Here is a 112,623-nt window from a genome sequence, read left to right as displayed (position 1 = left end):
CCGCTGAGCGGCCGGCTGATCGTCGAGCAGGTCTACGACCACCAGGGCAACGTCGGCCAGGGCTCCACCCCGATCCTGGTCTTCGACGCCTGGGAGCACGCCTTCTACCTGCAGTACAAGAACCAGAAGGTGGACTTCATCGAAGCCATGTGGGCGGTCGTCAACTGGCAGGACGTGGCCAAGCGTTACGAGGCCGCCAAGGCCCGCACCGACGTGCTGCTGCTGAACCCCTGACCGCGGGGGCCGCACGACGTCCTGCTCGTGATCGTCTTCTCACCCTTCACCTGCAGGCGGCACGAGGGGGCCTCCGGCCGGTTCATGCCGGCCGGAGGCCCTCCGGCGTGTGCGGGTCCACCCCCGCACGCCCGTCCTGAACGCGCTCGGACGGGTCCCCACTCCTGTCCGGCGCCGCGGGACGGCACGGCCGGAGGCGTGCGCGCCGAGGCGGCGGAGGAACGGCGGCCTCCTCGGCCGCGGCGCTGCACCGCGGCATGCCGTGACGGACGGCGGCCGAGACGGTGCCGGGCGGGTGGGCGAACCGCTGCACGGGAACGATGGGTCGTCGGCGCCGAGAAGTCCCGGACGAGGGAGGACATGACGAGGCGTCAGCGGTGACGGCCGCCGGATCGCTCAGCCCGGGTGCGCTCCGGCGGACCGGGCGACCAGCGCCCCGGCGTTGCCCGCGAGCCAGGCGGTGACCACGTCGTCCGGCAGCCCGAGCGCGGTCAGCTCGTCCGCCAGCGACCCGGTCGGCCCGGGATTGACCCAGGTCGAGGTGCCGAACAGGACCCGGTCCCGGGCCGGCCCCCGGGCGTGGTGGAGCAGCGGCTCCCAGCCCGATCCGGGCTTGGGCATGTGCCGGGGCCGGTGCGAGGAGAACTCCAGGTAAACCCCCGGATGCCGGGCAGCGGTGAGCAGCGTCTCGCGCACATCGGGCCAGCCCGCGTGCCCGGCGACGAGCAGCAGCTCGCGATGGCGGCCCGCCAGCGCTTCGACCGTGCGCCAGCTTCCGAGGCCACTGGGGTGGCTCCGGGCGAAGTGGTGACCGGTGTGCAGCCAGACCGGCAGCCGCGCCGACGCCGCCGCGTCCCAGACCGGCGCGAACCGCGGATCGGCCGGATCGGTGCCGTCCAGGAAGGGGATCACGCACAGTCCGGTCGCCCCCGCCGCCAGCGACCGCTCCAGTTCCCGCAGTGCGGCGGCCGGGTCACGCAGGGAGATCCCCGCCCAGACATGGATCCGGTCGCGTACGTCGCGGACGGTCTCCAGCAGCCACTCGTTGACGGTCCGGCCGTCCGGCAGCCGCTCCGCCGAGCCCATGGCGAACTCTGCTGTCACGCCCTGCTGTCGCCGGTCCGCGAGATGCGCGGCCAGGTCGAAGGGGGGCCGGCCCGGGGGCAGGAGCACATCCACCGCGTCCTGCCAGCACACGGCCAGCGCGTCGCGGTACGCGCTGTGCGGGGCGTCGAAGTACCGGCAGAAGGAGGCGGAGAAGACGTCCAGGTACTCGGGGGCGTTCTCGCCCAGCCGGTTCAGGTACACCCGCCAGGCAGCGTCGTCGTACACCAGCGAGCAGGCGTCGACGACCGGCGGGCGACTCGGGGCGGCGGGGCCCGCCGCGGCGCCGGCCGCCGCTGTTCCGTTGCTCGGCACGAGGCCGGACGACACGTTCACGATCACTCCGTCGAGAGGCGAAAGGCGAGAGGCGAGAGTCGGGAGGAAGGGGCGGGAGTCGGGAATCCGGGAGTCAGGGTTGGATGCCACAGGCCGCACTTCGATCGAGCGGAGTCCGGAAGAGGAAGCGGTCAGGTCGGCGGCGCGCCACCGGCCCGTGGGCGGCCGTGCCGGACTCAGGGGGCGGCGCGGCGGGCCTCCCAGTCGGCCACCAGCGCCTCGGTCTGCTCCACGTACCCGCTGAACAACTCGGCCAGCGACGCCAGCCGTTCCCGCGCCTCGCCGCGCGCCACCGGGACGCCCGAGCTCAGCGTCTCGGCGAACTTGCGCATGTGGGCGTTGTTCACCAGCAGCAGGTGGTGGAGGTCGCCCACTGCCTCGTAGTCGATCCGCCTGCTGCCGGGACGGGTGGAGCGCCGCACCAGGGCCCATGCCTCCAACTGGCGGGCGGCCACGCTCAGTCCGCTCTTGGCCTGGCCCAGTTCGCGGGTCATGGTGTCGAGGTCCACCGGCTTGTTGCGCAGCAGGAGGTAGCCGAAGAGGCGGCCGGTGGCCTGCGGGAGGCCCCAGCGCTCCATCAGCGAGCCCATCTCGCTGATGAGGGACGCCTCGGCGTCGCGGATCCCCTCGGAGCCGGGGGCGCCGAGGGGATCCGCGTCGGGAGTGATGTCGTCGTGGTCAGTCATGGTCTCGTTGGGTTCTCAGGCCTTCAGGAAGGCGACGGTCAGCCGGTTGACCTCGTCGGGACGGTCCAGATTGGCGACGTGTCCCGCCCCCGGGATCACATGGAACTCGCTGTGGGGATCGCGTTCGCTCCACCGTTCCATCGCCGAGCGGATGTTACCGGTGCCGTCGTGCTCACCGCAGAGCAGCAGCTCGGGCTTCTCCACGCGGTAGCCGGGGGAAGGGTCGATCGCGCGGGTCATGCCGTACCAGGTGGTGAGGAAGGAACGCCGCCCGTTCGCCGTGAACGCCTCGCGCAGATACTCCCGGGCCTCCGGAGTCGTCGCCGACGCCCGCGCCATCGACCGGGTCAGCCGGCCGAAGGGGACCAGCCGCATGAGGAGGCGCGAGAGGACCAGCCTGCGCCGTTCGCGCCGGGTGATGGGCAGGGTGCTGGACGTGGAGCCGATCACCACCAGCGCGGAGACCTCCTCGGGCCGCCGGCGCAGATACTCCTGGGCGATGTTGCCGCCCATGGACTGGCCCAGCAGCACTACGGGCCGCGGCATCCCGGCCGCGTCCAGCAGCGCCGCCAGGTCGTCCGCCGCGTGGACCGTACGGAACCTGCCGGTGCCGGAGGCGGACGCCCCGTGGTAGCGCACGTCCCAGCGCAGGGTGCGGTAGCCCGCGTCCACCAAGGCCGGGATCTGCGGATCGAACATGCGGTGGTCGGCCCCGGCGCCGTGGGTGAGGGCGATTCCCGGACGGTCCGCCGCGCCGGCCGTCCAGTAGTGCAGCCGCGCACCGGAGGTTTCGAGGCTGTGCGCCGTCTCCTCGACCCGGGACCCGGCGACCGTCCGGCTCGCGGGGCCGGTCATCGTCCGGACTCCTCGTCGCGGCCGGCGGCCGACGCGGACAGGGCGGGGTGAGGGGGCGGTGGGGCCGCCCGGCGGGGGTGCCGCAGCGCATCGTTCATCAGAATCAGAATACTCTATCCGTCGCGGCCGCAAAGGCGGACGGCCGCACCGGTCGGCCGGCGGTCCCGGCGGAGACACCGGAGCCCTCAGTCGCCGGTGAAGCGGGGCTGCCGCTTCTCCGCGAAAGCGGCCATCCCCTCGCGGGCGTCGGCCACCGTGGCGTGCGTCTTGAGGTGGTACGCGTCCTGGAGCCGCAGCCCGTACTCCGCCGGCTGGCCCCAGCTGCGCTCCCGCAGTTCCTTGAACAGCCCCACCGACGCGGTCGGAAGCGCGGCGAACCGGCCGGCCAGCTTCGCCAGTTCGCGGTCGAAATCCTCCGGTGCGCAGAGCCGGTCGAACAGGCCCATGCGCACCGCCTCGTCCCCCGACACCATCCGCCCGGTGAGGTAGATCTCCGTCGCCCGCGCCGGACCGGTCAGCCGGGACATCAGCACCACGTTCCCCACATGGCCGACCCCGGCCAGGCAACTGCCGATCGAGGCACGGGTGTCCGCCAGCCGGAAGTCGGCGGCGCAGGCGATCTCCGCCCCGGCGCCCGCCGCCGCGCCGGTCAGCCCCACGATCACCGGCTTCGGCAGGTGCAGGATCGCCTCGCAGACCCGCAGGTAGTGCGCGTCCGAGGTGATCGGGTCGAAGGGGGTGTCCACCCGGTCGCCCAGCCGCCACCGCCGTACGCTCTCCACGTCGTCGCCCGCGCAGAACGCCCCGCCGCTCCCGGTGAGCACGACCGTACGCACCCGGCGGTCGTCCCCCGCGCACATCAGGCCGAGCAGGAGATGGCGGGAGAGCGCCAGATCGAGACTGTTGCGGCGGCGCGGCCGGTCCAGAGTCAGCGTGGCGACCCCGTCCACCAGCGAGGCTCGCAGCGGCACGTCCTCCTTGCCGTCCACCCGGTCGGCGAAGTCCGCGAACGACTCGGTCGCCGCCCCCGCCCACTCGGCCGCGGACCCCAGGCCCGCGTCGGTCCCTCGCTGGCTCATACGATCCTCTCCCTGCGTATGCGGATGCCGGCGGCCTCGCGGTCCCACGTCCCCGCCACCACGCCCTCGGCGCGCAGCGTGTGCTTGGTGGGCTTGCCGGTGGGGGTCTTGGGGAGCTCCGGCAGCACCCGGATGTAGCGCGGCAGCATGAAGTGGGCCAGCCGCTCCCGGAGGAACTCCAGCAGCGCCGCCGGGTCGACCGGCGCCGCCGGGTCGCGGTCCGCCACCACCAGCAGCACCTCGTCCTCGCCCTCGTCGCCGGGGACCGCCACCGCCGCCGCCTCCAGCACCCCCGGGTGGGCCACCGCCTGGGCCTCCACCTCGAAGGAAGAGACGTTCTCGCCGCGCCGGCGGATGGCGTCCTTCTTGCGGTCCACGAAGACCAGCCCGCCGTCCGGTGCGCGCCGGAAGGTGTCCCCGGTGTGGAACCAGCCGTTGCGCCAGACCGCGGCCGTCTCGGCCGGCCGCCCCAGATAGCCGCTCAGGAACGACCACGGCCGGTCCGCCCGCAGCACCAGCTCGCCCGCCTCGCCGTCCGGCACCTCCCGGTCGTGGTCGTCGACGACCCGGGCGGTGATGCCCGGCCGAGGCCGCCCGCAGTGCATCGGGACCCCCGGGCGATGGTCCGGCGCGGACAGCACCGGACACGACACCTCGGTCATGTTGAACAGCGCGCGGACCGACACTCCGAACCGCCGGGAGAACTCCGCCGCCCCCTCGGTGAACGGGATGACGTAGGCGGCCCGCAGCGGATGCGCGGTGTCCTGCGGCAGCGGCGGCTGCTTGAGCAGATAGGTCGCCATCACGCCGAGCAGCGTGCAGAGGGTCGTCCCCGTACGCCGGATCAGCGGCCAGAACTCACCGGTGCTGAAGGCGGGCACGACCGTCACCGAACCGCCGTGCACCAGCATCCCGTACGCCCCGATCGTGCCGCCCGCGTGGAACAGCGGCAGCTGGAGCAGATAGCGGTCCTGCGGTCCGGCCATGCCGTGGAAGGCGGCGGTGCAACTGCTGTACAGGTGCGCGTAGGAGGAGACGACCCCTTTGGAGGGGCCGGTCGTCCCGGAGGTGTAGACGACGGTCTGCGGGTCCCACGGCTGCGGCGTGGGCACCGGCTCGGTGAACTGCGCCCGGTCCGCCCGCAGTCCCGTCTCCACCCGGTAGCGCCCGGAGAGCCGCCCGGCGAGCGCCGCCACCTCCTGTGGCGCGTCGTCGGGACCCGGCAGCAGCACCACCGTGCGCACCGACCCGGTCCGCTCGTCCGTCTGCGCCAGCCGGGCCGCCAGCGACGGCCGGCAGACCAGCACCGCGGCCCCGCTGTCGGCGATCACCTGGCGCAGGATCGCGCCCCGGTAGGCGATGTTCAGCGGCACCAGGACCGCGCCCGCCAGGTTGACCCCGTACCAGACGCGCAGCGCGTCCGGCCCGTTGGGCAGCCAGCTCAGCACCAGCTCCCCGGGGGCGACACCCAGCGCCTGGAGCGCGGCGGCCGTCTCCTCGGTCTCCCGGAGCGTGCGCGCGTACGACCACCTGTCGCCGTCCGGCATCAGCGCGTACGGCGCCGTCGGTGTGGCGGCGGCGCGACGGCGGAGCAGGGGGCCGAGGACGCACTGCTCGGCCGTCGGCACGTCGGCGGACGCCGGATCGAGTATGTCCTCGCTCACGCGGTCCCCCCGGCCCCCGAGGCGGGCAGCACCTGCAACCGCAGCACACTGTGGTACGGGCCCCCGTGCCAGACCGTCTGCCGTGCGGGCCGGCAGTGGTCCGCCTCGCCGACCGGACCGGGAAGGTTGGGATGCCGGTCCAGGTGAGGGAAGTTGCTGCTCGTGACGTGGACGCGCAGCCGGTGCCCGGGGGCGAAGCGCCACGCGGTGTCACCGAGCAGCAGATCGGCGTCGTACGGCTCGTCCGGCGGGGCGCCTCCCACGCCCTCCAGCCGGAGACTGGCCTCGGCCACGAGCAGCGAACGCCCGTCCGGGCACACGTCGGTGAGTTTGGCGACCACGGCGGTGGCGGGCGCGTCCGAGCCGAAGCGGAGCCGCAGCCGCTGCCGGCCCACGACGTCCAGCGGCTCGGTGAGCGGCTCGGAGGTGTACAGGAGCACGTCCGGCCTGCTCTCCAGGTGCGCCTGGTTGAGCGGACCCGCCGCCAGCCGGCCCAGCTGGAGCACCCGCCCGCCGTGCGAGGGCACCGGGTTCTCCGGGTCGTAGGTGAACGCGTCCCGCCCCACGCCCCCCGGAGGCGGTGCGGGCAGAAGCCGGCCGCCCTTCCCGTCGCACTCCGGACCCGCCAGGTACCAGGAGGCGTCCACGGCCTCGGGTGGCGGCCAGCTCTCGGCCCGGTGCCAGGTGTCGTCACCGAAGAGGAAGTACCGGACGTCACCGCCCGCGGCCTTTCCGGCGTCGTCACCGCCCGCGGCCCGCCCCGCGTCGTGTCCGGCCGGCCGCAGATGGCGGTCGAAGAAGTCCAGATGCAGATCGGCCAGCCGCGCGCCCTGCGCCGAACCGTACAGGCCCGTGTTCACCTCGCCCTGCACCTGCGGCAGCTGACCGGAGTGCACCCAGGGCCCGACGACCAGCTCGTGCCGCCCGGCCACCGGGTCCTGGGCGCGCATCGCACGGTGCAGCTCGATCGTGCCGTGGGAGAACACGTCGTACCAGCCGCCCACCGAGAAGGTGGGCACGCCGACGTCACCGATGCGGTAGTCGGCCACCGTCGCCGCCTTCCCCGCGAAGACGTCCCGGAGCCGGCCGGGGAACCCCTCGAAGTCGAGGACGGCCGACAACGGCAGGCGGCGCAGGGGCACGTCGGGCGTGGTGAGGAGCTGCACGACCTCGGCGACGACCGCCGCATCCACCGGATCGCCCGCCGCGGCCCGGCGCTGCACCCACTCCAGCGCCGTCAGACCGAGCCAGCTCGTGAGGTGGTCCAGCCGCAGGCAACCGCCCAGCTGCTCGGCGTCGAAGGCCGCGGAGGTCGACATCGCGGGCGCGATGGCCCGCAGGTGCGGCGGCTTCTCCATGGCGGCCAGCCACTGGACGATCGCCTGGTACGAGGTGCCCGCCATGGCCACGTTCCCGTCGCACCACGGCTGCCGCGCGGTCCACTCGACCGTGTCGTAACCGTCCGGGCCCTCCTGCGCCCAGTCCAGCGGGGCCCACTCGCCCTCCGAGGCGAACCGGCCCCGGGTGTCCTGCACGACCGCCGCGTACCCCCGGTCCACGCACTGGGACGGGGTCAGGGTGGCCAGTCCCAGTGCGGACTTGCCGTACGGCGTGCGGAAGAGGACGGCGGGCGAGGGCGCTGCTTCGGCGGGCCGCCAGACATCGGCCCGCAGCACCGTTCCGTCGCGCATCTCCACCGGCACGTCGTGCTCGATGAGGGTGGTCCTGCCCATCAGCGGTTCTCCTCGGCGGCCGGTCCGGCGCCCCGGGCGCGGGAGCGGTTCAGATGGCGGGTCATGGCGTCACCGGCGGCGGCCCGGCTCGCCGAGGGCTCGACGCGGACCAGCGGGCCCACGCTCATCCGGGCCGGCCGGTCCAGCAGCCACGCGACGGTGTCCGCGATGTCCTCCGCGTCCAGGACCTCCTCCTCGGGGACGCCGAGGTCGCTGGGCCGGGCCGCGAGCCGGGTGGAGACCCAGCCCGGGGCGACGGTGACCGCGCGGACGCCGAAGTCGCGGTTCTCCTCGTGGATCAGCTCGGTGAGCCGGTGCACGGCGTGCTTGCTGACGCCGTAGCCACCGCTGCCCGGCACCACCTCCGAGCCAACGCCCGAGCCGATGTTCACGACCCAGCCGTGGCCGCGTTCCCGCATCCCCGGCAGCACCGCGCGGGCCAGCAGGAACGGCACGGTGAGGTTCACCCGCACCTGCCGCTCCCAGTGCCGCTCCTCGGTCTCGTGGACGGCGGCCAGCCGGATGGCGCCCGCGCTGCACACCAGCAGCCCCACCGGCCCCAGCGCGGCGGCGGTCGCGGCGACCGCGTCGGCGGGGGCGCCGGGCTTGGCGAGGTCCAGGGCGAACGGCAGCGCGGTCCCCCCGGCCTCGCGGATCGACTCCGCGACCTCCTTCAGCTCGGCCTCCCGCCGGCCGACCAGCGCCACGGCGCTGCCGCGGGCGGCCAGGCGGCGGGCGACTGCGGCCCCGATGCCGGAGGAGGCGCCGGCGACGAGGGCGACCGGAGGGCCGCCCGCCACTCCCGCGGCGCTCACCGCTGCTCTCCCTGCGCCGCATCCGACGGCGCGGCCTGTGCGAGCGCCGGTTCCGGGTAGCCCGGCCGCAGCGGCGCCACGTCGCCGAGACCGAAGCCGCCGTCCACGCGCAGCACCGCACCGGTCGTCCGGGCAGCCGAACCGCTGAGCAGATGGCCGAGGACGGCCGCGACCTCACGCGGGTCGCCGACCCGTCCGGCCGGTATCCGGCTGATCCAGCCGCGCCGGTGCTCGGGGCCCGCCGCGTCACCCATCGGCGTCTCGATGATGCCGGGGGCCACGCAGTTGGCGCGGATGCCGTGGCGGGCCAGCGAGACCGCGAGGCACCGGATGTATTGCGCCATCGCCGCCTTGCTCGCCCCGTAGTACTCCAGCCCCGCGACCGGGCTGAGCGTGGAGCTGACCGAGGAGACCCCGACCACCGCGCCGGGCGTCCCCTCGTCCCGCCAGCGGGCCGTCAGGTACTCGGTGACCGCGACGAAGCTGTGCAGGTTCACGGCGAAGGTCCGGGCGGCGGAGGCGGGGTCGCCGCCGACCGCGCTGAAGCCCAGGTGCCCGGCCGCGTACAGCAGTGAGGTGACGCCGCCGGCCGTCCGCCAGGCGCGCTCGCCGAGCGATGCGGCGTCCTCGGCGTCGGAGAGGTCGCAGCGCAGCGCCCACGCCCGGCGGCCGCGGTCCTCGATGCCGGCGGCGACCTCCTCCAGCGCCGGTGTCCGGCGCGCCGCCAGCACCACGTCCGCGCCGCGCCCCGCCAGATGCAGGGCGGCGGCCCGGCCGATGCCGCTGCTGGCCCCCGCCACCAGTACCGTACGTCCCAGGAGGTCCTGGCCGGTGACCGGCTCCGGCGCCGGATGCGAGGCCGCGGCGCCGCGACGCGGCGCGGGGACGGCGGGCGGCCTGGCGGGCAGCGACGGGATGTGGCCCAGCCCCGCGCCTCCGTCGGCCGGCAGTGTCTCCCCGACCAGGTACGAGCATCCCTCGGAGACCAGGAAGGCCACGCCGGCGGCCACATCGGCGGCCGTGGTGGTCCGGCGCTGCACGAGATAGCGCAGCAGGCCGGCCTCGGCGGCGGGGGAGAGGCGGTGGCCCAGGCCGGGGGAGTAGCCGGTGACCACGGTGTTGCCGACGACGCCGCGCCCGGCGACCTCGGTGACCAGGTGCTGCCACCAGGCCCGGTCGGCGGCGAGCCGGGCGTGCCGGCCGGGGTCGGTCCCGGCGTGCGGCTCGCCCGTCGCGTCGGTCACCAGGACCAGGCGGCCCCGGCCCGCCGACGCCATCGCCAGGGCGGCCGCCCGGATGCGTGCCCGGTCCAGTCCCGGCGAGTGCTCCGCGCCGTACGCCTCCTCGCCGAGCAGCAGCGCGCAGTAGGCGGCCGGGGCGGGTTCCGCGGCGCCGGCCCGGCCGGTGCCGGGGGCACCGGGGGCACCGGGGGCTTCGGGGGAGAGCCCCAGCGCGCCGAGTGCGTCGGTGAGCGCGTCGACCGGAGTGCCCGGGGCCCCGGTGGCGTCGACGACCAGGCGGGCGTCGACCGGCGCCCGCAGCGGGTCCCCCGCCACGGCCGTCCCGGGCCGTCCCGCCGTGCTGTGTACTTGGGTCATGGCAAGTCGCCGCCTTCGTATTCGATGAGCATGCTGGTGGCGTCGCCGCCCGCCCCGGAGGCGAGCACCAGCGCGCTGTCGCCCCCGGTCGCCAGGCCGCCCGCGAGCACCGGATCGCCCGGCAGCGCCGCGTACGGCGTCAGGGTGTTGGCGCTGGGCGCGATCCGGCCGTGACGCAGCATCAGGAGGCTGCCGAGGAGTTTGACCAGGCCGCCGGTCCCGGCGACGTGTCCGAAGACCGCCTCCTGGTTGGTCAGCCGCAGCTCGCCGTCGTACCCCGTCGCCTTCCGTATGCCGGCCAGCGCCTGGCACAGGTGGTCCTCGACGAACCGGTTGCCGTCCGCGTAGTCGTTGACGAACGCCAGATCGCCCGGCCCGCGCCCGGCCGACGCTAGCGTGGCCAGCACGTCCCCCACCACGTTGTCGGGCGGGCCGGTGGCGACGGTGGAGGGGCCGTTGGAGCGCGAGGTGCGCAGGTGCGCGCGGTACCGCAGCCCCGGGCGGTCCCCGGTCGCCGCCGGGTCCTCCAGGACGACGGCGAGGGCGCCCTCCCCGGTGGCGTTGCCGGTCTGGATCTCGTCGTGCGGCCGGACGTCGGAGGGGTCGTCGGACAGCGAGGAGGCGCGGTAGCCGCTGCGCCCGGTGTGGCTGGTGCCGGCCACGAACACCGGGTCCACGGTGGTGTCCACACCGACGACGACGGCCCGGTCGATGTCCCCGCAGCGGAACATCTGCTGGACCAGGTGGAGCGTGCGCAGCGCCACGTTGCAGGAGCCCGCCACGCTGAGCGTCTGGCAGGGGAGCCGCAGTCCGGAGGCGACGGTGCCGATCACGCTGGGCGGGGTCCCGTTGAGCCAGTACTCCATGCCGAGGGCGGCTACGCCCTTGTCCCGGGCCAGCTCGTAGTAGCGCTCGGTCTCGGGGAAGGCGAACTGGAGCGAGCAGGCGACCAGCGCGGTGCGCTCCGCGTCGAGGTCCGCGGCGGTCAGCCCGGCCTGCTCCAGGGCCCGGGCGACCGCGCCCGTGGCCATCAGCCCGGCACGCGACGAGCGGCGTATCTGCCGCTGGGACAGCGGTAGTTCCCTCTCCGGGTCCCACTGGCCGACCGTCCCGGCGATCCGGAGGGGGAGGCCGGGACGGGCGTACGGGGAGAGGCAGCTCGTCCCGTCGCGCACCACCCGCCAGAAGGTGTCCAGGTCGGTGCAGGCACGGCCGTCCGGCCCCGGCAGCACGAACCCGGCGCCGGAGAGCCGCAGCAGGGGTGTGTCAGCAGGCATCGCCACCCCCCAGCAGCAGCGCGCTGTTGACCCCGCCCACCTGGTAGTTGAAGCTCAGCGCCCGGTCGAACTCCAAGGCACGCGTCTTGGTTCCCGGCACCGGGTCGAACGAGCAGACCGGTGACGGGGCCGTGCAGTTGGCGGTGGGGCACACCGCGCCCTCCCGCATCATCATCAGCGTCAGCGCCGTGCCCAGAGCGCCGAGCGGCGCACCGCTGTGCCCGAAGCACGCCTCCTGCGAACTCACCAGCACCTGTGAGGACCTGTCACCCCACAGGGACCGGACGGCGTTGGACTCGATCCGGGTGAACAGCGCGTCGCCCTCGCCGCCCCCGTTGACGTACGGGACCTGCGCCAGCGAGGTGTGGTCGCCCAGGGCGCGGCGGGCCGCCTCGGCCAGAGCGGTGCCGCCGGTGTCGATGGCCACCGCGCTGTTGAGCCCGGAGCGTGTGGTGGCCTGGCCGAGGACCGCCCCGTGCGTGCGGGCGCCGCGTGCGGCGGCATGTTCCCGGCTCTCCAGGATCAGGGTGACCGAGCCGTCGCCGTAGTTCATGCAGTCGCCCGCCGCGTCGTACGGGCGCATCGGCCGGTCGTGGCGCGGCGCGGCCGGCGGATCGTCGTTGTGCCGCACGGTGACGGCCTCGCGCTCGACGACCTCCCGCAACCGGTGGCCGTGCAGCACCCGTTCGGTGTCGAAGCGGTCCACCCCGGTGACGGCGACGAGGTCGCTCTGCCCCGCGGCGATCATCGTGCGGGCGATGCCGAGCAGCACCGAGGAGGAGGCGCAGCCGCAGCTCACCGTGTAGTTGGCGCCGGTGGAGCCGAGGAACGCGGCCTGGACCGGACCGACATCGCTGGAGGTGCCCGCCACCAGGAGCCGTACGAAGAGGGACTTGGCCTCCCTCGGGCCGACCGTCGCCGGATCGGCGTCGTGCCAGGCGCGGTAGCTGTCGTAGTTGCTGTCCACCCCCGCCCGCGCGGTCAGCACGTCCGCGCCACGCAGCTCGCCCGCCGTGTGGTCGAGGCCGGCGTCCCGGCAGGCTTCGACCAACGAGACCATCCCGTAGAGGTGCACGTCGGCGTAGCTGCGCAGATAGCGGGAGGGGACGTCCGGCAGCAGTTCCTCGAACGCCTCCCGAGCCCCGCGCACGGTGCCGTGGTGGAAGCCGTCGCGTTCGACGTGACTGGTCCCGGTGGCGGCCGTCGCCCAGACCTGCCCGGCCGTGCGCACCGGCTCGTCCGCCGCGCCGGGCAGACAGAAGCCCATGCCGGTGACCAGCGCGTCCCGGGGGCCGGGGGCCCAGGGGCGCGGCGCCGGGGCGAACAGGTCCCTGGGCGGTGCCGGCTCGCCCCGCGCCCGGCCGTGCTCCTCGCTCACAGAGCCCCCGCGTCCACGTTGACGGCCTGCCCTGTCATCCCGCCGGACAGGTCGGAGAGCAGGAACAGCACTTGCGCCGCGATCTCCTCCGGGCGCACCAGACGGCGCAGGATGGTGCTGTTGACCGCCCGCTTCAGATACCGCTCCCAGGTCAGGTCCGCGGGACCGTGGTGCTTGGCGATGGCTGCCATGAACGGGTCGCCGTACCGTTCGCCGTCCGTGGCAGCCGGGCTGTCGGTGAGCCCGGGGCAGACCGCGTTGACCCGCACGCCGAAGGCGCCCAGCTCGGCGGCGAGCGCCTGCGTCAGGCCGTTCAGCCCGAACTTCGACGCGCAGTACGAGGTGTTGGCGGGCAGCCCGCGCTTTCCTGCGATGGAGGAGACCATCACGATGTTGCCCTCGCGCCGCTCCATCATCCCCGGCACGATCGCACGGGCGACCCGGAAGGCCCCCAGCAGATTGATGTCGAGGGTGGCCATCCACTGGTCCTCGTCCTGGTCGCACAGGAACGCCTGGTTGCGGGCCTCGCCCGCGCAGTGCACGAGCCGGTCGACCGGGCCGAGCCGCTCCTCGGCCTCGCGGACGCAGGCGCGCACGCTGTCGGGGTCGGTGAGGTCGCCGGGGACCGCCACCGCCCGTCCGCCGTCCGCCTCGATCCGCTCGGCCAGCAGCCGCAGCTCCTTCTCGCTGCGTGCCATGAGCGCCACCCGGGAGCCGTGGGCGGCGAGCATCGTCGCCAGGACGGCGCCGATGCCGCTGCTGGCGCCGGTCAGGAAGGTGGTCCTGCCCTGGAGCAGGGTGGGTGCGAACCCGCTGGTCATGCTGTGTTCTCCGCTTCCTCGGGGAGGTCCGCCGTCGCGGCTGCCGTGCTGGTTGCGGGGATCCGGTCGGCCGGGGGCAGGACGCGGGCCGGCAGTCCGCCCGCGTCGACCTCCAGCACCGTGCCGGTCACCGAGGGGTTGTCGGCGGCGAAGGCGACCGCCTCCGCCACGTCCTTCTCGTCGCACCAGCGGCGCAGCGGCACATGGCGCCGCAGGTCGGCCATGTAGGCCGCGTGCCGCTCGTTCGCCGCCGACCGGCGGCGCAGTGCCTCGCCGTCGACGACTCCGGGTGCCACCGCGCTGACCCGGATGCCGAACTCGCCCAGCTCGGTCGCCCAGGTGCGGGTCAGCGCCTCCACCCCGGACTTGGCTGCGCAGTACGCCGACTGCCCGTACGCGCCTTTGCGCACGGTGGAGGAGATGTTGACGATGGCTCCGGGCGTGCCGGCGGCCAGCATCGTCTGCGCCGCGTGCCGGCCGACCAGGAAGGTGCCGGTGAGCAGGGAGGTCACCACCCGCTCGAAGTCCTCCAGCGGGTGCGGGGAGAGCAGGGGAGGCCCGTCGGGCCGTTCCCTGACGCTCACCAGGCGGCGGGAGAAGTTGCTGCCCGCGTTGTTGACGCAGAGCCCGAGCGGCGGGGCGTCCTCGGCCAGCCGCTCGAACAGGTCGGCCACGGAGCGCTCGTCGGTGACGTCCGCCCGCACGGCGTGCAGGGCGAGCCCGTCGTCGGCCGCCGCCTTCACGGCCGCGTCCAGGTTCTCGGGGTCGCGCCCGCAGATCACGGTGTGCCAGCCCGCCGCGGCCAGATGCCGGGCGATGGCCGCGCCCAGGCCTCGGCTGCCGCCGGTGACCAGGGCTGTCCCGCGGACGGCGTCGTGCTGTCCGGAAAGTGATGGCTGATCAGACACGGAAGAGCAGCCCTCCGTAGTACCAGCCGGAGCCCACCGTGGGCGTGTAGCAGAGGTCACCGGGTTTCAGTCGGCCGTCGCGCGCCATCTCGGACAGCACGATCGGCACCGAGGCGCTGCCGGTGTTCGCCCGGGTCTCGTAGTTGGTGACGAAGCGCTCCTGCGGGATGGAGAGGCGCTCGCGCACGGCGGTGTGCAGCTGACCCGTGCCGGGATGCGGTACGACCCAGTCGATCTCGTCCATCTTGACGCCCGAGCGGGCCAGCATCCGGGCGGCCAGGTCGGCGTGCGAGTCGGCGGCGATGGAGACCAGCTCGCGGCTGCTCTTGATCCACCCGTTGGGCGGGTGGACGGTGACCGTCTCCCTGCCGGAGCCGTCGCTGATCAGCAGCGAGTCCCACAGCCCCGCGTCCGGCTCCGCGCCGCGCGAGAGCACGGCTGCGCCGGCCGCGTCGCCCACGATCAGCTCGCCCTTGCTGCCGGGGCGCACCCGGCGCGAGAACCGCTCGCTGGAGACGACCAGCGCGTGCCGCCAGGCGGTGTGCGTGCCGAAGTACGCCGCCGCCGTCTGCACGCCGTGCACGAACCCCGTACAGGCGCCGCACACGTCGAAGGCCAGCGCCCGGTCGGCGCCCAGCAGATGGGCGGTGTGCGGGGCCCACTCGGGGACGAACTGGCGGTCCGTCCAGTTGCTGACGATCACCAGGTCCAGCTCGTCGGGCGTGACGCCGGCCTGTTCCAGCGCCGAGTGGGCGGCGCGCACCGCCATGTACGCGGGGGTCTCCTCCTCGTCCGCCACATGGCGGCTGCGGACGTCGAGCCGGCCGATGACGGCCTCGTCCACCGCGTTGCCCGCGGGGTCCTCGGCGCTGCCGTTCTCGAGAAGGAGGCGTGGGTAGTAGTGCCCGAACCCGGACAGGCGCAGTCCGCTCTCGCGCCACAGGGAGGTCTCGTCGTCCATCTCTCGTCTTCCCGTACTGTGCGGTGGTGCCGGCCACGGCCCGGCTGAGGGGGATGAGGCCGGGCTCACGGAATGCGCAGGAGCATCGCGCCCCAGCTGAAGCCGCGGCCGATGCCGATGGTCGCGACGAGATCGCCGGAGCGGATCTTCCCGGCGCTCAGGTTCTCCGAGAGGCAGCTCGGGATGGAGACGCTGGAGGTGTTGCCCCGTTCCTGGATGTTCGTGAGGAGCTTGTCTCCCGGGATCTCCAGGGCCCGGCACACCTGGTTGATCATGTTGAGGTTGCCCTGGTGCGGCACGAACCAGTCGATGTCGTCCACCGTCAGGTCGTTGCGCTCCAGGATCTCCCGGCCCACGTGGGTGAGCAGCTTCGGCCCGACCGCGCCGACCTCACGGCCGCGCATCAGCATCTTGTCGTTCTCGTCGATGTCGAAGGCGTCGAAGTACGAGCCGTCCGCGTGCAGCGCCACGTCCAGCAGTCCGCGTTCCGCGGTGTCCGCCGACCAGACCGCCGCGGCGGCGCCCGCCCCGAACAGCGCCGAATAGCGGTAGTCGAAGTTCAGGATCGGGCGGGGGTTCTCCGCGCAGACGACCAGCGCGTTGCGCATGCCGAGCGCCGGGAGCATCGCGGCGGCCGTCGCGGTGCCGTACATGAAGCCGGCGCAGGCCACCGAGGTGACGTCGAAGCAGGTGGCGTGCCGCAGCCCGGCCTGCTTCTGCAGCGGCAGCGAGATGTCCATGTAGTTGTTGGTGGCGCTGGAGGGGTTGGTGCGCGGGCGGGTCGTCGAGGTCGTGCCGATGACGAGGTCGATGTCGTCGGGTCCGAGACCGGCGGCGCTCAACGCGTCGTCCACCGCCCTGGCCGCCATCTCCACCGCGCGCTCCTTGTCGTCGGCCGGCCAGTGGCGGCTGACGATCCCGGTGTTCTCGCGGATCCAGGCGTCGTCGATGCCCAGCGCGTCGAGCTGCTCGAAGTGGGCGTTGGTGATCGGCTCACCGGGGAAGTAGTGGCCGATCCCGGCGAGCCGCACGGGGGCGATCGCGGTGGGCGGCAGGGGGCGCAGATGGGCTGTCGCCGGGTCGGGGACGGTCTCGGCGGTGGTGGTCATCGGTAGTGGCCTTCCGGGTCCATGGTGCGCAGGAGCTCGAGTTCTTCGGTGGTGACGGGCTTTTCGTCGTTCAGGAACGCGCTGACTCCCGTGGATCCGTCAGGGAAGTCCCACCCCGTGAGGTCGCGGACCGCCGCCTCGGGCCCGTCGGGCAGGTCCGCCTCGGTGCGGCCCCGGCCGGGCACCGGCGGCAGCCAGCTCGTCAGCTCGAACGCGTCGCCGGCTCCGGTGCGGGTGAAGCGCCCGAACTGGCTGACCACGTCGCGGACCCGCCGGCCCGGACTGGTGAGGTGGGCCAGCCGCGGTACGTAGCGGCGGGCCGAGGCGACCGCGATCACCACGCAGTCCACGGTCGAGGCGATGTCGTTGGCCCCGCCCGAGCCGGTGATCCAGCGGCCGTCCGGCAGCAGCGTCGTGTTGATGTTGGCGTCCGGGTCGATCTCCGCCGCCGACAGTACGCCCAGGCAGCGGGGGTTGGCGGCGACCGCGCCGCCCAGCGTCTCCGCGACGCCCGCGAGCATCTGCGAGCGCTCGGCGTGACGCTGGCTGAAGAGGAAGACGTCGCCGGGCTCGGGGTCCATCGACTGGAGGCCCAGTTCGGCGGCGACCCGCACCTGGACGCCGTCGTCCGCCAGCAGCCGGGCTGCCAGCCACGCCGACATGTGCGAGGTGCCGATCCCGGCGAGCAGCGTGTCGTAGCCGCGCTCCCGGACCAGGTCGGCGACGGCACGGGCACCGAGCACGATGAGCTGCTCCTGCTCGGTGGGCGCGGCGGGCGCGTCCGCCGGCGGGGCGGTCTTCTCCGCGACGGCGCTGTCGCCCGGCGGAGCCGGGAAGAGCAGTCCGGAGCGGCGCCGCCCGCCCAGCTTCTCCAGGTACTCGGCGTGGCCCGACACCCCGCCGACCCACTCCTCGTACCAGGCGGCGGCGGTCTCCGGGGTCTTGCAGGCGCCGACGATGCCGGTGAGGAAGTCGTAGTCGTCCAGGTAGCCGTCGACTCCGGCGAGACGGCCCGTACGCAGCGACTGCGGGTGGGCGCCGAGCGGAGCCTCGCACAGGCCGAGGACACGGGCGGCGGGGATCACCACCCGGTCCGGCATCGCCGCGACCACCTCGTCGTCGACGATCGCCTCCACGGAAGCGAGGACGCCGTCGGTGGCGGCGTACGCGGCCCAGGGGCCCTCGCCCAGCGGGGGGCAGGCCACGATGTTGCCCCGGCTGTCCGCGACGACGCCGTGGAAGAGGGCGAAGCGGGGACGCAGCGGGCTGAGCAGGGCGACGGTGCGCTCCGGGTCCTCCGGGTGCGGCACCAGGTGGAGGCTGCCCTCTTTGCCGTGCCTGAGGTCGGTTTCGGCAAGCCTCGAGCCGGTGGTGGCGAACGGCTGGCCGAGTGCTGCGGCCATCAGCCGCTGGGTGTAGCTCAGCAGCGACCACATCTCGATCTCGAACGGGCGGCCCTCGGCCAGTTCGCGGTAGAGGCGGTTGGGGCGCGGCGAGGGGTAGGTGTCCCCGACGAAGCCGGTGATCACCTTGCGCACGGCGCCGGAGAGGGCGAGCGCGTGGGCGCTGGAGTGCACGGCGGTGGTGCTCACGGTCAGGCTGCGGCTGCCGGCGAAGGTCCGGCAGACCGCGTTGAGCAGGGCGTTGGGCCGCGACATCGTTGCCGCCGCGTGCAGGTGGTCGCCCTCACGGACGAAGCGGCGTATCAGGTCGTCGGGGCCGGCGGCCAGGTAGGGGCCGCTGCGGTGGCCCGTGGCGGCAGGGTGTTCGGGCGCTGTGGTCATGCGTGCTCCAGGGCCATGACGGAGGTCTGCGAGCCGAAGGCGAAGGACAGCGAGACCGCCAGGTCGAACTCGGCGTCGCGGGGCCCCTCGGCGACGTGGTCGTGGTCGCACTCGGGGTCCGGCGTGCGGTGGTTGGCGGTCGGGGCCAGCCGCTGGTGGTGGAGCATCAGCGAGGTGGCGGCGACGTTGATGATTCCGGCCATGCCGAAGGTGTGGCCGTAGATGGGCTTGTTGGAGCCGTGCGGCGGCAGGTCGGCGTCGTCGCGGTGCGGCAGCAGCCGGCGCAGGGCCCGGCTCTCGGCGAGGTCGTTGTACCGGGTGGCGGTGCCGTGGCCGCAGACGTACCCCAACTCCTCGGGCTTGCGCCCGGCGTCGTCGAGCACTGCCGCGACGACCGAGGCGGTGACGTCTCCGGTCAGATCCATGCTGGTGGCGTGGTTGGCCTCGTTGAGCGCGCGGTGGCCCAGGATCCGCGCGTAGATCCGGGCGCCGCGCTCGCGGGCGGAGGACTCGCGCTCCAGGCAGAGCGTCATCGCGCCTTCTCCCAGGGCGAATCCGCGCCGGTCGCGGTCGTAGGGGCGGACGGCGGAGGCGGGGTCCTCCTCCTCCGGGGAGAGCACCCCGTCCCCGAGGCCCAGGTAGCAGCGGGCGACCTCCGGGGTGATCGGGAACTCGTGGCCCCCGGCCAGGACCACGTCGGCGCTGCCCGAACGCAGCTCGCGCAGCGCGAGGCCGATCGCGTGGTGGCCGCCGACGCAGGCGCTGCTGACCGTGGTGACCAGGCCCTTGGCCCCGACGGCGATGGCGGCCAGCGTGGCCGGGCAGCCGGCGAGACCGCGGAACATGGCCGTCGCCTTGCCGGCGTACGGGTCCTGGTCGGGGCCCGCCGTCATGGTCTCGGCCCACCAGGACAGCGGGCCGCGGGAGGAGGACTGGACGATGCTCAGCCGCTCCGGGGCGACCTGGCCCCGGGCGATCCCGGCGTCCGCGAGCGCGTCGCCGACGGCCGCCATGGTGGCCAGGATGTCGCGGTTGTACTTGGCGGCGTGCGCCGGATCGAGGTCCGGCAGCCGGACCGCGGTGTCGAACGCACCGAGCTGCGCGGCCGCGTGGACCGGCAGCCCGGCAGCGGCGAACGCCGGCTTCTCCAGCCGGCTCACCTGTGGGGTTCCGGTGGAGAGATGCCTCCAGAAGGCATGGACATCAGGGGTGCCGGGCAGCACGCACCCGATGCCGGTCAGCACGACGGAATCGGAGGGGTCCGGGGAGGGGGCTCGGCTGCTGTCCATGGAGCGAAGCTAACCGCTCCTACACGAGCCTCGATATGGCCGTCAAGTACTCATGCTCGGGTGGCTCGATGACTCCCGGTACTCGATTTTCCGTCGGTTCCGTCAACACCGTGCGGTAGACGCGCCTACGCACGAAAGCGGCCCGGGCGCCTCCGCGAGGGGAGGGGCCGGGCCGCTTCGGGCGCGCGAGGGCGTGCGGCTCAGGCGTTCTTGACGTCCCGTCGGCCGACCGCGTGCGTACCGGCGGCGACGACCAGACCCGAGAGGACCAGCAGCAGCGCGACCCCGCCCCACGGAACGCCGTCGACCAGCGGGTCGCTGCCCAGCGCCCACTCCCACGGGGAGATGTTCGACAGCGGCTCCAGGGCGTCGGACATCGGCGCGATGGCGTGCAGCAGATAGCCGACGACCAGCACACCGGCCGCCACACCCAGCGCGGGACCGCGTCCGAAACCGAATCCGACGACGGCGTAGGCGACCCCGGCGTGCAGCACGGCCAGCAGGCCGACCGTCAGCGTCACGGCGGCGACCCCGCCCCCGGAGACGTCCATGTCGAAGGCGACGACCGAGCCGTAGACCGACAGCCAGACCAGGAGACTGGTGACGGCCAGGCCGAAGGCCACGCAGAGGAAGCGCATCAGGAAGACCGTGCGGCGGGCCACCGGCAGCGCCAGCAGCAGTTCGAGCCGCCCGGCCTCCTCGTCGCCGCCGGTCAGGGCGGCGGTCGCGGTCACGGCCATCAGGCCGAGGAGCAGCGGCAGCAGGACCGCGTACAGGTTGCCCTTGAGGTAGCCGCTGGCGCTGCTGATCTGGTCGATCCCGAAGGCCGTGGCCACCTCCGGCGAGACGCCGGAGGCGAAGTCCTCCAGCGCGCCGGACTTCTCCATCGAGGGCCAGGCCCCGGCGACGGAGAGCGCGAGCAGGACCAGCGCGGCCGACCAGGCGATCAGGGTGCGTTTCTGGATCTGTACTCCGCGCCGGAAGATCTCCGAGCTGGGCGACGACATGTGTTTCCCTTCCGGCCGGCCCGGGGGAGCGGCCTTGATGACTGAGACCCGTGGCGGTGGGTGCGGCGGCTACCGCACGGGGGCGGAGCCCGGGGACGGCTCGTCGGCGGCGGTGCCCCGGCTGCCCGGCACGTCGCTCTGGTAATACTCGAGGAACGCCTCCTCCAGGTCCGGTTCGGGCGCCGTGAGCGTGGTGATCCGGTGCCCCGCCAGGAGCTTCAGGAGCGGGTCGGGCGATCCGGTCCAGGCCAGGCTGACCTCCTGGCCCTCGGGCCTGCGCCGTTCCACGTCCGACGCCCCGTCCAGGGAGGCCAGCGCGGTGAGCGGGATGTCCTCGTCCTCCGCGAAGGTGATGTGGAAGCGCTGCGCGGCCCGGCGGCGCAGCTCGTGCGTCGGGCCGGAGGCGGCGAGTCTGCCGCCCTGGAGCACCGCGACCTGGTCCGCGACCCGCTCGACCTCGGAGAGGATGTGCGAGGAGAGCAGCACGCTCTGCCCGTTGTCCCGGGCCTCCTCGACCGTGCCGAGGAACACCTGCTGCATCAACGGGTCGAGCCCGTTGGTCGGTTCGTCCAGGACCAGCAGTTCCGGCTTGGCCATGAAGGCGCCCACCAGGCCGACCTTGCGGCGATTGCCCGTGGAGAGTCCCCGTACCTTCCGTGACGGGTCGATGCCGAACCGCTGGACCAGCTCGTCCCGGTAGGCGGTGTCGGTCAGCCCCCGAAGCCGCCCCCAGGACGCCAGGGTCTGCCCGATGGTCAGCCGCTCGTCCAGCCGCAGTTCGCCGGGCAGGTAGCCGATACGCCCCCGGACCTCGGGCCGGACCGGGTCCTGGCCGAGGACCCGGACCGCGCCGGACGTGGGCCGGGACAGGCCCATGAGCATGCGGATCGTGGTGCTCTTGCCGGCTCCGTTGGGGCCCAGATATCCGTACACCACGCCCTGGGGGACGGTCAGGTTCAGCCGGCTCAGCGCGGTGAAATCACCGAACTTCTTGGTGACGTCGGTACATTCGATGAGAGGGGTCACGTCTCTTTGCTCTCCTCTTGCGCCCACGGCTCGTGCGTCCACGGCCGGCCGGTGTGGCGGGCGTCGGGGGTGGAGGGTGGGGGGTCGGCATCTGCCGTACGGCAGGACACGTACGGCACATTCAGTATTTACTGAATTTGATCAACAGGCTATCGGGGCGGCTCACGTGCTGCAACGAAGCACCTGGCCCCGTGGCTCGAAACGTTCAGGCCGCGGCGGCGTCAGGAGCGGTGGTCCGAGGGCGGGGAGGGCTCCCGGTTCGCGGCGGCAGCCGCCTGCCACCAGTAGCCGTTCTCCACTCCGAGCGCCGCCGTGCGGTCCAGGTGCCCGGAGTCCCGCAACAGCCGGACTCCTGCCCCCAGGAGTGCCGGATCACCGGCGGCCACCGACGCCGCCAGCGCCTGTGCCTCGGCGAGCGCGTCGCCGTCGGGAACGGTGCGCTCCACCGCGCCCAGCCGGGCGAGTTCGTCCGCCCGCAGGCGCTCGCCGGGGATCAGCAGCATCCGGGCGGCCACTCCGCGTCCGGCCCGGCGCAGCAGCGAGTGGACCGCGCCGCCGCCGGGGACCGCGCCCACCCCCAGCTCCGGAAGGCCGAACAGCGCACCCTCGCCGGCCACCACCAGGTCGCAGGCCAGGGCGAGTTCGAGGCCGCCCCCGAGGGCGTACCCCTCGACGGCGGCGATCACGGGGAAGGGAGCCTCGTGCAACGCCGCGAACACCGTGCGGAAGTGGGCCCGTCGCACCGCGCGGCGCGACAGGTCGTGCCAGTCGGGTTCACCGGTGTCGGCACCGCTGGAAAAGGTCCCACCGGCCCCCGTGAGCACCAGCGCACCGGGCGCCGTACCTTGTCGGCCCGTCAAGTCGCTCAACTTCGACGCCAGTTGCTCCAGCATCGCGGTGGACATCGCATTGCGGCGATGCGGCCGGCGGAGCGTCAGGGTGACCACCCGCCCGCTCTGCTCGACGAGCAGGGGGTCCTGCTCCGCTGCGGCCGCCGTCTCGGACAGGGTCATCCGCAGGGCCTCAGCATCCTGAACAGCTCCTTGCGCCCGGACACGCCCACCTTGTGGAAGACCCGGCTCGCATAGTTCTTGACGGTCTGCTGGGTGAGGCACAGCTCCTGGGCGATCTCCTCGTTGGAGCGGCGGCGCAGTAAGAGGCCGAGGATCTCCTCCTCGCGTCCGCTCAGCTTCCATGTGCCCCACACGCCGGTGTCCGGGGCCGGCTGCGGGGGTTCGTCGGCGCCCAGATGCCAGAAGCTGCGCCCGCTCAGCACATCGTGCAGTCCCTTGACGATGGACTCGGGCGGGCACGACTCGTGCACGAACCCCGCGGCCCCGCCCCTGATGCACTCCACCACGCTGCGGGGTGCGTTGTCCCTGCTGTAGAGGATGACCCGGGTTCCGCTCCAGTAGGACCGGTTGCCACGGACCTCCGGCCACTGCTCGTACTCCACGAGCGCCACATCGGGCCGGCCGCCGGGGAGGGTGTCGACAGCGGTCGGGTGGGGACAGCCGCCCAGCACGGTGACGTTCGGATCGCCCCGGAACAGGTCGAGGATCGCCTTGCGTATCAAAGGTGACGAGTGCAGGACGATCAGCCCGCGTCCGCCCGTCTCGGCCATACCAGAACCCCTCGTACTCCAACGGCGCCGGTCGGGCGCCCTGTCGTTCGGCATATTGTGAATGTGATGAACCGCACTGGCGGGATGATGCCCACCCCGCCGATGGCAAGGCCGCGCCGGTGCGGTGCCGGAGCGGCGTGGAAGCGGAGCCGGTGAGGCTCACGGGCGCGCGATGTATTGTCGCGGGGATACTGCCGGGTAATCAGGTGGGAAGAAATTCCGGGCCGGCAGTTATTACTGGCGCGTAGACAGTCTGCGTGTGAATGGGAATCCCTGTGCAGGACGCTTCCGCACCGTGCTCGGTTCCACCCTCATGGACCTTTGATTCCAGTTTTCGGTGCGGGTGTTAAGGCTCTGTGACATCCTCGGGAACAGTGGACCGGCGTGTGTACGCGGGCGGTGCGGCAGGCGCAACCTGCCCGGATGGCGGTGGTCCGGCATGACGACCCGCCTTGTCACGCGGGTAAAGCCTAACCCCGGAGGGTTATTTGGCTGAGGCACGACTTCCCCCTGATGGCGCATTGCAACGCGGTGGTCGCTGAAGGCCGCACGGGGCGAACCGCTGCGAGAGTTCGGGCCCCGAATCCGGGCCAATAGTAACCTCCGCAGCCTCCACTGTCACGCAGCGGATTATTGCCCGGCAGTCAAGAATGCCCGCCGCGATTTGACGCATCCTTTGTTCGACGTCGCACTTTCCGCGTGTTGTCGGTTATGAAGAGACATTACTGGCATGTCCGCTTTTGCTGGCGAGGTGCGGACGGGCGCTCTAGCTTCGGCGGTCGAGGCTTGTCTGTGGCCCTCATGGCCCCGTGGCCCTGCGGTTCGGCCAGACCAAGCAGGTGCCTGCGGGACGAACCGGTGCAGGGCCGGCCGTTGTTCGTGGTCATGTGATGGGCCTCTCTGTGCGGTGCGCCGGTCTGCGAGCAGAAACGCTAGTCCCCGCGCGGGCCAGGCGACGTTGCGCGGACGCCGCCGTCGCCGTTCTGTGAAGCGACCGAGACATGGGTCGGGGGGATCGGTGCCCGCGACCAGCGGGACCCACCCGCCCCGCGACACCACCGCCTTCGGCACCGCGGGGGGACAGGAACGCGACTACCGCCGGTTGCCCTGCGACGCGCTGCTCGCCCGGCACACCGGCCTTGGGCTCGACGCCGACCTCGCCCGCGGGAGTCGGGGGCCCTTTTGGCGATCCGCGGGGACGGGCCGCGGCACTTCTCCCTGTTCCTGATCAACCACACGGAGGACACTGTGACCGTGCCTGTCGCCGGCGAGGCCCTCGCCCGGGCCGAACTCACGGGCGGCCGGGACGTGGCACCGCCCGGGCCGGTGGTCGTCGTCCGCGAGGACCACGCGCCCGTCCCCGCCTGATCCGCGTGCGAGACTCCGGATGAGGTGCGGCCACGTGACCGCCGCCCCCGCTGGCCCGGTGCCCCGTCCTCCGCCGGCACGTCAGGCCGGGTGAGGCTGTACGAGGCCGGCGGCACTGTGCTGCTGCGCACGGCTCGCGGCGCCTACGTCTTCCGGGTGGACTGCGCCGCCGGCACCGTACGGCACGTCCACTGGGGTGCCGCGCTGCCCCTCGCCGACGCGGCCGCGCTGCCACTGTGGGAGCGACCGCGACAACAGCTTCGCCGGCCGCTGGGACGGCACCGAGGAGTACCCGGCCGACGGTGGCCCCCGCTTCGGCACGCCCGCCTTCGAGGTGCGCTTCGCCGACGGCAGCAGTGACTATTCCCGGCGCGGGGACGGATCCGGCGGGAAGGCCAGGCCGGTGACGTTGCCGGCCTGGACGATCGGGCCGTGCTGGGTGCCGCCGGAGACGGTGTTGTGCACGGTTGCTGGGCGGCCCGCTGCGGCCGCCAGTCGGCCCAGCGACGCCCGGAGAGCACTCAGTTCCTCGCCGGTGAGCGCCCCGGCTTCCACCAGCTCGCAGAGACGAGTCTGCCACTCGGCCGCGATGCCGGTCGCGGCCCGCCCGTCCGCCGCGGTGCCCGTGAGGAGCAGCCGCGCACGCGCGTCATCCAGGCCGGTGATCGCGGCGGTGTCGGCGCCCGCACGTGCCAGGAACCGGCCCATCAGTGCGCGGGCGTGAGTCCAGGAATCGGTGACCATGAGGGAGACCAGGGTGGTGGCCCCCGATGCCGCCATCGCGGCCAGTTCTGCGTCCATCGCGTCCTCCTGGATGCGCAGGGATGAATTCTTCCGGTCGACGGTCAGACCGTGTCGGTCGGCGACCCGGGGTCGGACGCAAGTTCCGCTCCGGTCTCGGGAGCGGGAGGTCTCGGCGGATCGAATCGGCGTAGGAGGTCCTCCGCTGTCTCGTGGCGGTTGTGCTGCTCGACGAGCTGCGAGAACTGTCGGGCCAGCATTGCCCGCCGGTCGTCGTCCTCCGCGAAGCCCATGGCTTCGAAGAACCCCGACAGGTGGTCTGCAGCCGAGGGCTCACGGGCCGGGAGATCGGCGGACACCGTGCCGATGTCCGGGGTCCAGGGTCCTCCTGGCCGGTTCGGCAGCATCTCGAGCAGGCGCTCCGGGATGTCGGCGTCGTTGGCAGCGGAGGTCAACTGCGCCAGCAAGGGGAGGTCGGCCACGGTCTTGGCCACGTGCTCGTCGTTCCTGGTGAGCCACCACACGACGGCGCTGCCGGTGTCCTTGAGGACGTCCTCGCCCAGATACCGGCGCTTGCTCTGCTCGTACTTGCGCTGGTGCTCCCAGACCGCCTCGTCCTTGCGCACGCCGGCGAGCCGATTCAGACGCTCCTGGTCCTCGTCGGGCAACGTGAGGTTGATGTCCTCCGCCATCGCCCGGAGGTGGTCCGTGGAATCCGGGCACATGCGGCTGAGGGCGCCACCGAGTTCGTGCTGAAGGAGCGAGGCGTGGCCGGGTTCCCGCTTCTCGGCAATCGCGCGGGCCCGGCTGAGGACCGCGTCGACGGCGAGGCCGGCCGGGTTGACGACCGTGCCACGCCCCGAACCGTCGGCGAAGCACCACCGTACAGTCGCTGAGAAGACGAAGTGGTAGTCGTCCCAGAGGCTCGGCAGCGCGACTCGGTTGACGCGGTACTCGGTTCGCTCCACTGGCGCAGCCGTGAGCTGCTCCTCGAAGCTGACCGGCACCGGGCCGCGGCCCTGCGAGGCCACCCGGAAGGTCACCGCGGGCAGCACGAGAAGAAGTGCGGCCAGCGCCGGCCAGGTCCAGCCGGGCCACCGCTGCACCAGGCCGACGATGGTGAGCAACAGGCCGCACATGACAGTGAGGAACACGGTCGTCGTCTTGCGTGCGGTCGTCATGATCGCCCCTTTCTGGCCGATGCTGACGGGGCGGCAGGATCGAGGTTCTGTGCCACACCGATTTTGTGGAGCAACAGATCGGTCGTCTCGGTGGAGTGGGCGCCGACGCCCGGAGAGGTGAACTCCGCCTGGCGTGCGGACGCGTACAACGCGGCGAACGCAGCGCCCCGGCCCTCCCCGCATCGGTCGGCGGCAGTGACCAGCAGGTCGAGGAGGACCTCCCCCCGGTCACCGGCGCCCTCGGCCGCCCAGTGCAGCCAGCTCTGTATCTCTGCCCGTGGTGTCACGCGTCGGCCTTCCGGCCGTGACACCGCGTGGGTCAGCACGGCACGCCAGCACGTGATCAGCGAGCGTCGTACCCCGTCCTCGTCGACCAGGGCGCGAGTGGTGACGGAGGGGTCCGTGAGCGGCTCCGGATCGCTGACGCGCAGAAAGATGGCCAGGTCGGTCGGTGCGAGGTCGCCGCGTGCCAGCCGGTCGAGCAGCTTTCCGCGTAGCCGTGGGCTGTCGGCCACCAGGTGGCGCAGGGCCTGCAGCGCGTACGCCGTGCCGCGCTCACGCAGGGCGAGATGGTGCAGCCGGACCAGGGCGTGATCCGGATGGTCCAGTGCGAGGATGTCGGCGCAGACCTGGACCAGTACCCGGGCGAACTCATCGGTCAGCCGGCGGTACGCGCACCACTGGTAGATCCGCTCGCGGAAGTCCCTGCCGTGCGCGGGGTGCGCGAGACCGCAGGTGAGCGCCTGAACCGCGGCCTCCGACCGGGCTCTGCCCGCTCCCTGTGCACTCCACCGTTCGGCGAGCGCGGCGAGCGCGTCGGGCCGCCCGGTTCGCAGATACTCACCAGCCAGCCGAGCCACCAGTCCGTCACGGACGTCCGGCACGAGATGCGGGTCGCCCGACTCGACGACCAGCGCGGCCCACGCGCCGAGATGCGGCCGCAGGTCAGGCATGTGGTCCCAGAAGTGGGCCCGGACGGCGGAGTCGTAGTCCAGCTCGGTGAATCGCACGCGACCGTCCGGTCCGGGCCGGGCCGAGATCTCCGACAGCCGTTGGGCGAGATCCTTGCGCTGGAGGAGCGGAGTCTCCTCCTCGGGGGCCCCGACCGTGCTCAGCAGAAGTGCGGCCGCCCGGTGGACGACGTCGGCGTGCGCGCCGTGGAGCATGGACACGGCTACCATCAGGGCGCGTTGGGAGGCATCGTGCGAACCGGCGACGCGGTCGGCGACTTCGGCGCGGCGCCCGGCGCGCGCACGTTTCGCGGCCGCGCACCACTCGGGAAACCCCTGGCCGGGCCCGGCCGCTTCGCGGGCACGGCGTATGCGGTCGGCGAAGTCGGCGATGTCCCGCATGGGTTTGTGTTCGCTCAGGAACTCGTCGACAGTGACGTCATTCCGGAGGAACTGCTCGCACGGCACGCCGTGGGCGCGCAGGTGTCGTCTGAGAACCTCGATGGGGAAGGCCGGCGGTCCGATCTCGACACGGAAGTGCTGCAGGTCGGGATCGAGAACCCCTTCGTGCGGCATGACGACGACGAGATGGGCCCGCCGCTCGCGGACCATCTGGCGCAGGGAGGGAAGGCCGCCCCGGGCCGCGTGCCACAGCCCGGCCTCCGCGGTGGACAGATCGAGCAGCAGCCGGTCGCCCGGGTCGACGAAAGCCGGTTCGTCCAGCGGCAGCTCGTCCAGCTCGGCAGGCAGGATCTCTCGGAAGGCCCCGCCGGGACGGTGGTGTTCGCGCAACAGTACGCGAGCCGTGGCGGAGCGGCCGCTGCCAGGAACACCGTCAAGGATGACGGTGCCCGTCTCCTCGAGCGTGTCGCGTGCCCTTCCCATGTTGACCGGAGCGACCAACACCCGTCGGTTCCAGCGCAGTTGGTCATCGGGAAGCTGCCGGAAGACCGGCTTTCGGGGTTCGTGGGCAGCGGAGCCGAGGCTGACGTAGATATGGCCGTCGCCCGTGTGCGTGACGCCCTGCGTGCTCTCGACCTGGGTGGTGTGTTCTGTGGTCACCGTCGGTCGTCCCGGGGCTGCTCCGGTTCCCCGAACCGCTGGTGGACGTCCCCGTGGTGATTGCCCTCGGTGTACGTCGTCCCGGTGCCCGAGATGTAGCGGTCGCCCGACACATGGCGTGAGTTGTTGTAGATGCTACCGCTGCCCGTGTGGACCGTGCCTCGGGAGTTCTTCACGATCGTGCCGCCGACGTCACCGCTGAAGTCGCCCGCTTGGACGGACGTTCCACTCACGTCCCCGATCGAGTTGTGCACGCTGGTCGACGTCGGCGACGGCTCGCCGGGCTCGATCAGGTCCCTCAGCTCGGGCACCAGCTCGGCGACCAGATCGCCGATACGCCGGACCCCGGCCTCGGTGTCGTGAGTGCTGTCGAACGGCACGGACTGCAGATCGGCGAGGCGCGCCAGCTCGGGAGGCATGGCCGCTTTGTTCAGCCGGTCGGTCTTGCGGCCGTCCAACACGGGAACGACGACGAGCCCACACTCGAACGCGGCCTCGATCTCCTTGCGCACCCAGTCGTCGGGATCTTGCAACCGGTTGCGGAAGTTCGCCCAGTCCGGTCCTATGACGGCCAGCAGCACGCAGCTGTGGCGTAACGCGGTCAGGAGAACCTCGGGGTAGGCCTCCCCCGGGGTGATGGACCTGGACGCGCGGAAGACGCGGTCCTGGCCGAAGCGACGTGACAGCTCCTGGTCGAGGAGGGCAGCGGTCCGCTCGCCGTCGCCGGTGCGGTAGTTGATGAACACGTGGGGCATGCCAGTGACTCCTTCAGATGGTGGAGGGGCGCGACAACGTGCCGAGTCGCGGTCCCAGCCGGCGTACGGAGGAATGGTTCGCGTGGCGCGCCAGGGCGCGGGCGAGCCGTCTCAGGTCGGTCGTGACCGTGGCGGAACCCACGGCCTCCACTCCGTCGAGCAGGGGCGCCGCCAGGTCGCAGGCGTGGTCGATCTCGCCGGCCGACGCGTAGGCGAGTGCGCGGCGGACGCCGTACCTGACCTGGGTGCGAACCGCGTCCTCGCCGACCAGGGCGAGCTGTCGGTCCAGTTCCTCGCTCGCCTCCCGCGGCTGTCCGAGATCGACCAGGCACCAGCCGGTGACCATGCCGACCGGATCGGGAAGGTGCATGGTGCCGATCACCGGCTCGTCGGTCCCTTCGTCCTGGAGAGACAGAAGCGCACGCGCGCGGTCTAGCGCGTCCAGACAAGCCCGGCGGTCACCCGCCAGGGCGTGGCCCTGGGCTTCGCGCTGTGCAGCGAGCCCGCGTATCCGCGGGGGCAGGGTCCTGCTCTGTGCGCGACGGGCCAGAGCGACTGTCTGCTCGGCGTCGTCCCGGTACAGCGTGATCAGGGCCCGGCGGACCAGCGCGTAACCCGCCAGTGCCCGGTCGCCGCCGACGGCCGCCAGATCGACCGCGCGCTGCGTCCACCACAGAGCCGCCCGCTCGTCCCCGGTCTCCTGCACCAGCCAGCCGACGTATTCGGCGTACCGGGACCCAAGGGCCAGCAGGTGGCGACGGGTGCCGCTGTCACAGTGGGCGGACAGTTCCCGCAGGGTGTGGGTCTGTGCGATCAGAACGGGCAGGAGTAGACCGGGCGCCACCGTCTGGCCGAGTCTGCGGTAGTGGGTAAACAGCGAGCGGGAGGCTTCCACCATGTCCGCGCCCGCAGCTGGCGAGGCCAGGCCCGCGCTGTCGGACCGCCACCCCATCAGCGAAGCTGCACCGGCGCCTATGGCATCCCGTCGACTCAAGGGCTGGAAGGTGTTCGGGCCGTCCGGCGACAACTGCATGATCCAGTCCTCCTCATGGACAAAGCCCGGTGCCGGATCGACGGGCGGGTCGGTGGTCTCTGGTGCGAGCAAGGACAGCAGGGCCCCGCCGGCCCCGAGGGCGGCGTCACACAGGCGGGCGAGATCACGGCTGGGGGTCTTCAAGCCCCGCTCCACCTTGCTCAACTGCGCCTTGCTGTAGTGCACGGAGCCGGACAGGGCGGTGAGGCTGAGCCCTGCTTCCAGACGCCGCTTCCTCAACTCCTCGCCGAACCCGGTGGACGGCTGTGGCACGGAAACCTCCAACCCCTCCCGCCATCGGCCGAGTCGGCGCTGCACACAGCGTGCGGCAGTCTGGCCAGGGCGGACAATACGATCGATGCTGTTTCCCGTTTCCTTCTCCGCCATGGGAACGCGACATGCGCGGCAGGTAGGACCGGAGAGACGGACTATCTGGAAGTCGTGCCGAAAAGGGAGGCGATCGTGCAGGGCATCAGGCCGTCGGCGCGGGCGGCCGACCGGTCCCGCTACCTGCGGGATGCCCTGACCGTCGCTCGCCGGGTGCCCTCTCGTCCACTGCGCCGGCGCCATGAGCCTCCTCGGGACCGTCGTCGTTCCCGACGCCGAGACGGAAGCCGCAGCCGACTCCATCGCGGCGGTCCTCCGCGTGACCTGCTGTGCGCCACGATCACCCGCGCCCGCGAGCGGGGCTGGTCCTAGATCGGCAGGGCAGCTGGTTGCTACGCCACCTCGGGTTGTACGGGTAGGCCCATGATGAGCGTCCGAGGAAGGGGCGGGGCGGTGCCCGACCCGTACATACGGCAGGGGAGCTCCGTTTCCGCCATGCCGCCGCTTCCCAGCAGCGATACTGGATGCATGGACTCGACGATCACCGCCCACCGCGCCCAGGTACTGCGGGACCGCTACCGCAGCCGACTGCCCGAGCGCTTGCAGGAGCTGGCCGGCCCTGTCGAGGGCAACGTGGACCTGCCGCTCCACATCGTCTGGTCCGGGCGGACCAGCTACAACCTGGACCGTCCGAAGTCCCGCATGACGCTCTACCGGACCGTCCTCGCCGAAGGACTCCGTGAGGACCTGGTGGCACTCCTGCACCATCGGCTGCTCACCGAGCAGTGGCCCGTGCTGCGGCGCTTGATCAGCCCCTACATCCGCGAGGTCTGGGAGGACGCTTTCCCCGAGCTGCTCAGCACCGCTCCGGCCGACACGGCCGCCGCGTGAAGCTCACTCCGCTCCACGAGCGTCTCCTCGCCGACATCCTCGACATCGGCTCCCCCTACCCTCTGGTCCTCACCGGCGGATACGCCGTGCAGGCCCACGGCCTGGTCGAACGCTTCAGCCGCGACCTCGACGTCGCCACCGAGAACCCCGCTTCGATGCAGGAGATCGTCGCCTCACTCACAGCGGGTCTCAGCGAGCGCGGATGGCGGACCACGCACGTCCAGACCGATCCGCTCAGCGGCCGATTCCTCGTCACCGAGCCGGACACCGGCGAGGAGTGCGAGGTCGACGTCATCAAGGAGGCGTTCTGGGCCCCTCCCGCTCAGACCCCCTACGGTCCTGTTCTTTCCCTCGATGACGTGATCGGCACCAAGGTCCGTGCCCTCGCCGACCGCGGCACCGTCCGTGACCTCATCGACGTCCAAGCTGCCTCCCGCGACCGCTCCACCGCCGACCTCGAATCCCTGGGCCGCCGTCGTGCCCACGACGAGTTCAGCCTTGAAGAGCTCCGGGACAGGCTCATTGGCGCGGAGTGGTACGAGGATGAGGACTACACCGCGTATGGGCTCACCTCCCGCCAGATCGACGAACTCAAGGCGTGGGCACTGGAGTGGGCGGAGGATCTGGGCGCGCGGATCCATGACGAGAACGCCTGAGAAGGGGCATCGCGCGGGGCAGCTGAGCGATGCCCCGCAGTGGACGCACGGCGAAGCTGGGCGGCGATAACGGTCAAACACTGCATCCCGCTCCCGCTCCCAACACTGTCCGCGAAGCCGGATCCGCGGGCCGATAGGCCGGCCGCAGATCTCGGACCCGGTCCTTGTGCCCGGTCAGGCTGCGGTCTCAGCCGATCCGCTCAACGATCACCGTTGCCGGCATATCGGGCCCACTGCTCGAGCGGTTCACAGCATCCGGTCAGCATGAGTCGCCGGCCGTCCCTGGAGGATTGCTCGAACAGACGCCGGTGCGGCGCGAAAGCCTAGGCGTGAAGCCGTCTCGCCCGAGCGGAGCGATGTTCCTCACCATTCTCGACCGGCGTGTTCCGGTGTACAGTCGACACCGCCCTTGACCTGCACAAAGCAGGCAGGGAGCCGACTTCCAGGAGTCCAACGTGCTGCGCACCATGTTCAAGTCCAAGATCCACCGCGCCACCGTCACTCAGGCCGACCTGCACTACGTGGGATCCGTGACGATCGACGCGGAGCTGCTCGAGGCCGCCGACCTGCTGCCCGGTGAGCTCGTGCACATCGTCGACATCACCAACGGCGCCCGGCTCGAGACGTACGTCATCGAGGGGGAGCGCGGGTCCGGTGTGATCGGGATCAACGGGGCCGCCGCCCACCTGGTGCACCCGGGCGACCTCGTGATCATCATCAGCTACGCCCAGGTGACCGACGCCGAGGCGCGGGCACTCGAACCGCGCGTCGTCCATGTGGACGCCGGCAACCGTATCGTCGCCCTGGGCGCCGATCCCTCCGAGCCGGTTCCCGGGTCGGACCAGGAGCGCAGTCCGCAGGCCGTGGCCACGGCCTGAGGGGCGTCGGGGCGACGACCGAGCAACCGAAGACGAGGAGCGTGACGGGCGTGGGCGGAGTCGAGATTCGTGACGACCGGGGTGCCGGGCGGCTCGAGGCGGTCGAGGGCGGTGAGGTCGTCGGGCGGATCGAGTATTTCGTCCTCGACGAGCCGGCTCCTGCTCTGGTGCCGGTGCACACCGTCGTCGAGCCCGCTCACGAGGGCAAGGGCATCGCCGGGTCGCTCGCCCGTGAGCTGTACGCCCTCGCCATGCGTGAGGGTGTCGTGGTCGCGCCGCTGTGCCCGTACGTCGTCCGGTGGGCCTCGCGGCATCCGGAGGAGGCTCCTGCTGCTGATCCGGAGTTGTTGCGTGCGGCCAAGCAGTGGCTGGCGGCGCATCCCGGGCGGTTCTGAGAGGGGCGTGCTCGGGCGGGGCCGGGTGGGACGTCGTTCCTTCCGTGCGCCGCCCGGCCGTCATGCCTTCACGCGCCCGGGTGACTGCGGGAGAGGGCGCCGGGTAGGCGGGGGAGTGTCCGGACCAGAACTCATGTCGACCGAACGGTCGGAGGACACGCGTCATGACCAACCCGTACCCGGATCCCGTTCCGCCGGGGCCCACGCCCGGTCCCGCTCCGGGGCCGGATCCCGCACAGCCGCCCGCGCCTGATCCGGGGCCCGCGCCTCATCCGGGGCCCGCGCCTGAGCCGCCGCAGCCGCCGCCCGGGCCCGGACCTGAGCCCCAGCCGCCCGGGCCCCATCCGCCGCAGCCGGGGCCGCCGCCTGAGCCGTCGCCGTCTCCGGTTCCTCCGGGGCCGGAGCCGGTGCCGAGTCCGGAGCCTGGGCCTCCGCTCACCTGAGTTCTGCCCGGCGGGTGCGTGGGGGTTGCTCGCGCAGCTTCCCGCGCCCCGCGGGGTGTGGCGGTCGCGCCGTGCCAGAAGCGGCCGCGCGCCCCATGAGGGGTTGCCGTCCCCGCGCCCGAGGGGGCGCCGGGAACTGCGTGACCGGCCCCACCTGCCCGCACGGCCAGGAGAGGGGCCGGCCCCTTGCCTTACGCCGAGACCTCCGACCTGTCCCCGCCCCACAGCGTGTGGAACGAGCCGTCGCGGTCCACGCGGCGGTACGTGTGCGCGCCGAAGAAGTCCCGCTGGCCCTGGGTCAGCGCCGCCGGGAGGCGTTCCGCCCGCAGTGCGTCGTAGTAGGCGAGGGCCGCGGCGAAGCCGGGGGTCGGGACGCCCTGGCGGGTGGCCGCGATCAGGACCTCGCGCCAGTCGTCCTGGGCCTGGGCGATCTCGCGGGCGAACGTCTCGTCCGACAGCAGGCTCGGCAGGTCCGCCCGCGTGTCGTACGCGGCCCGGATACGGTCGAGGAACGCCGCGCGGATGATGCACCCGCCGCGCCAGATCGCCGACACCGCGCCGAGGTCGATGTCCCAGCCGTACTCCTGGCTGCCCGCGGCGATCTCGTGGAAGCCCTGCGTGTACGACACGATCTTCGACGCGTACAGCGCCTGCTCCACCCGGTCGGCGAACGCCGAAGCCTCCGCCTCGCCCATCGGCGTCGGCGTCGGGCCCGCCAGGCCCCGCGAGGCCTCCCGCAGCGCCACGTGACCCGACAGCGAGCGGGCGAACACCGCCTCCGCGATCCCCGACACCGGCACGCCCAGGTCCAGGGCGATCTGCACGGTCCAGCGGCCCGTGCCCTTCTGCTCCGCCTGGTCCACCACCACGTCCACGAACGGCTTGCCCGTCGCCGCGTCGACGTGCGACAGCACCTCGGCGGTGATCTCGATCAGGTACGAGTCCAGGCGACCCGTGTTCCAGGTGCGGAAGATCTCCGCGATCTGCGCGGGGGAGTACCCGGCGACGTCGCGCAGCAGCTGGTACGCCTCACCGATCAGCTGCATGTCCGCGTACTCGATGCCGTTGTGCACCATCTTCACGAAGTGGCCGGCGCCGTCCGGACCCACGTGCGTCACGCACGGCGAGCCGTCCTTCGCCTTCGCGGAGATCTTCTCCAGCATCGGGCCCAGCGAGTCGTACGACTCCTTCGGGCCGCCCGGCATGATGCTCGGCCCGTGCAGCGCGCCCTCCTCGCCGCCGGAGACGCCCATGCCGACGAAGTGGATGCCCTGCTCCCGCAGCGCCCGCTCACGACGGCGGGTGTCCGCGAAGTGCGCGTTGCCGCCGTCGATGATCATGTCACCGGGCTCCAGCAGCGGGGCGAACTCCTCGATCACCGCGTCCGTCGGCTCCCCGGCCTTCACCATCACGACCAGGCGCCGCGGCCGCTCCAGCGCCGCCACGAACTCCTTGGCCGTCTCGGCCGCCACGAAGCTGCCCTCGTGCCCGAACTCCTCCACCAGCGCGTGCGTGCGGGCGGCGGTCCGGTTGTGCACCGCGACCGTGTAGCCGTTGCGGGCGAAATTGCGGGCCAGGTTACGGCCCATGACCGCGAGCCCGGTGACGCCGATCTGCGCTGAACTGCTCATAAGGGTGACTCCTGGTGACCTCGGTATCGGTGCCGCCGGGTGCCGGTGCTGCCGGGTGGACGCCCGCCGGTCCTGACATCGACCATCCTTGCGTGCCGCACTCGCGTGCGCATGCGCGGGTCTTCGGGACCCGCCCAGGCACATACGCGCGAAGGCGCCCACCGTACTCAGCGTTCCGGCCGGTCACCCGCGGCCCGCCCCGTCCCGGTGCGGCCGGCCACCCCCTCCGCGCGCCGGTCCGGCGCACGCCGCGACACGCTCCCGCGTCCGGCGGCAGGCGCCCGCGCACGCTCCCCACCGGCGGCAAACAGGGGCGCAACGGGCGTATCTTCCACGCCACTTGGCGCATCCGTGCGGCCGATAGCCGCCTTGTCACGGCCTGTTCGCAGCGCTTACTTTTGCCCCTCCTGACGCATTGTCGAGGGGGATTCCATGGCCGTGCGCGGCCGGCACCGCCGGTATCAGCCGAACAGGATCAACCGGGCCTCGCTCACGGTCACCGCCGGTGGCGCGGGCATGGCCCTCCCGCTCATGGGCACCGGTGCGGCGCAGGCCGCCGACGTGGACACCTGGGAGAAGGTCGCCGCCTGCGAGTCGACCGACACCTGGGACATCAACACCGGCAACGGCTACTACGGCGGACTGCAGTTCAGCCAGTCCACCTGGGAGGCGTTCGGCGGCACCCGGTACGCGCCCCGAGCGGATCTGGCCACCAAGGACCAGCAGATCGCGATCGCCGAGAAGGTCCTCGACGGACAGGGCCCCGGTGCCTGGCCGACCTGCTCGGTACGCGCCGGACTCACCCGCGACGGCGCAGATCCGGACATCCGCCCGGCCACCGACCGCACCCGGCGCGACGACCGCCGCACCTCCGTCGAGGACGTCCGGCCGACCACCACCCCCCAGGCCCGGGCCGGCCGCGCCGAGATGTACACCGTGGTGCGCGGCGACACCCTGTCCGGCATCGCCGAGCAGGAACACGTCCGCGGCGGCTGGCAGGGGCTCTACGAGGCCAACAGATCCACCATCGGCGCCGACCCCGACCTCATCCTCCCGGGCCAGCGCCTCGATCTCACCGGCGGAACCGGCGCATCCAGCGGTAAGCCCAAGGCGCCCGCCAAGCCGTCCTCCGCGTCGCCGAAGCCGTCGGGCAAGAAGGCGGCCGCACCCAGGACCGAGCAGAAGAAGACAGAGAAGACAGAGAAGAAGGACGCCCCCAGGACCGGGAAGCGGACCGAGGATCGCGCCGATCGCTCCGGCTCCGCCTCCACCGCCGCCAAGCGCGTCGCCCCCGTCAGCGCCGCCCTCGGCACGCCGTACCACAAGGCCGGGTCCGCCTGGTCGAAGGGCTACCACACCGGCGTGGACTTCCCCGTCCCCACCGGCACGCCCGTGAAGTCGGTCGGCGCCGGCACCGTCGTCGCCGCGGGCTGGGAGGGGTCGTTCGGCTACCAGGTCGTGGTGCGGCACGCCGACGGCCGGTACAGCCAGTACGCCCATCTGTCGGCGATCTCCGTGAGGAACGGCCAGTCCGTCGGCGCGGGCCAGCGCATCGGACGGTCCGGTTCCACGGGCAACAGTTCGGGCCCGCATCTGCACTTCGAAGTGCGGACGGGGCCCGGATTCGGGTCGGACGTCGACCCGCTCGCCTATCTGCGCGCCGGCGGTGTCAAGATCTGACGGGCGCGGTCACGATCTGACGCGACCGGTCAGGATCTCACACGGACGAGGTGCCGGTCGTCCATCGGCACCGGCACGTACGGGCCGCCGTAGAAGGGCGCGTACGGCATGACCGGCACCGCCGTCGGGTCCACCGCGTCCGGCCCGGCGGCCGCCGCAGGCACGGTGACCGACGACGTGGCGACCTCCGGCAGCGTCACGTCCTGAGGCACCTTCAGCTGCGCCAGCAACAGCTCGGCGGCGGCATCCTCCGCCTCCCGCCCGGCAGGCACGGGACCGGACCCGGCGGCGACGGGAACGGACCCGGCGGCCACCGGAACAGGCGCCGTCCTCGCGGCACCCTCCCGCGCCAGCCGCTCCGTCGTCAGCAGGATCAGACCACCCGCCGCCACCACCCCACAGCTCAGCGCCAGCGCGGTGCCGGTCGTGCCGTGGCGGAAGGTCTCTCCGAACATCGTGATGCCGACCGCGGCCGCCACCACAGGATTCACCACCGTGAGCGTCGCGAGCGGGGCCGTGAGGCCCGCGCCCCGGTAGGAGGCCTGGGACAGCAGCATGCCCGCCGTCGCCAGCACGCCGATCACGCCGAGGGACGGCAGGTCGCCCGCCGACACCCCGCCCGTCCAGTCCACCGCGACCGTCTTGGTGAAGACGGAGGACATGCCGAACGCCACACCGGCCGCCGTCGCCAGCAGGATGCTGCGCACCGCCGGGTGCCGGTGCACCGCACGCGCCGCGACCATCAGCGTCACGACCGCCGCCGCCGTGCCCACGGCCGCCGCGACCCGCTGCGGACCGTCCAGCGACTGCGCGCCCGACGCGCCGACCAGCGCCAGCAGACCCGCGAGACCCACCGTCGCCATCAGGGCGCCCCGCCAGGCGGTCGCCCCGGCCTTCCGGCCGACGAACAGCGCGGCCATCGGCAGCGCGAACACGATCGTGAGGGCGCCGAGCGGCTGGACCAGGCTCAGCGGACCGTAGGCCAGCGCCACCACGTGCAGAAGCGCGCCCAGACCGTTCAGCGCGACCGCCGCCCACCATGCGGGCCGGCGCAGCGGCGCGTACTGCCGCGCGCCGGACGAGGACAGCGCCACCTGCTCCTGCACGATCGCACCCCCGGCGTACGCCACGGCGGACACGAACGACAGGAGCACGGACAACGCGAGGGCGCTCATCGGCAGCTCCTCTGCGTGAGGCGGGGGCGGTCTGCCCGGCGCGGCGAACGGTCGGCTTCCATGACCAACACCTTGCCGCGTCAGGGTGTTCCCCGTCGTCGTCCCTGAGCACCCAATGCGTCCTACTGCCGATGGAGTACGGGGACGCCCCTGTCATCCCCTGGGTGGGCACCGTAGGACCGAGGCCCCTGACAACCACCCCTGAGAGACTTGGTACCACTGCACCTCGTGGACCTCGACCCCCGCCTCACCGCCCTCCGTGCCCTCGGTGGCTTCTTCGCCCTGCGCGTGGGGGAGGACGCCGACCGTCGCCTTCCCACGCTCGCCCAGGCATACGGCCCGCGCCGTCCGGACGTTCAACACGCCTCCGCGTCCGACCCCCTGGCCGTCCGCGTGCGCCGCGTCGCCGCCGCCCTGCGCACCCAGGAGCCCCGCGTCGCCGCCTCCGTGGCGCACCAGGGTCTGGCCGCGCGCCTGTGGTCCGTGGCCCTGGGCTGCGCCGCGCTGTACGGGGCCGTCCCCGACCTCGCCCCCGGCACGCTCCGCTGGGACCCGGAGGGCAGCGCCCCCGACGACCTGCACCTCCCCGAGGTCCGCCCGCTCCCCGGTGACGCGGCGACCGTCACGGCCGTCGTCCTCCGCGGTCACCTCGAACCTCTCTGCGCCGCCCTCCGCGCCCGTCACCGCGTCGCGCCCGCCCTCCTGCGCGGCAACGCCGCCTCCGCCCTCGCCGCGGCCGCCCGTGAGATCACCCGCCACGCCCGCCCCGACGCCGCCGCCCGGGCCGCCCGGCTCTCCCGCGACCTCCTCGCCCACCCCCTCCTCTCCGGCGCGGGCGGCCTCACCGCCACGGGCTTCCGCCGCCGCAGCTGCTGCCTGTACTACCGCGTCCCCGGCGGTGGCGTCTGTGGCGACTGCTGCTTCGAACGGCCGCCCCGGTCTTCCCCGCGCGCCCCCTCTGCGTGACCATGGGAGGGACGTCCGCGCAGACAGGGGGTTCAGGGTGCGAGTGGGACTGCTGAGCCGGGAGTACCCCCCGGACGTGTACGGCGGCGCGGGGGTCCATGTGGAGTTCCTGGCCCGGGAGCTGCGGTCCCTGGTGGACCTGGAGGTGCACTGCTGGGGCGAGGGCCGCGCCGACGGCGTGCTGCGCCATCGCTCCTGGTCCGCGCTCGACGGCGCCAACGACGCCCTGCGCACCTTCTCCGTGGACCTCGCCATGGCCGCCGCCCTCGAAGGCCGCGAGCTGGTGCACTCCCACACCTGGTACGCCAACCTCGGCGGCCATCTCGCCAAGCTGCTGTACGGGATCCCGCACGTGGTGACCGCCCACTCCCTGGAGCCGCTGCGCCCCTGGAAGGCGGAGCAGCTCGGCGGCGGCTACGCCCTGTCGAGCTGGGCGGAGCGCACCGCCTACGAGGCCGCCGACGCGGTGATCGCCGTGTCCGGCGCCATGCGCGACGACATCCTCGACTGCTATCCGGCCCTCGACCCGGCGAGGGTGCATGTCGTCCACAACGGCATCGACACCGCCCTCTACCGCCCCGACCCCGGCACCGACACCCTGGACCGGATCGGGCTCGACCGCTCCCGGCCCTACGTGCTCTTCGTCGGCCGGATCACCCGGCAGAAGGGGGTGCCCCATCTGCTGCGGGCGGTGCGCGGCATCGACCCGGCCGCGCAGGTGGTGCTGTGCGCGGGCGCCCCGGACACCCCGGAGATCGACCGGGAGTTCCGCGAGCTGTACGAGGAGCTGAGCCGGGTCCGTGAGGGCGTGCACTGGATCCCGCAGATGCTGCCGCGGCCCGAGGTGATCCAGCTGCTGACGCACGCGACCGTGTTCGCCTGCCCCTCGGTGTACGAGCCGCTCGGCATCGTCAACCTGGAGGCGATGGCGTGCGGCACCGCCGTGGTCGCCTCCCGCGTCGGGGGCATCCCGGAGGTCGTGGACCACGGCAGGACCGGGCTGCTGGTGGACGTGGACGACGACTTCGAGGCGGAGCTCACCCGGGCACTGGACGCGGTGCTCGGCGACCCGGACACCGCACGGGCCATGGGTGAGGCGGGCAGGGAGCGCGCGGTCACCGAGTTCGGCTGGGAGGCGGTGGCCCGCCGCACGGCCGGGCTGTACGAGGAGATCCTCCGGCAGGCTTAGCCCGGCCCGTCCGGGGCAGTCATGGGAAAACTCGGCGTGAGGGGAGCGGCCATGCGTCGTGGTGGTCCTTCGGTCCTGGGAATCGTGCTGGCGGGCGGCGAGGGCAAGCGCCTGATGCCCCTGACGGCGGACCGCGCCAAACCGGCGGTCACCTTCGGCGGCACGTACCGCCTGGTCGACTTCGTGCTGTCCAACCTGGTGAACGGCGACATCCTGCGGATCTGCGTGCTCACCCAGTACAAGTCGCACTCGCTGGACCGGCACGTCACCACCACCTGGCGGATGTCCAGCCTGCTCGGCAACTACGTCACCCCGGTCCCCGCGCAGCAGCGTCTCGGCCCGCGCTGGTACCTGGGCAGCGCCGACGCCATCCTCCAGTCGCTGAACCTGATCTACGACGAGCGCCCGGAGTACGTGGCGGTGTTCGGCGCCGACCACGTGTACCGCATGGACCCGCGCCAGATGCTCAGCCAGCACATCGAGAGCGGCGCCGGCGTCACCGTGGCCGGGATCCGGGTGCCGCGCGCGGAGTCGTCCTCGTTCGGCGTGATCACCCCGGGCTCCGACGGCCGCACCGTGGAGCGCTTCCTCGAGAAGCCGGCCGACCCGCCCGGCCTGGCCGACGCCCCCGACTGCGTGTTCGCCTCCATGGGCAACTACATCTTCACCACCAAGGCGCTCGTCGAGGCGCTCCAGCGGGACGCCGAGGACGAGGACTCGGTGCACGACATGGGCGGTTCGATCCTGCCCCAGCTCACCGAGCGGGGCGAGGCCCACCTGTACGACTTCAGCACCAACCACGTGCCGGGGGAGACCAGCCGTGACCAGGGCTACTGGCGGGACGTCGGCACGCTCGACGCGTACTACGACGCCCACATGGATCTGATCGCGGAGCGCCCCGCGTTCAACCTCTACAACCGCCAGTGGCCCATCTACACCCACTCGGGGCAGCTCTCGCCGGCCCGGTTCAACGCGGGCGGCATCGCCAGCGAGTCGATCATCAGCGCGGGCTGCCTGATCCGGGGGCAGGTGACGCGGTCGGTGCTCTCGCCGGGCGTGGTGGTCGACCCGGGCGCGGTGGTCCAGGGGTCGGTGCTGCACGACAACGTGCACATCGGGCGGGGCGCGGTGGTGCGCGGGGCGGTGCTGGACAAGAACGTCGAGGTGCCGCCGGGCGCGACGATCGGCGTCAACCCCGGACGGGACGCGGAGCTGTACACCGTCTCGAAGGGCGGCGTGATCGCCCTGGGCAAGGGTCAGTTGGTGCCCTGACAGCCTGCCGAGGAGGCCCCGGTCGCGCGTGACGACCGGGGCCTTTGTCATGTCCCTGGACTCATGGAGGAATCCGTGCTGTTATGCCAAGTGATGTTCTTTGACAACGTTGTACGGGACTGACAACGCACAGAACAGAACATGCACAGCGAGAGCCGTCACTTCCTCACCGACGGAGGATCCGTGCGCATCAGACGACTCAGGAACCGTTTCGCCCTCCTCCTGGCCACCGCGCTGGGCGTCACCGGCCTCACCGCGACCGGGCCCGCCTCGGCCGCCGCGGAGGACGACCCCGTGGCGATCCACGGGCTGAAGGGCGAGTACTGGACCCACTCCGCCCCCGGCGCCTTCGACTTCCACGAACTCAAGGCCGTCGCCTTCGACCCCCGGCTCGACTTCGACAACCTGGAACCGCGCCTGAGCCTCACCACCGGCCAGGCCGACGACGTCAGCGTCCGCTGGACCGGCAGGATCGTGCCGGAGGCCACCGGCGCCCATACCTTCTCGGTCAGCTCCGACAACGGCTTCCGCCTGTGGGTCGACGGCGCCCTCGTCATCGACCACTGGATCGACGACTGGGACAACGAGCAGACATCCGAGCCGGTCCAGCTCGTCGCCGGCCGTGCCCACGACATCAAGGTCGAGTACTTCGAGCACTACGGCGGCTCCAACTTCCACCTGCGCTGGACCCCGCCCGGCGGAGCCAAGGAAGCGGTGCCCCGGTCGGCGTTCCGCCTCCCGGACGGCTTCGACTACGACGGCGCCCTCGCCGCCACCGTCCTCGCCTCCGGACGCACGCTCAAGCTGGACTTCCCCAAGCCGCTCGCCACACCGCCCGCCGGCTTCACCGACCACCTCGACGCGGTGATCGGCGGCGCCAGGTGGCCGCTCACCTCGGCGACACCCGACCCGGACGACCCGAGGGCGCTGCTCGTCACCCTCGCCGAGCCCGTCGTCGGCAACAAGTCCGGCACGGCCCGCGGCAGCGCCGACGTCCGGTACGACGGCCGGGGCGGACTCAAGGCCGCCGACGGCGACCCCGTGGACGCCTTCCTCAGCAGCGGACCCAACCGCTCCACCCACGAGCTGCGCACCCGCTGGGCCGACGAGGTGGGCCCCGGCAACGCCCACCCCGAGTATCCGCGCCCGCAGCTCACCCGCTCCGCATGGCGCAGCCTCAACGGCCGCTGGCAGTTCGCCGCCGCCGAGGAGGGCGAGCGCCCGCCCGTGGGCCGCACGCTGAAGGAACGCATCCTGGTGCCGTACCCGGTGGAGTCCCAGCTCTCCGGCATCCAGCGGCACGAGGACCGCATGTGGTACCGCCGCACCTTCACCGTCCCGCGCGACTGGCACATCGGCTCCGGCAAGCGGCTGCGCCTCAACTTCCAGGCGGTCGACTGGCGCGCCGAGGTCTACGTCAACGGCATCGAGGTCACCGCGCACGAGGGCGGCTACGACAAGTTCTCCGTCGACGTCACCGACGCGCTGAGACGCGGCGGCCCCCAGGAGCTGATCGTCGGCGTCTACGACCCGACCGACGCCGCCGACGGCGAGAATCCGCCGATGGGCAAGCAGCGCCTCGACCCGAGCGGCATCTGGTACACACCCAGCTCCGGCATCTGGCAGACGGTCTGGATGGAGCCCGTCGCCCGTGACCACGTGGACTCCCTCCGGCTGATCCCCGACGTGCAGGGCGAGCGGCTCACCGTCGAGGCGAAGGGCGTCCGCGACGGCCTTCCGGTCACGGCCACCGCGTACGACGGACGGCGCAGGGTCGCCACCGCCACCGGCCGCACCGGGCAGCCGCTCTCCCTGAAGATCAGGAAGCCGCGCCTGTGGTCGCCCGACGACCCCTTCCTGTACGACCTGAAGGTCAGCGTCGGCGCCGACCGCGTGAACAGCTACTTCGGCATGCGCTCCATCGCCGTCGAGAAGATCGACGGGGTGCCGCGCACGGTCCTCAACGGCAAGCCCGTGTTCCTGATGGCGACCCTCGACCAGGGCTTCTGGCCCGACGGCCTGCACACCGCGCCCACCGACGAGGCTCTCGCCCACGACCTCAAGGTCCACAAGCAGCTCGGCTTCAACTCGGTGCGCAAGCACATCAAGGTCGAACCCGACCGCTGGTTCTACTGGGCCGACCGCCTCGGACTGCTGGTGTGGCAGGACATGCCCTCCATGAGGGACGCCCGCACCCCGGACGCCGAGGCCCGCGCCCGCTACGAGCGCGAGATGAAGGAGATGATCGACGAGCACATCAGCAGCCCGTCGATCGTCATGTGGGTCACCTTCAACGAGGGCTGGGGACAGTACGACGTCGGCCGGATCGCCGCCCAGGCCAAGTCCTGGGACCCCAGCCGGCTGGTCAACAACCAGTCCGGACTCAACCTGGGCGCCGACGGCGGCACCGGCGACATCATGGACGAGCACGGCTACCCGAGCCCCGCCCTGCCGCCCCGCCCGGACGGCGAACGCGCCCTCGTCAGCGGCGAGTACGGCGGTCTCGGCCTCGCGGTGCCCGGCCACGCCTGGCCCGTGCAGCAGTCGTACGTCGACGTCGACCCGGCGACCTACACCGACGACTACCTCACCAAGCTCGACGAGGTGCGGGCGCTGGTGTGCCGGGGCGGCAACGGCGCCGTCTACACGCAGATCTCCGACGTGGAGGGCGAGCTGAACGGTCTGCTCACCTACGACCGGCGGGTGATGAAGCCCGACGTGGAGCGGGTGCGGGCCGCGCAGCAGGACCTGATCCGGGACGCCTCCCGAGCCCGGCCCGCGGGCTGCCCGGCCACGGACTGACGGGCCTGGGGCACGGGGCTCCCGCCCGTCCGGGTGGCGTACGTCCGGGTGGCGTCCGTCACCCCGCCGGACGGCCGGAACGCCCATCGGGCCCCGCACATCACGACGTCTCCGCCCCTTTCGCCGTAACAGCGGAAGGGGCGGAGACGTCACATGCTGTTAACTATGGGTAGCCAGATCGTACTTGACCGTAATCGGCCGGGAGCGATTGACTGCTGATCCGTTCCCGTCGTCGATGCGAGGCCCCCGCCCATGACCGCAGACCCGCTCGCTCCCCTCGACCTGGCGTTCTGGAACCTCGAATCCGCCGGTCACCCCATGCACCTCGCGGCGCTCGGCGTCTTCACGGCCGGCTCGCCCTCCGCGGCCGCCCACGCCGCGGACCTGCTCGCCGCGCGGTCCGCCGCCGTACCGGGGCTGCGCATGCGCATCCGCGACACCTGGCAGCCCCTCGGGCTGAGGCGCTCACTCGCGGTGCTGCGCCGCTCCTGGCCCGCCCCCGGCGAACCCCTCACGGCCGCGCTGGGCCGCCCGCTCACCTCCGTCGTCCGCGGCTCGCTCGCCTTCGGCGGCGCCGCCCGCGAACCGGACCCCGGCTTCGACCCCCTGGACCACGTCCGGCTGCACGCGCCCGTCGCCGACTTCCACGCGGCCGCGGGCGACCTGATGGGACGCCCCCTGGAGCGCACCCGTCCGCCGTGGGAGGCGCACGTGCTGCCGGAGGAGGGCGGCGCCCGCTTCGCCGTCCTGTTCAAGTTCCACCACGCCCTCGCCGACGGACTGCGCGCCCTCACCCTCGCCGCCGCGCTGATGGACCCGACGGACCTGCCCACGCCCCGGCCACGGCCCGCCGAGCCGCCCCGCGGGGTCGTCCCGGACGTCCGCGAGGTGCCCGGCATGGTGCGCGACGCCCTCGCCGAGGCCGGCCGGGCCCTGGACATCGGCGCCGCCGTCGCCCGGTCCACCCTCGACATGCGCTCCTCGCCCGCCCTGGCCTGCGCGCCCAGCGGCACCCGCCGCACCGCCGGCGTGGTCGTCGACCTCGACGACGTGCACCGCATCCGCAAGAGCGCCGGCGGCACCGTCAACGACGTCCTCATCGCGGTCGTCGCCGGCGCGCTGCGCCGCTGGCTCGACGAGCGGGGCGACGGCAGCGACGGCGTCGCCCCGCGCGCCCTCGTCCCCGTCTCCCGGCGCCGCCCGCGTACCGCCCATCCACAGGGCAACCGGCTGTCGGGGTACTTGATGCGGCTCCCGGTCGACGAGCGGGACCCGGTCACCCGGCTGGCCCGGGTGCGCACCGCCATGGACCGCAACAAGGAGGCGGGCCCGCACCGGGGCGCGGGCGCGGTCGCGCTGCTCGCCGAGCACGTGCCACCGCTCGGCCACCGGCTCGGCGGGCCGCTGCTCGGGCAGGCGGCCCGGCTCTGGTTCGACGTCCTGGTCACCAGCGTGCCGCTGCCCGGCTTCGGCCTGCGCCTCGGCGGCGACCCGCTCGGCGCCGTCTTCCCGCTCGCGCCGCTCGCCCCCGGCCACTCCCTCGCGGTCGCCGTCTCCACCTACCGGGGACGCGTCCACTACGGGCTGGTGGCCGACGGCGCGGCCGTGGAGGACCTCGACCTGCTCGCCCGCGCGGTGAGCGAGGAGGTGACGGCACTCACCGTGGCCTGCGCTCACTGAGCGCAGCGGTTTGGTGCTGCGGCCCGGCGCTCCGTAAAATCCCCCGTTCGACAGCGGACGCGAACGGAGCGCCGCGACAACCGAAGCGGGAACGGCAGCGGCGATGACGGTGACACAGGACGGCCCCGGGACCACGGACGAGGTGGCGTACGGGCCGGGCATCGACCCGGAGCGGCTGGCCGTCTGCCTGAGCGTGCTCGAGGAGCTCGACAAGCTCGACGTGGACCACCCGGACGCGATCAAGGTGCGCCGGGCCACCTCGCACATCTACCGCACGGTCAAGCAGCGCCGCCGCCAGGAGCGCCGGGCCGCCAAGACGGCGCACGACAAGGCGGTCACCGAGGCCACCGCCACCGGCTCCGCCCAGCGCATCGACGACGAGACCGAGGGCATCCTGCCCTCCTCCCGTGTCGAGCCGGGCCGGATCGCGGGGATACTCCAGCGCCCCCGTTCCTGCTACGTCTGCAAGACCCGCTACGTCGAGGTCGACTACTTCTACCACCAGCTCTGCCCGAAGTGCGCCGACGAGAACCGGACCCGACGCGAGGCCCGCGCCGACCTCGGCGGGAAGCGGGCGCTGCTCACCGGCGGCCGCGCCAAGATCGGCATGTACATCGCGCTGCGGCTGCTGCGCGACGGCGCCCACACCACGATCACCACGCGCTTCCCCAAGGACGCCATCCGCCGCTTCAAGGCGATGGACGACTCCGCGGACTGGATCCACCGCCTGGAGGTCGTCGGCATCGACCTGCGCGACCCCGGCCAGGTCGTCGCGCTCGCCGACCAGGTCGCGGAGCAGGGCCCGCTGGACATCCTGATCAACAACGCCACCCAGACGGTGCGCCGGCTGCCGTCCGCCTACGCCGCGCTCGTCGAGGGCGAGAGCGCCCCGCTGCCGGCCGGCGAGCTGCCCGCCCACCACGTCATCGGCGCCTTCAACTCCGGTGCGGTGGACGGCCTGACCGCGCTGCCCGCCGGGACGAGCAACCTGGACGCGCAGGCGGTGGCCGACCTCGCCCTGGTCGCGGGCAACGCGAGCGTGGAGCGGCACCGGGACGGCACCGCCATCGACGCGGGCGGTCTGCTGCCCGACGTGGTCGATTCCAACACCTGGGTGCAGACGATCGAGCAGATCTCCCCGGTGGAGCTGCTGGAGACCCAGCTCTGCAACTACACGGCGCCGTTCATCCTGATCAGCAAGCTGCGCCCGGCGATGGCAGAGGCGGCCCGCCGCTCGTCCTCCCAGCGCGCCTACGTGGTCAACGTGTCCGCGATGGAGGGCGTGTTCGCCCGTGGCTACAAGGGCGCGGGACACCCCAACACCAACGCGGCCAAGGCGGCCATGAACATGGTGACGCGGACCAGCGCGCAGGAGATGTTCGACTCCGACCGGATCCTGATGACCTCGGTCGACACCGGCTGGATCACCGACGAGCGCCCGCACTTCGACAAGCTGCGTCTCGCCGAGGAGGGCTTCCACGCCCCGCTCGACCTGGTCGACGGCGCGGCCCGCGTCTACGACCCGATCGTGCGCGGCGAGGCGGGCGAGGACCTGTACGGCGTCTTCCTGAAGGACTACGCGCCCGGCCGCTGGTGACCCCCCGGACACCGACGACGGCCGGCCGCGCCCGAACCGCGCCCCGGCCGTCCGGACTTGTCCGGTACTTCGGGGCGCGCGTACGTCGATCGAGTGAGCTTTGATGCACACTATGTCACGAAATGCCCGGACATAGCGCCTGATGATGGGCGATCCGTCATGTGATTGTTACAGCCAGTTTTCAGCCCCATCGAGCAGGGGGCCGCTCATTTGGTTAATCTGAGGCGGACGGACAGCAGCAAGGGTCATACCCGCACCCACGATCCGTCTGGGACTGCCGGTTCACCACGGCCTGCTCTCCCCTCGAACGACCGGCGCCACCGCGTCCGAACGGCATTGGACACAGACCCGCTCGGGCGCAGGGCACCGGCCGCAGGGCCGACGCGGTACGTCCCGAGGGTGACCGACACATAAGGAGTGCGCGGTGACACCGGAACAGACGAAACTCGAACAGCGCCCCGACGAACGCACGGAGCGTTCCGGCCGTCGGCCAGGGGAACTGGGAAGCCTCGACGTGTGGGCCCGCTCGGCCCCCATCCGCCTCGCCGGGTACGAGGAGGACCTCGCGGAGCCGCACATCCTCCCCAGCGTCGACTGACACACGTCACCCCCGCACCCCCGCCCGCACCGGGCGTGCCAGACTCGCATCCATGCTGATCAGGGAAGCGCGCTCCGACGACTGGCCGCGCATCTGGCCGTTCTGGCACCGCATCGTCGCGGCGGGCGAGACCTACACGTGGGACCCGGGCACCTCCGAGGAGGACGCCCGGGCCCTGTGGATGAGCCCGGGGAAACGGGTGTACGTGGTCGAGGACGACGACGGGACCGTCGTCGCCTCCGCCTATCTCACCCCCAACTACGGCGGCCCCGCCGCCCGCATCGCCAACGCGGGCTTCATGGTCGACCCCGGCCGGGCGGGCCGGGGGACCGGACGGCTGCTGGCGGAGCACGTGCTCGCCCAGGCGCGCGACGCCGGGTACCGGGGCATGGTGTTCAACGCCGTCGTCGAGACCAACCCCGCGGTGAAGCTGTGGAGTGCGCTCGGCTTCACCGTCCTGGGCACGGTCCCGGACGCCTTCGACCACCCCCGGCACGGCCGGGTCGGGCTCCACGTCATGTACCGGCCGCTGTGACCTCAGGCGCGCTCAGGGCCGGACGTACGGCCGGGTCATGATCTCCATGTTGTGTCCGTCCGGGTCCTCGAAGTAGGCGCCTCTGCCGCCGAACAGGCTGTTCACGCGGCCCGGCTCGGTGTGCCGCGGGTCGGCGTAGTACGTCACCCCGGCCTCCTCCAGGCGCGCGATCATGGCGTCGAACCGCTCCTCGGGCACCAGGAACGCATAGTGCTGGGGCTGCACGGGCTCGTCGCGCAGCTCGTAGTAGTCCAGGGTCACGCCGTTGCCCAGGTCGACCGGCAGGAACGGCCCGAACGGCGCCCCCACCTCCAGACCCAGGATCCCGGCGAGGAACTCGGCGGAGCGTCTGCGGTCACGGGCGTAGACGGCGGTGTGGTTCAACTCGATGTGCGGTGCTGTGGACATGGTCGTCTCTCGTCTCCGGTGTCGGTGTGCCGAACCCCGCCGGCGGATCCACGGCGGAGGGAAGGAACGACCGACGACGGAGGCGCACGCGCCCGCCCCGGACTCACTCCGGAGCCGGGAGCGCCTTTCGTGAACGGCCCGAGGCCGACCCGGCAGTCACGCGTCCGACCCTAGTGCGTCGGCGCGGGGCGGGGCAACGGGATACGACGGCCGGCCCGTTCGGGTCCCGCCGCCGGGAGCCCGCCTTCCCCGGCCCGCGCCGACGCCGAACGCCCGCGGCACTGCGTCCGGCGCGCGCTGACCTGCCCGTACGCGCGCTGGTGGGGGAGGCGGTTCGAGGGGGTCGTGGGAGGGGAGTTGTACCCGGGGGTCCCGCCTCTCGGACGGAATCCCGTACGGCAGCGAACCGGCCACAACCATGGAGCGCCGCATGCATGACGACCGCACCCTGGTCGAAGCCCGTCTGAGGCGGGTCCTCGACGAGCGCGTCCGACCCGCCGTGTACCCCGAGTCCGTGCCCCTGGAGGTGGCGGTGTGGCACGCGCCGGGCGAACCGGTCCCGGTCGCCGAGGGACTGGCCGCCGACGTCCGGCCGATCACCGTCGGCTCCCGCTGGGGCGCTCCCTGGGGCACCAGCTGGTTCCGGGTGACCGGCACCGTCCCCGAGGCGTGGGCCGGCCGCACCGTGGAGGCGATCCTCGACCTCGGCTTCGACGAGAACATGCCCGGCTTCCAGTGCGAAGGGCTGGTCTACCGCCCGGACGGCACGCCGGTGAAGGGCCTCAACCCGCGCAACCAGTGGGTGCGGATCGGCGCCCCCGTCCAGGGCGGGGAGGAGGTGCGCCTGCACGTCGAGGCCGCCTCCAACCCCGTCATCATGGACCACCGCCCGTTCACGCCGACCCCGCTCGGCGACCTGGAGACCGCGGGCAGCGACCCCCAGTACACCCTGACCCGCATGGACCTCGCCGTCCTCGACGAGACCGTGTGGCACCTGGTGACCGATCTGGAGGTGCTCGGCGAGCTGATGGCCGAGCTGCCCGTCGACTCGCCCCGCCGCTGGGAGATCCTCCGCGCCGTCGAGCGCGCCCTGGACGCGCTCGACCTCCAGGACGTCAACGGCACGGCGGAGCGCGCCCGTGCACGCCTCGCCGATGTGCTGGCCGCCCCCGCCGTGCCGTCCGCGCACCGCATCAGCGCCGTCGGGCACGCGCACATCGACTCGGCCTGGCTGTGGCCGCTGCGCGAGACCGTGCGCAAGGTCGCCCGCACCGCCGCCAACATGACCGCCCTCCTCGACGACGAGCCCGACTTCGTCTTCGCCATGTCGCAGGCCCAGCAGTGGGCGTGGGTGAAGGAGCACCGGCCCGAGGTGTGGGCGCGGGTGAAGAAGGCGGTGGCGGACGGACGGTTCGTGCCGGCCGGCGGCATGTGGGTGGAGTCCGACACCAACATGCCCGGCTCCGAGGCCATGGCCCGGCAGTTCGTGCACGGAAAGCGGTTCTTCCTCGACGAGTTCGGCGTCGAGAACGACGAGGCCTGGCTGCCGGACACCTTCGGCTTCGCGGCAGGTCTGCCGCAGATCATCAAGGCCGCGGGCTCCAAGTACCTGCTCACGCAGAAGATCTCCTGGTCCCGCACCAACAGATTCCCGCACCACACCTTCCGCTGGGAGGGCATCGACGGCACCCGCGTCTTCACCCACTTCCCGCCCGTCGACACCTACAACTGCTCCATGCGCGGCGCCGAGATCGCCCACGCCGTCCGCAACTTCAAGGACAAGGGCGCCGCCCGGCACTCCCTCGCGCCCACCGGCTGGGGCGACGGGGGCGGCGGCACCACCCGCGAGATGGTCGCCAAGGCCGCCCGGCTGCGCGACCTCGAGGGGTCGGCCACGGTCACCTGGGAGACCCCGTCCGCCTTCTTCACCAAGGCCGAGGCGGAGAACCCCGAACCGCCCGTCTGGGTCGGCGAGCTGTACCTGGAACTGCACCGCGCCACGCTCACCAGCCAGGCCGGCACCAAGCAGGGCAACCGGCGCAGCGAGCATCTGCTGCGGGAGGCCGAGCTGTGGGCGGCCACGGCCGCCGTGCGCACCGGCTTCCCCTACCCGTACGCGGACCTGGACCGGATCTGGAAGACGGTGCTGCTCCACCAGTTCCACGACATCCTGCCAGGCTCCTCCATCGCCTGGGTGCACCGTGAGGCCCGCGCCACCTACGCCCGGGTCGCCGACGAGCTGAACGCGGTCATCGACGCCGCCCAGCGCGCCCTGGCCGGTGAGGGCAGTGTGCCGCTGGTCTTCAACGCGGCCCCGCACCCCCGCGCCGGCGTCCCGGCGGGCGGCGCGCGCCCGGCCGAGGTGTCCGGACGCACCATGCGCGCGGAGCGCCCCGACGGCGGACACGTCCTGGACAACGGCCTGCTGAGGGTCGGCGTCGACGCCCGGGGCCTGGTCGGCTCCGTCGTCGACCTCGCCACCGGCCGCGAGACCATCGCCCCCGGCCGCACCGGCAACCTGCTCCAGCTGCACCAGGACCTGCCGAACATGTGGGACGCCTGGGACGTGGACGAGTTCTACCGCAACACCGTCACCGACCTCACCGACGCGGACGAGGTCACCCCCGGCGACGACGGAGTCTCGGTGCGGATCGTCCGCACCTTCGGCGACTCCCGCGTGACGCAGGTGCTGTCGCTGCCCCCGGGGGAGAAGCGCCTGGTGGTGGAGACCGAGGTGGACTGGCACGAGACGGAGAAGTTCCTCAAGCTGGCCTTCCCGCTCGACCTGCACACCGACCGCTACGCCTCCGAGACGCAGTTCGGGCACTTCTTCCGGCCCACCCACACCAACACCTCGTGGGAGGCCGCCAAGTTCGAGGCGTGCAACCACCGCTTCGTCCACCTCCAGGAGCCCGACTGGGGGGTCGCGGTCGTCAACGACGGCACGTACGGCCACGACGTGACGCGCACGGTCCGCACCGACGGCGACGGCGGCACGACCACCACCGTCCGCGTCTCCCTGCTGCGCGCCCCCCGCTTCCCCGACCCCGAGACCGACCAGGGGGTGCACCGCTTCCGGCACGCCCTGGTGCCGGGGGCGAGCATCGAAGACGCCGTGCGTGAGGGCTGGCGGATCAACCTGCCCGAGCGGCGCCTCCACGGGGCCGGCGAGGTGGCGCCGCTGGTGAGCGTCGACCGGGACTCCGTGGTGGTCACGGCGGTCAAACTGGCCGACGACGGCAGCGGTGACGTCGTGGTCCGCTTCCACGAGGCGCACGGCGCCCGCGCCGACGCCACACTCACGGCCGGCTTCCCGGTCGCGGGCGTGGACGTGACCGACCTGCTCGAACGCCCCCTCGCGGACACGGCCCCGCCCGCCGTCGACGATGGACGCATCGCCGTACGGCTGCGGCCCTTCGAGCTGAGGACGCTGCGGCTGAGGCGGACCTGACCGGGCGGCGGGGGCCCCGGCCGCCGCCCCCGCCGCAGGACGGCCGGTCACGCGGTCGAGGGCCCCGTATGCTCGGCCGCGTCCGGTCCGTGATCACGACAAGGAGCAGTCCGGCATGAGCGACCCCGGAGTCCCGACGGGCCCGTCCGAGCCGGTTCGGCGGACACTCGGCCGCAGCGGTGTGGAGATCACCCCGCTCGCCCTCGGCACCTCGGGCATCGCCAACCTGTACACCCCGGTCACCGAGGAGCAGGCGCAGGAGGCGGTGCGGGCCGCGCTGCGGCGGGGCATCCGCTCCTTCGACACCGCCCCGCACTACGGCCTCGGCCTCGCCGAACGCCGGCTGGGCGCCGTCCTGCGGGAGCTGCCCCGCGACACCTACACGGTGTCCACCAAGGTGGGCCGCCGTCTCGAACCGTCCGACGCGGGCGGCGACGACCTCGCCCACGGCTTCGCCGTGCCCGCCACCCACCGCCGCGTCTGGGACTTCAGCGCCGACGGCGTCCGCCGCTGCCTGGAGGCGAGCCTGGAACGCCTCGGCCTGGACCGCGTCGACGTCGTCTACCTCCACGACCCCGACGACCACGAGGACCAGGCCTTCCGGGAGGCCTACCCGGCCCTCGAACGGCTCCGCTCCGAAGGCGTCGTCGGGGCCATCGGCGCCGGCATGAACCAGACCGCCATGCTCACCCGCTTCGTCCACGACACCGACGTCGACGTGGTGCTGTGCGCGGGCCGCCACACACTGCTCGACCACAGCGCCGCCGCCGAGCTGCTGCCCGCCGCGCTGGACCGCGGGGTGTCCGTCGTCGTCGGCGGCGCCTTCAACTCCGGCCTGCTCGCCGACCCCCGGCCCGGCGCCACCTACGACTACGCGGCCGCCCCCGCCGCTCTCCTGGAGCGCGCCCTGCGGATCAAGGAGGCCGCCGAACGGCACGGCACCTCGCTGCGCGCCGCCGCCCTCGCCCACTGCGCCGCCCACCCGGCGGTCACCGCCGTCCTGGTCGGCGCCCGCTCGGCCGCCGAGGTCGACGACTGTGCCGACCGCTTCGCGGAACCTGTCCCGGACACCCTGTGGGAGGAACTCCGCGCGACCGGCCTGCTGTGAACCCCGGTCACCGCGCGTGCGACCCCGGCGTGTGCCCGAACGCACGGCGGAACACGTCGATGAAGGCGCTCGTGGACGACCATCCGCACCGGTGCGCCACCTGCGTCACCGGGGTCCGCTCCGCCAGCAGGACCAGCGCGCGGTGCAGGCGGAGCTGGGTACGCCATTGCGGGAAGGTCATCCCGAGATCCCTGCGGAACAGGCGGGACAGCGTGCGGTCGCTCGCTCCGACCTCCCGGCCCAGCTCGGCGAGGGTGCGGTCGTCCGAGGGATCGGCGCGCAGCAGGTCGCAGACCCTGCGCAGCAGCGGATCGTCCGGGGTGGGCAGATGCAAGGGCTGCTGCACCGAGACGCGCAGCTGGTCGAGGAGCACTCCGCGCAGCCTCCTCGCCTCCGGGCTGCCGCGGTCCTCGCTGCGGGTGTGAGCGATGATCAGCTCGCGCAGCAGCGGGCTCACCGCGAGCACGGCGGGGCCGTCCAGCCGCAGCGGATTCTCCCGCGCGGGCAACCCCAACAGGTGCAGCTCGAGGTCGCCGTGCGCCTGGTGGGCGTGGACGGTGCCGGCCGGGACCCAGAGGGCACGGGTCGCCGGGGCGACCCAGGAACCGGCGTTGGTGGTCACGGACACCACCCCCCGGCCGGCGTAGACGATCTGGTGGTCGTCGTGCCGGTGCGCGTCGATCTCCCCGCCGGGGCCCAGGCGTTGGGCGCGGGTGGGAGCCACGGGGGTGTGGCGGACTTCCGTCATCGCCTGGCAGATTATCGGAAGCGGGACATGCGCCGTGCCCCACAGGATGACGAGGTGCGAAGAAACCTCTCGATCACCCTGCTGTCCGTCGGACACGCCTGTGTCGACGTCTACCAAGGGGCCGTCGCCGCCCTCGTGCCCTTCTTCGTCGCCGAGCGCGCCTACAGCTACGCGGCCGTGTCGGGCGTCGTGCTCGCGGCCTCGGTGCTGTCCTCGGTGGCCCAGCCGCTCTTCGGCGTGCTGACCGACCGCCGGGCCGTCCCCTGGCTGCTCCCGGTCAGCACGCTGCTCGCGGGCCTGGGCATCGCGCTGAGCGGGGTGAGCGACTCCTACGCCGTCACGCTCGCGGCCGTCGCGCTGTCCGGCGTGGGAGTCGCGGCGTACCACCCGGAGTCCGCGCGGGTGGCCAGGGCCGTCGCCGGCGGCAGTCACACCGCGATGGGCTGGTTCTCGCTCGGTGGCAACCTGGGTTTCGCCCTGGCGCCGCTCACCGTCGCCGCCGTGGTCGCCGTCGGCGGCCTCCGGCTGACGCCGCTGCTTCTGCTGCCGGCCGTGGCCGGCGCCGCGCTGTGCCTGCCCGTGCTGCGTGCGGAGCGGCCCCGGCCGGCGGGCACGGCCGGGCCGGCCGCGGCGGGCAGGGACGACACCGCGTCGTTCGTACGGCTCTCCCTGGCCGTGGTGTGCCGTTCCGTCGCCTTCGTCGGCCTGGGCGCGTTCGTCTCGCTGTACGCAGCCGAGCGCATGGACGGCAGCAAAGCCGCAGGGACTGCCGCCTTGTTCCTGCTGTACCTGGGGGGTGCGGCCGGCAGCGTTCTCGGCGGCGCGCTGGCCGGCCGCTGGGGCCGGATCCGGGTCTCGCACTGGTCGTACCTCCTGACGGCCGGATCCATCGCCGGGCTGCTCCTCGCCCCCGGCCCGGCCCTCTACCCGTTCGTCGCACTCACCTCGGCCGGCCTCTACGTCCCGTTCTCGCTGCAGGTCACCCTCGGGCAGGACTACCTGCCGTCGCGGGTCGGCACCGCCAGTGGGATCACGCTCGGCCTGACCGTGAGCGTCGGCGGCCTGATCAGCCCGCTCATCGGCGCCCTGGCCGACCACACGTCCCTCCGGACGGCCCTCACCCCGCTGATCCTCATGCCCGTCCTGGCCTGGCTGCTGTTCCGCACACTGCCCGAGCCCGCGCTCCCGTCACCGTCCGGCGTCACGGAGGCGGACGGCCCCGCGCCGTCGCACACGCCCTAGGACCTCCGCGCGCTCCCGGCCAGCCGGGTCGGCGGGAGGAACTCACGGACGTACGTCCGCTCCCAGCACGCGCCCGTCTCACGCAGCTCCCTCCACGTGGTGAAGCGGTAGCGGAACAGGCGGGCGCGGATGTGGCGGGGCGGGGCGTCCGCGGGGAAGGGGGAGCGGCGCAGGAGGCGGAGCGTGTCGGGGTCGTTCTCCAGCAGCCGCTCCACCAGGCCGCCGAACCAGGGGCTCGCGTAGGCGGGGGACAGCGCCGCGAACCACATCAGCCAGTCCAGCCGCAGGTGGTACGGAGCGAACTGGCGTGGCCAGCGCCGGGGGTCGCACGGCTTGCCCTTGAACTCGTACTCCCGCCAGTCGGAGTCCTCCCGGGGCGCCTCGTCCGCCGTGCCCTCCAGCACCACCTCGTGCCGCACCCGGCCCACGGTGCCGAACGCCCCGTAGGTGTTGACCAGGTGCAGCGGGTCGAAGGAGCGGTTCATCACCTGGCGCCGCGAGAGCATGTTCCGCACCGGCGCGTGGCTGAGCCCGAGCAGCAGCGCGGACACGGCGAGCACGACCACCACGTACCAGAGCGGGGCGTCGCCCACCGGCGGCGCATCGGACGGCCAGGCCACGGCGGGCAGCGCCAGCACGATGGTGATCCAGTTCAGCCAGGCGAAGTTCCCGGACAGCACCAGCCACAGCTGGGTGACGATCATCAGCGCGGCGGCCGCCGACGCGACCGGCTGCGGCGCGAACAGAAGGAACGGCACCGCCAGTTGCGTGACATGGTTGGCGGCCGTCTCGACCCGGTGCAGCGGCTTCGGCAGGTGGTGGAAGAACCAGCTCAGCGGCCCCGGCATCGGCTGGGTCTCGTGATGGTGGTCCAGACAGGTGAGGCGGCGCCAGCACTCGTCGCCGCGCATCTTGATCAGCCCGGCGCCGAACTCCACCCGGAACAGCACCCACCGCAGCAGGAACAGCACGACGACCGGCGGCGCCACCTCGTCGTTGCCGAGGAACACGCCGAGGAACCCCACCTCCAGCAGCAGCGACTCCCAGCCGAACGCGTACCAGGTCTGCCCCACGTTCACGATCGACAGGTACAGCGCCCACGGCACCAGCCACAGCAGCATCGCCGCCCACAGCGGCACCAGCGCGTCCGCCCCCGCGAGCAGCGCCACTGCCACCGCGCACCCAGCCCACGCGCACCCGGCGAAGAAGCGGTCCGAGTAGTGCAGGTGGAACAGGCTGGGGGAGCGGCGCGCGGGCACCCTCTCCACGAAGCGCGGCACCGGCAGCATGCCCCGCTCCCCGATCAGCGCGCGGAACTGCAGCGCCGCGGCCGCGAACGCGACCAGATAGAGGGCGGCCAGCCCCTTCTGGAAGACCAGCCGGCTCGTCCAGTACTCGGTCGCGCCGAACCACTCCACGACCGCACCCTCCGTCCCGCGCCGCCGGGCCGTCCCGGCCCCTCCTGTCACTCCCTACCGCCTGTGACGTCCCGGGTACCACCCGGCGGCACGGGATACCCGTGTCCTGGATGTCCCAGCAGTCGAAGAATCACCCGAATCCTGGCAAGGTGGCCCCATGGCTGATCGGGGAGCGAGCCCCGTGTCACTCCCGGAAGACTGGCCGGAACACCCGGATCCGATCCTGGCGCTCAACCGCATGGGCAGTTTCGACTGGGACCTGGACGCCGGGGTGATGCAGATGGACGCCCAGGCGCACGAGATCTTCGACGTGCGCCCCGACGAGTACGACGACCGGCCGGAGACCCTCGCCGCCCGCGTCCCGCCCGAGGAGGCGCGGCGCCTGGACGCCGTGGTGGCCCGCGCCCTCAACTCCGGCCAGGAGAACTACGGCGCCTACTTCCGCGTCCGCTGCCGCGACGGCTCGCTGCGCTGGACCCACACCCAGGGCTACATCCGGCGGGACAAGGCCGGCCGGCCCCACCGCATCATCGGCATCGTCCGCGACGCCACCCAGGAGCTGCAGGACAGCAGCGACCGCCGCGACCAGGCCCTCCAGGAGAGCCTGCGCCGTCGGCAGACCAACGTGGTCCAGCTGACCACCGCTGCGCTCGCCCACGCCCGGACCGTGCAGGACGTCATCGACGTCCTCAAGGACACCCACGGCCTCACCCATCTGGGCGCGACCAGTCTGGTGATGGGTCTGGTCGAGGCCGGCCGGATCCGGCTCGTCGCGGAAGGACCGGCGGGCAGCTTCGTGCCCGGCACCGAGCTCACCGGGATCGACGAGCGGTACCCGATGAGCGAGGCGGTCCGCACCCTCAGCCCCCGCTTCATCGAGTCCCCGGAGGAGTTCGCCGAGCGCTACCCGGAGCTGTGGCGGGGCATCACGGGGCTGAACATCACCTCGGCCGCCTATCTGCCGCTCATCGTGCAGGCCCGCCCGATCGGCGCGATGGGCCTGCTCTACAGCGACCGGCGCGGCTTCACCGCGGAGGAGCGCAACATCCTGGTCGCGCTGGGCAGCAGCATCGCCCAGAGCCTGCAGCGCGCGATGTTCTACGAGAAGGAGATGGACCTCGCGCAGGGGCTCCAGCAGGCCATGCTGCCCCGCACCATCCCCAGCGTGCCCGGCGCGGACCTCGCGGTCCGCTACCGCGCCGCCACCTTCGGCGGCACCTTCGGCCGGGACATCGGCGGCGACTGGTACGACCTGATCCCGCTGCCCGGCGGCACCGCCGGCGGCAGCCGGGTCGGCGCCGTCATCGGCGACGTCCAGGGCCACGACACGCACGCCGCCGCCGTCATGGGCCAGCTCCGCATCGTGCTGCGCGCCTATGCCGCCGAGGGGCACACGCCCGCCACCGTCATGGCCCGCGCCTCCGTCTTCCTCCGCGAACTCGACACCGACCGCTCCGCGACCTGCCTCTACGCCGAGGTCGACCTGTCCACCGGCGTCATCCAGGCGGTCCGCGCCGGGCACATCGACCCGATGGTGCGCCGCGCCGACGGCTCCTGCCACCGGGTGCCCGTCCCCGGCGGGCTGCCGCTCGGCCTGTCCGCCGAGTTCGGCGGGCTGCAGTACCCGGTGGGGCGGATCGAGCTCGAGCCGGGTGAGACGCTCGTGCTGTGCACCGACGGCCTGGTCGAGCAGCCCGGAGCCGACCTCGACGACGGCGTGGAGACCCTCGCCGCGCTGATCGCCGTCGGCCCCGACGACGTACGCGACCTGGCCGACCGGCTGATCGAGGTGGCCGACGAGCGGGGCGGCGACGACGACGTGGCGCTGCTCCTGCTGCGCCGCCGCGAGCCGGAGGGCCCGCGTTCCGGCGGCCGGCTCAGGCAGCTGGTGCCGCCCGGCGACCCGGAGGCGCTGTCCGCCACCCGGCGCATGATCCGCACCGCCGCCACGGCGTGGGGCGCCCGGGACCGGGCCGACGAGATCGAACTGGTCGCCGACGAGATGATCACCAACGTGCTGATGCACACGGAGGGGTCCGCGGAGGTCACGCTCCGGGTGCTCGACGGCGCCGAACGGCGGCTGCGCGTGGAGGTCGAGGACTCCTCCAGCGCCCTGCCGCGCCGCCGTGAGGCCGGCGAGGGCGGTGTCTCCGGCCGGGGTCTGCTGCTGGTGGAGACGCTCACCGACCTGTGGGGCGTGGAGGCGCGCGGCGGCGGCAAGTGCGTGTGGAGCGAGTTCGTGGTCGTGAAGGACCCGGAGCCGGCCGGCGGCGGGCGGCCCGGCACGGGCTGAGGACACCCGCCGCCGGTGGCACCCTTGACGCATGCCGGAACTCCCCGAGGTCGAGGCGCTCAAGGACTTCCTCACCGAGCACCTGACCGGCCACGAGATCGTCCGGGCGCTGCCCGTGGCGATCAGCGTCCTGAAGACCTACGACCCGCCGCTCACCGCCGTCGAGGGACGCGAGGTCACCGCCGTGCGGCGGTACGGCAAGTTCCTCGCGCTGGCCACGGACGGGGGCCCGCACCTCGTCACCCATCTGGCGCGCGCGGGCTGGCTGCACTGGAAGGACCCGCTGCCCAGCGGCGTGCCCCGCCCCGGCAAGGGCCCGCTGGCGCTGCGCGTCGCCCTGGAGACCGGCGCCGGCTTCGATCTGACGGAGGCCGGCACCCAGAAGAGGCTCGCCGTGTACGTGGTGGCCGACCCGGCGCAGGTCCCGGGGATCGCGCGGCTCGGCCCGGACCCGCTGGCCGGTGACTTTGACGAGGCGCGCCTTGCGGAGCTGCTCTCCGGGGAGCGCCGACGGCTCAAGGGCGCCCTGCGCGACCAGAGCCTGATCGCGGGCGTCGGCAACGCCTACAGCGACGAGATCCTGCACGCCGCCCGCATGTCCCCCTTCAAGCTGGCCTCCTCGCTCTCCCCGGAGGAGACGGCCCGGCTCTACGAGGCGCTGCGGACCACCCTCACCGACGCCGTGGAACGCTCGCGCGGGCTGGCGGCCGGGAGGCTGAAGGCGGAGAAGAAGACCGGCCTGCGCGTGCACGGCCGCACCGGCGAGCCCTGTCCGGTGTGCGGGGACACCATCCGCGAGGTGTCGTTCAGCGACTCGTCGCTGCAGTACTGCCCCACCTGCCAGACGGGCGGCAAGCCGCTGGCCGACCGGAGACTGTCCCGGCTGCTGAAGTGACCCCCGCACACTCCCCGCCACGGACCGCCGGGGTCACTCGGGCCGTAGCACCACCAGCGTCTCGCCCTCCGTGGAGCGCACCTCGTACCGCTCGATGTCGCCGGAGCGCATCGCGGAGCCGCCCGGGACGGTGTTGGGGCGGGCGTCGTGCCGGGGCACGGCCCAGTTCGTCATGACGTTCTCGGAGCCGTCGCGGCCGATGCCCACCAGGACGCAGTCGCGCGGTCCCGCCGCGTCCTTCACCCGCAGCTCCACGCTGCTGCCCCAGTCGCGGTCCTCGACCTTCACCTCGGCCCACACCCCGGAACGCTCGTCGGTCGCCTCCACGGTCAGCGGGCGCGGCCCGTCGTCGCCCCGCGCCGCCACCGTGACCGCCGGGGCGGACACCGCCAGCACCACGGAGGCGGCCAGCGCCAGCAGCATCCGGCGCCGTCCGACGCGCCGCCGGGCGGACACCTGGGTGAGCAGGCGGTCCAGCATCCGCGGCGAGGGCTGTGCCGCCGGGTGGACCGTGCGCGGGGTCGCGCTGCGGTAGAGCATCAACTGGCGTGTCGCGGGGCCGAACTCGGTCACCTGGACGGCGCAGCTGGGGCACTCCATGAGGTGGTCCTCGAAGCGGAACGCCTCCGCCTCGTCCAGCACGCCGAGCGCGTAGGCGCCGACGTCGCGATGCCTCTCCAGGGACCTCATGCCGAATCCTCGTGCCTTTGGGTGCGGGTGGGGTTACTCCTTGCTCCCACCGGTACGCACCAGGCAGCCGAATGACTCAGCGGCGCACCGAATCGTGACCTAAGGATTCGGAGACCTCGGGCCCGCGGATTGGTCGGATTTTCCGCGGACCTCGGAACGGGCAGGGACGGCCCTGGAAGAGCCCTAGAAGAGGTGGATGGCGAGGTGCCCGAGCGGCAGTCCGAGCTGCCACGCCGGCGTCCACACCTTCGGCCCCTCGTCCTCGCCGGCCGCCCCGCCGCCCGGCACCGCGTTCAGGTCCGGGGCGAGCAGCTCCGTCTCCCGCAGCCACCGCCAGGCCTCCACGGCCAGCTCCAGGTCCGGGCCCGGCGTGCCCCTGCCGGACGCGGCGGCGTCCGTCGCCAGGTCGTCCAGCCGCTCCTGCACCCACTCCTGCCAGGGCTGGTCGTAGGCGGTCAGCGACAGCCAGGTCTCCAGCTGGGTGATGACCCGGATGCCGGACAGTTCGCCGTCGGTGTCGGACAGGAAGACGGTCAGCGCCAGCGCGTCCCGGCCGGCCCGGAACTCCACGGACGTCGGCGGCATGAGGTCGCCGGTGCGCAGCAGTTCGTCCGCGATGTACTCGGCGTAGAACCAGGCCATGGGGACGGCGGGTCCACCGTCGCCGTCCGTGCTCTCTCGACCTCTGTGCAGCATCCCTTCCTGCCTCCTCCGGTGCGTGCGCGTCGCCCGGGCCCGGATCCCCGGTCCGCAACGCGGATGAGGACAGCCGATCCCCAACCGGGTTCCACGGCAAGGCGCTTTACGGAGGTTTGACCCGACGGCCGGTTTCACCGCATGTCGGAGGCGTAGCCCGGAAGCACCCGGCGCAGGGCGCGCAGCGCGTAGTACGCGCGGGACTTCACCGTACCGGGCGGGATTCCGAGGGCCGCCGCCGCTTCCGCCACACTCGCCCCCTGGAAGTACACGAGCACCAGGACCTCACGGTGCTCGGGAGTGAGAGTCTTCACAGCCTCACGGACGTCGAGCGTCGCGGCGGCCCGTTCCGCGTGGTCGGAGATCACCCGGGCGTTCTCCAGGACGGCGTCGCCGACCTCGGCGGGCCGCGCCTGCCGGGCGCGGCGCGCGTCGATGGCGAGCCGCCGGGCCACGGTCAGCAGCCAGGGGCGTACGGAGTCGAAGTTCTCGGCGCGCAGGGCCTCGGGGTGCTGCCAGGCGCGCACCAGCGTCTCCTGGACCAGGTCCTCCGCGCGCTGCCGGTCCCCGTCGCAGAGCCGGAGCAGCAGCGCGAAGAGGGGCCGGCCGTGCTCCCGCTGGAGTGCGGCGAGCTCGTGCTCGGCGGTGGTCCCGTTCGTGAGGGTCGTTCCGGCCGTCATGGCCGTATGGCAACGCACCCCGCCGCCGGGGGACAGGGCGCGCACAGGAGTGTGCGGCGGACGGTCGATCGCGTCGACGAACGGTTCGACGAACGGTCGGGGCGGCCGTTCTCGCACGCCGGACGGCCTAAAGAGCGTGTCGGAGCGCCGCCCGCAGCGATGCGGCTTCTTACCTGTTCATCCATAAATACGACCACAGCGGGGTGATGTGATGATCGCACGCAGCAGACAGCTGGCCCTCGTCCTGACGGCCGTCCTCGCCGCGGGCGCGGCCTGCCAGGCCCGCGACCACACACCGCCGGCCCAGGGGCGTCCGGCCCCCTCGGCGACGGCCCACCGCGGCTTCACCCTGGTGGCGTCGGGCGACGTCCTGCCCCACACGTCCGTCATCGAGCAGGCCGCGTTCGACGCCGGGGGCGAGGGGTACGACTTCCGGCCGATGCTCTCCGGCATCCGCTCCGTCGTCGCCGCCGCGGACCTGGCCCTGTGCCACATGGAGACCGTCTACGGCGCCGACGGCGACTACAGCGGCTACCCGCTCTTCAGGTCGCCGCCCGAGGTGGCCGCCGCTCTCGCCGCCACCGGCTACGACGGCTGCTCCACCGCGTCCAACCACACCCTGGACGACGGCGAGGAGGGAATCCGCCGCACCCTCGACGCCTTCGACCGGGCGGGTCTGCGCCACGCCGGCTCGGCCCGATCCGCACAGGAGGCCGCCGCACCCACCCTGCTGGACGCGGGCGGCGCCCGGGTCGCGCACCTCGCCTACACCTTCGACACCAACGGGATCCCGCTGCCGCAGGACCGGCCCTGGGCGGTGAACCTGATCGACGAGCGGCGGATCGTCGCCGACGCCCGCGCCGCCCGCGAGGCCGGGGCCGACGTCGTGGTGGTCTCCCTGCACTGGGGCACCGAGTGGCAGGACGCGCCCGACGACCTCCAGCTCTCCCTCGCCCGCTCCCTCACCGCATCGAAGAGCGGCGACCGCCCGGACGTCGACCTGATCCTCGGCACCCACGCCCATGTCCCGCAGGCGTACGAGAAGGTCAACGGCACCTGGGTGGTCTACGGCATGGGCGACCAGATCGCCGGCGAGATGACCGGCCAGGAGGGGGTGAACGACCCGCGCGGCAACCAGTCCACCGTCGGCCGCTTCACGTTCTCCCCGCCGTCCCGCCCCGGCGGCCGCTGGGAGGTCACCCGCGCCGAGTTCGTGCCCCAGCTGTACGACGTCGACGCCGGCCGGGTCGTCGACGTCAACGAGGCCCTCGCCCGGGGCGCCGAACTGCACGGCGTCCGCGACCGCATCCGTGACGTGGTGTTCAGCAGGGGCGCGGCGAAGGACGGGCTCGTGATGGCGGGCGGGGAGGGCTGAGCAGCGGCGGTGACGGGCGGCACGTCGGTCCGGGGCCGCCCGCCCGCCCGCCCGGACGGCCGGCGTCCGCGGCCGAACCGGGCAGTGGGCGCGGCGGAACCGGGCGGCGGGGCGCGCCCACCAGGACCCCGCCCGCCGCCCAGGCGGACAGTACCCACCAGGCCGTGGCGGTGCGATGGCCGCCGAAGCGGGGGTAGTTGCGGAGCAGCGTCACCGAGGCCCCGTTGAACTGGGCGGGGCCGAGGTCGCGCCAGAACGACGGCAGCAGGGCCGGCGGACAGACGCCGCCCGCGCTGGGGTGCCGAGACCGCGGCGAGCGCCCCGACCGGGCGCGGGGGTCAGTCGTCGTCGACGTGGTCCAGCGCCTCGAGCAGCTCGCCCAGGACGCGCAGACAGGCCGTCACCTCGGCGTCCGTCAGCCCGCCGCCGGTCTCCCGCAGCAGCGCGTGCTCCCGGCGCAACACCTCGCCGATCGCCGCCGTGCCCTTCTCCGTCGGGCGGATGAGCGACGACCGCCGGTGGGCCGGGTTCGGGATGCTCTCCACCAGCCCCTGGTCCGCCGCCTCGTTCACCATGCGCTGCACGAACTGCCGGCTGATCGCCTGCGCCCGGCCCATCTGGGGCACCGTCATCGGCCCGTTGCGGTGCAGCAGCGTCAGCACGGCACGTACGCCCAGGGACAGTCCACCGTCCGTCAGGCCGCGTTCGACGCTGCGCTGGGCGCGCCGGTACAGCGGGCCGACCAGGTCGTACACCTCGGTGAGGCGTCGGCCGAGTTCGTCAGGCGGGAGGGGTGTCTCGTCGTCCGTCACCCGTCCATCATGACATCCCGGTTGTCAAAGCGGACTCAACATGACACCTTGGTTGTCATGACTGGTGCTTCGGACCTCCGCTCCTTCCCGTCCGCCGACGGCGACCTCGCCTACCGCGACACCGGCTCCGGCGACCTCGTCGTCCTGCTCCACTCCGGCTTCGTCGACCACCGGATCTGGGACGACCACGTCCCCGCCCTCGCCGAGCGGTACCGCGTGATCGCCCCCGACACGCGCGGCCACGGCTTCTCCGCCAACGCCACCACGCCGTTCCGCTGGGCCGACGACCTGGCCGCGCTGCTGCGCCACCTCGACGCCGGACCCGCCGTCCTCGTGGGGCTCTCCATGGGCGGGGTGATCGCCACCGACACCCTGCTCGAACATCCCGCGCTGGTCCGCGCGGTGGTCACCGCCGGAGCCGCGACCGGCGACTTCCGCCACACCGACCCCTGGCACCGCGAGCTCCAGGAGACGCTCGCCGGGGCGCTGGCGGCCGGGGACGTGACCACCTGGCTCGACGCCTTCCTGCGGCTCGTGCCCGGCCCCGACCGCTCGGCCGACGACATCGACCCGGAGATCCTGCGCCGCGTGCGCGAGATGGCCCTGCACACGCTGTCCAAGCACGGCCCCGACGAGAAGGACTGGCTGGTGCGCGTGACCGGCTCCTTCGACCGGGTCGGCGAGATCCGCGTCCCGCTGCTCGCCGTGAACGGGTCCCTGGAGCCGGCCGAACTGCACGCCGCCGCCGAGCGGCTGGCCGCCGCGGTCCCCGACGGCCGGACGGCGACCGTCGACGGCACCGGCCACTACTCCGCGCTGGAGCGCCCCGACGCGTTCACCCGCGTCCTGCTCGACTTCCTCGCGTCCCTCTGATTCCTGGAATGACAGTGATGACCGGACATCCCTCTACTCCCGCTTCCCGCCGTCGTCCCCGGCCGCCCGCGCCAGCGCCGAACGCCGGTACGAATAGCCGAAGTAGACGACCAGGCCGATCGCGAACCACACCGCGAACCGCGCCCAGGTCTGCCACTGCAGGAACGTGATCAGCCAGATCGAGAACATCACGCCCAGTGCGGGCACCACCGGCATGAACGGCGTACGGAAGGAGCGCGGCAGCTCCGGCTGCCGGTAGCGCAGCACGATCACCGCCGTGCACACCACCACGAACGCCAGCAGGATGCCGATGTTGGTCAGCTCGGCCGCCTCGCCGATCGGCAGGAACCCGGCGATGGCGGCCGACGCCACCCCCACGATCCAGGTGACCCGTGTCGGCACGTGCCGCGTCGGATGCGTCTTCGCGAACCAGCGGGGCAGCAGTCCGTCCCGGGACATCGCGAACCACACCCGGGTCACGCCCAGCATGAACGTGAACATCACCGTGAGGATGCCGATGATGGCGCCCACCGCGATCACGTCCGCCAGCCCGGTCAGCCCGACCGACTTGAACGCTGTCGAGAAGCCGCTCTCCGGGTCGATGTCCTTGTAGTCCTGCATGCCCGTCAGCACCAGGCAGGCCGCCACGTACAGCACCATCGAGATGACCAGCGAGTAGATGATCGCCTTCGGCATGTGACGCTGCGCGTTCTTGGACTCCTCCGCCGCCGTCGACATCGCGTCGTAGCCGAACACCGCGAAGAACACCGTCGCCGCCCCCGTGAACGCCCCGCCGACGCCGAACGGGAAGAACGGCTCGTAGTGCGCCGCCTGGATGTGGAACACGCCGACACCGATCACCAGCAGCACGACCGCCACCTTCAGCACCACGACGACCGTCTCGAAGCGCGCCGCGTTCTTGATGCCGAGGTTCAGCAGCGCCGCGATCAGCAGACACAGCAGCGCCGCGAAAAGATCCACCCGGTGCCCGTCCCCGGTGCCGGGCGCGCCCAGCATCCAGGCAGGAAGGTCCGCGCCCATCTCGTTCACCAGGAAGCTGAAGTAGCCGGAGATGCCGATCCCGACCACCGCGACGATCGCCGTGTACTCCAGCAGCAGGTCCCAGCCGATGAACCAGCCCGCCAGCTCGCCGAGCACCGCGTACCCGTACGTGTAGGCCGAGCCCGCCTTCGGGATCATCCCCGCGAACTCCGCGTACGACAGCGCCGCCGCGGCGCTCGCGACACCCGCGATCAGGAAGGAAATCAGCACCGCGGGACCCGCCGTGCCGTTCGCCACGGTCCCCGCCAGGGTGAAGATGCCCGCACCGATGATGCCGCCCACCCCGATCGCGGTGAGCTGCCAGAGGCCCAGGGTGCGCTCCAGCCGCGCGCCCCTGCCGACCTCCGTCTCCTCGATGTGCTCGATCGGTTTGCGGCGGAGAATCCCCTCACCGGCCCGGATCCCGGCCATGCGCCTCACCTCTTCGCGTTCGGCAAGCGGCTGACGAGGGCTCATGATCCTCCCGCGGCGCCGCCGACGGAAGACACCACGCGAGCCGCGGGGCCCGCCTTCACCGGACTACGGCACCACCGTCACCGGCCAGCGCCCCGCCTTCACCAGCCGCACCGCCACCGACCCCACGAACCGGTGCCCCGCCTGCTCGGACGCGCCCACCACCACCGCGTCCGCCGTGAGGTCGTCCGCCGCCTTCACCAGGCCGTTGTACGGGTCGCCCCGGAAGGTGTGGAACTCCCAGCGGATGTCGAAGATCCCCTTGATCCGCTCCATCGACTCCCGGATCTGCGCCGCCAGGTCCTGCGCTATCTCCTCCGTCGTGTCCGCCACCGGCGCGCCGAGCGCCGCCCCGGCCGCCAGCACCGGCTGTACGTACACGATGGCGAGGAGCGCGCCCTGACGCCGCGCCAGACCCGCCGCGTACGCCGCCGCGCGCAGCGACGAGTCGGAGCCGTCCACGCCGGCCACGATCACCTTCGGGCCGTCCGTGCCCCGCTCGAACCGATGGGACTGCTGTTCCGTCACGACCGCGAGGTTATCGGAGCGCCGCCCGGCCGGACACCGCGCGGTCCCCGGGAATCTCCGCCGTATGCTGCGCCGATCAGGTGAAATCGTGCCGCCGCACCGGTGTCGTGGCGCTGCGCCGGACCGTCGCGGGGCGACTCATGAGTCATGCAGAAGGATCACTTGCTCACCCGGCGCCGGGCGTTGCTCGCCGCTGCCGCCACACTGGGCGCGGCAGGCGTGGCCGCGGCGCTCGCGCCGGGGGCCGGGAACCGGGGCGCGCCCGCCTCGCCGCCCGCCGCCGGAGCGCCCGCGGCCCGCCGCCCGCTCAGGCCCTCCGAGTACCGCCTGAGGCCGCTGACCGGGTACGGCCCTCCGCGCACCGCGTCCGGCAGGACCCCGGTGCGCAAGGAGCCGCTGCTGAAGGTTCCGGACAACGGCCGCACCGTCGTGCTCACCTTCGACGACGGGCCCGACCCCCGCTACACCCCCGACATCCTCGACACCCTGGCCCGGTACGAGGTGCGCGCGATGTTCTTCGTGTGCGGCGAGATGGCCGCCTACAACCCGTACCTGCTGGCCCGCATGGCCGACGAGGGCCATGTCGTCGGCAACCACACCTGGTCGCACCCGCTGCTGACGAAGCTCCGCCGCCGCACCATCCGCTCGGAGATGGAACGCACCAGCGACGTCGTCGAGCAGCACTACGGCGCCCGCCCGGAATGGTTCCGTGCCCCCTACGGCGCCTGGAACCGCGCGGCCTTCGAGCTCGGCGCCGAACTGGGCATGGAGCCGCTCGCCTGGACCGTCGACACCCTCGACTGGACCGAGCCCGGCACCCGCACCATCGTCGGCCGGGTCGAGGACGGCGCCGCCCCCGGCGTCGTGGTGCTGTCCCACGACGCCGGGGGCGACCGCTCGCAGAGCGTGAAGGCCCTGCGCTCCTATCTGCCGCACCTGCTGGACTCCGGCTACCACGTCACCGTGCCCCGCCGGGAGTACGTCTGAGAACGTCCGCGCCGTTCCCGCCCGTCCGGGCGGGGACGGCTCAGCGGACCTCGGCCAGGCGCGCGAAGGCGACCACGTTGCCGTCGTAGCCGTCCTGCTGGGTGAAGCCGCCGCCGCAGGTGATGACCCGCAGCTCTGCGGTGCCCTTGGACGCGTAGACCCGGTCGCCGGGGAAGTCGTTCTTCGAGAAGACCTCCACGCCGTAGATCTCGAACACGGCAGTCTTGCCGTCCTTGCGGGCGATCTCGACCCGATTGCCCCTCTTCAGCGCGCCCAGACCGTAGAACACGGCCGGGCCCTGCGCGTTGTCCACGTGCCCGACCACGACCGACGTGCCCTTCTCGCCCGGCGAGACCGCGCCGGTGAACCAGCCCGCCAGGTTCGGGTCCTCGGGCGGCGGCGCGTCCACCCAGCCCTCCGCGTCCAGGCCCACCGGCACGATCGGCGCGTCCACCTGGATCGCCGGGATCCGCACCCGGTCCGGCACCGCGTACGGCAGCGGCGGCAGCGTGCCGACGGCGACGCCGGGGGTCGCGCTCTCCGTGGCGGCCGCACCGGCCGGCTGCGGCGGGCCCACGTCGAACTCCCCGGAGCCGTTGCGGAGCAGCGCGAGGCCGGTGAGCAGGACCAGCGCTATCACGCCCCACGGGGCGCGCCTCCTCGGGCGTGCCTCCTCTTCGGCTTCGGCCGGCTCGAAAGCTGACATTCGCCTTCCCCTCTCGACACGGCCGTCGCCGCGTCACTCGCGCATGACGTGAACGCTAAGCGGAGGGTGCGCCACCGGCGACGGGACGGCGGCGAACGGGTGGCCCACGGGCGGGCGGCGTGCGCCATCCGAGGTGATCCGGGACGAAGATCTTCTGACGGTCCGTGACCTGCGGCGATGCACCCGCCCGCACGGGAGGGGCGGGGGCGGCCCTCAACCGTACGGACCATTCCCGAAATGCGCGGCGGCGCACGGCAACTGAGGGTCTTTCCGGGAGGCGCTTTCTCGCCGATCGACCGGGGACGGGACCCGGGGCGTCTCCCGCGGAGGATCACATGCGCAAGACACGTGCCCTTGCGGCCGCCGGAGCCGCGGTCGCCGTCCTCGGGGTCGCCGCCCCGGTGGCCGTCGCGGACGGCGGACGGGTGCCCAACCCGTCCAACATCGTCGCCCTGCCCAGCGTCATCGCCCGGGGCGGCCAGCTCACCATCACCGTCGACGGCTGCCCCAACGGCGGCCACGCCACCTCGAACGCCTTCCCGCGGACGAACCTCACGCCCGTCAGCGGCGGCAACGACGCCGGCAGGGGCGGCAACGACGCGGGCAGGGGCGGTATGGACGCGGGCGGGGGCGGCAACGACGCCGGCAGGGGCGGTGTCGACGCCGGCAGAGGCGGTATCGACGCCGGCAGGGGCGGCCACGACACCGCCAGGGGCATCGCCACCATCCACCAGGACGCCCGCCCCGGTTCCTACGACATCACCGTCCACTGCTCCGGCCGCAGCCTGACGCGCCCGGCCGCCTTCACCGTCATCGGCGGTGTCCGCGGCGGCATCGGCGGCAGCAGCACCACCGGCGCGACCCCCACCGACATGGCGATCGGCGGGTCGCTGGTGGCCGCCGCGGTCGTCGGCAGCGGCTTCTTCTGGATGCGCCGCCGCGCCGAGAAGCGGATCTGAGGCGCTGCTCCCCTCGGTCTCCCGTTCCGCCCGTGCTCGGAACCCGCGCCCCGGACCCTGACGGCGTCCGGGGCGCGGGAGTGCGCGGGGCGGGTCGGCGGCACGCCGGCCGGGGAGTTCGGCGTGCGGCGATGAACACCGGTGAGGCCCCTGTGTGACGGCCGCCCCCGGCCGCTGTCGGCCGGAGGCGTCAGCGATGCCGTGCGCCTAGCTCCTGACCTCCGGGAACAGCCGCAGGAACGGCTCCGCCGTCGCGGCCAGGCCCCTGCTGTAGGGCGCGTCGAAGTCCCAGATGAGGAACAGCAGGAAGGCGATGAGCGCCGAGAACAGCCCGGCGAGGATCAGTTCGCGGCGGGTGCGCCGGATCTGCAGGGCGAAGATCATGCCGATGGTGACCACGGCCCCCGTGACCAGGCCGAACCACACCACGCCCGGCATGGTCGCCCCGGTCGACTCCGCGCGGGCGCTGCGCGCCTGGTCGGCGGCGGCCACCTGGTCCACGAGCGGCTGGTAGGCCTGCGCCTCGAAGTCGGTGCGCGGCTCGTAGTCGGTCACGTCCCGGCGCAGCCGGTCGAGCAGTTCGGAGCCCTCGTCGGTCAGCCGGCCGTGGTCGGCCATGGTCTTCCACTCCGTGGTGACGACGTGTCCGACATAGGCGTTGACATCGTCACGGATCCGGTCGCGGATCTCGGCGGGGTAGACCCGCACCCGCTCCGAGACCTCGTGCAGGGCGACCGCCTCGGCCCGGACGTTGTCCTGTGCGGCGCTGCGGCCCTCCCAGACGCCGGCGATGGCGAGACCCAGCACGATGGCGTACACGACGCCGATCCACATCGTCATGTACTCGATGACGTCCGGTGTCTCGCTGGGGTCCTCGTCCTCGGCCGCCCTCCGGTGTCTCACAAGGGTGATGATCACCACGACGGCGCAGGCGGCGAGCATGGCGAGGGTGAGAACAAGCCATTCCGGCAAGAGGTGCCTCCAGACAGAGAGGGGCGATCGGTTGCGCGGGCGGTCGTCAGCGCGGACGCAGGGCGGCCACGGCGACCACCGCCGGGGTGGTGATGAGCAGGACGAAGACGAGCGGCGACGTGGTGCTCCGGGTCGGCCGCTTCACCTCGGTCGCGCGGTGGCGCGGGTAGGTGACGGTCCGCAGGGTCGGGCGGGGGCTCGGGGTCGCGGACGGCTTCGGCGGCGGCGGAGGCGGCGGCGGACGGAACGTCGGGCGCGGCCTGACCGTCGGCGTCGGCGGAGGCGGCGGGGCGGGGCGCGCGGCGGGCGGCGCGACGGGCCGCACGGTGGGGGTGGGCTTCGGCTTCGGAGGGGTCGGCGTCGGCGAGGGCGGCGGTGGTGGAGGGGGCGGCGTCGGCGTCGGGGTGGGTGTGGGAGTCGGTGTCGGGCTGGGCGTGGGGGTGGGTGGTGGAGGGGGAGGGAAGCAGGGCGGGGCGTCCCAGTCGACGGCGCCCGCGATCGCCACCGCCTCTGTGCCGTCCGGCCCCGTCGAGGCGTACGCGCAGGCGTCCGCCGCCGCCTGGCCGGATGCGCCGGCGAGCGCCCAGAGCAGCGTGACCACGGCCAACACGCGCGCAGCGGTACGGGTTTGGGTCGGTACAAGTGCTTGCACGACGAAGATCATGAGTCGTCCGGAGCCGTGCCACGCGCGAGAGCCAGGGGAATGCCACGAAGGAGTTAAGAAAAGAAAAACGGGTCGCCGTTGAACACAACCTGTGCCGCCGTGCGTACCCATCGTCGAGCGGCGGCGCGGCAGAGCGCTGCGACACCTCTGCGATCATCTGGAGTTGACGATGAAGACCTCCTGGCGGACCGCCTCACTGGTGGTGAGCGCCGCGGCGGTGCTGACCCTGACGACGGCGTGCGGTCAGGACACCCAGCCGCCCTCCAGCCAGAACGTGGGGATCACGGCGCCGGGCGACCTCGGCGGCATCGGCAGCGGCGCGCAGGCGGGCCAGAACTCCCCGGCCCCGAGCCCGCCGGCCAACACGGCGGGGCAGCTGAACGTGGCCACCGACGCCAAGCTCGGCAAGGTGGTGACCGACGAACTGGGCCTGACCCTCTACCGGTTCGACCAGGACTCCGCGAACCCGCCCAAGTCCAACTGCGACGGGGACTGCGCGAAGACCTGGCCGCCGGTGCCGGCGGACGACGCCTCGGCGGGCGAGGGCATCGACAAGGCGCTGCTCGGCGAGATCACCCGCGCCGACGGCACCAAGCAGCTCACCGTGGACGGCTGGCCGGCGTACCGGTACGTCAAGGACGTGAACGCCGGCGACGTCAAGGGCCAGGGCGTGGGCGGCAAGTGGTTCGCGTTCACCCCGGAGGGCAAGAAGGCGCAGTCCGCCGATCTGCCGGGGCTGTCGACCCGGGAGGATCCCGAGCTCGGCGAGATCGTCGTCGACGAGAAGGGCATGACGGTCTACCGCTTCATGAAGGACGAGGCGTGGCCGGAGCCCGTATCGAACTGCACCGGAGAGTGCGTGAAGAAGTGGCCGGTCGTCTCTCCGGTCGACTTCGACGACACCAAGGGCATCCAGAAGAAGGGCTACATGACCTTCACCCGGCCCGACGGCGCCGAGCAGCAGACGATCAACTGCTGGCCCATCTACACCTTCGCCGGGGACAAGGCGCCCGGCGACACCAACGGCCAGGGCGTCGGCGGCACGTGGTACGCCGTACGGCCCGACGGGAAGCCGGTCGGCGCGTCGGAGAAGTGACGACCTCCCCAGGGTGCCGACCCCGGCGCCGCCGGCCCCGAGTCCGCCCCTCCGCGATCCGCGGAGGGGCGGACCGTTTTCCCCGGGTTCCTCCCGCGCGCCGGAACCCTATGGAGTGACGTGATCACGTCACGTAATGATCCTGTGCACCCGCAAAGTGGGCACGTGCCAGAGGCAGTGACCGGGAACGGATGGTCAATTTCCGTTTGGGGTCGCCCTGTTGGCGGGCGATCAGTAGCCTCTGCTCGAACACCGGATCGCCTACGCCTTGGAGAGATACATGGAGCGTCCCGCCTGGGCCCCACGGAGCATCGACATCACGGTGCCCAGTGTCTCCCGGATGTACGACTACTACCTGGGCGGTTCGCACAACTTCGAGGTCGACAGGGAAGCTGCCCGCAAGGCCATGGAGTTCATGCCGGGACTGCCCAAGGTCATGCAGGCGAACCGGGCGTTCATGCGGCGGGCGGTGCGCTTCGCCGTCGCCGAGGGGGTCACCCAGTTCCTCGACATCGGCTCCGGCATCCCCACGTTCGGGAACGTGCACGAGGTGGCCGGGGCGGCCGACCCCGAGGCGCGGGTGATGTACGTGGACCACGACCCGGTGGCGGTCGCGCACAGCAAAGTGGTCCTGGAGGGCAACGACCGCGCGGACATCCTCGCCGCCGACCTCCGCAAGCCGCAGGACATTCTCGGCAGTGACGAAGTCGGCCGGCTGATCGACCTGAATCGGCCGGTCGCGTTGCTTCTCGTTGCCATACTTCACTTCGTGGAAGAAGCGGACGACCCGTACGGGGCGGTGGCCGAACTGCGCGACGCCCTGGCGCCCGGGAGCATGCTGGTGCTCACCCATGCGACGTACGAGGGGATCCCGTTGCCGCCGGAGCGGGCCGAGGGGGCGGTCGACGTGTACCGAGACATGCGCAACCCGCTGATCATGCGCACGCGCGACGAGATCGCGCGGTTCTTCGAGGGGTACGACATGGTGGAACCCGGACTGGTGCCGATGCCGCGATGGCGTCCCGACACCGCACCGGAGGACGAGGATCCTTACGCCTTCTCCGGTCTCGCCGGCGTGGGGCGTACGGCGTGAGCGCGGAGCCGGACGGGCCGGAGGGCAGACTGCGCCGGTTCGCGACGATCTGGAGCCGGGCCGTCTACCCGGTGACCTCGACCGCCGCCACCCGCCCCGAGTTCGAGGAGCGGCTGCTCCCGGTCGCCCGGCGGCTGAGCGAGGCCCTGCGCGCCCGGTCCTTCGACGCGGAGGCGGGCCGGGCGGCCGGCGCGGCGCTCGTCGAGGCGCACTGCACGGACCCCGAGGCGCTCAGCCGCACCCTGGACTGCGTCGACGCCTACCTCGTCCTCTACTGCGGGGACGACGGCGACCGCGAGACCCTCAGGACACGCAGCGCACGCCTCCAGCACGCCATGGCGGCCGGCTTCGCCCAGGCCCTGCGCGAGCGGACGCTGGCCGAGCAGGAGGCCATCGCCAAGGCCGCGCTGCAGGCGCAGGGCGTGGTCGCGCAGGCCCTGCACGCCACCGAGGCGCGGTTCCGCGCGGTCTTCGAAGGCGCGGCCATAGGGATCGGCATCGCCGACCTCGACGGCACCGTCCTCCAGGTCAACGGCGCCCTCAGCCGCATGTTCGGCCTGACCGAGCAGGCACTGCTGGGCCGCAACGTCAGGGACTGGACCCACCCCGACGACGCCCCGCAGACCTGGCGGCTCTACGAGGAGCTGGTGAGCGGCGAGCGCGAGCACTACCACGTCGAGAAGGCCTTCTACCGCCCTGACGGGACGGTCCTGTGGACCAACCTCACCGTCTCCCTGCTGCGCGACGCCGACGGCGAACCCCAGTACCAGCTCGCCCTCATGGAGGACACCACCGAGCGGCGGCTGCTCAACCTCCGGCTGCGCTACGAGGCCACCCACGACGCGCTCACCGGACTGCCCAACCGCACCTTCTTCTTCGAGCGCCTGGAGAAGGCCCTCGCGGCCGGACCCGGCCAGCGGTTCGGCCTCTGCTACCTCGACCTGGACGGCTTCAAGACCGTCAACGACAGCCTCGGCCACGCGGCGGGCGACCGGCTGCTCGTCGAGGTCGCCGACCGGCTCCAGTCCTGCGCCACCGCGCCGGGCGAGATGGTGGCCCGGCTCGGTGGCGACGAGTTCGTCGCCCTCACCACCGGCCCCGACACCCGCCGCACGGTCGACGAGCTGGCCGGCCGCATCATGAACGCCCTGCTCGCCCCGATCAGCATCGACGGCCGGGAGCTGACCGTCCGCGGCAGCATCGGCATCGTCGAGGGCCCCGCGGGGGAGCGCAGCGCGGCGGAGGTGCTGCGCAGCGCCGACATCACGATGTACCGGGCCAAGGCGGCCGGCGGCAACCGCTTCGAGCTCGCCGACCCGGAGGCCGACGCCCGCGCCATCACCCGGCACGGCCTCACCACGGCGCTGCCCACGGCTCTGGACCGCGGTGAGTTCTTCATCGAGTACCAGCCCCTGGTGCACCTCGGCGACGGCAGCGTCCGGGGCGCGGAGGCGCTGGTGCGCTGGCTGCACCCGCAGCACGGGGTGCTGTCCCCGGACCGCTTCATCCCGCTCGCCGAGCACACCGGGCTGATCGTGCCGCTCGGCCGCTGGGTGCTGGAGCAGTCGGTGCGCCAGGCCCGGTCATGGCGCGACGCCAACGGCGGCGACGCGCTCGGCCCGCTGCGCATCAACGTGAACCTGTCGCCCTGCCAGCTCACCCACCCGGGCCTGGTGCAGGACACCGTGGAGATCCTGGAGCGCACCGGCGTCGCCCCGGACGCCCTGTGCCTGGAGGTCACCGAGTCCGCGCTCATCGGCGCCGACGACGACCTGCTCAAGCCGTTGCGCCGGCTCGCCGAGATGGGCGTCGACATCGCCCTCGACGACTTCGGCACCGGCTACTCCAACCTCGCCAACCTGCGCCGCCTCCCGGTGAGCGTCCTCAAGCTGGACCGCTCCTTCACCCGGAGCATGCAGCAGTTCCCCGCCGACCCGGTGGACCTCAAGATCGTCGAGGGGATCGTCTCGCTCGCCCACAGCCTCGACCTCGCGGTCACCGTGGAGGGCGTGGAGACCGGCGCGCAGGCCGAGCAGTTGCGCGTCCTCGGCTGCGACACGGCCCAGGGCTGGTACTACGCCCGCCCCGGCCCGCCGGAACGGCTGCACGAGCTGGCCCTGGTGGACGCGACGGGATGACGTACGGGACGGGGTGCGCACGGTGACCGACGAGGAGACGGAGGCGGTCCGGGCGGCGATCCAGGGGGAGCTGCGGCTGATGGACCCCGCCGTGCGGTCCTCCCGCAGCGAGACGATGCGCCTGCTGGATCCCGAGTTCGCCGAGGTGGGTGCCTCGGGGCGTCGTTACACGTACGAGGTGATGGTCGCGGAGCTGGCGGATCATCCCGGCGGTGCGGAGGGCGGCCCGCTGTACGAGCCGTCCGACTTCCGGGGCGTGCTGCTGGCGCCCGGCCTGGTGCACGTCACGTACGAGACCCGTTTCGAGGGACGGCGGGCGCGGCGGAGTTCCCTGTGGCGCAAGCGCGACGAGGGGTCGGGCTGGCGGATGTACTACCACCAGGGCACGCCTGTGCCCCCTGAGGTGCCCTAACCTGTGCGGGTTCGTTCGGGCAGGGCGCGCGGTTCCCCGCGCCCCCGGGAGTGTGGGGAGACGGGTGTTGACGTACAGCGTGGTGGCCGAGGTCCGGCGCGGTGAGTTCCTGGAGTCCGTGCACCACGGGGCCGTTCTGGCGACCGGGCCTGACGGGTCCGAGAAGGTGCGGATCGGGGACGTCGACGCCCCGATGTACCCGCGCTCGTCCAACAAGCCCCTCCAAGCGCTCGGCATGCTGCGCGCCGGGCTCGACCTGGACGGCCCGCTTCTCGCGCTGAGCTGCGCCAGTCACTCCGGTGAGGACATGCACGTGGAGGGCGTACGGGCGATCCTCGCGTCCGCCGGGCTCTCCACGGATGCGCTGCGCTGCACACCGGGCCTGCCGATCGGTGAGGCCGCGCTGCGCGCCCACCTGGCGAACGGCGGCGGGCCGACCCCGCTGACGATGAACTGCTCCGGCAAGCACGCCGCGATGCTGGCGACCTGCGTCGCCAACGGCTGGGACACCGGCACGTACCTCGACCCGCTCCACCCGCTCCAGACCCGGCTGCGCGTGACGGTGGAGGAGCTCGCGGGGGAGAAGGTCACGGCCACGGGCGTCGACGGCTGCGGTGCGCCGCTGTTCGCGATCGGTCTGAGCGGCCTCGCCCGCGCCTTCGGGCGCCTGGCCTCCGCGTCCGAGGGGACCCTCGAACACCGCGTCGTCCGGGCGATGAACACGCACCCGGAGTACGTCGGGGGCACCGGACGTGACGTGACCCGGCTCATGCGGGCCCTGCCGGGCGCCGTCGCCAAGGACGGCGCCGAGGGTGTCTACGCGCTCGGCCTGCCGGACGGCTCGGCGGTGGCCTTGAAGATCGCCGACGGCTCCCAGCGTGCCCGTCCCGTGGTGATGGTCGCAGCGCTGCGCCGCCTCGGCGTCGACGTGGACGCCGACGACACCCTCCGCGAACTCGCCACCGTCCCGGTGCTGGGGCACGGCGAGCGGGTCGGCTCGGTCCGGGCCGCCTTCTGAGACCGCCGGCCGGGCCCGCGCGGACGGCGCTCACCGCTCCAGCAGCATCCTCTGCAGCTCCCGCGCCGCCCGGGGCGGCGCCACGTCGCTGCGGTGGGCCAGGGCGATCGTGCGGTGCAGGCCGGGGCGGGCCAGCGGGGTGACGCGCAGACCGTGGCCGGAGCGGGCGGCCACCATGCGCGGCACCACCGCCACGCCCAGGCCCGCCCGCACGAACCCCAGCACCGCGTCCATCTCCCCGCCCTCCACGGCGAACTCCGGCTCGAACCCCTCCGCCCGGCACGCGGCCACGGTCAGCTCCCGCAGGTCGTAGCCGTGCCGGAACATCACCAGACGCTCGCCCTCCAGGTCGGCGATGCGCACCGCGCGCCGCCCCCGGCCCGGGCGGGGCGCGTCCGGGGAGGAGACCACCACCAGGTCCTCCCGCAGCAGCTCCACCGTGGTCAGCGCGGGGGAGGGCGTCGGCAGCGGCAGCACCACCAGGGCGAGGTCCAGCGCGCCGCGCGCCAGCTCGCGCACCAGGTCGTGCGAGCCGCCCTCCTCGATCAGCAGCCGTACGCCCGGATAGCGGTCGTGGAAGGCGCGCAGCACGTCCGGCAGCAGACCCGTGCACAGGCTCGGGGTCGCGCCGAGCCGGACGCGGCCGCTGCGGAGCTGCGCCACCTCCTGCACCTCGTGCCGGGCGGTGTCCGCGTCCGCCAGGATCCGCCGGGCCAGCGGCAGCAGCGCCTCGCCCGCGTCGGTCAGCGTGATGTTGCCGCGCGCCCGCCGGAACAGATCCGCCCCCAGCTCCCGCTCCAGCGCCTTGATCTGCTGCGACAGGGACGGCTGGGCGACGTGGACCAGCTCGGCGGCGCGGGTGAAGTGCCTGGTCTCGGCCACCGCCACGAAGTACTGGAGCTGCTGGAACTGCACGCAGCCATGATAGGCACTCCCTATCGGATCCAGCCGTACCATGTCTTGGACCGATGGGGCCCTCCGGCCCTAGCGTCTGGTGGCATGGCTCTGGCAACGCGGACGGACCGACGGCCGTCCATGGCACGCACCGTGTGGGACTCGACCGTCGGCAAGAAGACAGTGATGGCGGTCAGCGGCCTCGTCATGCTGCTGTACCTGGTCGTCCACATGCTCGGCAATCTGAAGATCTTCTTCGGGGCCGGGGAGTTCAACCACTACGCCCACTGGCTGCGCACGATCGGCGAGCCGTTCATGCACTACGAGTGGACGCTGTGGGTCGTCCGCGTGGTGCTGGTCCTCGCCGTGGTCGCGCACGCCGTCTCCGCCTACCAGCTCAGCCGCCGCGACATCAGGGCCCGCCCGGTCAAGTACGTGCACAAGAAGGCGCGGGCGAGCTACGCCACGCGGACCATGCGCTGGGGCGGGATCATCCTCGCCCTGTTCATCGTCTGGCACCTCCTCGACCTGACCACCGGCACCGTCCACTCCGGCGGCTTCGAGTCCGGCAAGCCCTACCAGAACGTCGTGGACACGTTCTCCACCTGGTACGGCAACACCATCTACATCGTTGCGATGCTCGCCGTCGGACTGCACATCCGGCACGGCTTCTGGAGTGCCGCCCAGACCCTCGGCGCCGGCAGCCGTACCCGCGACCGCGCCCTGAAGACCACCGCAAACGCCCTTGCGCTGCTGCTCACGGCCGGCTTCCTCGCCGTCCCCGTGGGTGTCATGACCGGAGTGGTGAGCTGACCATGACCTCGTACACCGACTACACGACCGGCGCGCCGGTCGCCGACACCAAGGCCCCGGCCGGCCCCATCCACGAGCGCTGGGACACGCGCCGTTTCGAGGCCAAACTGGTCAACCCCGCCAACCGGCGCAAGCACACCGTCATCGTCGTCGGCACCGGTCTCGCGGGCGGCTCCGCCGGCGCCACCCTCGCCGAGCAGGGCTACCACGTCGTCCAGTTCTGCTACCAGGACTCCCCGCGCCGTGCCCACTCCATCGCCGCGCAGGGCGGCATCAACGCCGCGAAGAACTACCGCAACGACGGCGACTCCGTCCACCGCCTCTTCTACGACACCGTCAAGGGCGGCGACTTCCGCGCCCGCGAGTCCAACGTGCACCGCCTGGCGCAGATCTCGGTGGAGATCATCGACCAGTGCGTCGCGCAGGGCGTGCCCTTCGCCCGCGAGTACGGCGGCCTGCTCGACACCCGCTCCTTCGGCGGCGTCCAGGTCTCCCGCACCTTCTACGCCCGCGGCCAGACGGGCCAGCAGCTCCTCCTCGGCGCCTACCAGGCGCTCAGCCGGCAGATCGCCGCCGGCAACGTGGAGATGCACCCGCGCACCGAGATGCTGGACCTGATCGTCGTCGACGGGCGGGCGCGCGGCATCGTCGCCCGCGACCTGATCACCGGGAAGATCTCCACGTACTTCGCGGACGCCGTCGTCCTGGCGACCGGCGGGTACGGCAACGTCTTCTACCTGTCGACGAACGCCATGAACTCCAACGCCACCGCGATCTGGCGCGCGCACCGGCGCGGGGCGTACTTCGCCAACCCTTGCTTCACCCAGATCCACCCCACCTGCATCCCGCGCACCGGCGACCACCAGTCGAAGCTGACGCTGATGAGCGAGTCGCTGCGCAACGACGGCCGCATCTGGGTGCCCAAGGCCAAGGGCGACACCCGCCCGCCCGCGCAGATCCCCGAGGACGAGCGCGACTACTACCTGGAGCGCATCTACCCGTCCTTCGGCAACCTGGTGCCCCGTGACATCGCCTCCCGCGCCGCGAAGAACGTCTGCGACGAGGGCAGGGGGGTGGGCCCCGGAGGCCAGGGCGTCTACCTGGACTTCGCCGACGCCATCAGGCGGATGGGCCGCAAGGCGGTCGAGGCCAAGTACGGCAACCTCTTCGACATGTACCAGCGGATCACCGACGAGGATCCGTACGAGGTGCCGATGCGGATCTATCCCGCCGTGCACTACACGATGGGCGGCCTGTGGGTCGACTACGACCTGCAGACCACGATCCCGGGCCTGTTCGCGATCGGCGAGGCCAACTTCTCCGACCACGGCGCCAACCGGCTCGGCGCCTCCGCGCTGATGCAGGGCCTCGCCGACGGCTACTTCGTGCTGCCGGCGACCCTCAACGACTACCTCGGCCGCAACCCGGGGCTCGACGCGGTGACCGGCGACCACCCGGCCGTGCGGGAGGCCCTGACCGAGACCGAGCAGCGCATCGAGCGGCTGCTGTCGGTCGACGGCGACCGCACCCCGGACTCCTTCCACCGCGAGGTCGGAGAGCTGATGTGGGAGTTCTGCGGCATGGCCCGCTCCGACACCGGACTGCGCAAGGCCCTGGAGCGCATCCCGCAGATCCGCGAGGAGTTCTGGCGGCGCATCAAGGTCCCGGGCACCGGCGAGGAGTTCAACCAGTCGCTGGAGAAGGCCAACCGCGTCGTCGACTACCTGGAGCTCGCCGAGCTGATGTGCCTCGACGCGCTGCACCGCACCGAGTCCTGCGGCGGTCACTTCCGTGAGGAGTCCCAGACGCCGGACGGCGAGGCGGCCCGCAAGGACGACGAGTTCTCCTACGCGGCCGCCTGGGAGTTCACCGGGACCGGCGAGGCTCCGACCCTGCACAAGGAAGACCTGGTCTTCGAGTACGTCCACCCCACCCAGCGGAGCTACGCATGAAGCTCACCCTGCGCGTCTGGCGCCAGAAGAACGCCGACGCCGACGGCGCCATGTCCACGTACGAGGTGGACGGCATCTCTCCCGACATGTCCTTCCTGGAGATGCTCGACACCCTCAACGAGGAGCTCATCCTCAAGGGCGAGGACCCGGTCGCCTTCGACCACGACTGCCGCGAGGGCATCTGCGGCGCCTGCTCGCTGGTCATCAACGGCGACGCCCACGGGCCCGAGCGCACCACCACCTGCCAGCTGCACATGCGGTCCTTCAAGGACGGCGACACCATCGACATCGAGCCGTGGCGGGCCGCCGCCTTCCCGGTGATCAAGGACCTGGTCGTCGACCGCTCCGCCTTCGACCGCATCATCCAGGCCGGCGGCTACATCACCGCGCCCACCGGCTCCGCCCCCGAGGCGCACGCCACCCCGGTGCCGAAGCCGGACGCCGACTTCGCCTTCGAGCACGCCGAGTGCATCGGCTGCGGCGCCTGCGTCGCGGCCTGCCCCAACGGCGCGGCGATGCTGTTCACCTCCGCCAAGATCAACCACCTGAACGTGCTGCCGCAGGGCGCCCCCGAGCGGGAGACCCGAGTGCTGGACATGGTGGCGCAGATGGACGAGGAGGGCTTCGGCGGCTGCACCCTCGCCGGGGAGTGCGCCACCGCCTGTCCCAAGGGCATCCCGCTGACCTCCATCACGGGCATGAACAAGGAGTGGCTGCGGGCGACCCGCAAGGCGGGCAAGCGGTAGCCGCTCCCACGGACGTTCGCCGGCAGGTGCGGACGGGCGGGGCCGGAAGAAGGTGCTCCTTCCGGCCCCGTCTCGCGTTCCCCGGACACCCTCCTGTCGCACTGTGCAAAAGAAAGTGCGATTAATCACTTTCGTCCTGTTTTTTACCTCCTGATCAGGAGAACCGGAGAAGTGACCCGAGAGGAGGGTGATGACAGATGATCACCCGCGAAGAGATCTCGATCCTGCTGGATCACCCCGTGTACGACGGGGACGGCAACAAGATCGGCGACGCGAAGCACGTCTTCCTCGACGACGCGAGTGGACGCCCCGAGTGGGTGACCGTCAAGACCGGGATGTTCGGTTCCAGTGAATCGTTCATACCCATCCGTGACGCCTCCCTGGTCGAGGACCACCTCGAGGTGCCCTATCCCAAGGACAAGGTGAAGGGCGCGCCCAGCGTGGACATCGACGCGGGCGGCCACCTGTCGGTGGACGAGGAACACCGGCTGTACGAGTACTACGGCATCAACTGGGACAACGTCCTCGGCGACCCCAAGGGCGGCGACGGCACCACGGGCCGGGCCGGGACCACCGGAACCGCCGGCGCCGCGGGCGCGGCCGGAGCGGCGGGCGCGGCGGGTGCCGCGACCGGACGCCGCGGCGACACGGCCGGCACGTCCGGTGCGGCCGGCATGACGGGCGCGCAGGGCGGCAGGTCCTCCGCGGCGGGCGCCAAGGGCACCACCGCCGAACGGTCCGGCGCGGCCGGCGCCATGTCCCACCGCGGCGAGGCCGGCACGCGCGGCACGAACGACGCGATGACGCGCTCCGAGGAGCGCATGCACGTCGGCGTCGAACGCCACGAGAGCGGCCGGGCACGCCTGCGGAAGTACGTGGTGACCGAGGAGGTGCAGCAGACCGTCCCGGTCCGTCACGAGGAAGTACGCGTGGAGCGCGAGCCGATCACGGACGCCAACCGCGAGGATGCCATGTCCGGGCCGGCCTTCAAGGAGGACCAGCACGAGGTCACGCTGCACGAGGAGCGCCCCGTGGTCAGCACCGAGGCCGTGCCGGTCGAGCGCGTGCGGATGACCACCGAGGAGAAGGTCACGAACGAGACCGTGCGCGGCCGGGTGCGCAAGGAGCGCATCGAGGCCGAGACGGAGATGACCGACGAGTCCGGCCGCAAGGACCGCGGGGACACCCCCGGACGCGGCCGTGACGTCCCGGGCCGGGGCCGCGAGCGGTGACGCCCCCGTCCGCGCCCTCCCCGCGACGCGCCGGTGTGCTCACCGGCGCGTCGCGCTGCCGTCGAGCCCCGCGAGCGCGGCGAGCCGCCGGTATGAGTCCAGCAGTGCGTCACGGTCGTAGGTGCTGGTGGTGACAAGGACCTCTTGGGCGCCGGTGTCCTTCAGCACCGCCTCCAGCTCCCGCTCCACCTCTTCCTCGGTGCCGGCGAGCTGCCCGGTCAGCCCCGCCTCGAAGAAGCCGCGCTCCTTGGCCGTCATGGCGAGGGACTCGACGTGCTCGGCGGGCGGCAGCGGCGGGAAGGTGCCGTGGGTACGGGAATACGCCATCGACCAGGCCTCCGGAACCAGCAGCCGCCGGGCCCGCTCGGGCGTGTCCGCCACCGCCACCGTTCCGGAGATCACCACGTACGGCTCCTTCGCCCACGCGGAGGGGCGGAACCGCTCGCGATAGCGCTCCACGCCGCGCCGCATCCGGTCGCGGTCGCGCAGGTCCCCGATGACCATCGGCAGCCCGGCACGGGCGGCGATGTCCGCGCCCTCGCCCATCGCCAGCACGAACGGCGGCACGGTCAGCCCCTCGGACGGCCGGGCCCGCACTCCCGTGGGGGAGGTGCCCTCGAACCAGCCGAGCAGTTCCTCGAGCTGGGCCGCGAAGTCCTCCGCGTCGCCCTTGTCGCGCCCGAGCGCCTTGCGCACCCCGTCGGTGAACCCCACCGACCGGCCCAGACCCATGTCGATCCGGTCCGGGAACAGCGAGGCCAGCACGCCGAACTGCTCGGCCACGACCAGCGGACGGTGGTTGGGCAGCATGACCCCGCCGGTGCCGACGCGGATCGTGCGGGTCGCCCCGGCGACCGCGGCCGCCAGCACGGTCGGCGCCGAACCGGCCACCCCGGGCACGCCGTGGTGCTCGGCCACCCAGAACCGGTGGTACCCGAGCCGCTCCGCCTCCCGCGCGAGTTCCACCGTGTCCCTCAGTGCCTCGGGGGCGGTGTGCCCCTCGCGCACCCGTGAGCGGTCGAGGACGGAGAAGCGGGTCGCGGCGATCACGGAACTCATACCGGGTTCAACACCCGGGAGCGGCCAGGATTCCTGGGAAGCGCCTCTAGGGTGGGAGGGTGACCCACCGCACCGATCGCGCGCAGCGTCCGCTGGCCGTGTTCGACCTCGACAACACCCTCGCCGGCACCGCGCACCGCCAGCACTTCTTGGAGCGCAGGCCCCGTGACTGGGACGGCTTCTTCGCCGCCGCGCCGCAGGACCCGCCGCTCGCCGAGGGGATCGCGCTGGTGCGGGACAGCGCCGAGGCGTGCGACATCGTCTACCTCACCGGCCGGCCCGAGCGCTGCCGCCGCGACACCCTGGACTGGCTGGCCGCGCAGAGGCTGCCCGAGGGGGAGCTGCACATGCGCGGCAACGCCGACCGGCGGCCCGCCCGGTTCACCAAGCTGGCCGTGCTGCGCCACCTGGCCCGCACCCGGCAGGTGCGGATGCTGGTCGACGACGACGAACTGGTCTGCGAGGACGCCCGCCGGGCCGGGTTCACCGTCGTCCACGCGCGCTGGGCGACTCCCTCGGGCGAGCTGAAGGACGCGCAGGAGCGTGAGGGCCGCACCTGACCGTACGGCGGCTCAGCCCGTCTCCTCCAGCCGGAAGCCCACCTTCAGGCCCACCTGGTAGTGCGCGACGCGCCCCTCCTCGATCTGCCCGCGCACCTGCGTCACCTCGAACCAGTCCAGATTGCGCAGCGTCTGCGACGCCCGCTCGATGCCGTTGCGGACGGCCGCGTCCACGCCGTCGGGCGAGGTGCCGACGATCTCGGTGACCCGGTAGGTGTGGTTCGACATGCTCTGCTCCTCTCACGGCGGTTCCCCGCCAGTGGCACGCGTCACTCCACCGTGCCCCACCCCGGGCCCGGGCGCGAGGTGTCGGCCCCGTTCGCCTGACGCCCTTGACCCGGGCATTGGTACATACCAAGATGCTGGGCACCCGTCCGAGCTCCGGCTCGCCCCCACGCCGGGCCCCGCCCTGTCCGCCAGACAGAAAAACAGGACCCCACGTGAGACGCCGTCTGCTCGCCCTCGTCTGTGTGTCCGCCTCCCTGCTCACCGGATGCGGGGTGATGTCCGACAGCGCGGCGGAGCGGCGCACCGTCACCGTGTGGCTGATGCAGCACAGCGCCTCGCAGGACTTCCTGGACCGCTTCACCGAGGAGTTCGAGCGCGAGCACGAGACCCTCGACCTCGACATCCGCATCCAGGAGTGGACCGGCATCGGCGAGAAGGTCCAGCAGGCGCTGCGGGGCAAGGACCCGGACGGACCCGACGTCATCGAGGTCGGCAACACCCAGGTGTCCGCCTACGCCGAGAGCGACGGCCTGCTCGACCTCACCCTGGAGTCCATGCGCGACTGGGGCCGCGACGACTGGCTGCCGGGCCTCGCCGAACCCGGCCGCTGGGGCTCCCAGCAGTACGGCATCCCCTGGTACGCCGCCAACCGCGTCGTCGTCTACCGCAAGGACCTCTTCCGCGCGGCCGGCGTCACCCCGCCGAGGACCCGCGACGAGTGGCTGGAGACCACCGAGCGGCTGGACACCTCGGACACCCAGGGCATCTACCTCGCCGGACAGGACTGGTACACGCTCGCCGGGTTCATCTGGGAGGAGGGCGGCGAACTCGCCACCGAACGCGACGGCGTCTGGAAGGGCGCCCTCGACAGCGAGGCCGCCCTGCGCGGCATGGACTTCTACCGCCGGCTCCAGAGGCTGGGTGACGGCCCCGTCGACGCCGACGAGGAACACCCGCCGCAGGCGGGCGTGTTCGCCGAGGGACGCGTCGCCCAGATCATCGCCGTCCCCGGACTGGTCCGTGCCGTCGTCCAGCAGAACCCCGGACTCGAGGACAAGATCGGCTACTTCCCCGTCCCCGGCAAGGAGGCCGGCCGCCCCGGCGCCGTCTTCACCGGCGGCTCCGACCTCGTCGTCCCGGCCGGCACGGACGTCGAAGACGCCGCCGTCGAGGTCGTCGCCGCCCTCACCGGCGCCCGCTGGAACACCGAGCTCGCCCGCACCATGAACTACGTGCCCAACAAGGCGGGCCTCGCCGGCTCGGTCGCGGGGGAGGAGGGCCTGGAGGCCATGGCGGCCGGCGCCGCACGGGGCCGGGCGACCCCGGCCACGCCCCGGTGGAGCGTGGTCGAGGCCGACAACCCGATCAAGGAGTACATGACCGAGGTGCTCAACGGCGCCGACCCGGAGAAGGAGGCCGAGCGCGCGGCGCGGCGCATCACGGAGACCCTCGCCTTCGAGTGAGTCCGTCGCGTGAGGCTCAGCGGGCGACGCTCAGCGACAGCGCGAACCGCCCCTCCCCGTCCGTCCACCACCGGGTCAGGTCCAGCCCCGCGGCCGACAGTTCCGCACGCACCCCCTCCTGCCGGAACTTCGCCGACACCTCGGTGCGCAGCTCCTCGCCCTCCGCGAAGTCCACGACCAGTTCCAGCGCCGGGATCTTCACGGACTGCGCGGTGCGCGAGCGCAGCCGCATCTCGATCCACTCGTGCTCCGCGTCCCACAGCGCCACATGGTCGAAGGCGTCCGGGTCGAAGTCGGCGCCCAGCTCCCGGTCGACGACGTTCAGCACGTTCTTGTTGAACGAGGCCGTCACCCCGGCCGCGTCGTCGTAGGCCCGGACCAGCGTCTTCTCGTCCTTCACCAGGTCCGTGCCGAGCAGCAGCGCGTCGCCCGGCGCGAGGAGGGAGCGCACGGAGGCGAGGAACGCGGACCGCTCGGCAGGCAGCAGATTGCCGATGGTGCCGCCGAGGAACGCCACCAGGCGCGGCCCCGGCGTGTCCGGCAGGGTCAGCCCGGCCGTGAAGTCCGCGACCAGCGCGTGCACCCGCAGACCCGGCCGCTCGGCGGCCAGCGCCTGTCCCGCCCCGGTCAGCGCGGACTCGCTGACGTCGACCGGGACGTACGTGTGCAGCCCGTGCAGGGCGGCGATCAGATGCCGCGTCTTCTCCGAGGAGCCCGAACCCAGTTCGACCAGGGTGCGGGCGCCGGACGCGGCGGCGATCTCGTCCGAGCGGGCGAGCAGGATCTCCCGCTCGGCGCGCGTCGGGTAGTACTCGGGCAGCGCGGTGATCTCCTCGAACAGCTCGCTGCCCCGTGCGTCGTAGAACCATTTCGGCGGCAGCGTCTTGGGGCTGCCGGTCAGTCCCGCGCGGACGTCGGCGCGCAGCGCGGCGCCGGTGGCGTCCTCGGGGAGGGTGCGGGTCAGACGGAACGGACTCACGTGAGAGGCTCCTTGAGCGGGGTGAGCAGAACGTCGGTACGGCTCGCGGCCAGCAGGGTGCGGTCGGGCACCTCCCGCCAGTGCGGGTCGTCGTCGTAGGGCTCGGAGGCGACGACGGTTCCCCCGCCGGGCCGCGCGAGGTGCCACAGGGTGTCCCCCCACGCGGTCGCCGCGACGGTGACGCCGTCGGTGAGCAGCAGGTTCAGCCGGGCTTGTGGAGCCGCCGCCGCGACCTCGGCGACCGTGTCGGCCAGCGCCTGCCCCATGGCGTCGCCGGCCCGCAGCCGTGCCAGCACCAGCGCCCAGACGAACGCCGAGTCGTTGCGGGCCTCCAGCGACAGCAGGTCCCCGGCGGGCAGCGTGGCCGCCAGCGGTGCGAGCGAACCTGGCCAGCCCGGCACCGCCCCGTTGTGGCTGAACAGCCACGCCCCGGACGCGAAGGGCGCCGCGGCCGCCTCCGCGTCGGCGCCGGACAGCGTCGCGTCCCGCACGGCGCCGAGCAGCGCCTCCGTGCGCACCACCCGCGCCAGGTCCGTGAACGACAGGTCGGCCCAGACGGGCCCGGCCCGCCGGTAGCGGGCCGGGACCGGGTCGCCCTCGGCGTACCAGCCGACGCCGAAGCCGTCCGCGTTGACCGTGCCGTGCCGCTGCCGGCGGGGCGCCCACGACTGCCGGTACAGCCCGTGCGGCGGGCCCACCAGCAGCGCGCCCAGCGGCTCCGCCGGACCCACGTACGCCAGGTGACGGCACATCAGGCGCCCTCCGCCGAGCGGGCGGTGCGGAACCCGGAGAAGATCTGCCGCCGTATCGGATGGTCCCAGTTGCGGAACGTGCCCCGGCAGGCCACCGGGTCCACGGCGAACGAACCGCCGCGCAGCACCTTGTACTCCGGTCCGAAGAACACCTCCGAGTACTCCTTGTACGGGAACGCCCGGAAACCCGGGTACGGCAGGAAGTCGGACGCCGTCCACTCCCACACGTCCCCGATCAGCTGCCGTACGCCCAGCGGGGACGCGCCCGCCGGATAGCTGCCGGCCGGCGCGGGACGCAGATGGCGCTGGCCGAGGTTGGCGTGCTCGGGCGCCGGGTCGGCGTCACCCCACGGGTAGCGCCGGGAGCGGCCCGTGGCCGGGTCGTGCCGGGCGGCCTTCTCCCACTCGGTCTCGGTGGGCAGCCGGCGCCCCGCCCAGCGGGCGAACGCGTCCGCCTCGTACCAGCACACGTGCAGCACCGGCTCGTCCGGCGGCACCTGTTCGGTGACCCCGAAGCGGCGCCGCAGCCACTGCCCGCCCTCCCGGCGCCAGTACAGTGGCGCGGTGAGGCGGGCGCGGCGTACGTGCGCCCAGCCCTCGGGCGTCCACCAGCGCGGGTCGTCGTAGCCGCCGTCCTCGACGAACGCCTGGTACGCGCCGTTGGTGACCGGCGTGGCGTCGATCCAGAACGGCGCCACCTCACGGCGATGCGCGGGCCGTTCGTTGTCCAGCGCCCATGGCTCGGCCGAGGTGCCCATGGTGAACGGGCCGCCCGGCACCAGGATCTCCGCCGGACCCGTGTACGGCGTCACCGGCTCAGGGTCGGGCGCGGTGAGCGCGGCCGGGCCCTTGCGGAGCTGGTGGGTGATCAGCATGGTCTCGTCGTGCTGCTGCTCGTGCTGGGCGATCATCCCGAAGGCGAACCCGGCCTCGGTCAGCCGGGTGCCGTCGAACGCGGTGCGCTCCAGCACGTCCAGCGCCCGTCCGCGCACGTCGGAGGCGTACCTGCGGGCCTCCTGGGGCGACAGCAGGGGCAGGCTGGGGCGTTCGGCGCGCGGGTGTTCGAAGGCGTCGTAGAGGCTGTCGATCTCCGGGCGGATCGCCTCCTGCCCGGCCACCGCGCGCAGCAGCCACTGCTCCTCCTGGTTGCCGATGTGCGCCAGGTCCCACACCAGCGGCGACATCAGCGGCGAGTGCTGCGCGGTCAGGTCGGGGTCCTCCACACAGCTGGTCAGCAGCGTGGTGCGGTCCCGCGCGACGACCAGCGAGGCGACCGCGCGCTCACGCAGGGTTTCGGCGTCGAGGGCGGGGTCGGTCATGAGGGGGTGTCCTTCCCGTGCGGGTGGGTGGTGAGCAGGGGCGCGCCGGATCCGTCCGGGCGCCCGTCGTGGAGCGCGCGCCATGCGTCGAGCAGGTCGTCGGCGGGGCAGCGGCCCCGGGCGACGTACCGGTCCCGGAACGCCGCGACCCGGTCGACGAGGGCGGTCGTGGCCCCGAGCCGGGGCAGGGCGGCCAGCGCCGCCGCGAAGCAGACGGCCGCCGCCTCCCGCAGCTCCGGGTCGGCCAGCCCGTCGCGGGCCGCGTCCCGCCACAGCGGGTTCCGCGGGGCGGCCAGGCCCCGCGTCCGCTCGGCGAGCGGTTTCACCGTCCGGTACGCGGTCTCGGCGGCCTCCGGGTCGTCGAACAGCGCCGCCGTCACCGCCAGCGGCACGGTCCAGCCGTCCTCGCCGGGCTGCGCGTCCATCATCCGCAGTTCCAGATGGCCGCGCGGCCTGACCGGCGGGAACAGCGTCGTGACGTGGTAGTCCAGGTCGTCGTGGGTGGGCGCGCGCGGCGCACGGCGGCGCGTCCAGTGCCGGAACGACAGGTCCTCCGGCACCTCCCACGGCCCGTCGTCGTCCCGGCGCACGCACATCACGGGCGCGTCCAGCACATGCCGGGCCCAGGCGCCGCGCGGGTCGGCGTCCAGCGGGGGCGCGCCGGCCCGTCCTGCGCCGATCTGCGCCCAGCGCAGCTGGCGTGTGGAGAGCCAGCCGGTGGGCCGGCCCGCGGAGACGGGGGAGTTGGCGAAGACCGCCACCAGGACGGCGCCCAGCAGATGCGCCATCCACCAGCGGCGTACGTGGCCGAGCGGCCCGGGTTCCTCGTGACCGGCGTCCACGCACACCTGCACGGAGGCGGAGGTGCACATCATGAACCGGCCGGCCGCGCCGGTGCGGTCGAGGGAGGCCTCCATCGCGTCGTAGCGCGGCTGCCGGAGGAACCGGCGGGGAATCCGCCAGGGGTCGTGGCCCATGCCGGCCAGGCTGAGACCGTCACGGCGCAGGACGGCGCGTACGGCGTCCAGGTCGGCGGAGACGGTGGCCAGGCACTCGGTGAGGGAAGCCGCGGGGAGCGAGCTGAGCTCCAGCTGGCCGCCGGGCTCGACGGTGAGCGTCGAGCGCAGGGGCACCTCACGCAGTGCGGCGTAGGCCGCTTCGAGTCGTTCACGGGAGACGGGGAGCCGCGGATCGCGCGACTCGTGGACCAGCCATTCGACCTCCACGCCGAGACGGCGGGGAGGTCCGGTCTTGAAGCAGATGCCCCGTATCAGGGCCTCCGCCTCGGCTTCGGTGACGGCCGTACGGTACGGCGCACAACCGCTCGACGGATCTGACATGCGGGAATCCTCCTGAGACACCACCATGTCGCCGGCCCTGAACCATGTCGGTCCCGGCCGGCATCGACGCGTCCACCCAAAACCCTCGGACCGCCGTGCACAAGAGCGCCCGGCGGGGCGTAAGGGGTCCGTCACCTCCGCGTCCCGCCTGCCACCGGGGGTTTTCACCTCCGGTCCCGGACCGTCCGGAGCGGCGAAAACCGCGTTGCGCCGCCTCATCAGCATCGCTCAGGATGCTCGTGTGAGCACGACGAGGGGGGACGCGCGGAGCGCGGTCACGGCGGCTACGGGGGTGGCGCCGTGAGCGCGCGTTTGCGGGGCATCGCCCGGGAGACGGAACAGATCGTGGCGGCGGGCGTCTACCGCGCGCCGGACGGCCGTGCGGTGGAGATCGGGGCCGCCGTCGAGGCGGCACGGCAGGCCACCACGCTGCACGGGCCGGACCCGGTCCCGGTGCCTGCCTTCGTGCCGGTGCCCACGCGCTTCGAGGTCACCGGCGAGAGCAGCCTGGCAGCCGCCCGCCGCCTCACCGGCCCGGACGCCCCGGACCCCGTGGCCGTCCTCAACTTCGCGTCGGCGCGCAACCCGGGCGGCGGCTACCTCAACGGCGCGCAGGCCCAGGAGGAGGCCCTGTGCCGCGCCTCCGCGCTGTACACGTGCCTGCTGCGGGCGCCCGGCTTCTACGACCACCACCGCGCCCACCGGGACCCGTTCTACACCGACCGGGTGATCCACGCCCCGGCCGTGCCGGTGTTCCGCGACGACCGCGGCGCCCTGCTGGACGCCGCCTTCCCGGCCGGTTTCCTCACGTCACCGGCGCCCAACGCGGGCGTGATCCGCTCCAGGGCGCCCGACCGCGTGGGGGAGGTCCCCGGCGTGCTCGTGCGCCGCGCCGGCCACGTCCTCGGGACGGCGGCCCACCACGGCTACCGGCGGCTGGTGCTCGGCGCCTGGGGCTGCGGGGTGTTCCGCAACGACCCGGCCCAGGTCGCGGAGGCGTTCGCGACGCACCTGGGCCCCGGGGGACGCTTCGAGGGCGCCTTCGCCCACGTGGTGTTCGGCATCCTGGACCGCACGCGGGACGGCGCGACACGCACCGCGTTCGAGCGGGCCTTCGCGGACCTGGTGGACGCGCCGGCGGAGGTCACTCCCAGCCGTAGCGCTCCCTGAGCCGCTGCCGCACCGAGTTGAACCGCATCCGGTCCAGCGCGCAGGCCTCCCGGCGCATGCCCTGCTCGTGCAGCCTCAGCACCCGGTCCACGGCCACCCAGGAGTCGCGCCCCGACCGGTCCCACGGCCCGCTGCCGATCGGCAACCAGTCCCGGTCCCCGGCCCGCCCCTTGCTCGACAGCCGCACGGCGAGGAACGTGCCCGCCGCCTCACGGGCGACGACCAGCACCGGCCGGTCCTTGCCACGGCCGTCGTTCTCCTCGAACGGGACCCAGGTCCAGACGATCTCGCCGGGGTCCGGGTCGCCGTCGTACGCGGGCGAGTACTCGGTGCGCACCCGGCCGACGGAACGCGGCTCGGTCCCGACGGTGGCGTACGGGCCGTAACGGCCCGGGGTGTCTTCAGGGGTGTAGGCGGTCACAGGCGGTACCGTACGTCACCCGTCCGGCGGTACTGATCAAAGGGGGTTGACCGCCCGCGGCGTGGTTACGGTGTGCCGCCGACGCCCGTGAGCTCCCGTCCCGTCACCATCTCGCTCCCGATCCGCACGAACACGCCGTCCCGCAGCGGCATCCACGACCGGGGGCCGGTGCGCAGCAGCCGCTCGTGCTCGGCCGGGTCGGTCACCACCGCCGCCCGGCCGGTCACCACCACGCTCCACCCGGACCGGCGCCCGGCGTGGAAGTCGTCCGCCTCGAAGGCCACCACCACCCCGTCGACGGCCCGCACCAGGTCGGAGCCGGCGGACGTGCACAGCACCACCGACCCGTCCGGGTCCAGGGTGAAGTTCGCCGGCAGCACCGCGGGAAGCGCGTGCCGCGTGTACACGACGCGACCGACCGGCACCTTCCCCAGCAGGCGCAGGCACTCCCGCCGACCGAGCGCCCGGAAGCCATCGCTGTGGAACATTCCCCCATCGTCGGTCGCGGAGCGGGCCTCGACCAGGGCCGGACGGCCCCCGTTGACGTCGGGAGTACGGCCGCTGCGGGCGGCCTGCGTGAAGATGCCTGACCGTCCGCTCCGGTGGAACCCTGAAGACATGGGCAAGACCGCACTGATCGTCATCGACATGATCAACACCTACGACCACCCGGACGCCGACCAGTTGCTCCCGGCCGCCGAGACGGTGGTCCCGGTGATCTCCGGGCTGCTGGAGCGGGCGCGGCGGCAGGACGCGCCGGTGATCTACGTGAACGACAACTTCGGCGAGTGGCGCTCCCACCACGGGGAGCTGCTCGACAAGGCCCTGGCGGGGCCGCACGCGCACCTGGTGGAGCCGCTGGTGCCGGACGAGTCGTCGCTGTTCGTGGTCAAGGCCCGGCACTCGATCTTCTTCGAGACCCCGCTCAGCTATCTGCTCACCCAGCAGAACATCGACCAGCTGGTGCTGTGCGGGCAGGTGACCGAGCAGTGCGTGCTCTACTCCTCGCTCGACGCGCACATCCGGCACTTCGACGTGACCGTTCCCCGGGACGCCGTCGCGCACATCCACGAGGATCTGGCGGACGCGGCCCTGCGGATGATGGAGCGCAACATGGGGGCACGGGTGTGCGACAGCGGCGAGCTGTGGACGTGACCCGGACGGGGCGCCTCGCCGGGGTGACACTGGGGGCATGAGCCGTCCCTCCCTTCCGCCGCCGGAACTGCGCGCCTATCTGGAGGAGCTGGTCCGCCGTACCTCCGCCGTCTGCGGCGACCGTCTGGTGAGCGTCCTCGCCGTGGGCTCGCTCGCCCTGGGCGACTACCGCCACGGGCGCAGCGACGTCGACGTCACGGTCGTCCTCGACCCGGCCCCGCCCCGCGCGGACCTCGCCCGGCTCGCGGCGACGCTGGCCCACCCCGCGCTGCCCTGCCCCGCCGCCGGCCTCGAACTGGTCGTCCACGCCGCCGACGTCGCTGCCCGCCCGTCGGGCGGGGCGGGCTACCTGCTCGACCTCAACACCGGGCCCTCCCTGCCCGAACGCGTCAGTTTCGACCCCGCGGACGCGTCCGACTTCTGGTACGTCATCGACCGCTCGGTCGCCCACCAGGCCGGACTCCCGCTGTACGGCGCCCTGGCCCGGGACGTGATCGCCTCCCCGGACCGGCCCACGGTGCTCGCCGCGCTCCGCGCCTCCGTACGCGAACACGCCGACGGGGACGGCCACCTGGCGGACAACAGGGTGCTCAACGGCTGCCGCGCCACCGTCCACTGCCGTACCGGCCACTGGTTCGCCAAGCGCAGGGCGGGGGAGATCGTCGCCGCGTCCGAGCCCGCCTTCGAGCCCTTGATCACCGATGCGCTGCGCAGCTTCGAACGCCCCCGCGCGGAGGCGGCCGTGCTGCCCGCCGACGAGGTGCGGGAGTTCCTGGCCTGGGTGGCCGCGCGCGTCGAGGAGGCGGCCGAGGCCGCCGGGGTCTGATCTGAACCGCGCGCACTCTCAGTCGCGGCGGACCGTGAGACCGTCCGTCAGCAGGCGGGCACGCCTACGATCCTCTGTCCGCCCTGCGGGTTCAGTCTTCCGCGCGAGGCGCGCGCCCGGAAAACCGTTCGACGCGTACGAGAGCCGTCCTCTAACCTGCCGTCTGCGGCATCGCGTGCCGGTCACCGGCCGGGTGAGGCACGGAGGCGCCGCGGATGCCTGTGGAGGCATTGACCTTGTCCGTCGAGTTCAACCACACCGTCGTCCTCACTCCCGACCGGGAGAAGTCCGCCCGCTTCGTCGCGGAGATCCTGGGCCTCGAGCCCGGACCGCCCGCCGGGGCGTTCCTCCCGGTGACCACCGCCAACGGCGTCACCCTCGACTTCGCCACCGTCGGCGTCGACATCCCCGTGCAGCACTACGCGTTCCTCGTCTCCGAGGAGGAGTTCGACGCGATCCTCGGCCGGCTCGTGGCCGCACGGGTTCCCCTCCAGGCCGACCCGCACGGCCGGTACCCGCGCCGCCTCAACCGCAACGACGGCGGACGCGGTGTGTACTTCCGCGACCCCGCGGGTCACGGCCTGGAGATCCTCACCCGCCCCTACGGCACCGACCCGGACTCGCCTCTGAACGGCGTGACCGAGGAGATCCCCGGGGCGGTCTGACGCGACACCCCAGCCCCCGAAGCCCACCCGAAGGAGCCGGTCGCCCGTGAAACGCAACAGGCTCGGCGAGAGCGACGTGCACGTCACGGAACTGGGCTTCGGGGGCGGTCCGCTCGGCGGGCTGTTCGAGGCGGTCGACGACGACACCGCCGCGGGGGCGCTGGAGGCGGCCTGGGACAGCGGGATCCGGTACTTCGACACCTCGCCGCACTACGGCATCGGGCAGTCCGAACGCCGCATCGGCGCGCTGTCGCGGGGCAGGCCGCGGGATGCGTGGACGCTGTCCACGAAGGTCGGCCGGGTGCTGGTGCCGCAGGACGGCGCCGGCCGCAAGGACGAGGCCTTCGAGGTGCCCGCCAGCCACCGCCGGGTGTGGGACTTCACCCGCGACGGCGTGCTGCGCAGCGTGGAGGACTCGCTGACGCGCATGGGCGTCGACCGACGTCCGGTTCCGCCCTACGCGCGTACCGCCGCGACCGCCTCGTCGAAGGCCCGCTCCACGTCGACGTGCCCATATGGTTCCATGACCGCCGCCCGACAGACCTGAGAGAACCGAGGGAGCCGTCGATGACCGTCCGCCGTGTCGTGCCCAACCTCCACTCCGACAACCCGGGAAAGCACAGGGAGTTCTACGGTCTGCTGGGGTTCGAGGAGGTCATGAACCACGGCTGGATCATGACGCTGGCGTCCCCGTCGAACCCGACGGCGCAGGTCAGCGTCATGACCGAGGACGCGACGGCGCCGGTCCGTCCCGACCTCAGCGTCGAGGTGGACGACGTGGACGCGGTGTACGAGACGGTGCGGAGGAGCGGAGCGGAGATCGTCCATCCGCTGCAGGACGAGGAGTGGGGCGTCCGCCGCTTCTTCGTCCGCGACCCCGACGGCCGCGTGGTCAACGTCCTCCGCCACCGCTGAGGGGCCGTGACCCGCACCTGCGCGGCGACCCGTACGATCGACCGGCCGCAGCCCGACGAAGGGGGGGCACGATGCCCGGTCAGGTCACCGCAGTGAGCCGTCACGCGACGTACTCGTTCAGCAAGCCCAACCACGACGCCGTGACACTGCTCGCTGGTCTGGGCGTCGAGGGAGACGTGCACGCGGGAAGGACGATCCGCCACCAGTTCCGCATGACGTACGAGCCGGAGGCGTCCAACCTGCGCCAGGTCCACCTGATGCACGAGGAACTCTTCGACGAACTCGCGCTCAAGGGCTACGACGTCTCCGCGGGCGGGCTCGGCGAGAACGTCACCACCCGCGGGGTGGATCTGCTGGGTCTGCCCACCGGCGCCCTGCTCCACCTCGGCGACGAGGCCGTCGTCGAGGTGACCGGGCTGCGAAACCCCTGTTCGAAGATCAACGACTACCGCGAGGGACTGCTCGGCGAGATGTTCGCGCTGGACCCCGTCACGGGTGCGTTCACCTTCAAGTGCGGCGTGATGGCCGTTGTCCGCCGGAGCGGGACGGTCCGACCCCAGGACACGGTACGCGTCGAACTGCCGGCCCTCCCGCACCGCCCGCTCGAACGGATCTAGCGCACGACGCCGCCGTCGGGGAGGTCAGGCCTTGGCCTGCGTCTCCCTGTCCCGCTCCGAGTGCGCCTCCTCGCGGCGGCGCGGAAGCAGCAGCGGCGTGGCCAGGAGGAGGGCGCCCGCGACGGCGATGGCCGTACGGGGGCCCGTGACGCTCGCCAACAGGCCCCAGAGCGCCGTCAGCGCGGCGATCGACGCCTTGCTGGTCGCCGACCACGCCGACAGCGTGCGGACCACCCGGTCCGCCGGCGTCCGCTCCAGCCGGTGCGTCGAGAACACCGGGTTGAACACGCCCATGCTCGTGATCAGCCCGAACTCGACCACGATCACCAGGACCAGACCCGCGATGCCCGGCCCCACGAACGCCAGCCCGACCGACCAGCACGCCCGCAGCGTCCCCGCGACCCGCAGCACCCGCCGCTCCCCGAACCGCGCCACCAGCCGCCGCGACAGCCGCGCGCCGACCAGCCCGCCCAGACACGGCGCCGCGAACGCCAGCCCGTACTGCCACGGAGCGAAGCCCAGCGGGCCCACCATCAGCACGGCCAGCAGCGGTGACGACGCCATGATCAGGCCGTTGACCAGCACCGTGTTGAGGAACAGCGGGCGCAGGTCACGGCTGCGCAGGATGTACCGCCACCCGTCGAGCAGGTCGCCGGCCCGCAGCCGCGGCCGCGGCTCCGGCCGGTCGGGACGCCGGTCGCCGCCGCCCGCCGCGCCCAGCGCGCCGGCCGACAGCAGATAGCTCACGGCGTCGGCGACCACTGTCGTCACCGGACCGAACCAGCCGATCGCCGCCCCGCCCAGCGGCGGCCCCAGCATGGTCGCGGTCCACGTCGTCGACTCCAGCCGCCCGTTCGCCCGCAGCAGTTCCTCCCGCGGCACGACGTCCTTCACGTACGCGCCGACCGCCGCCTGGAAGGTGATGTCGGCCGCCGCCACCGTCACCGACACCACCAGCAGCTGCGCCACGGTGAGCGCGTCCAGGGCGTACGCGAAGGGCACGCTCAGCAGCACCGCGCACCGGACGAGATCCGTCGCGATCATCACCGGACGTTTGCGGCGGTACTCCACCCACGGCCCGAGCGGCACCGACAGCACCGCGCCGACCGCGGGACCGACCGCCGCCAGCAGCGACACCTGGGCCGGACCGGCGTGCAGCACCAGCAGCGCGACCAGCGCGAACGCGTCGAACGCGAACCGCGTGCCGAAGGTGCTGACCCCGTACGCCGTCCACAGCCACCCGAACCGCCACGCCGCCGACCGCCGCCCGTCCACCCGCCCCCCGATCACGCCGGCCCGGTCCCCGACGGCCGCCGGGGACCGGCCCATCCAAGCGAGCCGGGCCGGCGCGGGCAAACCGGACCGGTTTACTCCAGGCGCGGCGGGCTACGCGGGCCCCAGGGGGGCCCGCGACCGCACCCGCGACCACGTACCGGGAGGCGCCCCATGACCACGCGCGTACGCGAGGTGATGTCCGCGCACATCACCTCCGTCGAGCCGATGACCTCACTGACGCGCGCGGCGCGGCTGATGCGCGAGCAGAACGTCGGCGACGTCCTCGTCGCCTACGACTGCGACCTGTTCGGCCTGCTCACCGACCGCGACATCGTGCTGCGGGGCGTCGCCGAGGGGCACGACCCCGAGGCCACGACCGTCGGCACGTTGTGCACCCGCCCGCCGCTGGTGACGCTCGACCCGGACGACACGACCGACCACGCCGTCGAGCTGATGCGGGAACACGCCGTGCGGCGGCTCCCCGTGGTGGAACACGGCGGCTGCCCCGTGGGCGTGGTCAGCCTCGGTGACCTCGCCGCCGAGGAGGACCCCCACTCCGCGCTCGCGGACATCAGCCGCGCGACGCCGACCCAATGAACGGCGTCGAGGGGCTCAGCCGTCCACGGTCACCGCGCACGACCAGCCGTACGGCCCCGGCGACAGCCGCAGGTCGTCCCAGCCGACGTCCGTCGGCACCTCCCCGGTGACCCGCACGTCCGCCAGGCCCGCGACCGCGAGCCGTACGTCCAGACCGCCCCCGGCCTCGTCGGCCTCCACGTCCACCGGCACCTCGCCGTACGCCTCCAGCCGGTACAGGATCTCGTCGAGCAGCGCGGCCAGCAGGTCGTCGTCGCTGCCCTCGTCCAGCCGGATGCGGTCGACCCCGGTCGGTCTCACGCCGGACACGTCGGCGAAGCACTCCACCATCGCCACCACCGCCTCGGCCAGGCAATGCTCGCGGCTCGCCGCCCAGGCCTCGATGCGTACGTCGTCCTCCTGCGCCACCGAACGGTGCCCGCTGCGCTCCCGTCGCGGCGCCTGACCCGGCTCGCCCGTGTCACCGACCATGCACCACGACTGCCCGAGCGGACGGACCCCATGCCCCGCGGCGGTGCTTCGCGCGGCGGGGGAGGGGGTACGCGGGTGCCGACCGGGTCGTGACGCTCGGAGGGAGAGCGCCGTCATGCGGTTCCGTGATCGCCGTCAGGCCGGACGTGAACTGGCCGCGCGGCTGCGGGAGAGGCAGGACGCCGGCACCCTGCCCGATCCCCTCGTCCTCGCCCTGCCCCGCGGCGGCGTCGCCGTCGCCACCGAGGTCGCCGAGGCGCTCGGCGCGCCCCTCGACGTCCTCGTCGTTCGCAAGATCGGCGCGCCCCGCCACGAGGAGTACGGCGTCGGCGCCATGGCCGGCGACGGCGTGCCCGTGTTCGACGAGGAGGCCCTGCGCGGCCTGGGGCTGACGCGGGCCGACCTCGCACCTGTCGTCGAACGGGAACGCGCCGAACTGCTCCGGCGCGAACGGCTCTACCGGCAGGGAAGGCCCGCGCCCGACCCGCGCGGGCGGACGGTGGTCGTCGTCGACGACGGTCTGGCCACCGGTTCCACGGCCCGCGCCGCCCTGCGCGCCCTCCGCGCCCGCGACCCCGCCCGCCTGATCCTGGCCGTCCCGGTCGCCTCCCCGGAGGGCGCCGCGGCCCTCCGCCCCGAGACCGACGACCTGATCGCCCTCCACGAACCGGCCGCCTTCATGGCCGTCGGCCAGTGGTACGACGAGTTCGACCAGCTGACGGACGAGCAGGTCCTGGGGGCGCTGCGCGAGCACCAGCCGTAGCTCTCAGATCACCCCGTCCGCCCGCAGCACCTCGATGTCCTCGGGCGTGCGGCCCAGGCCGCGCAGGATGGTCTCCGTGTGTTCGCCCACCGCCGGCACCGGATCCATGCGGGCCGGGATGCCGGCCAGGTCGGCGGGAGGGATCAGCGCCTCCGCCGTGCCGCCCGGCACCCCGACCTCACGCCACCGGCCGCGCGCCTGCAGCACCGGGTGGTCGAGGAACCCCGCGACGTCGTTCACTCCGGCGCAGGCGATGCCGGTCGCCTCCAAGACCTTCAGCAGCTCCTCCGCGTCGTCGCGGGCGCACCGCTCACCCACGATCGCGTTCAGTTCGTCCCGGTGCGCGACACGGTCCGAACTCGTCGCGAACCGCGGATCGTCCGTCAGTTCGGGCCGGCCGAGGAACTCCCGGCACAGCGCGGCCCACTCACGTTCGTTCTGGATGGAGAACAGCACCTCGCGCCCGTCCGCCGCCCGGTACGTGCCGTACGGGGCGATCGTCGCGTGCTGGGTGCCCAGCCGGGGCGGCTGGGCACCGCCGTACCGCGTGTAGTACGCGGGCTGCCCCATCCATTCCGCCAGCGCCTCGAACAGGGACACCTCCACGGGATGCACCTCGCCGGTGGTGGCGCGGGTGTAGAGGGCGGTGAGGACGCCGCTGTACGCGTACATCCCGGCGGCGATGTCGGCGACGGAGATGCCCGTGCGGGCGGTCTCCTCGGGGGTGCCGGTGAGCGACACCAGGCCCGTCTGGCACTGCACCAGCAGGTCGTACGCCTTGCGGTCGGCCCACGGGCCGCTCGTGCCCCAGCCGGAGATCGTGCAGGGGACGAGGCGCGGATGGCGGCGGCCCAGGGCCTCGGCGTCCAGTCCGAGCCTGCCGGCCGCGCCCGGGGCGAGGTTCTGCACGAACACGTCGGCGTCCGCCAGCAGTTCGTGCAGGATCTCCCGCCCGCGCGGATCCTTCAGGTCCAGCGTGAGGGACTCCTTCGAGCGGTTGATCCACACGAAGTAGCTGGACGTGCCGTGCACCGTGGTGTCGTAGCGCCGGGCGAAGTCGCCCTCGCCCGGCCGCTCCACCTTGATCACCCGGGCGCCGAGGTCGGCCAGCTGCCGGGTGGCGTAAGGCGCGGCCACCGCCTGCTCCACGGTCACCACCGTCACCCCGGACAAGGGGAGTCTCCGCACGTCCACGCCTCCTGCCCGCGCCCGGGTGCCCCGGTCACCGGCCTCCCTCGGCCGGTACGCGATCACTACGCGATTAGTACGACCAGGGCGAACCGCCTGTCAACGCCTGCCCTCAACGCCCGTCCGCCGCCGGTACCTCGGCGGGCCGGCTGCGCGACATGACGCGCATGCCGCGCGCGTCCACCGCGCGGACCTGCAGCGATCCGCAGCCGCAGCGCGTCCACACCGTGCTGCCCGCGGCGGTGGCGTGCCGCGAGACGACCTGGAACGGCTCCGCGCGGTCCGGCCACCCGCAGTAGGGGCAGGCGGTGCCGGTCGTACCCGTGGCGCCGGTGATGCTGGTCATGGCGACTCCCTGGATTCCCATGTGCTTCAGGTGACTCGTGTGCCTGCTGTCGGTCGCGACACCTCAAGAGTGCGCCGTCGATTATGTGCAGTCCAGGTTGACTTTGTGCACGTCACCGTGAAGCCTCGGCTTCATGATTGACCTGCGCCGGCTCCACGTCCTGCGGGCGGTCGCCCACTACGGAACGGTCACCGCGGCCGCCCGCGCCCTGCACTTCACGCCCTCCGCCGCCTCCCAGCAGATCCGCCAGCTCGCCCGCGACCTCGGCGTGGACCTGCTCGAACCCCAGGGACGCGGGGTGCGCCTCACCCCGGCCGCGGAGAGCCTGCTCGCGCACGCCGACGCCATCCAGGCCCGCTGGGACCAGGCCGAGCTGGATCTGCGCGCCGACCACGGCGACCCGGCCGGGGTGCTGCGGGTGACCGGATTCCCGGTGGCCGTCTCGGTGCTGCTCGCGCCGATGGCGGCCCGGCTCGGCGAGCGGCACCCGCGGCTGTCGGTCCGCATCACGGAGGCAGTCGTTCCAGCCATCTTCGACCTGCTCTTCGAGGGCGCCGCCGATCTGGCCGTGGTGGAGTCCACCCCGCACAACCCGCCGATGAGCGACACGCGGTTCGACCAGCAGCCCCTGCTGGACGACCCGTTCGACCTGGTGGTGCCGGACGCGCACCCGCTGGCCGGGCGGGACCGGGTCGACCTGGCCGAGGCGGCGCACGAGGCGTGGATCGCCCCGGTGCCGGAAAGCCCGTGCCGGCTCCAGGTGATGGCGGCGTGCGGCGCGGCCGGATTCGCCCCGGAGGTCGTCCACCACGCGGGCGACTGGAACGCCACGGCGCATCTCGTGGCCCACGGCCTCGGCGTGGCCCTGATCCCGCGCCTGGCCCACGTCACCCCGCACCTGCCGATCACCCGCGTCCGCTGCGCGGGCGACCCGCACCGCAGGCTCCTCACCGCCACCCGCACCGGTGGCCACGCCCGCCCGGCCGTCGCGGCGGCCCTCGGCGCGCTGCGCGAACTCGCCCCGACGGCGCTCGCCTGACGCCCTGACGGCGCTCGCCTGACGCCCTGACGGCGCTCGGCTACGGTCCGACGGCCTCGGCTACGGTCCGACGTGCTCGGTTACGGTCCGACGGTGCTCGGCTTCCGCCCTGACGGTGCTCGGCTTCCGCTCTGACGGTGCTCGCTTGCCGCCCCGACGGCGCTCGGCCAACGGGCGCGGTCGGGGCGGCGTTCGTGCGACGAGCCGTCGGTCAGGGGGCGTCCGTCGTCCTCCGTCCCGGCGCCCCCACCCGCAGCCCGTCCATGACGAGGTCGAACAGGCGGGCCGCCCGCGGCTGCCAGTCGCTCCCGGGGTCGAGCTGCCAGAGGCCGCCCAGGGCGAGGATCAGGTCGTCGGCGGTCACGCCGGGGCGGATCACCCCGGCCCCCTCGCACGCCCGCAGGAGACGGTCCGTCGCGTGCAGGAGGGAGTCGTGGCCGGGTTTCGCCGGCCCGTTCGGCGAACTGGTGGCCTGCCGGATCGCGTCCGCGAGGCCTGCCTTGGTCATGCCGAACCGGGCCAGCCGGTCCATCCACTCCCGCAGCGCCCGGTCGGGCTCCCGTGTGCCGAGGAGCTGGTCCGCGCTGTCGGCGACCTGCCGCAACTCGTGCCGGTAGATCTCCATGACCAGCGCCTCGCGGCTGGGGAAGTTCCGGTAGAACGTGCCCTGTCCGACGCCCGCCTTCTTGGCGATGACGCTCAGCGGGGTGTCGGCCGACCGCGTCAGCTCGGTCACCGCGACGGCGAGGATGCGCTCGCGGTTTCGCTGCGCGTCCGCCCGCTGAGGTGTTTCCGCGCTCCGGGACGCGTCCTTGTGCTCGCCCACCGGTCCTCCTCCCGGGCCGTGACCGAAACCCGTCCTTGATAAGCGGACAGCTGTCCACTACGTTCTGAGTAACGGACAGCTGTCCGCTTCCGGTCCATCGTATCGGCGGGTCCGGGCGGCTCGGGACGGCCCTTCCGCATGCCCCGCGCCACCGTCGCGTCCGCACGACCGCGCACGTCACACCATCCCGTAGTCCGCACGCTCCGCACAGCGCCACGACCACGCCCGCCTCTTCCGATCCCGTGACCTCCCAGATTCCCGTGACTTCCGAGATTCCCGTGACTTACCAGATGTCCGTGACTTCCGGCATTGCCGTGACTCCTGAGATTCCCGTGAAAGAAGGCCGTCCATGACGCCCCCCACGTCGTCCAGCACCGTCACCTTGAACATCAACGGCGAGAAACACACGCTGACCGTCGATCACCGCACCACGCTGCTCGACGCCCTGCGGGACCGCCTCGACCTGACCGGCACCAAGAAGGGCTGCGACCACGGGCAGTGCGGCGCCTGCACCGTCCTCGTCGACGGCCGCCGCACCGTCTCCTGTCTGCAGCTGGCCGTCGCCTCCGAGGACCGCGAGATCACCACCGTGGAAGGGATCGCCGACGGGGACACCCTGCACCCGGTGCAGCAGGCCTTCCTCGACCTCGACGGCTTCCAGTGCGGCTACTGCACCCCGGGCCAGATCTGCTCGGCGGTCGCCGTCATCGAGGAGCACGCCGCCGGCTGGCCCAGCGCCGTCACCGGGGACATACGGCCCGAGGCCGGTCCCCCGCCCCTGACCACCGAGGAGATCAAGGAACGTATGAGCGGCAACCTCTGCCGTTGCGGCGCCTACGGCCAGATCGCGCGGGCGGTCGCCCGTGCCGCCGCCGAGACGTCCGCCGAGAAATTCACCGAGGAGACCGCCGTATGAGGGAGTTCGACTACCGGCGCGCCGACGACGTCACCGGCGCGGTCGCCCTGCTGGACGCCGACCCGGACGCCCGCTACCTCGGCGGCGGCACCAACCTCGTCGACCTGATGAAGAACGGCGTCGAGACGCCCGCCCGGCTCGTCGACGTCCGCTCCCTCCCGCTCGACCGGATCGAGACCGGCGACGACGGTGCCGTGCGTATCGGCGCGACCGCCACCAACAGCGACCTCGCCGCGCACCCGCTGATCCGCGACCGCTTTCCGGCGCTCACCCAGGCCGTGCTGGCCGGCGCCTCCGGGCAGCTGCGCAACATGGCCACCGTCGGCGGCAATCTGCTCCAGCGCACCCGCTGCGGCTACTTCACCGACATCACCCGGCCGTGCAACAAGCGCGAACCCGGCAGCGGCTGCCCGGCGATCGAGGGGGAGCATCACAACCACGCCGTCCTCGGCGCCTCCGAGCACTGCGTGGCCGTCCACCCCTCCGACATGGGCGTCGCGCTCACCGCCTTCGACGCCGTCGTCTCCTGGCGGACCGCCGACGGCGCCGGCGAGGCCCCGCTGACCGACTTCTACCTCCCGGTCGGCGACACCCCGCACCGTGAGACGGTCCTGCCGCCCGGCGCGCTCATCACCCACGTCACCCTGCCGCCGGCCCGCGTCGCCGCCCGCTCGCGCTACCGCAAGGTCCGCGAACGCGCCTCGTACGCCTTCGCGATCGGCTCGGTCGCCGCCGCCCTTGAGGTGGCCGACGGCGTCGTCTGCGACGCCCGCCTCGCCCTCGGCGCGGTCGCCTCCCGGCCCTGGCGGGCCCGTCTCGCCGAACGGGTCCTCGTCGGCGCGCCCGCCACCGCCGAGTACTTCGCCGCCGCCGCCGACGCGGAACTCGCGGCGGCCCGCCCCCTGCCCCGCAACGGCTACAAGGTGACCCTCCTGCGCAACCTCGTCGTGGCCGTGCTGACCGAACTCGCCGAGGAGACCTCCCGATGACCGTCGCACCTCAACGCCCCGCCGCACCGGGCCTGATCGGCACCGCGCACACCCGCGTCGAGGGCCGCGACAAGGTCACCGGCGCCGCACGCTACGGCGGCGACATCCCGTTCGCCGGGCTCGCCCACGGCATGCTCGTGCTGTCCACGGTGGCCCGCGGCCGGATCCGGTCGGTCGACACCGGCCCGGTGCTCGCCATGCCGGGCGTCCTCACCGTCCTCCACCACGGCAACGCCCCCCGCCTGAAGAGCGACTACGTCGGCATGCTGGGCGTCCCTCCGGACCCGACCGCCGTCGTCTTCCAGCACGACCGCGTCCCGCACGCCGGCTGGCCCGTCGCCCTCGTCGTCGCCGAGACGCCCGAGCAGGCGCGGGCGGCCGCCGACGCCCTCACCGTCCGTTACGAGGAGGAGCCGCACGACGTCGCGCTCTCCGCGGACCGGCCCGACGCCTACGCCGCCGACGGGCACATGCCCGGCGTCACGGAGAAGGGCGACCTGGAGGCCGAACTCGCCGCCTCCGCGCACGTGGTGGACGCGGAGTACACCACGCCCGAGGAGCACCACGCCATGATGGAGCCGCATGTGGCGACGGCGTGGTGGGACGGCGGACGGCTCGACGTCGTCGACTCCGACCAGGGCATCACCTGGGTCGCCGACGAACTCGCCCGCATGTTCTCCCTCGACGCGTCCGCGGTGCGGGTCCGCTCCGAACACGTCGGGGGCGGCTTCGGCAGCAAAGGCGTGCGCGCGCCGCAGGTGGCCGCCGCGATGGCCGCCGCCGAACTGGGCCGCCCGGTGCGGGTGTCCCTGACCCGGCGCCAGATGTTCTCCGTCACCGGCTACCGCAGCCCCACCGTGCAGCGCGTCCGCCTGGGCGCCGGCCCCGACGGACGGCTGCGCGCCCTGGAGCACACCTCGCTCAACCAGACGTCCACGGTCTACGAGTTCGTCGAGCCGGGCGCCGGTGTGGCCCGCACGATGTACGACGCCGCCGCGCACCGCACCGAGAACCGCGTCGTACGGCTGGACGTGCCGTCCCCGACGTGGATGCGGGCGCCCGGCGAGGCGCCGGGGTCGTTCGCGCTGGAGTGCGCCCTCGACGAACTGGCCGAGAAGTGCGGCGTCGACCCGATCGAACTGCGGCTGCGCAACGAGCCGGAGACCGGGCCGGTCAGCGGACTGCCGTTCGCCGGACGCAACGTCGCCGCCTGCTTCCGCGAGGGCGCCCGCCGCTTCGGCTGGGACGCCCGCGACCCGCGCCCCGGCGTGCGCCGCGACGGACGGTGGCTGGTCGGCACCGGTACGGCGGCCGCGTCCTTCCCGGCGGGCACCCTGCCGTCCACGGCGGCGGTGACGGCGGAGGCCGACGGCGGCTTCACCGTCCGGATCTCCGCGTCGGACATCGGCACCGGGGCGCGTACGGCGCTCACCCTGATCGCCGCGGACGCGCTGCGGGTGCCGTCGGAGCGGATCGACGTGCGCCTCGGCGACAGCGACTTCGGCCCGTCGGGCATCGCCGCCGGCTCCATGGGCACGCGCTCCTGGGGCTGGGCCGTCGCCGCGGCGGCCGAGGAGCTCCGCGAACGCCTCGTGCCGGGCGTCGAGCTGCCCCCGGAGGGCATCACCGTACGGTCCGACACGACCGCGGCGATCGCCGCCCTGGCGGCGAAGGAACGGCACACCTGGGGCGCCCAGTTCGCCGAGGTCGCCGTCGACGTCACCACGGGCGAGACACGGGTGCGGCGGATGCTCGGCGTGTTCGCCGCCGGCCGCATCGTCAACCCGCTGACCGCCCGCAACCAGCTCGTCGGCGGCATGGTCTGGGGCATCTCGATGGCCCTGCACGAGGAGGCGGTGCGCGACCCGGCCTCCGGCGCGCTCTACGGCGCCGACCTGGCCGGCTACCACGTCGCCACCCACGCCGACGTGCCCCCGGAGGTCGAGGCCGTTTGGGTCGACGACCACGACCCCGACGACCCGGTCGGCATCAAGGGCATCGGCGAGGTCGGCATCGTGGGCGCGGCGGCCGCGGTCGCCAACGCGGTGTGGCACGCCACGGGGGTGCGTCACCGAGGTCTGCCGATCCGCCCGGACCGGGTGCTGCGGGCGGGAGGAGCGGATGCTTGACCTCGCCGACGACCTGCGGCACTGGCTGGCCGAGGGCAGGGAGTTCGCCGTGGCTACGGTCGTCTCCGTGGGCGGCAGCGCGCCGCGCGGCCCCGGCGCCGCCCTCGCCGTCGACGCCGGCGGCACGGTGATCGGCTCGGTGTCCGGCGGCTGCGTCGAGGGCGCGGTGTACGACCTGTGCCAGGAGGCCCTGGCGGACGGGCGGGCGAGGACGGAGCGGTTCGGCTACAGCGACGAGGACGCCTTCGCGGTGGGCCTGACCTGCGGCGGCACGATCGAGGTGCTGGTCACGCCGGTCGCCGCGGGCAGTCCCGTCAGGCCGGTGCTCCGCTCCGCCCTGACGGACCTGCCCGGGGGCGGGCCGGGCGCGCTGGCGTGGGTCACGGACGGCCCGGCGGACCTGCTGGGCCGGGCGCTCCTCGTCCGCCCCGACGGCACGTACGAGGGCGGCCTCGGCGGCGCGGCGGAACTGGACCGTGCCGCCGCGGCCGCGGCCCTCGACCTGCTGGACGCGGGCAGCACGGGGACGGTCACGGTGGGGCCGGGCGCGGACGCCTACTGCGCCGGCCGTCCGACCCTCTTCGTGCAGTCGTCCGTGCCACCGCCCCGGATGATCGTGTTCGGGGCGATCGACTTCGCGGCGGCGCTGGTACGGGTGGGGGCCTTCCTGGGCTACCGCGTCACCGTGTGCGACGCACGGCCCGTGTTCGCGACCCGGGCCCGCTTCCCGGAGGCGGACGAGGTCGTCGTCGACTGGCCGCACCGCTATCTGCGCACCACGCGGACCGACGCCCGCACGGTGCTGTGCGTACTGACGCACGACGCCAAGTTCGACGTGCCGCTGCTGGAGGTGGCGCTGGGGCTGCCGGTCGCGTACGTCGGCGCGATGGGCTCCCGCCGCACCCACACCGACCGCCTGCGCCGCCTGCGGGAGGCGGGGGTGGGGGAGCGGGCCCTGTCCCGCCTGCACTCCCCGATCGGCCTGGACCTGGGCGCCCGCACCCCCGAGGAGACGGCGCTCTCCATCGCGGCCGAGATCGTGGCGACACGCCACGGCGGCACGGGAGCGCCCCTGACGACGACGACCGCTCCGATCCACCGGGAAGGGCGGGCGGCTTCGGCGGCGGCATGAGCGATGGCCGGTGATGCCGGCCGGACGCACGCCCTGGAGGCCGTTGCCGGTGCGAAGGACGGTGGGGCGGGCCGGGGCCGGCCCCACCGCGTACGGCGAAGGGGCCGGAAGCCCGGGCTTCCGGCCCCTTCGGGGGTGTGCGTCAGGCGGCGGCCTTCTCGCCGTCGACCAGGGCGTGCAGGCGGTCGAGGACCTCCGTCAGCTGCTCGGCGACCTCGGTGTCGTCCGCCGGGTGGGTCTCGGCGAAGCGGGTCACCGAGCCGGGGATGGCCAGCTTGATGTCCTCGACGACCTTGCCGCCGGCGATGCCCACGGCCTTGCGGGTCTCGTCCTGCGCCCAGACGCCGCCGTACTGGCCGAAGGCGGTGCCGACCACGACGACCGGCTTGCCGCCGATGGCGCCGGCGCCGAACGGCCGGGACAGCCAGTCGATGGCGTTCTTCAGCACGGCCGGGATGGTGCCGTTGTACTCGGGGGTGAAGAGCAGCAGCGCGTCCACGGCCGCGGCGGCCTCGCGCAGCTGGGCGGCGGCGGCCGGCACGCCGCCCTCGACGTCGATGTCCTCGTTGTAGAACGGGATCTCCGCCAGTCCCTCGTGGAGCGCGATCTCGACGCCCTCGGGCGCGAGCTTCACGGCGGCCTCGGCCAGCTGACGGTTGTGCGAACCGGCGCGAAGGCTGCCGACGAGGGCGAGGATGCGAACAGACATGAGGAAACTCCAGGGGGTGGACTATGACCTGAGACACAATGCGGACCGGGGTCCGCTTTGCAGTTGTAGCACTTTAACCGGACCACGGTCCAGTTTCATTCCGGATGCTTTACGCTGGCTTCATGTCCGCCGCGCCCCCGTCCGCACCGACCCCCCAGGAGCCCGTCGAGCCTCCGCAGCTGCTGCAGCTGGGCCTCGGCGACGACGAGCCCTGCCTGCGCGCCGACGCCGCCCGCAACCGGGCCCGGCTGCTGGAGGCTGCCGCGGGACTCGTCGCGGCGCGCGGCGCCGACGCCGTCACCATGGAGGAGGTCGCCGCCGCGGCCGGTGTCGGCAAGGGCACCGTCTTCCGCCGCTTCGGTGACCGCACGGGCCTGCTCATGGCCCTCCTCGACCACGGCGAGAAGAAGCTCCAGGCCGCCTTCCTCAGCGGCCCGCCGCCGCTGGGCCCGGGCGCGCCCCCCGCCGAGCGGCTGCGCGCCTTCGGCCGAGCCGCCCTGCGCCGCACCGTGGAGGACCTGGAGCTCCAGCTCGCGGCCGAACCGGAAGCGGGCCGCCGCTTCACCGTCCCGCCCTACCGGGTGCGGCACCACCATGTCGCGCTGCTGCTGCGCCAGGCGGTCCCGGACGCCGACTGCGACCTCCTCGCCCACACGCTGCTGGCCCAGCTCGACCCCGCCCTGGTCCACCATCTGACGCACCAGTGCGGGATGCCGGCGCGGCGTCTGGAGGACGCCTGGACCGACCTCGTCGACCGGATCACCGGCACCACCGCCTGACCTCCTCGAACGCACCCGCCCGCGTTCTCAACTCCCCCGAATGAAGGGCGCGTTACGGCTTCTGCGAAGATGCCGTACGTCATGGTGCAGATACCGAACCCGCCCGCGCCCCCGACAGACGCACCGACGCGCTCCGTGCCGACGAGCGCGGATGTGGCCCGCCTGGCCGGCGTCTCGCGCGCGACCGTCTCCTACGTGCTGAACAACGCCCGCGCCGTCCGGATCAGCGAGCCCACCCGCCGCCGCGTCCGCGAGGCCGCGCGCGAACTCGGGTACGTCCCCCACGCGGCGGCGCGCAGTCTGCGCGCCGGGCACAGCCGCATGGTCCTGATGCCCGCGCCCGCGTTCCCCGTGGGCCCGCTGTACAGCCGGTTCATCAACGAGCTGCAGGCCGCGCTGAGCCTGCTCGACTACACCGTCGTCCAGTACGGCACCATCGGCGTCCACGACGACGAGGCCGCCCGCGCCTGGGCGGAGCTGCGCCCGGTCGCCGTGCTCGTGCCCGGTTCCGGGCTCGGGCCTCGCGGCGTGGAGGTGCTCAAGCGCTCCGGGGCGCGGGCCGTCGTCACCCTCGGCCCCGAGACCGTGGAGGGCGCGCACGCACTGCTCATGGACCACGACGTCGTCGGGTACAGCGCGGGCGCCCACCTGTTCGACACGGGGCGCCGCCGGATCGGCGTGGTCGTGCCGGGGGAGCGGGGGCTGGACACGTTTTCCGCGCCGCGGCTCGCGGGGGTACGGGCCGCTGTGCGCGGCACGGACGCGACGGTGACCGAGCTGCCGCTCGCCCACGACGAGGAGGCGGCGGCGTCACTCGCCGGGCGCTGGCGGGACCTCGGGCTGGACGCGGTGTTCACGTACAACGACGAGTACGCGATGCTGCTGATGCGGGCGCTGCAGGACGAGGGGGTCCGCATCCCCGAGGAGACGGCGGTGGTCGGCGCGGACGACCTGATGCTGGGGCGGCTTCTGCGGCCTCGGCTCAGCACGGTCCACCTGGAACTGCCGTCCGGCCGGGAACTGGCCGACCTGGTCGACCGAGCGGTCAACGACCCGTCGGCGTCACCGGAGGCGCACAAGGTACTGGGCGCGAGGGTGATCCGCCGGGACTCCACCTGACGCGGCCGTTCACGCGGCGCGCCCGCTGCCGTCGGCCGACCGCGGTCGACCACCGGCAACGGTGCGGTCCGCCCGCCGGCCTCCGCGGACATGTGAGCCGCCCGCCGGCCGGCTGTTGCCGGACGCGGGCACGGGCGGCCGGACCGGAGGGCGGCGCACGTGCGCCTCACCGACGCGGGACCCCTTCGAGGCGCGCCCCTCCAGCCCGGGTGTGGGCCGGGCGCCTCAGGCGCCCTGTCCGCCGCCCTGCTGCTGCGCCTGCTGCTCGGCGATCTGCTGCCGCACCTGGTCCATGTCCAGCTTGCGCGCCTGGCCGATGACGTCCGTCAGTGCGGCCTCCGGCAGGGCGCCCGGCTGGGCGAACACCGCGACCTGGTCACGGACGATCATCAGCGTCGGGATCGACTGGATGTTGAAGGCGGCGGCGAGCTCCGGCTGCGCCTCGGTGTCCACCTTGCCGAACACCAGGTCCGGGTTGGCCTCGGCCGCCTTCTCGTAGACCGGTGCGAACTGCCGGCAGGGGCCGCACCACTCCGCCCAGAAGTCGATCAGCACGAACTCGTTGTCGGTGACCGTCTTGTCGAAGTTCTCCTTGGTGAGTTCGACGGTGGCGCTCATGGCGTGTTCCTCTTCCTGCTGTCGGCTCGGGAGTCGGCACAACACGGCCGACCGGTCACGTATTCCGCGCCCCTACCCATGTGGCCACCCGGCACACCACCCACCAGACTGACGCCATGACGGAAACGCAATCGACGCACACGGAAACGACCGCCTACGACGTCGTGGTGATCGGCGCCGGACCGGTCGGGGAGAACGTCGCCGACCGCACCCGCGCGGCCGGGCTCTCCACGGCGGTGGTGGAGAGCGAACTGGTCGGCGGTGAGTGCTCCTACTGGGCCTGCATGCCCAGCAAGGCCCTGCTGCGCCCGGTCCTCGCCCGGGCCGACGCCCGCCGCCTGCCCGGCCTGAGCGCGTCCGTCCAGGGCCCCCTGGACACCGCCGCCGTGCTCGCCCGCCGCGACTCCTTCACCTCCGGCTGGAAGGACGACGGCCAGGTGCGGTGGCTGGAGGGCACCGGCGCCGACCTGTACCGGGGCCTGGGACGCCTCAGCGGCCCGCGCACCGTCACCGTCACCGGCCCCGACGGCCGAGAGAGCGTCCTCACCGCCCGGCACGCCGTCGCCGTCTGCACCGGCAGCCGGGCCCTCCTCCCCGACCTGCCGGGACTGGACGAGGTCCGCCCCTGGACCAGCCGCGAGGCCACCAGCGCGCCCTCCGCACCCGGCCGGCTGGTCGTGGTGGGCGGCGGTGTCGTCGCCACCGAGATGGCCTGCGCCTGGCAGGCGCTCGGTTCGCAGGTCACCGTCCT

The 112,623-nt window shown here is 73.0% G+C and carries 106 protein-coding genes (2 of these 106 only partly in view); 51 read left to right on the top strand and 55 right to left on the bottom strand.

All coding sequences use genetic code 11. The features are described 5' to 3' along the window. On the top strand, window positions 1–234 hold the end of the coding sequence (locus ELQ39_RS03815) for a superoxide dismutase (RefSeq protein ID WP_242590994.1). 408 nt of this gene lie to the left of the window's left edge; 234 of the gene's 642 nt are visible here — the last part of the coding sequence; its start codon lies off the left edge, out of view; it ends in the stop codon at window positions 232–234. 396 nt (window positions 235–630) lie between these two features. Here ELQ39_RS03815 and ELQ39_RS03810 read toward each other — a convergent pair whose 3' ends face one another. The 25 genes from ELQ39_RS03810 to ELQ39_RS03690 form a co-directional block, all read right to left on the bottom strand. Next, on the bottom strand, window positions 631–1,674 hold the full coding sequence (locus ELQ39_RS03810; RefSeq protein ID WP_225639974.1) for an amidohydrolase family protein: 1,044 nt from the start codon (window positions 1,672–1,674) through the stop codon (window positions 631–633). A gap of 176 nt (window positions 1,675–1,850) precedes the next feature. Beyond that, window positions 1,851–2,360, bottom strand: coding sequence for a GbsR/MarR family transcriptional regulator (locus ELQ39_RS03805; protein WP_242590993.1), 510 nt, complete (start codon window positions 2,358–2,360; stop codon window positions 1,851–1,853). Window positions 2,361–2,375: 15 nt separating this feature from the next. Further along, window positions 2,376–3,215, bottom strand: a complete 840-nt coding sequence (locus ELQ39_RS03800; RefSeq protein WP_242590992.1) for an alpha/beta fold hydrolase — start codon at window positions 3,213–3,215, stop codon at window positions 2,376–2,378. Window positions 3,216–3,400: 185 nt separating this feature from the next. After that, complete coding sequence (locus ELQ39_RS03795; protein WP_242590991.1) at window positions 3,401–4,294, bottom strand: enoyl-CoA hydratase/isomerase family protein; 894 nt, start codon at window positions 4,292–4,294, stop codon at window positions 3,401–3,403. Beyond that, on the bottom strand, window positions 4,291–5,958 hold the full coding sequence (locus ELQ39_RS03790) for an ATP-dependent acyl-CoA ligase (protein ID WP_242590990.1): 1,668 nt from the start codon (window positions 5,956–5,958) through the stop codon (window positions 4,291–4,293). The genes ELQ39_RS03795 and ELQ39_RS03790 overlap by 4 nt, the downstream gene beginning before the upstream one ends. After that, window positions 5,955–7,691 (bottom strand): CocE/NonD family hydrolase, encoded by a 1,737-nt coding sequence (locus ELQ39_RS03785; protein ID WP_242590989.1) that lies wholly within the window; start codon window positions 7,689–7,691, stop codon window positions 5,955–5,957. The genes ELQ39_RS03790 and ELQ39_RS03785 overlap by 4 nt, the downstream gene beginning before the upstream one ends. Next, on the bottom strand, window positions 7,691–8,506 hold the full coding sequence (locus ELQ39_RS03780; RefSeq protein WP_242590988.1) for an SDR family oxidoreductase: 816 nt from the start codon (window positions 8,504–8,506) through the stop codon (window positions 7,691–7,693). The genes ELQ39_RS03785 and ELQ39_RS03780 overlap by 1 nt, the downstream gene beginning before the upstream one ends. Then, complete coding sequence (locus ELQ39_RS03775) at window positions 8,503–10,104, bottom strand: SDR family oxidoreductase (protein WP_242590987.1); 1,602 nt, start codon at window positions 10,102–10,104, stop codon at window positions 8,503–8,505. The genes ELQ39_RS03780 and ELQ39_RS03775 overlap by 4 nt, the downstream gene beginning before the upstream one ends. Then, window positions 10,101–11,381 carry a beta-ketoacyl synthase gene (locus ELQ39_RS03770; protein WP_242590986.1) on the bottom strand — a complete coding sequence of 427 codons (1,281 nt, stop codon included), beginning with the start codon at window positions 11,379–11,381 and terminating at the stop codon, window positions 10,101–10,103. Before ELQ39_RS03770 ends, ELQ39_RS03775 begins: the two co-directional genes overlap by 4 nt. Next, window positions 11,371–12,759 (bottom strand): beta-ketoacyl synthase N-terminal-like domain-containing protein, encoded by a 1,389-nt coding sequence (locus tag ELQ39_RS03765; protein WP_242590985.1) that lies wholly within the window; start codon window positions 12,757–12,759, stop codon window positions 11,371–11,373. The genes ELQ39_RS03770 and ELQ39_RS03765 overlap by 11 nt, the downstream gene beginning before the upstream one ends. After that, complete coding sequence (locus ELQ39_RS03760) at window positions 12,756–13,580, bottom strand: SDR family NAD(P)-dependent oxidoreductase (RefSeq protein WP_164333308.1); 825 nt, start codon at window positions 13,578–13,580, stop codon at window positions 12,756–12,758. The genes ELQ39_RS03765 and ELQ39_RS03760 overlap by 4 nt, the downstream gene beginning before the upstream one ends. Continuing rightward, the gene (locus tag ELQ39_RS03755) at window positions 13,577–14,488 is read right to left on the bottom strand and encodes an SDR family NAD(P)-dependent oxidoreductase (protein ID WP_242590984.1); all 912 of its coding nucleotides are present in this window, start codon (window positions 14,486–14,488) and stop codon (window positions 13,577–13,579) included. Before ELQ39_RS03755 ends, ELQ39_RS03760 begins: the two co-directional genes overlap by 4 nt. After that, entirely contained in the window at window positions 14,481–15,449 is a 969-nt protein-coding gene (locus ELQ39_RS03750) for a ketoacyl-ACP synthase III (protein WP_225628522.1), read from the bottom strand. The genes ELQ39_RS03755 and ELQ39_RS03750 overlap by 8 nt, the downstream gene beginning before the upstream one ends. 65 nt (window positions 15,450–15,514) lie before the next feature. Continuing rightward, window positions 15,515–16,558: a ketoacyl-ACP synthase III gene (locus ELQ39_RS03745; protein WP_190001839.1), complete on the bottom strand. Its 1,044-nt coding sequence runs from the start codon at window positions 16,556–16,558 to the stop codon at window positions 15,515–15,517. Continuing rightward, entirely contained in the window at window positions 16,555–18,342 is a 1,788-nt protein-coding gene (locus ELQ39_RS03740) for a CoA-transferase (RefSeq protein ID WP_242590983.1), read from the bottom strand. Before ELQ39_RS03740 ends, ELQ39_RS03745 begins: the two co-directional genes overlap by 4 nt. Next, complete coding sequence (locus ELQ39_RS03735; protein WP_225639964.1) at window positions 18,339–19,631, bottom strand: beta-ketoacyl-[acyl-carrier-protein] synthase family protein; 1,293 nt, start codon at window positions 19,629–19,631, stop codon at window positions 18,339–18,341. The genes ELQ39_RS03740 and ELQ39_RS03735 overlap by 4 nt, the downstream gene beginning before the upstream one ends. Before the next feature lie 200 nt (window positions 19,632–19,831). Continuing rightward, a complete protein-coding gene (locus ELQ39_RS03730; protein ID WP_242590982.1) occupies window positions 19,832–20,638 on the bottom strand; it encodes an ABC transporter permease in 807 nt (268 codons plus the stop codon). Window positions 20,639–20,707: 69 nt separating this feature from the next. Further along, entirely contained in the window at window positions 20,708–21,664 is a 957-nt protein-coding gene (locus ELQ39_RS03725; RefSeq protein ID WP_242590981.1) for an ABC transporter ATP-binding protein, read from the bottom strand. A 221-nt stretch (window positions 21,665–21,885) separates the two neighbouring features. Further along, window positions 21,886–22,677, bottom strand: a complete 792-nt coding sequence (locus ELQ39_RS03720) for an enoyl-CoA hydratase/isomerase family protein (protein WP_242590980.1) — start codon at window positions 22,675–22,677, stop codon at window positions 21,886–21,888. Beyond that, entirely contained in the window at window positions 22,674–23,288 is a 615-nt protein-coding gene (locus ELQ39_RS03715; RefSeq protein WP_190001845.1) for a response regulator transcription factor, read from the bottom strand. The genes ELQ39_RS03720 and ELQ39_RS03715 overlap by 4 nt, the downstream gene beginning before the upstream one ends. A gap of 1,728 nt (window positions 23,289–25,016) precedes the next feature. Further along, window positions 25,017–25,457, bottom strand: coding sequence for a hypothetical protein (locus tag ELQ39_RS03710; RefSeq protein ID WP_242590979.1), 441 nt, complete (start codon window positions 25,455–25,457; stop codon window positions 25,017–25,019). Window positions 25,458–25,501: 44 nt separating this feature from the next. Continuing rightward, window positions 25,502–26,578, bottom strand: a complete 1,077-nt coding sequence (locus ELQ39_RS03705; RefSeq protein WP_242590978.1) for a hypothetical protein — start codon at window positions 26,576–26,578, stop codon at window positions 25,502–25,504. Further along, complete coding sequence (locus ELQ39_RS03700; protein WP_242590977.1) at window positions 26,575–28,590, bottom strand: hypothetical protein; 2,016 nt, start codon at window positions 28,588–28,590, stop codon at window positions 26,575–26,577. Before ELQ39_RS03700 ends, ELQ39_RS03705 begins: the two co-directional genes overlap by 4 nt. After that, window positions 28,587–29,345 (bottom strand): toll/interleukin-1 receptor domain-containing protein, encoded by a 759-nt coding sequence (locus ELQ39_RS03695; RefSeq protein ID WP_242590976.1) that lies wholly within the window; start codon window positions 29,343–29,345, stop codon window positions 28,587–28,589. The genes ELQ39_RS03700 and ELQ39_RS03695 overlap by 4 nt, the downstream gene beginning before the upstream one ends. Before the next feature lie 13 nt (window positions 29,346–29,358). Continuing rightward, entirely contained in the window at window positions 29,359–30,651 is a 1,293-nt protein-coding gene (locus ELQ39_RS03690; RefSeq protein WP_242595535.1) for a helix-turn-helix domain-containing protein, read from the bottom strand. Window positions 30,652–31,233: 582 nt separating this feature from the next. On the opposite strand from ELQ39_RS03690, the gene ELQ39_RS03685 reads away from it, so the two are divergent. From ELQ39_RS03685 to ELQ39_RS03670, 4 genes are all read left to right on the top strand, one after another. Continuing rightward, complete coding sequence (locus ELQ39_RS03685) at window positions 31,234–31,596, top strand: hypothetical protein (protein ID WP_242590975.1); 363 nt, start codon at window positions 31,234–31,236, stop codon at window positions 31,594–31,596. Next, window positions 31,593–32,252, top strand: coding sequence for a nucleotidyl transferase AbiEii/AbiGii toxin family protein (locus ELQ39_RS03680; RefSeq protein ID WP_242590974.1), 660 nt, complete (start codon window positions 31,593–31,595; stop codon window positions 32,250–32,252). The genes ELQ39_RS03685 and ELQ39_RS03680 overlap by 4 nt, the downstream gene beginning before the upstream one ends. A 455-nt stretch (window positions 32,253–32,707) precedes the next feature. Next, window positions 32,708–33,130 carry an aspartate 1-decarboxylase gene (gene panD / locus ELQ39_RS03675; RefSeq protein ID WP_242590973.1) on the top strand — a complete coding sequence of 141 codons (423 nt, stop codon included), beginning with the start codon at window positions 32,708–32,710 and terminating at the stop codon, window positions 33,128–33,130. A gap of 50 nt (window positions 33,131–33,180) precedes the next feature. Continuing rightward, entirely contained in the window at window positions 33,181–33,525 is a 345-nt protein-coding gene (locus tag ELQ39_RS03670) for a GNAT family N-acetyltransferase (RefSeq protein ID WP_242590972.1), read from the top strand. Window positions 33,526–34,159: 634 nt separating this feature from the next. Here the strand turns inward: ELQ39_RS03670 and gndA are convergent. Then, window positions 34,160–35,599: an NADP-dependent phosphogluconate dehydrogenase gene (gene gndA / locus ELQ39_RS03665; RefSeq protein ID WP_242590971.1), complete on the bottom strand. Its 1,440-nt coding sequence runs from the start codon at window positions 35,597–35,599 to the stop codon at window positions 34,160–34,162. A gap of 432 nt (window positions 35,600–36,031) precedes the next feature. Here gndA and ELQ39_RS03660 point away from each other — a divergent pair, with 432 nt between their 5' ends. Further along, a complete protein-coding gene (locus tag ELQ39_RS03660) occupies window positions 36,032–37,279 on the top strand; it encodes a transglycosylase family protein (RefSeq protein WP_242590970.1) in 1,248 nt (415 codons plus the stop codon). A 29-nt stretch (window positions 37,280–37,308) separates the two neighbouring features. Here the strand turns inward: ELQ39_RS03660 and ELQ39_RS03655 are convergent, their stop codons facing one another. Further along, the gene (locus tag ELQ39_RS03655; protein WP_242590969.1) at window positions 37,309–38,454 is read right to left on the bottom strand and encodes a DMT family transporter; all 1,146 of its coding nucleotides are present in this window, start codon (window positions 38,452–38,454) and stop codon (window positions 37,309–37,311) included. A gap of 228 nt (window positions 38,455–38,682) precedes the next feature. On the opposite strand from ELQ39_RS03655, the gene ELQ39_RS03650 reads away from it, so the two are divergent. The 8 genes from ELQ39_RS03650 to ELQ39_RS03615 all read left to right on the top strand — a co-directional run bounded on the left by ELQ39_RS03650 (window position 38,683) and on the right by ELQ39_RS03615 (window position 49,093). After that, on the top strand, window positions 38,683–39,420 hold the full coding sequence (locus tag ELQ39_RS03650) for a (2Fe-2S)-binding protein (protein ID WP_242590968.1): 738 nt from the start codon (window positions 38,683–38,685) through the stop codon (window positions 39,418–39,420). Between the two features lie 37 nt (window positions 39,421–39,457). Next, the gene (glgA, locus tag ELQ39_RS03645) at window positions 39,458–40,609 is read left to right on the top strand and encodes a glycogen synthase (protein WP_242590967.1); all 1,152 of its coding nucleotides are present in this window, start codon (window positions 39,458–39,460) and stop codon (window positions 40,607–40,609) included. Between the two features lie 51 nt (window positions 40,610–40,660). Continuing rightward, entirely contained in the window at window positions 40,661–41,881 is a 1,221-nt protein-coding gene (gene glgC / locus ELQ39_RS03640) for a glucose-1-phosphate adenylyltransferase (protein ID WP_242590966.1), read from the top strand. A 183-nt stretch (window positions 41,882–42,064) separates the two neighbouring features. Then, window positions 42,065–44,683, top strand: a complete 2,619-nt coding sequence (locus ELQ39_RS03635) for a PA14 domain-containing protein (RefSeq protein ID WP_242590965.1) — start codon at window positions 42,065–42,067, stop codon at window positions 44,681–44,683. 252 nt (window positions 44,684–44,935) lie between these two features. Further along, window positions 44,936–46,363, top strand: coding sequence for a wax ester/triacylglycerol synthase family O-acyltransferase (locus tag ELQ39_RS03630; protein WP_242590964.1), 1,428 nt, complete (start codon window positions 44,936–44,938; stop codon window positions 46,361–46,363). A 103-nt stretch (window positions 46,364–46,466) separates the two neighbouring features. Further along, complete coding sequence (locus ELQ39_RS03625) at window positions 46,467–47,960, top strand: SDR family NAD(P)-dependent oxidoreductase (RefSeq protein ID WP_190001858.1); 1,494 nt, start codon at window positions 46,467–46,469, stop codon at window positions 47,958–47,960. Window positions 47,961–48,384: 424 nt separating this feature from the next. Continuing rightward, entirely contained in the window at window positions 48,385–48,558 is a 174-nt protein-coding gene (locus tag ELQ39_RS03620) for a hypothetical protein (protein WP_190001859.1), read from the top strand. Window positions 48,559–48,610: 52 nt separating this feature from the next. Next, window positions 48,611–49,093, top strand: coding sequence for a GNAT family N-acetyltransferase (locus ELQ39_RS03615; RefSeq protein ID WP_242590963.1), 483 nt, complete (start codon window positions 48,611–48,613; stop codon window positions 49,091–49,093). A 12-nt stretch (window positions 49,094–49,105) separates the two neighbouring features. Here ELQ39_RS03615 and ELQ39_RS03610 read toward each other — a convergent pair whose 3' ends face one another. Then, complete coding sequence (locus ELQ39_RS03610; protein ID WP_190001861.1) at window positions 49,106–49,501, bottom strand: VOC family protein; 396 nt, start codon at window positions 49,499–49,501, stop codon at window positions 49,106–49,108. A 430-nt stretch (window positions 49,502–49,931) separates the two neighbouring features. Here ELQ39_RS03610 and ELQ39_RS03605 point away from each other — a divergent pair, with 430 nt between their 5' ends. Together ELQ39_RS03605 and ELQ39_RS03600 are read left to right on the top strand one after the other, a co-directional pair. After that, window positions 49,932–52,952 carry an alpha-mannosidase gene (locus ELQ39_RS03605; RefSeq protein WP_242590962.1) on the top strand — a complete coding sequence of 1,007 codons (3,021 nt, stop codon included), beginning with the start codon at window positions 49,932–49,934 and terminating at the stop codon, window positions 52,950–52,952. Window positions 52,953–53,067: 115 nt separating this feature from the next. Next, the gene (locus ELQ39_RS03600) at window positions 53,068–54,060 is read left to right on the top strand and encodes an aldo/keto reductase (protein ID WP_242590961.1); all 993 of its coding nucleotides are present in this window, start codon (window positions 53,068–53,070) and stop codon (window positions 54,058–54,060) included. Between the two features lie 7 nt (window positions 54,061–54,067). Here the strand turns inward: ELQ39_RS03600 and ELQ39_RS03595 are convergent, their stop codons facing one another. Continuing rightward, window positions 54,068–54,808: a helix-turn-helix domain-containing protein gene (locus tag ELQ39_RS03595; RefSeq protein ID WP_242590960.1), complete on the bottom strand. Its 741-nt coding sequence runs from the start codon at window positions 54,806–54,808 to the stop codon at window positions 54,068–54,070. A gap of 54 nt (window positions 54,809–54,862) precedes the next feature. Here ELQ39_RS03595 and ELQ39_RS03590 point away from each other — a divergent pair, with 54 nt between their 5' ends. Further along, window positions 54,863–56,050 (top strand): MFS transporter, encoded by a 1,188-nt coding sequence (locus ELQ39_RS03590; RefSeq protein WP_242590959.1) that lies wholly within the window; start codon window positions 54,863–54,865, stop codon window positions 56,048–56,050. Here the strand turns inward: ELQ39_RS03590 and ELQ39_RS03585 are convergent. After that, window positions 56,047–57,468, bottom strand: coding sequence for a lipase maturation factor family protein (locus ELQ39_RS03585; RefSeq protein ID WP_242590958.1), 1,422 nt, complete (start codon window positions 57,466–57,468; stop codon window positions 56,047–56,049). The genes ELQ39_RS03590 and ELQ39_RS03585 overlap by 4 nt on opposite strands. A 157-nt stretch (window positions 57,469–57,625) precedes the next feature. Between ELQ39_RS03585 and ELQ39_RS03580 the strand changes: the two genes are divergently transcribed. Then, entirely contained in the window at window positions 57,626–59,761 is a 2,136-nt protein-coding gene (locus ELQ39_RS03580) for a SpoIIE family protein phosphatase (protein ID WP_242590957.1), read from the top strand. A gap of 31 nt (window positions 59,762–59,792) precedes the next feature. Further along, window positions 59,793–60,656, top strand: coding sequence for an Fpg/Nei family DNA glycosylase (locus ELQ39_RS03575; RefSeq protein ID WP_242590956.1), 864 nt, complete (start codon window positions 59,793–59,795; stop codon window positions 60,654–60,656). 33 nt (window positions 60,657–60,689) lie between these two features. Here the strand turns inward: ELQ39_RS03575 and ELQ39_RS03570 are convergent, their stop codons facing one another. The 3 genes from ELQ39_RS03570 to ELQ39_RS03560 form a co-directional block, all read right to left on the bottom strand. Beyond that, window positions 60,690–61,346, bottom strand: a complete 657-nt coding sequence (locus ELQ39_RS03570) for a zf-HC2 domain-containing protein (RefSeq protein ID WP_242590955.1) — start codon at window positions 61,344–61,346, stop codon at window positions 60,690–60,692. Window positions 61,347–61,529: 183 nt separating this feature from the next. Then, on the bottom strand, window positions 61,530–62,042 hold the full coding sequence (locus tag ELQ39_RS03565; RefSeq protein ID WP_225628545.1) for a hypothetical protein: 513 nt from the start codon (window positions 62,040–62,042) through the stop codon (window positions 61,530–61,532). Between the two features lie 134 nt (window positions 62,043–62,176). Next, window positions 62,177–62,722 (bottom strand): sigma-70 family RNA polymerase sigma factor, encoded by a 546-nt coding sequence (locus ELQ39_RS03560; RefSeq protein WP_189900462.1) that lies wholly within the window; start codon window positions 62,720–62,722, stop codon window positions 62,177–62,179. A gap of 211 nt (window positions 62,723–62,933) precedes the next feature. On the opposite strand from ELQ39_RS03560, the gene ELQ39_RS03555 reads away from it, so the two are divergent. Further along, on the top strand, window positions 62,934–64,097 hold the full coding sequence (locus tag ELQ39_RS03555; RefSeq protein WP_190001869.1) for a CapA family protein: 1,164 nt from the start codon (window positions 62,934–62,936) through the stop codon (window positions 64,095–64,097). Between the two features lie 338 nt (window positions 64,098–64,435). On the opposite strand, the gene ELQ39_RS03550 is transcribed toward ELQ39_RS03555, so the two are convergent. Beyond that, complete coding sequence (locus ELQ39_RS03550) at window positions 64,436–64,909, bottom strand: MarR family winged helix-turn-helix transcriptional regulator (RefSeq protein ID WP_242590954.1); 474 nt, start codon at window positions 64,907–64,909, stop codon at window positions 64,436–64,438. Between the two features lie 57 nt (window positions 64,910–64,966). Here ELQ39_RS03550 and ELQ39_RS03545 point away from each other — a divergent pair, with 57 nt between their 5' ends. Next, window positions 64,967–65,782 carry an alpha/beta fold hydrolase gene (locus tag ELQ39_RS03545; RefSeq protein ID WP_242590953.1) on the top strand — a complete coding sequence of 272 codons (816 nt, stop codon included), beginning with the start codon at window positions 64,967–64,969 and terminating at the stop codon, window positions 65,780–65,782. A 33-nt stretch (window positions 65,783–65,815) separates the two neighbouring features. Here ELQ39_RS03545 and ELQ39_RS03540 read toward each other — a convergent pair whose 3' ends face one another. Further along, window positions 65,816–67,255: an amino acid permease gene (locus tag ELQ39_RS03540; protein WP_242590952.1), complete on the bottom strand. Its 1,440-nt coding sequence runs from the start codon at window positions 67,253–67,255 to the stop codon at window positions 65,816–65,818. 108 nt (window positions 67,256–67,363) lie between these two features. Further along, window positions 67,364–67,825, bottom strand: a complete 462-nt coding sequence (locus ELQ39_RS03535; protein WP_189900451.1) for a universal stress protein — start codon at window positions 67,823–67,825, stop codon at window positions 67,364–67,366. 147 nt (window positions 67,826–67,972) lie between these two features. On the opposite strand from ELQ39_RS03535, the gene ELQ39_RS03530 reads away from it, so the two are divergent. Next, window positions 67,973–68,812 (top strand): polysaccharide deacetylase family protein, encoded by an 840-nt coding sequence (locus ELQ39_RS03530; RefSeq protein WP_190001875.1) that lies wholly within the window; start codon window positions 67,973–67,975, stop codon window positions 68,810–68,812. 40 nt (window positions 68,813–68,852) lie between these two features. On the opposite strand, the gene ELQ39_RS03525 is transcribed toward ELQ39_RS03530, so the two are convergent. Beyond that, window positions 68,853–69,518 carry a class F sortase gene (locus ELQ39_RS03525; RefSeq protein WP_190001876.1) on the bottom strand — a complete coding sequence of 222 codons (666 nt, stop codon included), beginning with the start codon at window positions 69,516–69,518 and terminating at the stop codon, window positions 68,853–68,855. A 335-nt stretch (window positions 69,519–69,853) separates the two neighbouring features. Here ELQ39_RS03525 and ELQ39_RS03520 point away from each other — a divergent pair, with 335 nt between their 5' ends. Continuing rightward, window positions 69,854–70,477, top strand: coding sequence for a hypothetical protein (locus ELQ39_RS03520; protein WP_242590951.1), 624 nt, complete (start codon window positions 69,854–69,856; stop codon window positions 70,475–70,477). Between the two features lie 207 nt (window positions 70,478–70,684). Here ELQ39_RS03520 and ELQ39_RS03515 read toward each other — a convergent pair whose 3' ends face one another. Continuing rightward, window positions 70,685–71,449 (bottom strand): bestrophin-like domain, encoded by a 765-nt coding sequence (locus tag ELQ39_RS03515; RefSeq protein WP_190001878.1) that lies wholly within the window; start codon window positions 71,447–71,449, stop codon window positions 70,685–70,687. Window positions 71,450–71,495: 46 nt separating this feature from the next. Further along, a complete protein-coding gene (locus ELQ39_RS03510; protein WP_242590950.1) occupies window positions 71,496–72,059 on the bottom strand; it encodes a hypothetical protein in 564 nt (187 codons plus the stop codon). Between the two features lie 223 nt (window positions 72,060–72,282). On the opposite strand from ELQ39_RS03510, the gene ELQ39_RS03505 reads away from it, so the two are divergent. The 5 genes from ELQ39_RS03505 to ELQ39_RS03485 all read left to right on the top strand — a co-directional run bounded on the left by ELQ39_RS03505 (window position 72,283) and on the right by ELQ39_RS03485 (window position 77,870). Continuing rightward, entirely contained in the window at window positions 72,283–73,209 is a 927-nt protein-coding gene (locus tag ELQ39_RS03505; RefSeq protein ID WP_242595534.1) for an SCO0930 family lipoprotein, read from the top strand. A gap of 280 nt (window positions 73,210–73,489) precedes the next feature. Then, window positions 73,490–74,302: an SAM-dependent methyltransferase gene (locus ELQ39_RS03500; protein WP_225628553.1), complete on the top strand. Its 813-nt coding sequence runs from the start codon at window positions 73,490–73,492 to the stop codon at window positions 74,300–74,302. Beyond that, the gene (locus ELQ39_RS03495; protein ID WP_190001880.1) at window positions 74,299–76,440 is read left to right on the top strand and encodes a putative bifunctional diguanylate cyclase/phosphodiesterase; all 2,142 of its coding nucleotides are present in this window, start codon (window positions 74,299–74,301) and stop codon (window positions 76,438–76,440) included. The genes ELQ39_RS03500 and ELQ39_RS03495 overlap by 4 nt, the downstream gene beginning before the upstream one ends. 22 nt (window positions 76,441–76,462) lie before the next feature. Beyond that, the gene (locus ELQ39_RS03490) at window positions 76,463–76,852 is read left to right on the top strand and encodes a nuclear transport factor 2 family protein (protein WP_242590949.1); all 390 of its coding nucleotides are present in this window, start codon (window positions 76,463–76,465) and stop codon (window positions 76,850–76,852) included. Window positions 76,853–76,919: 67 nt separating this feature from the next. Further along, complete coding sequence (locus ELQ39_RS03485; RefSeq protein ID WP_242590948.1) at window positions 76,920–77,870, top strand: asparaginase; 951 nt, start codon at window positions 76,920–76,922, stop codon at window positions 77,868–77,870. A gap of 30 nt (window positions 77,871–77,900) precedes the next feature. Here the strand turns inward: ELQ39_RS03485 and ELQ39_RS03480 are convergent, their stop codons facing one another. Beyond that, a complete protein-coding gene (locus ELQ39_RS03480) occupies window positions 77,901–78,785 on the bottom strand; it encodes a LysR substrate-binding domain-containing protein (protein ID WP_190001882.1) in 885 nt (294 codons plus the stop codon). Between the two features lie 120 nt (window positions 78,786–78,905). Here ELQ39_RS03480 and ELQ39_RS03475 point away from each other — a divergent pair, with 120 nt between their 5' ends. The 4 genes from ELQ39_RS03475 to ELQ39_RS03460 all read left to right on the top strand — a co-directional run bounded on the left by ELQ39_RS03475 (window position 78,906) and on the right by ELQ39_RS03460 (window position 83,507). Beyond that, on the top strand, window positions 78,906–79,577 hold the full coding sequence (locus tag ELQ39_RS03475; protein WP_242590947.1) for a succinate dehydrogenase: 672 nt from the start codon (window positions 78,906–78,908) through the stop codon (window positions 79,575–79,577). Window positions 79,578–79,579: 2 nt separating this feature from the next. Then, on the top strand, window positions 79,580–81,529 hold the full coding sequence (locus tag ELQ39_RS03470) for a fumarate reductase/succinate dehydrogenase flavoprotein subunit (protein WP_242590946.1): 1,950 nt from the start codon (window positions 79,580–79,582) through the stop codon (window positions 81,527–81,529). Then, window positions 81,526–82,275 (top strand): succinate dehydrogenase/fumarate reductase iron-sulfur subunit, encoded by a 750-nt coding sequence (locus ELQ39_RS03465; RefSeq protein ID WP_190001885.1) that lies wholly within the window; start codon window positions 81,526–81,528, stop codon window positions 82,273–82,275. Before ELQ39_RS03470 ends, ELQ39_RS03465 begins: the two co-directional genes overlap by 4 nt. Window positions 82,276–82,472: 197 nt before the next feature. Next, window positions 82,473–83,507: a DUF2382 domain-containing protein gene (locus tag ELQ39_RS03460; protein WP_225639936.1), complete on the top strand. Its 1,035-nt coding sequence runs from the start codon at window positions 82,473–82,475 to the stop codon at window positions 83,505–83,507. Between the two features lie 39 nt (window positions 83,508–83,546). On the opposite strand, the gene ELQ39_RS03455 is transcribed toward ELQ39_RS03460, so the two are convergent. Then, window positions 83,547–84,566, bottom strand: coding sequence for an LLM class flavin-dependent oxidoreductase (locus tag ELQ39_RS03455; protein ID WP_242590945.1), 1,020 nt, complete (start codon window positions 84,564–84,566; stop codon window positions 83,547–83,549). A 59-nt stretch (window positions 84,567–84,625) separates the two neighbouring features. Here ELQ39_RS03455 and ELQ39_RS03450 point away from each other — a divergent pair, with 59 nt between their 5' ends. Next, window positions 84,626–85,126: a phosphatase domain-containing protein gene (locus tag ELQ39_RS03450; RefSeq protein WP_242590944.1), complete on the top strand. Its 501-nt coding sequence runs from the start codon at window positions 84,626–84,628 to the stop codon at window positions 85,124–85,126. A gap of 12 nt (window positions 85,127–85,138) precedes the next feature. On the opposite strand, the gene ELQ39_RS03445 is transcribed toward ELQ39_RS03450, so the two are convergent. Beyond that, the gene (locus ELQ39_RS03445) at window positions 85,139–85,354 is read right to left on the bottom strand and encodes a dodecin (RefSeq protein WP_190001889.1); all 216 of its coding nucleotides are present in this window, start codon (window positions 85,352–85,354) and stop codon (window positions 85,139–85,141) included. Between the two features lie 212 nt (window positions 85,355–85,566). On the opposite strand from ELQ39_RS03445, the gene ELQ39_RS03440 reads away from it, so the two are divergent. Beyond that, window positions 85,567–86,817 (top strand): extracellular solute-binding protein, encoded by a 1,251-nt coding sequence (locus tag ELQ39_RS03440; RefSeq protein WP_242590943.1) that lies wholly within the window; start codon window positions 85,567–85,569, stop codon window positions 86,815–86,817. 16 nt (window positions 86,818–86,833) lie between these two features. Here ELQ39_RS03440 and egtD read toward each other — a convergent pair whose 3' ends face one another. The 4 genes from egtD to egtA are packed head-to-tail and all read right to left on the bottom strand — an operon-like array spanning window position 86,834 to window position 91,207. Beyond that, window positions 86,834–87,796 (bottom strand): L-histidine N(alpha)-methyltransferase, encoded by a 963-nt coding sequence (egtD, locus tag ELQ39_RS03435; RefSeq protein ID WP_190001891.1) that lies wholly within the window; start codon window positions 87,794–87,796, stop codon window positions 86,834–86,836. Then, a complete protein-coding gene (gene egtC, locus ELQ39_RS03430) occupies window positions 87,793–88,548 on the bottom strand; it encodes an ergothioneine biosynthesis protein EgtC (RefSeq protein WP_242590942.1) in 756 nt (251 codons plus the stop codon). Before egtC ends, egtD begins: the two co-directional genes overlap by 4 nt. After that, entirely contained in the window at window positions 88,548–89,867 is a 1,320-nt protein-coding gene (gene egtB / locus ELQ39_RS03425) for an ergothioneine biosynthesis protein EgtB (protein WP_242590941.1), read from the bottom strand. The genes egtC and egtB overlap by 1 nt, the downstream gene beginning before the upstream one ends. Further along, window positions 89,864–91,207 (bottom strand): ergothioneine biosynthesis glutamate--cysteine ligase EgtA, encoded by a 1,344-nt coding sequence (gene egtA, locus ELQ39_RS03420; RefSeq protein ID WP_242590940.1) that lies wholly within the window; start codon window positions 91,205–91,207, stop codon window positions 89,864–89,866. The genes egtB and egtA overlap by 4 nt, the downstream gene beginning before the upstream one ends. A 300-nt stretch (window positions 91,208–91,507) precedes the next feature. Between egtA and ELQ39_RS03415 the strand changes: the two genes are divergently transcribed. Beyond that, the gene (locus ELQ39_RS03415; protein WP_242590939.1) at window positions 91,508–92,377 is read left to right on the top strand and encodes a TIGR02452 family protein; all 870 of its coding nucleotides are present in this window, start codon (window positions 91,508–91,510) and stop codon (window positions 92,375–92,377) included. Here the strand turns inward: ELQ39_RS03415 and ELQ39_RS03410 are convergent. Both ELQ39_RS03410 and ELQ39_RS03405 read right to left on the bottom strand, forming a co-directional pair. After that, window positions 92,352–92,798, bottom strand: coding sequence for a type II toxin-antitoxin system PemK/MazF family toxin (locus ELQ39_RS03410; RefSeq protein WP_190001896.1), 447 nt, complete (start codon window positions 92,796–92,798; stop codon window positions 92,352–92,354). The two genes, ELQ39_RS03415 and ELQ39_RS03410, sit on opposite strands and share 26 nt — an antisense overlap. 65 nt (window positions 92,799–92,863) lie before the next feature. Beyond that, the gene (locus ELQ39_RS03405) at window positions 92,864–93,286 is read right to left on the bottom strand and encodes a pyridoxamine 5'-phosphate oxidase family protein (RefSeq protein ID WP_225628113.1); all 423 of its coding nucleotides are present in this window, start codon (window positions 93,284–93,286) and stop codon (window positions 92,864–92,866) included. A 130-nt stretch (window positions 93,287–93,416) separates the two neighbouring features. Between ELQ39_RS03405 and ELQ39_RS03400 the strand changes: the two genes are divergently transcribed. The 6 genes from ELQ39_RS03400 (at window position 93,417) to ELQ39_RS03375 (ending at window position 96,976) form a co-directional block, all read left to right on the top strand. Next, on the top strand, window positions 93,417–93,953 hold the full coding sequence (locus ELQ39_RS03400; RefSeq protein WP_242590938.1) for an isochorismatase family cysteine hydrolase: 537 nt from the start codon (window positions 93,417–93,419) through the stop codon (window positions 93,951–93,953). A 37-nt stretch (window positions 93,954–93,990) separates the two neighbouring features. Continuing rightward, window positions 93,991–94,779: an aminoglycoside adenylyltransferase domain-containing protein gene (locus ELQ39_RS03395; RefSeq protein WP_242590937.1), complete on the top strand. Its 789-nt coding sequence runs from the start codon at window positions 93,991–93,993 to the stop codon at window positions 94,777–94,779. 236 nt (window positions 94,780–95,015) lie between these two features. Then, on the top strand, window positions 95,016–95,444 hold the full coding sequence (locus ELQ39_RS03390; RefSeq protein ID WP_242590936.1) for a VOC family protein: 429 nt from the start codon (window positions 95,016–95,018) through the stop codon (window positions 95,442–95,444). A 46-nt stretch (window positions 95,445–95,490) separates the two neighbouring features. After that, entirely contained in the window at window positions 95,491–95,991 is a 501-nt protein-coding gene (locus ELQ39_RS03385) for an aldo/keto reductase (protein ID WP_337662986.1), read from the top strand. A 20-nt stretch (window positions 95,992–96,011) separates the two neighbouring features. Beyond that, window positions 96,012–96,359 (top strand): VOC family protein, encoded by a 348-nt coding sequence (locus tag ELQ39_RS03380; protein ID WP_225639924.1) that lies wholly within the window; start codon window positions 96,012–96,014, stop codon window positions 96,357–96,359. A 71-nt stretch (window positions 96,360–96,430) separates the two neighbouring features. Further along, the gene (locus ELQ39_RS03375) at window positions 96,431–96,976 is read left to right on the top strand and encodes an MOSC domain-containing protein (protein WP_242590935.1); all 546 of its coding nucleotides are present in this window, start codon (window positions 96,431–96,433) and stop codon (window positions 96,974–96,976) included. Window positions 96,977–97,000: 24 nt separating this feature from the next. Here the strand turns inward: ELQ39_RS03375 and ELQ39_RS03370 are convergent, their stop codons facing one another. Next, complete coding sequence (locus ELQ39_RS03370) at window positions 97,001–98,305, bottom strand: MFS transporter (protein WP_277994625.1); 1,305 nt, start codon at window positions 98,303–98,305, stop codon at window positions 97,001–97,003. A gap of 117 nt (window positions 98,306–98,422) precedes the next feature. On the opposite strand from ELQ39_RS03370, the gene ELQ39_RS03365 reads away from it, so the two are divergent. Then, window positions 98,423–98,848 (top strand): CBS domain-containing protein, encoded by a 426-nt coding sequence (locus ELQ39_RS03365; RefSeq protein ID WP_242590934.1) that lies wholly within the window; start codon window positions 98,423–98,425, stop codon window positions 98,846–98,848. 15 nt (window positions 98,849–98,863) lie between these two features. On the opposite strand, the gene ELQ39_RS03360 is transcribed toward ELQ39_RS03365, so the two are convergent. Beyond that, window positions 98,864–99,319, bottom strand: a complete 456-nt coding sequence (locus tag ELQ39_RS03360; RefSeq protein ID WP_190001903.1) for an archease — start codon at window positions 99,317–99,319, stop codon at window positions 98,864–98,866. A 115-nt stretch (window positions 99,320–99,434) separates the two neighbouring features. Between ELQ39_RS03360 and ELQ39_RS03355 the strand changes: the two genes are divergently transcribed. Beyond that, window positions 99,435–100,082, top strand: coding sequence for a phosphoribosyltransferase (locus tag ELQ39_RS03355; protein WP_242590933.1), 648 nt, complete (start codon window positions 99,435–99,437; stop codon window positions 100,080–100,082). A gap of 3 nt (window positions 100,083–100,085) precedes the next feature. Here ELQ39_RS03355 and ELQ39_RS03350 read toward each other — a convergent pair whose 3' ends face one another. Continuing rightward, window positions 100,086–101,276, bottom strand: a complete 1,191-nt coding sequence (locus tag ELQ39_RS03350) for a CaiB/BaiF CoA transferase family protein (protein WP_242590932.1) — start codon at window positions 101,274–101,276, stop codon at window positions 100,086–100,088. A gap of 106 nt (window positions 101,277–101,382) precedes the next feature. Then, window positions 101,383–101,616, bottom strand: a complete 234-nt coding sequence (locus ELQ39_RS03345) for a hypothetical protein (protein WP_242590931.1) — start codon at window positions 101,614–101,616, stop codon at window positions 101,383–101,385. A 133-nt stretch (window positions 101,617–101,749) separates the two neighbouring features. On the opposite strand from ELQ39_RS03345, the gene ELQ39_RS03340 reads away from it, so the two are divergent. Then, window positions 101,750–102,655: a LysR family transcriptional regulator gene (locus ELQ39_RS03340; protein ID WP_242590930.1), complete on the top strand. Its 906-nt coding sequence runs from the start codon at window positions 101,750–101,752 to the stop codon at window positions 102,653–102,655. 211 nt (window positions 102,656–102,866) lie between these two features. On the opposite strand, the gene ELQ39_RS03335 is transcribed toward ELQ39_RS03340, so the two are convergent. Further along, complete coding sequence (locus tag ELQ39_RS03335) at window positions 102,867–103,481, bottom strand: TetR/AcrR family transcriptional regulator (protein ID WP_190001908.1); 615 nt, start codon at window positions 103,479–103,481, stop codon at window positions 102,867–102,869. Between the two features lie 349 nt (window positions 103,482–103,830). Between ELQ39_RS03335 and ELQ39_RS03330 the strand changes: the two genes are divergently transcribed. Genes ELQ39_RS03330 through ELQ39_RS03315 form a run of 4 tightly spaced genes read left to right on the top strand, consistent with a single transcriptional unit; the run spans window position 103,831 to window position 108,647 of the window. After that, the gene (locus tag ELQ39_RS03330) at window positions 103,831–104,397 is read left to right on the top strand and encodes a 2Fe-2S iron-sulfur cluster-binding protein (protein WP_190001909.1); all 567 of its coding nucleotides are present in this window, start codon (window positions 103,831–103,833) and stop codon (window positions 104,395–104,397) included. After that, on the top strand, window positions 104,394–105,386 hold the full coding sequence (locus ELQ39_RS03325; protein WP_242590929.1) for an FAD binding domain-containing protein: 993 nt from the start codon (window positions 104,394–104,396) through the stop codon (window positions 105,384–105,386). The genes ELQ39_RS03330 and ELQ39_RS03325 overlap by 4 nt, the downstream gene beginning before the upstream one ends. Continuing rightward, on the top strand, window positions 105,383–107,515 hold the full coding sequence (locus tag ELQ39_RS03320; RefSeq protein WP_242590928.1) for a xanthine dehydrogenase family protein molybdopterin-binding subunit: 2,133 nt from the start codon (window positions 105,383–105,385) through the stop codon (window positions 107,513–107,515). The genes ELQ39_RS03325 and ELQ39_RS03320 overlap by 4 nt, the downstream gene beginning before the upstream one ends. Further along, window positions 107,508–108,647, top strand: coding sequence for an XdhC family protein (locus tag ELQ39_RS03315; protein ID WP_190001912.1), 1,140 nt, complete (start codon window positions 107,508–107,510; stop codon window positions 108,645–108,647). Before ELQ39_RS03320 ends, ELQ39_RS03315 begins: the two co-directional genes overlap by 8 nt. Window positions 108,648–108,789: 142 nt before the next feature. Here the strand turns inward: ELQ39_RS03315 and ELQ39_RS03310 are convergent, their stop codons facing one another. Next, window positions 108,790–109,356 carry an NAD(P)H-dependent oxidoreductase gene (locus ELQ39_RS03310; RefSeq protein ID WP_190001913.1) on the bottom strand — a complete coding sequence of 189 codons (567 nt, stop codon included), beginning with the start codon at window positions 109,354–109,356 and terminating at the stop codon, window positions 108,790–108,792. A 122-nt stretch (window positions 109,357–109,478) separates the two neighbouring features. Here ELQ39_RS03310 and ELQ39_RS03305 point away from each other — a divergent pair, with 122 nt between their 5' ends. Together ELQ39_RS03305 and ELQ39_RS03300 are read left to right on the top strand one after the other, a co-directional pair. After that, a complete protein-coding gene (locus tag ELQ39_RS03305; RefSeq protein WP_225628105.1) occupies window positions 109,479–110,135 on the top strand; it encodes a TetR/AcrR family transcriptional regulator in 657 nt (218 codons plus the stop codon). An 81-nt stretch (window positions 110,136–110,216) separates the two neighbouring features. After that, window positions 110,217–111,254: a LacI family DNA-binding transcriptional regulator gene (locus ELQ39_RS03300; protein ID WP_242590927.1), complete on the top strand. Its 1,038-nt coding sequence runs from the start codon at window positions 110,217–110,219 to the stop codon at window positions 111,252–111,254. Between the two features lie 225 nt (window positions 111,255–111,479). Here the strand turns inward: ELQ39_RS03300 and trxA are convergent, their stop codons facing one another. After that, the gene (gene trxA / locus ELQ39_RS03295) at window positions 111,480–111,872 is read right to left on the bottom strand and encodes a thioredoxin (RefSeq protein ID WP_190001916.1); all 393 of its coding nucleotides are present in this window, start codon (window positions 111,870–111,872) and stop codon (window positions 111,480–111,482) included. A gap of 116 nt (window positions 111,873–111,988) precedes the next feature. Between trxA and ELQ39_RS03290 the strand changes: the two genes are divergently transcribed. Continuing rightward, on the top strand, window positions 111,989–112,623 hold the beginning of the coding sequence (locus ELQ39_RS03290; protein ID WP_242590926.1) for a dihydrolipoyl dehydrogenase family protein. Its footprint extends 811 nt past the window's final position; only the first 635 of its 1,446 coding nucleotides appear in the window; its start codon is at window positions 111,989–111,991; its stop codon lies beyond the right edge, outside the window.

Origin of the sequence: Streptomyces sp. GB4-14 (genome assembly GCF_022696125.1) — a bacterium.
Lineage (GTDB): Bacteria > Actinomycetota > Actinomycetes > Streptomycetales > Streptomycetaceae > Streptomyces > Streptomyces werraensis.
This window is presented reverse-complemented; position numbering and strand designations above follow the sequence as displayed.

Coding starts and splice junctions, on each gene's coding strand:
- ELQ39_RS03370 (WP_277994625.1), bottom strand. CDS start 98,305: ATGGGCCGGTCCCCGGCGGCCGTCGGGGACCGGGCCGGCGTGATCGGG.
- ELQ39_RS03355 (WP_242590933.1), top strand. CDS start 99,435: ATGCGGTTCCGTGATCGCCGTCAGGCCGGACGTGAACTGGCCGCGCGG.
- ELQ39_RS03330 (WP_190001909.1), top strand. CDS start 103,831: ATGACGCCCCCCACGTCGTCCAGCACCGTCACCTTGAACATCAACGGC.
- ELQ39_RS03745 (WP_190001839.1), bottom strand. CDS start 16,558: ATGACCACCACCGCCGAGACCGTCCCCGACCCGGCGACAGCCCATCTG.
- ELQ39_RS03570 (WP_242590955.1), bottom strand. CDS start 61,346: ATGAGGTCCCTGGAGAGGCATCGCGACGTCGGCGCCTACGCGCTCGGC.
- ELQ39_RS03325 (WP_242590929.1), top strand. CDS start 104,394: ATGAGGGAGTTCGACTACCGGCGCGCCGACGACGTCACCGGCGCGGTC.
- ELQ39_RS03710 (WP_242590979.1), bottom strand. CDS start 25,457: ATGGACGCAGAACTGGCCGCGATGGCGGCATCGGGGGCCACCACCCTG.
- ELQ39_RS03800 (WP_242590992.1), bottom strand. CDS start 3,215: ATGACCGGCCCCGCGAGCCGGACGGTCGCCGGGTCCCGGGTCGAGGAG.
- ELQ39_RS03300 (WP_242590927.1), top strand. CDS start 110,217: ATGGTGCAGATACCGAACCCGCCCGCGCCCCCGACAGACGCACCGACG.
- ELQ39_RS03565 (WP_225628545.1), bottom strand. CDS start 62,042: ATGCTGCACAGAGGTCGAGAGAGCACGGACGGCGACGGTGGACCCGCC.
- ELQ39_RS03605 (WP_242590962.1), top strand. CDS start 49,932: ATGCATGACGACCGCACCCTGGTCGAAGCCCGTCTGAGGCGGGTCCTC.
- ELQ39_RS03525 (WP_190001876.1), bottom strand. CDS start 69,518: ATGTCAGCTTTCGAGCCGGCCGAAGCCGAAGAGGAGGCACGCCCGAGG.
- ELQ39_RS03560 (WP_189900462.1), bottom strand. CDS start 62,722: ATGACGGCCGGAACGACCCTCACGAACGGGACCACCGCCGAGCACGAG.
- ELQ39_RS03685 (WP_242590975.1), top strand. CDS start 31,234: ATGGACTCGACGATCACCGCCCACCGCGCCCAGGTACTGCGGGACCGC.
- ELQ39_RS03400 (WP_242590938.1), top strand. CDS start 93,417: ATGGGCAAGACCGCACTGATCGTCATCGACATGATCAACACCTACGAC.
- ELQ39_RS03345 (WP_242590931.1), bottom strand. CDS start 101,616: ATGACCAGCATCACCGGCGCCACGGGTACGACCGGCACCGCCTGCCCC.
- ELQ39_RS03695 (WP_242590976.1), bottom strand. CDS start 29,345: ATGCCCCACGTGTTCATCAACTACCGCACCGGCGACGGCGAGCGGACC.
- ELQ39_RS03705 (WP_242590978.1), bottom strand. CDS start 26,578: ATGACGACCGCACGCAAGACGACGACCGTGTTCCTCACTGTCATGTGC.
- ELQ39_RS03540 (WP_242590952.1), bottom strand. CDS start 67,255: ATGGCCGGGATCCGGGCCGGTGAGGGGATTCTCCGCCGCAAACCGATC.
- ELQ39_RS03455 (WP_242590945.1), bottom strand. CDS start 84,566: ATGAGTTCCGTGATCGCCGCGACCCGCTTCTCCGTCCTCGACCGCTCA.
- ELQ39_RS03310 (WP_190001913.1), bottom strand. CDS start 109,356: ATGTCTGTTCGCATCCTCGCCCTCGTCGGCAGCCTTCGCGCCGGTTCG.
- ELQ39_RS03530 (WP_190001875.1), top strand. CDS start 67,973: ATGCAGAAGGATCACTTGCTCACCCGGCGCCGGGCGTTGCTCGCCGCT.
- ELQ39_RS03445 (WP_190001889.1), bottom strand. CDS start 85,354: ATGTCGAACCACACCTACCGGGTCACCGAGATCGTCGGCACCTCGCCC.
- ELQ39_RS03740 (WP_242590983.1), bottom strand. CDS start 18,342: ATGACCACAGCGCCCGAACACCCTGCCGCCACGGGCCACCGCAGCGGC.
- ELQ39_RS03630 (WP_242590964.1), top strand. CDS start 44,936: ATGACCGCAGACCCGCTCGCTCCCCTCGACCTGGCGTTCTGGAACCTC.
- ELQ39_RS03360 (WP_190001903.1), bottom strand. CDS start 99,319: ATGGTCGGTGACACGGGCGAGCCGGGTCAGGCGCCGCGACGGGAGCGC.
- ELQ39_RS03395 (WP_242590937.1), top strand. CDS start 93,991: ATGAGCCGTCCCTCCCTTCCGCCGCCGGAACTGCGCGCCTATCTGGAG.
- ELQ39_RS03555 (WP_190001869.1), top strand. CDS start 62,934: ATGATCGCACGCAGCAGACAGCTGGCCCTCGTCCTGACGGCCGTCCTC.
- ELQ39_RS03340 (WP_242590930.1), top strand. CDS start 101,750: ATGATTGACCTGCGCCGGCTCCACGTCCTGCGGGCGGTCGCCCACTAC.
- ELQ39_RS03580 (WP_242590957.1), top strand. CDS start 57,626: ATGGCTGATCGGGGAGCGAGCCCCGTGTCACTCCCGGAAGACTGGCCG.
- trxA (WP_190001916.1), bottom strand. CDS start 111,872: ATGAGCGCCACCGTCGAACTCACCAAGGAGAACTTCGACAAGACGGTC.
- ELQ39_RS03610 (WP_190001861.1), bottom strand. CDS start 49,501: ATGTCCACAGCACCGCACATCGAGTTGAACCACACCGCCGTCTACGCC.
- ELQ39_RS03760 (WP_164333308.1), bottom strand. CDS start 13,580: ATGACCAGCGGGTTCGCACCCACCCTGCTCCAGGGCAGGACCACCTTC.
- ELQ39_RS03305 (WP_225628105.1), top strand. CDS start 109,479: ATGTCCGCCGCGCCCCCGTCCGCACCGACCCCCCAGGAGCCCGTCGAG.
- ELQ39_RS03775 (WP_242590987.1), bottom strand. CDS start 10,104: ATGACCCAAGTACACAGCACGGCGGGACGGCCCGGGACGGCCGTGGCG.
- ELQ39_RS03465 (WP_190001885.1), top strand. CDS start 81,526: ATGAAGCTCACCCTGCGCGTCTGGCGCCAGAAGAACGCCGACGCCGAC.
- ELQ39_RS03730 (WP_242590982.1), bottom strand. CDS start 20,638: ATGTCGTCGCCCAGCTCGGAGATCTTCCGGCGCGGAGTACAGATCCAG.
- ELQ39_RS03500 (WP_225628553.1), top strand. CDS start 73,490: ATGGAGCGTCCCGCCTGGGCCCCACGGAGCATCGACATCACGGTGCCC.
- ELQ39_RS03600 (WP_242590961.1), top strand. CDS start 53,068: ATGAGCGACCCCGGAGTCCCGACGGGCCCGTCCGAGCCGGTTCGGCGG.
- ELQ39_RS03785 (WP_242590989.1), bottom strand. CDS start 7,691: ATGGGCAGGACCACCCTCATCGAGCACGACGTGCCGGTGGAGATGCGC.
- ELQ39_RS03380 (WP_225639924.1), top strand. CDS start 96,012: ATGACCGTCCGCCGTGTCGTGCCCAACCTCCACTCCGACAACCCGGGA.
- ELQ39_RS03405 (WP_225628113.1), bottom strand. CDS start 93,286: ATGTTCCACAGCGATGGCTTCCGGGCGCTCGGTCGGCGGGAGTGCCTG.
- ELQ39_RS03520 (WP_242590951.1), top strand. CDS start 69,854: ATGCGCAAGACACGTGCCCTTGCGGCCGCCGGAGCCGCGGTCGCCGTC.
- ELQ39_RS03750 (WP_225628522.1), bottom strand. CDS start 15,449: ATGGACGACGAGACCTCCCTGTGGCGCGAGAGCGGACTGCGCCTGTCC.
- ELQ39_RS03805 (WP_242590993.1), bottom strand. CDS start 2,360: ATGACTGACCACGACGACATCACTCCCGACGCGGATCCCCTCGGCGCC.
- ELQ39_RS03315 (WP_190001912.1), top strand. CDS start 107,508: ATGCTTGACCTCGCCGACGACCTGCGGCACTGGCTGGCCGAGGGCAGG.
- ELQ39_RS03715 (WP_190001845.1), bottom strand. CDS start 23,288: ATGGCCGAGACGGGCGGACGCGGGCTGATCGTCCTGCACTCGTCACCT.
- ELQ39_RS03655 (WP_242590969.1), bottom strand. CDS start 38,454: ATGAGCGCCCTCGCGTTGTCCGTGCTCCTGTCGTTCGTGTCCGCCGTG.
- ELQ39_RS03470 (WP_242590946.1), top strand. CDS start 79,580: ATGACCTCGTACACCGACTACACGACCGGCGCGCCGGTCGCCGACACC.
- ELQ39_RS03365 (WP_242590934.1), top strand. CDS start 98,423: ATGACCACGCGCGTACGCGAGGTGATGTCCGCGCACATCACCTCCGTC.
- ELQ39_RS03375 (WP_242590935.1), top strand. CDS start 96,431: ATGCCCGGTCAGGTCACCGCAGTGAGCCGTCACGCGACGTACTCGTTC.
- ELQ39_RS03460 (WP_225639936.1), top strand. CDS start 82,473: ATGATCACCCGCGAAGAGATCTCGATCCTGCTGGATCACCCCGTGTAC.
- ELQ39_RS03505 (WP_242595534.1), top strand. CDS start 72,283: ATGAAGACCTCCTGGCGGACCGCCTCACTGGTGGTGAGCGCCGCGGCG.
- ELQ39_RS03475 (WP_242590947.1), top strand. CDS start 78,906: ATGGCACGCACCGTGTGGGACTCGACCGTCGGCAAGAAGACAGTGATG.
- ELQ39_RS03320 (WP_242590928.1), top strand. CDS start 105,383: ATGACCGTCGCACCTCAACGCCCCGCCGCACCGGGCCTGATCGGCACC.
- ELQ39_RS03575 (WP_242590956.1), top strand. CDS start 59,793: ATGCCGGAACTCCCCGAGGTCGAGGCGCTCAAGGACTTCCTCACCGAG.
- ELQ39_RS03595 (WP_242590960.1), bottom strand. CDS start 54,808: ATGACGGAAGTCCGCCACACCCCCGTGGCTCCCACCCGCGCCCAACGC.
- ELQ39_RS03625 (WP_190001858.1), top strand. CDS start 46,467: ATGACGGTGACACAGGACGGCCCCGGGACCACGGACGAGGTGGCGTAC.
- ELQ39_RS03545 (WP_242590953.1), top strand. CDS start 64,967: ATGACTGGTGCTTCGGACCTCCGCTCCTTCCCGTCCGCCGACGGCGAC.
- glgC (WP_242590966.1), top strand. CDS start 40,661: ATGCGTCGTGGTGGTCCTTCGGTCCTGGGAATCGTGCTGGCGGGCGGC.
- ELQ39_RS03615 (WP_242590963.1), top strand. CDS start 48,611: ATGCTGATCAGGGAAGCGCGCTCCGACGACTGGCCGCGCATCTGGCCG.
- egtA (WP_242590940.1), bottom strand. CDS start 91,207: ATGTCAGATCCGTCGAGCGGTTGTGCGCCGTACCGTACGGCCGTCACC.
- egtB (WP_242590941.1), bottom strand. CDS start 89,867: ATGACCGACCCCGCCCTCGACGCCGAAACCCTGCGTGAGCGCGCGGTC.
- ELQ39_RS03735 (WP_225639964.1), bottom strand. CDS start 19,631: ATGGACAGCAGCCGAGCCCCCTCCCCGGACCCCTCCGATTCCGTCGTG.
- ELQ39_RS03795 (WP_242590991.1), bottom strand. CDS start 4,294: ATGAGCCAGCGAGGGACCGACGCGGGCCTGGGGTCCGCGGCCGAGTGG.
- ELQ39_RS03660 (WP_242590970.1), top strand. CDS start 36,032: ATGGCCGTGCGCGGCCGGCACCGCCGGTATCAGCCGAACAGGATCAAC.
- gndA (WP_242590971.1), bottom strand. CDS start 35,599: ATGAGCAGTTCAGCGCAGATCGGCGTCACCGGGCTCGCGGTCATGGGC.
- ELQ39_RS03720 (WP_242590980.1), bottom strand. CDS start 22,677: ATGACCCTGTCCGAGACGGCGGCCGCAGCGGAGCAGGACCCCCTGCTC.
- egtC (WP_242590942.1), bottom strand. CDS start 88,548: ATGTGCCGTCACCTGGCGTACGTGGGTCCGGCGGAGCCGCTGGGCGCG.
- ELQ39_RS03770 (WP_242590986.1), bottom strand. CDS start 11,381: ATGCCTGCTGACACACCCCTGCTGCGGCTCTCCGGCGCCGGGTTCGTG.